The organism is Microvirga massiliensis, from assembly GCF_001006805.1.
Taxonomy (GTDB): domain Bacteria; phylum Pseudomonadota; class Alphaproteobacteria; order Rhizobiales; family Beijerinckiaceae; genus Microvirga; species Microvirga massiliensis.
On record NZ_LN811351.1, the window covers coordinates 472414 to 573339 of the forward strand.

Sequence of the window (100926 nt, forward strand, 5' to 3'; positions counted from 1 at the left end):
ACGCGCATGACATCTCGAGAAGGCGGGGTCTCCATCCGGTGTTCGGACCATGGGATGCGACTGTGCGTTGTGCCCCGGAAGGTGGAGGGAGCAACTTGCCTCCCGCGGCGACGTTCGTTCCCCCTTTGCGCTTTTTCTCCAGCCCATTATCGACGGTGCACTTGCCTGTTCGGACGTCCTGTTGCCGTGGGGCTGTCCCGAGCAAGCCTAGTCGGGTCGCAAACGCGTCTGAAGCATCCGTCGCGACTTCGCCCGAAGCGGGACAAACATCGGCCGGGCAGCTTTAGTTCTGGTTCCGACACGGCTTGAGCCGATTGTTGGGTTCAGCATCGCCGCCGCAGTCAGATCCCGCATGAGGGCGGTCGACTGGGTTCATTGCGGGGTGCTGCTCTCGGCTTCCGGTTGCTTCTCGAACTCGGCGTATTGTGCAGGGGTCATCTGGGGCAGACGCTGGATGAATGCCACAGCGGCGATGAGTTCGGCGTCCGCGTGTGTTCTGCCGAATGACGGCATACCCGTCATTCGGATGCCATTCTTGACGATCCAGAAGAGTTCCGGCGCCGTCCATCGACCAACTGTGTCTGCGAGATAGGGCGGCTCGGGATTGAGCCCCTGGCCAATGTCTACCGGGTCTTTCCCGGGTCCGCCGTGGCAGTAGACACACGTCTCATTGTAGAGCTTGAACCCTTGGCGAACCTGGTCCTCGGTCGATGGCCCGGGTGCGGCCGCAGCATCCGCGTGGTGGGCCACAGAGCGACGCATCGTGGTGGAGAGGAGCCAAGCGATGATCGGGTTGTCTTGCTTGCTTGCCGCGACGTTGTAGAGGCCGCTAAAGACGAGCAGAAGCGCAGCCACGGCCAGCACGACCCATCCAAGAACAAAGCCGGTGACGACCTTCATGGGGAACTCCTCTGGTCGCAGGCAAGCAACGGCATAGTCCTCGTAACCAGCTCCTGACAATATGGCTTCATGGCTTCGTGGCTACTGTCTTCGCCTGGGCCGAGCGGGACAAGAGCCTCGATTGGGAAAGCACCGAGCAGATCCTGCCCTCTCGTGACTTGGAGGGGTTCATACGAAAGGGGTAGAAAGGGAGAAGGCCTTGGTGATCCTCCCATTTGTGGACCAAGTCCAGCCTTGTCTTTTAGCTTTGAGCGATGCAGGCGGCCTTCGCCGCTCTAACGAGGGGAGGGCGCAATATGACGGTTGGCCCTGTCTGCGGTGATCGTGCAGGTCAGGACGCCGTTTTTAGCAAAGCCTGACCGAACTCATCGGAGACCAGCTCATCCGGAGTGGTGGTTTCCTCTTTGAGTCCCGCGTCTACAGGCTCCGTTCGTTCGACCGAGAGCTACGTCCCGGATTCAGATCAAGCCATGCTGCTGGAGATCGCTCAGCGTCCCTACCCGCGTGTTTTGCTACTGGTCGGGGAACATGTCGTGGATCTGGGGTGCGGGGAGCCTGCCGGACCGCGGTCAGGAATCTGCTCTGGAAGGTGTTTACATGAAGCTTTGGCGGCGCGACGGGTTCGTGCGACTTTTGCGGCCTGCCGGGGCCGCGTCTGCTGGTCTCCGGCTCCGGCGGAGGCTTGGTCTCGCCCAGAAGCGCGCTCAGTCCTTCCTCGCCCTTGTGCAGCCGTTCCCGTTCGGCCTTCAGGGCCGCAATCTGCTCGTCGATCGCGGTAAGTCGAGAACGGATGGCAGCCAGCGCCTGACTCAGCGACTTCGTATCCAGCATGGATCGACCCACCTTCGGACGCGGGCGCCGGATCTAACCCCACCGGGCGCAGCATCAACCGACAGGAACAGGGAGGTTATGCGTCGCGGCTTGGCTCAACAAATCCCGGTGTCACACCGCTGTGTGGGGTCGATCACAGAACCGGCCGGCGAGCCGAGTATTCTCCCGGGTGTTCAGTGCCTGGCCACGATACCACGAGCAGCGGGAGGCTCTCATGCGGTTCAAGAAACTGTTCACCGAGCATCCCGCGTCCGTGGGGGAATCCTATGTCGAACATATGGGCGTCGCCCTGAGCTTTGCCGGCCCTCTGCTTGGGGCCGGGCTGGCGGCGCTGGTTCACGCCGTCCTGCCCTTCCTGTGTGTGACATCCGCAAGCCGCACCGTGAAACGGCTTCACGCCCGCATGATCAACCGCGGACCGCAGTCTTCAGGCCGATCTGCCCAAGATGACCTGCTGGCCTGGGATCCTGGCATCTGATCCGGTCCGCACATGCCAAGGCCATCAGACCGGACCCGGGAGTGTGCACCCAAATGTAACCGGAGACCTCCCGAAACCATCCATGATTATATTCAGTGGCTGTTTCGAGGGCGCCAGCTCGGATACGCGGGTCAGCGTCCGGCGGTTGCGACCGGCGAGGAAACGGCGCCGCCGAGCGAAGCCCAGGTGGTGCCTTCGTCGCCCTCGCGCTTGATGAAGGTGTAGCCGGTCCGATACCAGGGCAGGACGGCGTCGCGCTTGTTGTCGAGGATGAAGTCGCCGCGGTCCGTGCGGACCATCATCACGGCATGGCCGAGGCCTTCCTCGTCGATGACGACGGTCATGCGCATCGCCCGGCGCGGCAAGCCTGCCTCGACGAGCCGTCTGCGCTTGACGAGCTGGTAGTCCTCGCAGTCGCCGTAGCCGTCCTCGGCGAAGTCCCAGCGGTCCTCCACGCCCCAGTGCGCCTTGTCGGTCTTCGGCTTGATGGCGTGGTTCACTTCGCGGTTGATCCGGACGATCGTGTCTCGAGTGGCGTCCGTGAGTTCGATCGTGGCAGGCTCCGAGATGTCGACTGTGCATTCCTCCGGCATCCGCTGGCAGAAGCGGACCCACGCCAGGGTCGGCTTGGTGGCGTAGCTCTTGGTCGCGACCTCCGGTGATAGAGAGGCGAGAGCGCGTTTAGGTTTTGCCTGCACGTCGGCGGCGATCGCCCCGAAGGCGATCGCGCAGGCTGCAAGACCGAGTTTTGCCGCGAAGGAAACGTGCGTGCTTGCACGTCCGAAGGGAGTCTGCCGCATTGCCCCCGACACCGTGTCGTTAATCTCTTGTTCATCTTGATTGACACGGTTCCGCAACGTCACTCAAGACGCATGTTCAGGGTTTGGTCCACTGTCATACCTTGGCAGCGTTCACGATCGCGCCAGCGATGCGCCACCGCACCTTGGGCTGGCGCGCCTTGCTACAACGGCCGTGGTGCAGGGAGGCCAGAGATCTTCCTGACCGCAGGTGGGGGGAGGGGCCGTGCAGCGCACCCGTCACTACGCGGTAAGCGTGGCGCGGACCCGGTTAGGTGATGAAATCAGCCGGTGATGAAATCCCCCCACGTCCACAACGCCGGGCTACGGCCAAGGTTCCACAGTCCAGGACTTGAGTGCGAGGAGCACTGCTACGGCGCGTTTAGGATAAGGCCTGAGGGGCCGCTGGGCTCGATCTCATTCCGCATGCAAGCCCCAACCTCTTGTTCCGGAGCTGCCGTTGCCGAGGTCATACTCCTGGAAGGTGCCGCTCACCCGCTCAGGGCCGTGGGCTGACGGCAGGCGCCCCAGCCCTTCGGCTTTGGGGATGCGTTTAGCGGCATCGCGGTAGAGATGTGGCAGGATGTGGCTCACCACGGAGGTCAGACCATCGAAAGTCGGTGGCGCGGCGCAGGGCAGGGACGATTGCCCGCTCTTCCTCGCTGGTTTTCCAGGGTGGCTTGTGCGGACGACTGGAGCGATCCCAGCCACCCTCGGCTCCGCGTTTGCACCACTTGCCAATGGTTTCGGTGCTGACCCCACACCGTCTGGCCAGCATGCCATGGAGCCTGTGTAAGCGGGTGATCTCGATCCTGACGGCTGGGGTGGTGCGGGCCTGAGGATGGATGACGAGCATCGGGACCTCCATCGCGACCGGGGCGGTCGCGTCATTCAGTCAAGGCGCCAAGCGTATGCTTCAATCGCCCACTGCACCCCGGTCCCAATAAAGTTCCGCCACCAGACGGCAGCCTCGCCAAACATAATCTCACAGCGGGATACAAAAAGCGGCAGCCTTATCCTTTTACAGTTCTCAAACGCGAGCGAGCGGAGCAAGATGAGGCCAGCGGAGGGAAGCAACGCTGTCAGCCGCGCAAGCAGGGCTAGCGTCGCTTCATCGAACGACGGGTCGGATCCGCTGCCATGCCGGCTCGAGGACAGGAGGACGCCCATGATTAAATTCCTGAGTCAGCGTCGCGAGATGATGAAACTCTCGATGCTCGGCATGGCGGGTGCCGCTGCGGCGGTAGGCAGCGCGAGCCTTGGAGCCCGGCAGGCGGCGGCTCAGGCAGCCGCGAACAGCCAGCTCAGAACCGTGCTCGACCGTGGCAAGCTGCTGGTCGGGACGGGCTCGACAAATGCGCCCTGGCATTTCGAGAACGAGAAGGGCGAGCTCGTGGGTATGGATATCGCCATGGCCCGCATTCTCGCCAAGGGCCTGTTTGATGACGAGAGCAAGGTCGAGTTCGTCCGCCAGGATCCGGCTCAACGCATTCCCAACATCAATACCGGCAAGGTGGACATCGTCATTCAGTTCATGACGGTGAACCCGCAGCGTGCACAGCTCGTGCATTTCACCCGGCCATACTATGTCGAGGGCGTCGCGCTCCTGGTCAGGCACGACGCTGAGATGAAGACATATGATGCTCTCATGAAGGCAGGCTCCAAGGCGCGCATCTCGATCTTGCAGAACGCCGATGCGGATACCACGGTGAAGGCCGCCCTGCCTCAGGCAACTATCCTGCAACTCGACACGCAGGCGAACGTGATCCAGGCAATCGACTCGCGGCGCGCGGACGCCGCAGCAGTCGACCTCTCGACCGTCCAATGGATTACCAAGCGCCAGCCGGACCGTTACGCGGACGCGGGTAAGAAATGGTACTCCATGCTTTATTCCGCCGCGTTGCGCCAGGGAGATCCGGATTGGCTGCGGTTCGTGAATACCACCTTTGAGGTGGCGATGTACGGGCACCAGAACGCGATCTACGACAAGGCCCTGCAGGACTTCTTCGGCCTCGAGCCACCCGTTCGGGAGCCGGGGCTGCCAAGGATCTGATCCGCCCTTCAGCGACGGGGCTTCCGGAATCCGGAGCCCCGCGCCAAGATGGGCGCGATGAACTACGACCTTAATTTCAATCTCGTCTGGCGGCACTTCGACAAGCTCGTCGACGGACTGATCCTGAGCCTGCAGCTCGCGGCGATGTCGATCGGCATCGGCATGGCAATCGGGCTCGTTCTGGCGCTCGCCTATGTCGATGGCAACCGCTGGGTCCGGGCCGCTATCACGGGCTACGTCGAATTCATTCGCAACGTCCCGCTCCTTCTCCTTGTTTATCTCGTCTTCTATGGGCTCCCAACCGTCGTCGATATCCGCTACGACGCCGCTACGTCTTTCGTGGCGACACTGTCGATCTATGGCGGTGCCTATCTCGTGGAGGTCTTACGCGCTGGCCTTCAGGCTGTTCCCCAGGGCCTGATCGAAGCCGGCAAGGCGATTGGCCTCACGCCACTCCAGCGGCTTCTCTCCGTGCGGCTGCCGACGGCGCTTCGCATTGCGCTACCATCCCTCAGCAACACCTACGTGTCGCTGTTCAAGGACACTTCGATTGCCTCCGTGCTGGCAGTGCCGGAACTCACTTATCGCGCACAGTGGATCAACGTGAATACATTCCGCATTGTCGAGGTCTACGCGATTGCGACCCCGGCCTATCTCGTCACGGGATATGCCATTCTCTTTCTCCTGCGCCTGCTCGAGCGGCGCTACGCGGTCACCCGGTGACGTGCATGGAAGCGGCACTCCAGTCCCTGCCGTTCCTGCTCGACGGACTCCTCGTGACGCTGCGGGTCTCCGCACTGGTTGTCGGCATGTCGTTGGCAATCGGCATCCTGCTCGGCACGGGTCTCACCTTTGGCCCGTGGATCCTGCGCTGGCCGATCCGATTCTACAGTGACGCGATCCGCGGCATCCCGCTCCTCGTGCTGATCTTCTTTGTGTATTACGGGCTGCCTGCGATCCAGGTGAACCTCGACAACGTTGCCGCGGCGGTAGTGGCGCTGACCGTATTCAAGACCGCACAGGTCATCGAGATCACCCGGGGCGCGTTTCAGTCGATCCCGAAAGGTCAGATGGAGGCCGGCAAGGCCATCGGCCTGGTGTTCTGGCAGCGCATGGCCTATGTACTGGTTCCCCAGGCGACGCGCCGGTTCATCCCACCCTTCATCAACAGCGTCGTCGACGCCGTGAAGGGCAGCGCCCTGGTCTCGCTGCTCGGCGTCATCGATCTGATGCAGGCGATCCAACAGGTGATCGGCCGGACTTATGAACCGCTGCCACTCTACATCACCGGCGCGCTGATCTACTTCGCGATCAACTATACTCTGTCGCTCCTGGCCCGCCGCCTGGAAGCGCGCTTTGCTTACATCCGGGAGTGAACTCGTGATCGAACCCGACCGCGCACCGATCGTGAGCATTCGCGGTGTGACCAAGTCTTTCGGCCCCAATCAGGTGCTCAAAGGTGTCGATCTCAACGTGCGGCGGGGCGAGGTCGTGGCGATCATCGGCCCCTCCGGGAGTGGCAAGACCACGCTTCTGCGCTGCATCAACTTCCTGGAGGAATATGACGGCGGCTCGATTACCGTCGATGGTGTCGAGGCCGGCTATCGCGATGGGCCGGAGGCGCGCAATCGACGGCGGCGCTCGGAGCGGGAGCTGTCGCGGCTGCGAGCCGATACCGCGATGGTCTTCCAGATGTTCAACCTCTTCCCGCATCTGACCGCAGCCGAGAACGTGATGCTCGGGCTGCGCAAGGTGCGCGGCCAGCCCAAAGCCCAGGCCCGCGAGATCGCTCATCGCTGGCTTGCCCGGGTCGGGCTCGCCGACAAGGTCGATTTCCTGCCATCGCAGCTTTCGGGCGGCCAGCAGCAACGTGTCGGCATCGCCCGCGCGGTCGCCATGGATCCGAAGGTTCTGCTTCTCGATGAGGTCACCTCGGCACTCGATCCGGAACTCGTCGGAGAGGTTCTCGACGTCGTGATCGAACTCGCCGAGGAGGGCCGCACCATGATCCTCGTCACCCACGAGATGGCCTTCGCGCGCGAGGTCGCGAGCCGGGTCGTCTTCATCGACGCGGGTCAAATCCAGGCCGAGGGCGCGCCCGCCGACATCTTCGACCGCCAGCCGAACGAGAGGCTGAAGGCATTTCTCGCCCGCTTCGTCGCCTTTCACCGGAGCGCGCGAGCGCGGCACGAGGCACAGACAAGACAGGAGACGACCTGATGGCCCCGAACCGTCCCGATATCAGACCGTCGTTGGGCCTGCGACCGATCATCAATGTCTCAGGGACGATGACGGCACTTGGCGCCTCAATTGCCGTACCCGAGGCGATCGAGGCCGTCTCGCGCGTCCTGCCGGAATTCGTCGAGATCAACGATCTCCAGCGTAAGGCCTCGGCGGTGATAGCCCGCCTCACTGGCGCCGAGGCAGGCTATGTCACGGCAAGCGCCTCTGCAGGCATCACCCTGGCCATTGCCGGCGCTATGACCGGGGCGGATCTCGCCAAGATTGAACAACTGCCGGATGCCTCGGGAATGAAGGACGAGGTGGTGATCCTCACCGGACATCTCGTCGGGTATGGCGCGCCGATCAAGCAGGCAATCCGGCTTTCCGGCTCCAGGGTCATTTCCGTCGGACAGGTTACCATGGTCAGGAGCTACCAGCTCGAGGGTTCCATCACGGAGCGCACCGTTGCGGCCCTCTATGTCGTGTCGCATCATGCCGTGCAGTACGGGCAGATTCCACTCGCGGAATTCTGTCGCATCTGCAATGCCCGCGGCGTGCCGGTCATCGTCGATGCCGCTTCCGAGTATGATCTGAAGGGTTTTCTGGCGGCAGGCGCGGCCGCCGCAATCTACAGCGCCCACAAGTTTCTCGGCGGACCGACCGCCGGCATCGTCGCCGGGCGCAAGGACCTTGTGCGCGCCGCCTTTCTGCAGAACCACGGGATCGGGCGTGGCATGAAGGTCGGGAAGGAGGGCATCGCCGGCACCATGGCGGCCCTGCAGGCTTGGGAGACCCGTGACCACACCACTATTCGCGAGCGCGAGCGCGAGCACCTTACCTTATGGCTCGACCGGCTCCGAAACGCACCGGGCCTGCACGCTCGTATTGTGGGCGATCCGACGGGAAACCCTCTTGATCGGCTCGAAGTAGCAGTGAGCCCAAGTGAAGCCGGCACAACGGCTTGGATGCTGGCTGCTGAACTCGCCAGAGGTGATCCGCCCATCATCGTGCGCGACCATGAAGTAGCAAACGGACATTTTTTCCTGGATCCCTGCAACCTTCATCCTGGAGAAGCAGAGATTGTTGTCGACAGGATCGTCAGCACCTTACGCGCACTGCAAGGGCAACCAATCCAGGACGTCAGCACGCTCGAAAGGCGCCGTTTCGCTGCGTTGAGCCAATGGCCGGATTAAAGAGACACGGCCGGATGGCCCGTATTATGGAGTGACGCTGATCCAGTCTGTCCGTGCCGGTGTCGAAGACCAAATATTGATCCGGCCCCACTGTCTTGGCTATAGCCCCGCGCCAGCTCAGGGCATGGGAGGAGGCCATCTGCAGGACGGCCAGAAGAACTCTGCTTAGATCCAGCGACGGAACAGATCGGCGAAGAAATAGAGGCCTATGGTCCAGGGTCTACACGGCCTCATCCTGCTTCCACCAATTGTTTGCTTGTCGGCAGAGGCTGTCGCTCGTCACGCCTTGGCGGCTTCGTCGGTGCGCTATGGATGCGCTGCCTGATGTGCTCGACGATGCGCCGCGCCTCCTCGGCGATTCCCAACATGGTGCCCGCCCGGCGCGATCTGGGGGATTCCAGGCCGGCGAAATAGAGGCCCGGCAGGGCTGTGATGCCTTCCTGGTGCATCGGCTGACCCCGCCCATCAAGCACGCCCGGCAATCGCACCCAGCTGAAATCACCCGTGAAGCCGGTGCACCAAATCACCGTCGTGAGGCCACTCTGGCCCGGATCGAGGGACAGGATCGGCGGGTCCGGAAGGCGCGGGGCGACGGTCTCCGCCGGGTCCTCGATCGCAGCCGGAGCCTCGAAACCATGCCGGGCAATGTAGTCATCAATCTTGCGCTTGACCTTGACCGAGGCCTCGTCGGCGAAGCGGATGTTGTCCTGCAGATCGTCTGCGAATGTGAGGCGGCCGTCTTCGACGCCCGTGAGTCGACCCAGCAGCACGACCCCCTGCGCACTGAGCGACTGCAGGCTGATCGTGCGGATCGCTCCAACCAGCGGCCGGGATTCGATGCGGCCCGAAGGCTCCATCTGACGCGGCACGTCGAACAACCCGCTCTGCTCGAGCCAGACAAAGATGTCCTTTCCTCGATACTGCCGCGGCATGCGCCCAGCACGGGCCGTTGCCAGGAAGACGGTTCGGCCCGCTTCGATGAGGTCTTGGGCGATCTGGCCACCGGACTGGGCGCTCCCAACGACCAGAATCGCTCCTTTGGGAAGCGCTGCCGGGCTACGGTAATCGCAAGCATCGATCTGCAGCAGGTTTGCCGACAGTGCGGCGGCCGCAGCCGGCCGGCGGGCGCGGTTCTGGCTGCCGCTCGCGATCACCACATGGCCCGCGCGCAGCGTGCCGCGCGGCGTGGTCAGGCAGAAGAGGCTATCCTCTTCGTCGCGAGCCAGTTTGAGCACTGGGGTGTTCGTCTCGACCGGGAGGCGGTTCCGTATTGCGAAGTCCTCCAGGAGGGCCACGAACTCATCGCGCGTCATGAAGCCATCCGGGTCGGGACCGTCGTAGGTGTCGTCCGGCATGAGAGTCTGGATCTTCGTCGAGTTCATCCGGAACGCGTCCCAGCGCTGGGTGCGCCAAGTGGCGCCGATCCGATCGCGCTCCAGCACGCGGTGCCGTAATCCCGCCCGAACCAGGGCGTGGCTGACGCCCAGCCCGGCCCAGCCAGCGCCGATGACGACGGCATCGAGCATGGCGCCATCCGCCACCATGGGCGCGAGGGTCGAGATCGAACGTTTGGCTCGGCTCATGCGGTCAATAGCGTTCATTGGGCCTCCGGCGATGCGCGCTCGATGCCTTGGCTATTCATTCTACGGGCAAGGAGCGATCGCGACGTCGGAATCCTGGCGAAGTCCTGGGGCGCGATCAGTGATGTCCATCACGCTGGCGAAACTCTGTGGTGCTGGCGGAGAGTGCACCTGCCGCTTGGGATGGCGCAGCGCAATTCAAGCGGGCCTGTGGTTCGAACCGGCTCGAATACCTAATTTGAATAAAGCAGACCTCAGTGTTTGTAGCGCAGGATTACGGCCTTGCCACATCTTAGCTAAAGTCAGACTATATCGTTGCGGAGGCTGAGATGTGGCGATCGTCGGCGGTCCCTTCCTGTACTTCGCTCGAATTTTCGCCGGACATCGCTCATGTTCTTGGTGAGGAGCTGCCTGCGCGAATCATTTCAAACCGAGTCGTCGCCAAGACGGTCGTGATATTGGTGTGCGCTTCGCCTCACGCTTATGCAGCTTTGATGCCTGCTTTTGTGAGCCGGTGGCCAGCTCGTATGAAACGGCCGTCTCGTCCTCGGGGCCAACCTCGCCCCCGGCGCCGATTCATCGGACGCGAGTTGACAAAATCGGAAGGCAACTAGAAAGGACGCTCGTCCATGACCTCCCTCCGCAAGCTATGCCGTACGAGAGATCACAAGTTCGGGCATTTCATTGTAGAGTTCGCGACGCCAGGGATCGGCCACATCTTGAAGAATGCAGGATGTGATTTCGTCCTCTTTGACACCGAGCATTCAGGGTTCGGGTTCGAGACCATCAAGAACGCTATCCGCTACTTTGAGGCGGCAGATCTGCCTGCCGTCATCAGGGTTCCCTCAAAGGCGTATGACCAGATGGCCCGAGCTGCGGACATGGGAGCAGAGGGGGTCATGGTGCCAATGGTCGACACGCCAGAGGAGGCCCGCGAACTCGTCGCGAACATAAAGTATCCGCCGGCGGGACGGCGGGGCGTGGCGCTCGGGGTCGCCCACGACAACTACGCATCAGGAGGGATCGTCGGAGAAAGGCTCGAGACTGCCAACCAGCGGATCTGTCTATTTGCCCAGATTGAGACAGCCTCCGGCGCCAAGCACGCCGACGCAATCGCTGCTGTGGACGGTGTCGACTGCCTGTGGGTGGGCCATTTCGACCTGACGGCTTCGCTCGGTGTTCCCGGCCAGTTCGACCATCCGCTGTTTCTCGAGGCCATCGACGGCGTGGTGGCGGCGTGCCGCAAGCACAAGAAGGCGCTTGGGCGCCTCGTGCCCGATGCGGCGACCGGGGTGGATTATGCCGCCAGGGGATTCGACTTCTTGTGCTGGTCGGGCGATGTCTGGGCGCTGCAAGCCGCGATCCGTAATGGGATCGATACGATGCGCGCCGGAATCGAGGCATCTCTTTCCGGTACCCAGGCCCGTGCAGAGGGAGGCTGACATGGCCCCCTTCCGTGTCGCGCTGAGTGGCGACTTTCTCCGAACGGACGGCACTCCGGCCTATCCGATGTTCGACTTGTCGCCGTTGGCGAACACACCAGACCTCGAGTTCGCATACGTGAATCCGTTAGACGGGGTCATGCAGGCAGACGACCTCGCGGACTTCGATGCTCTTACTCTGCTGGCACCGCGCTTCGATGAGCGGAGCATTGGCTCGAACAACCGGCTCGCTATCGTCGCCCGGTTCGGGGTGGGCTACGATAACGTCGACGTAGAAGCTTGTACTGCCGCGGGTATCGCTCTGGTGATCACGCCCGACGGTGTACGTCGGCCCGTGGCGGTGGCCGTTCTCACGTTTATCCTGGCACTCGCGGGAAAGCTCCTCACGAAGGACCGGCTCACCCGTGAGGGGCCGGCAGGCTGGGCGCGTCGCAGCGCTCATATGGGAATGGGGTTGACGGGACGAACGCTGGGGCAGCTCGGCATCGGCAATATCGGCGCGGAGGTCCTCCGCCTAGCCGCTCCGCTGGGCATGCGGTTCATCGCACATGACACCTTCGTCTCGGCAGAGCAGGCCCGCGCGCTCTCCGTCGAACTGGTCGATATCGAGACGCTCTTTCGGGAAGCGGACTTCCTGTCCATCAGCGTGCCGCTCAACGACGACACGCGAGGGCTCGTCGGCAAGCGCCTCATAGGACTGATGAAACCGACGGCCTACCTGATCAACACGGCGCGCGGGCCGATCGTAGACCAGGCCGCGCTCACGGAAGCCCTCGAAGCTGGCGAGATTGCAGGCGCAGGCCTCGACGTGTTCGAGGCGGAGCCGACGCCTGTCGACGAACGCCTTCTGGCGCTCGAGAACGTCATCGTGACGCCGCACGCCCTCTGCTGGACCGACGAATGCTTTGCCGGCAATGGCGCGGCGGATGTCCGGGCCGTGCTGGAAGTGCGGCATGGCCGCGAACCAGCGGGAGTGGTCAACAAGGCGGTCCTTTCCGATTCCCGCTTTCGCGCACGGCTCGCCTCGTTGGCAGCTGGATCCAGAACTTTTCAGGAAATCGCGTCACCGAGTTCCTCTGTTTCACCATAAGGAGCAAGTCCGAGTGAGCTTGCACGTCAAGCATCAACAACAGAGAGGGAAGAGGCGACCATGGACGACCGTCAGAAACGCGACTTCGATGCAGCACTGTCCGCTGAAGTCGATGCATTCCTCCGAGGCGAGCCGACACGGCGCGACTTCGTCAAGCAGTTTGGCCAGATGGCGGGGATGATCGCAATCGGCGAAGGATTGGTCCCGCTCTTTGCCCAGCAAGCTCTCGCGCAGGCGGCCGTGGATCTTGCAGATCCCAGCACCCCGCTAGGTCAGGCGCAGGCTGCGGTTATCAAGGCGTCCACCGAAGGCCCAGCCGACGGATCCGCCTACCGGGCTGCGCAGGCCGCCAAGAAGTACAAGGGCGCGACGCTGAACATGACTTACGAGGCCGGCCTGCAGGCGCTCGATCCCCGCAACTTCTCGGGGCCGGTCTGGGAACAGCTCACGGGAATCAAGTCGAACGTCATCGAGTTATCCCACCCCGACCAGTACTCCAAGCCCATCGCCGAGCACATCGCCAATTCGGGCGCCTACGATATTCTCGACATCGAGCCGGCCTGGACACCTTCCATGGCAGATGGCGGAGTGATCCAGCCTCTCGACGACTATATCGCGCGATATATGAACAGGGCCGACCTGGACGACTACCATCCGCTCTACAAGGCTCTTCCCACCTACAAGGGTAAAATCTGGGGCTTCTTCGACGACGGAGACATGTTCGCGCTCTACTATCGCAAGGACATATTCGAGGATCCCAAGCTCAAGGACGCATACCAGAATAAGTTCAACAAGCCCCTGGCCGTCCCGACGACCTGGGAAGATTATGCCCAGGTCGCCCAATTCATCACGGATCAGATGGCGCCCAGCGTTTACGGGGCAGCTCACTTCCGCAAAGCCGGGTCTCCAGGCAATCAGTTCGATTTCCTTCAACAATACCGCGCGAATGGCGGCGTCTTCTTCGACGACAACATGAAGGCTCAGCTCAACTCACCGGCAGGTCTCAAGACCTTCGAGAACATGCTGGCCGCCAACAAGGCCTCGATACCCGGGAACAATGATCTGGATGCCGTTTCCGTCTGGGTCGCATGGCTCCAGGGCAAGGTCGCGATGATCTATTCGTGGCCTCCCACGGGTCGCATGAGCGCGAACTACTCCCAGAGCGCGAAGGCGATCAACTTCGTGCCGCAGTCAATGGTGGCCGACAAGGTGGGCTATGCGCTCGTACCCAGAAACCCGGAGCACGCCACGGGCTACAACAAGGCGCTCGCCGCAGGCAGCTCCAATGCCGAGGCCGCATATCTCTTCATGCAATGGGCGACGTCTCCGCCGGTGTCGCTGGCCCGCTGCATGCTTCCCTACTCGCTGCGCGACCCTTATCGGCTCTCTCACTTCAAGTCGCCGCTCTACCAGTCGCTGTGGCCAACGGCGAAGGAGTACCTGTCCAATCTCTCCAATTCCGCCAACAAGGGGCTGCTCGACATGATCTTGCCGGGTTGGCAGGATTATGCGCTCAGCATCGACCGGATGTGCACGTCCGTCTGGGCCGGCACGGATCCGAAGGCCGCGCTGCAAACGGCCGCCGCAGAGTGGGATGCTACGACGAACCGCTTGGGAGTCGAGAAGCAAAAGGCCTTTTTCGCCGAGTACAAGAAGCTCCCTGGCTCTTCGGCCGACCACACCGTGGAGGCCCTGGGAATGGCCGTGAAGCTCGACTGACGTAAGCGAGAGGGAGTTGTTCCCGCCGCTTTGCAACTCCCTCTCCATGGCCTGGCAAGCAGCAGCATGGCGGAGACGCGAGGGATGAGCGCACATTCCGAGGCAGTTGACCTGCAGCCTCCTCGCCGGGAACACCGAGGCGTGCTCGAGTGGATGGACCGGCAGTTCAAGTGGCTGCTGGTACTTCCGGCCATCATCTTGATCTTGGCCCTCTCGATTTATCCGCTCCTGTTCTCGGTCTGGGTATCCTTCGTCAACTATGATTTCACCGTCCCGGGACATGAGTTTGTGGGTCTTGGCAACTTCCTGCAGGTCGTGAACGATCCCGTGGCGCGGTGGTCCGTTGTCGTCACGGTGATTCTATCAACGGCGAGCGTCGTCTGCGAGTTCGTGCTCGGGCTCGCCCTGGCACTTGCCATGGTGAAGCCGTTCCGGGGCCGCGGTCTGGTGATGTCGATCATCATCGTGCCGCTCTTCATCAGCCCGGTCATCGTCGGCCAAGCGTGGGCGCTCCTGCTCCAGCGGCCTTTCGGACCGACCAATTACCTCCTCGGCAAGCTGCTGGGGACCGATGTCACGATCAGTTGGCTGACGCAGACACCCTGGAACTTCATCGCCCTGGTCGTGGCTGATACTTGGCAATGGACGCCCTTCATGTTCGTCATTCTGCTTGCAGGACTGACGAGTGTGCCGCAGCACATCTATGAGGCCGCCGAACTCGACGGCGTGGGCTGGTGGGACACGTTCTTGTTCATCACGGTTCCGCACATTGCCCCGATGATGCTTCTCGCGGTGACGTTCCGTCTGCTCGACGCAATCAAGCTGTTCGACACTGTCTTCATGATGACTGGAGGCGGGCCCGGTACGATGACCTACACGTCGTCGTTTTATCTGTACACGATCGGCTTCCAGCAATTCCATCTCGGGCAGGCGACCGCTGGGAGCTGGATCTTCCTCGTTATCACGGCCGCTGTCGTCACTCTCCTGGTGCGCAAACTCGTGACCGTGGAGGCAGCGTGATGAAAGCGACCGCAATATTCCGCCGCTACCGATCGCGACGGCCATCGTTCGGCCGGGTCATCCTCGTCGCACTCTATCTGCTGTTCGTCCTGGCGCCGCTCTACTGGATGTTCGTGACTTCCATCAAGCCGAGCGATGACTATCTTGCGAACCCACCAGTCTGGTTCCCGGACAATCCGACGCTTCTCCATTACAGCGCGGCGCTGTTCTCGTATCGAGGACTGGATGGGCTCATCAACAGCCTGATCGTCTCCACCGCAGCGACGATTCTTTCGACTCTGTTGGGCACGCTGATGGCCTATAGCCTCGCCCGTTTCCGGACGGGTGGGAAGCACCTGTCCTTCTGGGTTCTGTCGCAGCGCTTCCTGCCGCCGATCGCGACCGTTCTGCCGATCTTTCTGATCTATCGCAGCATCGGACTGCACGACACCCGAACGGGCCTCACCATTGCCTACACGGTGTTCACGCTACCCGTAACGGTCTGGATGATGCTGGCCTATTTTCGGCAGCTCCCGACCTCTCTCGAAGAGGCCGCACTCGTGGATGGCTGCACGCGGTGGCAGTCCTTCTGGAGCGTCGCAGTGCCTCTAGCCGCTCCCGGCATCGTCGCCGCCATGGTCTTTGCCTTCATCGCCTGCTGGACCGAGTTCTTCTTCGCCCTGATCCTGACGAGTCGAAACGCCTTTACTTTGCCGACCGTCTTCCGCGCCTTCCTCGGCTTTCAGGGCGCCCAGTACGGTGAGGCAAGCGCGCTTGCCATGGTGTCGCTCGTGCCGTCCATCGTGCTCGGAACGCTCGCGCAGAAGCATCTCGTCCGCGGACTCACCTTGGGGGCAGTCAGGGGATGAAACGCAACTTGCACCAAAGAGCGCCATGGCCGAGGTGACCATCAGGGGACTCGAGAAGCGCTACGGCGCCTACCAGGCGCTTCGCGACATCGACCTCTCCATCCGCGACGGGGAACTTGCGGTCCTGGTCGGGCCGTCCGGCTGCGGCAAGAGCACCCTCCTGCGCACGATCGCGGGGCTCGAGGATATATCCGGGGGAACCATCGCGATCGGAGGAGAGGTCGTCAACAACGTAAGGCCGCGTGACCGCGACGTGGCTATGGTCTTCCAGGACTATGCGCTTTACCCCCATATGTCCGTCTCCAGGAACATCGGGTTCGGATTGCGCGCTCGAAAGTTGCCGAAGCACATTATAAAAGCCAAGGTCCTTTCCGCGGCGGCGACACTCGGCATCGAGCCGCTGCTCGATCGATATCCGCGGCAGCTCTCGGGTGGACAGCGGCAACGCGTAGCAATCGGACGAGCCATCGTCCGGGATCCACAGATCTTCCTGTTCGACGAACCTCTGTCCAATCTCGACGCTCAGCTGCGGGACGAGATGCGGAGCGAGATCAAGCGACTCCATCAGGAGCTGGGCGTCACAATGATCTACGTGACCCACGATCAGATCGAGGCCATGACCCTCGCGGATAGGATCGTCGTGCTGAAGGATGGCCAGATCGAACAGCAGGGATCACCCCTCGATCTCTACGAGCGCCCGCAGACCCGCTTCGTCGCAGGCTTCATCGGGTCGCCACAGATGAACTTCGTGCCCGTCGAGCTGGCGGAGGATGGGTCGGAACTGCGGCTGGGCGACAGGTCCGTTCTCGCCGCCGACTTCCGCAGGCTGGCGAGCCCCGCCCCGCGGCGCCTGACGCTCGGATTCCGGCCCAGCCACGTCGCGCCGGCGAGGAGCGAGGATGCCCGCAAGGGTCACGTAAGGCGAGTCGTCAGGATCGATCTGGTCCAGCCTACCGGCGCCCGCAGCTTCGTGACATTCCAGCTCGGCAATTCTCCGGTCACGGCAGAGGTCGGCGCCCACGAAGCCGGACAGGTAGGCGAAGACATGGCTGTCGACATCGACCTTTCGAGGGCGGTCCTCATCGATGACGCGACGGGCCGGGTCTTGTAATCGCAGGCAAGGGAGGGACGGCATGGCCAAAGCGCGATCCCGTGAGATGATCCTGTTTGGTACCGACGAGCCCGTCCCGCCACCTGTCATCCTGCGCGCAGGGCCGCTCACGGCTGAATTCGAGGACGGCAATCTCCGCTATATCCGCCTGCACGGCCACGAAATGATACGGGCCGTGTCTTACCTTGTCCGGGACCGAAATTGGGGGACCTACCGACCTGAGATCAGGGATCTGTCCATCGAGTCGAACGAAGCCGGATTCATCGTCCGGTACACGGGCCAAATCGCCGATGCCGAGCAGTCGCTCACGTACAGGGCCAGCATCGAGGGACGGCCGGACGGTTCGTTGTCCTTCACCGTAGTTGCAGAAAGCCCGGTCGATTTCGTGACGAACCGGGCCGGATTTGTCGTCCTTCATCCCGTTGATGGTGTCGCGGGCCAGCCTGTGATGATCGAGGATGCCGACGGGCGTAGCTATGCGGCGCGGTTCCCCGATCTGATCGATCCGGTGCAGCCCTTCAAGAACCTCCGGGCGCTAACCCACGAATTCGCCCGAGATCACAAGGTGACCTGCCGGATGGAGGGCGACGTCTTCGAGATGGAGGACCAGCGAAACTGGCTGGACGCGTCGTTCAAGACCTATGTGCGCCCACTCGAGCGGCCATGGCCCTACGTTCTGGAGAAAGGCCGTCCCTTCTCGCAGGCCGTCCATCTCTCTGTTGAAGTGGCCAGGGGAGGGCGCCTCAACCCGCCGCAAACTGACGCGACGATCGCGATATCCCAGACGACGGCACTCCCGGGCGGCGCCACACCGCTCGTGCCAGTGCTAGGCTTCGGTCTGGAGGCACACCATACCGAAGTCACCCGAACCGCCCGCCGCCTCCTGCAGGAGGCGCAGCCCCACCATCTCGTGTGCCTTCATTATCCCAGTAGAAGCCAAGACGAGGGTTCGATGACGGCCGTCAGCCTTGAGGACCAGCTCCAAGCAGCGCATGACATTGCCCCTCGCGTGTGGCTTGAAGCAGTGGTCACCTCGGTGGACGACTATGCAAACGAGTTGAGTTCTCTTGCACGCACGGTCCGCCGCGTCGGAAAACCAATCGCTACTCTGCTCGTCTCGCCCGAGGCGGATCTGAAGTCCACCTCGCCCGGTGGAACCTGGCCACCTGCGCCGCCCTTGGCCGACCTATACGCCAAGGCTCACGAGGCCTTCCCGGAGGTGCGGATCGGTGGCGGCATGTTCTCCTATTTTACCGAACTGAACCGGAAGCGCCCTCCCACGGAGGGGCTTGATCTCGTAACGTTCACTACCTGCTCCATCGTACATGCCTGCGACGACCGGTCCGTCACGGAGGGGCTGGAAGTACTACCTTCCATGCTGCGATCCGCGCGCGCCTTCCTCGGCTCGACCTCGCTCCACGTCGGGCCGAGCGCCATTGGTATGCGCATGAACCCCTACGGCTCGGCGCCCGCCGAAAATCCGAACGGGATCCGCCGCGCCATGGCCCGAAATGACCCTCGCCAGAAGGGCCTTCTCGGCGCTGCTTGGGCGCTGGCCTACTTCGCTCATATGGCAAGGGAAGGCGTCGATGCTGTTACTCTCGGGGGAGGGATCGGCGAGTTTGGTTTGCTGCGCGAACGAAGCGCCGACTCTGCCGTATCCCGCGACGATGACGAACTGATCCTGAACCCTGCCTTCCACGTCTTCAGGGGCCTCGCCAGACTGGGCGGAGCGACTCTCCTCCGTCTCGCGGTGTCACCGCAGCGGTCACTTCAGGCGATCGGCGCACGGACGGGCGAGAAATCGGAGATTTGGGTGGCGAACCTGACGGGAGATGAACTCGCCGCGCAGCTGTGGGAGAACATATCCGGCCGGATAGCAATACTGGACGAGGAAACGTTCGAGGCAGCCGAATCGGACCCGCATTACATGGACCAGGGCGCGCTTTTTCACGGACATACCCTAAATCTCCGCCCGTATGCTGTGGCCCGGCTGATTGCTGACCGGTGAGGCCGCGGGGTCGGGGTGGCTCGATGAGTCATGCCGGAGTCAGGATCTCCGGCTGGGGATTATAAAACTCGACAGCATCTTGGACTGCGAGCAACCGCTCGCCGCTTCCACTTGGCGTCGTCTTCGGGTTCATCCTTGCCGTGTCAGCCAATGCAGCCACTCATCCTTTCGCTCGATATCGACCAGTTCGCGTTTCGCCTGCTGAACGACCTTCGGCAGCAACATTTCCCACCTGCCCGCAACTTCGTCCCCGCACACGTGACCCTGTTCCATCACCTTCCTGGAAATCATGAGGAGCTACTCACAAGGACGCTTGAAGAGGTCTGCGAGGAGGAGGCACCATTCGAGCTTGCGACGGCAGAACTTCGCTTCCTTGGAAGCGGCGTGGCCATTGCGCTCCGTTCCCCGGAATTGGACAGATTGCGCGATCAGCTCGCCCGCATCTGGAAGCCATGGCTTACTCCTCAGGATCGGCAGCGCTTCCGGCCTCATGTCACGATCCAGAACAAGGTCGAGGCTGCTCGAGCGAGGGCACTGCACGACGAGTTGGCGTGCAGCTTGGCTCCTTTCGTCATGCGAGCCCGCGGCCTTCTGCTCTGGCGCTACCTGGGCGGACCGTGGGAGGCGGTTCGATCTTTCCCCTTCGAGGGACGGAGTCCTCCGTCGACTTGAGTCTGGGACTGTGACCTGATAGCTGCAGCAGCAGCAAGAGTACGTATGGGCTGTCGCAACGATCACGGTGCAAACTCGTCGCCATTGCCGCGTATTCGCATCACGTTGCACAGGAACAAGATCTGCGCACGCGACTTCACAGTCCTGAGTGAATTTGACCGGCACGCTTTCGCTAAGGCAGCCGTTCTGGAGTTCCAGAGTACCAAGCTACGAACCCACAGGACAGACGATGATCCAGGCTCACTTTGCTCCTCCCGGTCCACTTGGATTCGGCGGCGCCCCGCTCGGCAACATGTTCGACGTGGTGTCTGAAGAGACGGCGGAAGCCGCCCTCGTCGCCGCTTGGGAGACCGGGGTCCGCTACTTCGACACCGCACCTCATTATGGGAGTGGCCTGTCCGAGCACCGTTTCGGCAATGTGCTCCGCCGCTACCCCCGCGAGGCATTCGTTCTATCCACCAAGGTAGGACGGATCATGCGTCCCGATCCGAGCGCACCGGAGAACCCGCCTTTCGTCAGCGGCCTGCCGTTCCGCGGAGAGTATGACTACTCGTATGACGGGGCGATGCGCTCGGTCGAGGACAGCTACCAGCGTCTCGGCCTAGCACAGATCGACGTCGTCTATATCCACGACCTTGCCGCCGACCACCATGGCGACGCCTGGGAAGGGCTGTTTGAAATTGCGATGAATGGCGCCGCGAAGGCGCTCATTCGTCTGCGCGACGAGGGTGTGATCAAGGGGTGGGGCATGGGCGTCAATCTGACGGAACCGTGCGAGCGTGCGCTTCAGATGTCCGACCCCGACGTATTCCTCCTGGCCGGGCGCTACAGCCTTCTCAACCAGCCTGCACTCGACCGGCTCTTTCCGATGTGCGCGGAGCGGGGCGTTCATGTGGTCGTCGGGGGTCCTTACAACTCCGGCCTGCTCGCTGGAGGGCGAAACTTCGAATATCGGGAAGCGCCATCCGAGATGATTGAGAAGCGGGATCGGATAGCGGAAATTTGCACTCGACATGGCGCCGATCTGCGCTCGGCTGCGCTCCAGTTCTGCGCAGCTCATCCGGTCGTGACCGCGATCATCCCCGGCGCCAAGCATGCCGACAAGGTACGCGAGAATGCCCGGCTCATGGCTGCGAAGATCCCGTCTGCAGTCTGGGACGAGCTGAAGCAGGAGGGCCTGATCCCGTCGGATGCGCCAACTCCAGCCATATGATCATCGTGCACGAGTTTGAACGACGTGCTTGCAGTTCAGTCGAGGTGGGCTGCAGAGAAGCTCAAAATTCTGGTGCAGAGATAGGCCGGTTCTGGTCGCTCCTCGCGAGATTTGATCCGGCTGGCTGTCTCGGGACAATTAGCCGGATTGAGGGGTTGCGCGATCCTGTTCCAGGGTCATTGTTCTACCAGCTCCGGTTCGGATCAGGAGCACTTGTTCTCAACTCGTGATCCCTCTGCCGGATAACTGGAGAAACACCTATAGTTTCCAGGATGGCGTTGCTGGAGCATAACGGGGCTGGCGCTCGGGCTCCCGGCTGCCGGCTCACCACCAGCCCCGAGTGGGTTGGGGGCGGGCCGGTCGTGTCGACGGTATCGGAGGCACCCCATGGCTCTGTCGAGGCTCACAGTATTCCTGGCCTGGTTGGTAATCGGCGTAGCGGCGCTTGCCCCGGCTCGCGCTCAGACATTGATGATCGGCGGAAAGAACTTCACCGAACAGTATCTCGTGGCGGAGATCACCGCCCAGTTCCTCAGAGCCAAAGGTTACATGGTCGGCACGCGCACCGGCTTTGCAACCACGGGGATCCGGAGAGAGCAGGAGGCCGGCCTGATCGACATCTACTGGGAGTATACGGGCACGTCTCTCTTGGCGTTCAACAACATTACAGCGAAACTCGGGCCACAGGACGCCTATCACAGGGTCAAGGAACTCGATGCCAGGAAAGGGCTGGTCTGGCTCTCACCATCCCGGATCGACAACAGTTATGCGCTCGCGATGCGCAAGGATGACGCTGCACGGAAAGGCATCAGCTCAATCTCGGATCTCGCCACGAAGGCACGCCAAGGTGATCGGTTCAAGCTGGTCTGCAATCTCGAGTTCTACCTTCGTCCGGACGGGCTCATGCCGCTCCAGAGAGAGTATGGGTTCGAGTTCGGGGACGAGAACGTCATCAGGACAGGCACCGACACAGTCTACGATGTCCTGCGCGATGCCCCCTATATCGACGTTGGCCTCGTTTTCACGACCGACGGGCGCATCATAGCCTATGACTTTCTCGTGCTGCGGGATGACAGGGGGTTTTTTCCGAGCTACCTCCTTGCGCCGGTTGTGCGACAGAGGACGCTCGACAAGCATCCGGATCTCGCCAGGGATCTAGAGGCGCTGGCGGCCAAACTCGACAACGCCACGATGGCGCGCCTGAACGCGATGATCGACCTCGAGAAGAAGCCGGTCGGAGCGGTAGCCTCCTTTTTTCTGCAAGCCAGTGGTCTCAACTGACTAACAGTGGTGGAAGCGGCGCTGAGTGCGGTCATAACCAACAGGGAATGCCGATGCAGATCCGCGCGATTACCCATGATGACTCAGATTCAAAAGGGTTCGATCGCGCGTGCTCATTCACAGCTGCCTTTGCGCGTCTGATCAAGTATCCCGCGGCAGCCCAAGCCGTTGCCCGGCGCTTGGGCGTCCATCACTCCGGCATCGATCCTTGCCAAGCTCCTGCTTATTTGCTCGATTGGTGGCTGTGGGCTGCCTGTCCAGGGCGGCCGGCGGTCGCGGAACGTTGAGTCCCGTTCTCTGTCAGAAGGCCAGTTGGAGCCATGCTCGTAGAGATCCTGCCCGACAAGGAAACGCTGGGGCTACAGGCGGCATCCGATGGGGCGAATGCCATTCGTGGCGCCCTGGCAGACCGAGGCGAGTGCACGATCGTCGTTGCCACCGGGGCGAGTCAGTTCGAGATGCTCGATGCTTTGGTCCGAGAGCCGGGCATTGACTGGTCCCGGGTGACGGCCTTCCATCTCGACGAATATGTCGGGTTGCCCACCTCACATCCTGCGAGCTTTCGCAAATACCTGCAGGACCGTTTCGTGTCTCGCATCCCGAGCCTCGGTCGCTTTGTGCCGGTTCAAGGCGATGCGGCTGATCTCGATGCCGAGCTCGATCGCCTCAACCACCTCCTCTCCGGGCGCGAGGTGCATGTCTGTTTCGCCGGTATTGGCGAGAACTGTCATCTCGCCTTCAATGATCCACCCGCCGACTTCGAGGTGGACGCGCCCTACATCGTGGTGTCGCTCGACGAGGCCTGTCGGCGCCAGCAGCTCGGCGAAGGCTGGTTCCCGTCATTGGACGCGGTCCCGGAGCGGGCGATCTCGATGAGCATCCGCCAGATCCTGAGCAGCAAGCATGTGGTTCTGAGCGTGCCCGATGCCCGCAAGGCTCAGGCTGTCCGGGCGGCGCTCGAGGGCGAGATTTCTCCAGATTATCCGGCCTCGGTGCTGCAGCGGCACGACAGTTGCGCGGTGTATCTGGATCCGCCTGCGGCGAGCCTGCTCTCCCGGTCGGGCGCTCCCTGAGGCCCTGATGCGCAGCGCCGGCCTCTTCGATCTCCAGGTCAATGGCTTCGCGGGCGTCGATTTCAACGCGGAGACGATCGACGCGGATCAGCTCGATCATGCCCTCGAGGCAATGCTCGGTACGGGTATAACCTCCTGCCTGCCGACGCTGATCACGGCGCCGGCCGATGCGCTCGCGGCGCGCTTGGCTGCCTTGGACCGTGCCGTGGCACGAAGTCGGCTCGGCCCCGTCATGGTGCCGGGCTATCACCTCGAAGGCCCTTTCCTGAATCCGGCCGAGGGCTATGCCGGGTGCCATCCGGCCAGTGCCATGTCAGTACCGGACGTGGCTCTCATCGAGCGGCTGTCACGCGAACTGTCCCGGCCCATCCTGCTGGTGACCATCGCGCCTGAGCTGCCCGAGAGCGAGCGCTTCATCAGGGCCATGACTTCCGTCGGCCGGGTGGTGGCGATCGGACACTCGGCGGCCGATGCGGCGACGGTCGCACGCGCCGCCCAAGCAGGTGCCCGCCTGTCAACGCATTTGGGGAATGGTCTGCCACAGACTCTGCACAAGGTCGAGAATCCGTTGTTTGCGCAGTTGGCCGAGGATCGCCTCAGCGCCAGCTTCATTGCCGATGGGATCCATCTGCCCCAGCACGCCCTGAAGGTGATGCTTCGGTCCAAGGGATTCGAACGCTCGATCCTCGTCAGCGACGCTGTCTCCGCGGCGGCCGCGAGACCGGGCCTTTACCCCTTCGCGGGCATGTCTGTGGAGCATGCCGCAGATGGCAGCGTCCGCCTGCCGGGAAGCCGTTATCTCGCCGGCTCTGCCCTGACGCTGGATTGCGCTATGCGCAACCTTGTGACTTGGGAGCTTGCAACGCCGGACCAAGCCCTGTGGATGGCATCGCGCAATCCCCGCGACCTCATGGCTGCGGCTCTGGTTGCGTTCTCGATCGAGATCGATGCGGGCGAGGTCGGCTGGTCACGGGACCTTCGCCCACGCGAGATCCGTGTCGGGTCGATCAGTCGGGTGATCGGGGATGCATGACCGGGTCGTGCCCGAGGTGCTCGGCAAGGTGATGGAATTCGAAGGCTGTCTGACGAAACCAAGATGGAAGGGGAGGGATCAATGGCCAACCAAGAGACCGGGATCAACCGCCGCAACCTGCTCGGCGGGGCAGCCGGACTTGCCGCACTCCGGGCGTCCGGCGCCCTCGCGCAGCAGGGGCCCGCGCTGCCGAAATCGCCGGTCTCGATCAATGTGATGGATGTGGGAGGCGCGCTCGCGCTGATGCAGAAGGCGTTCGAAGCCTACCGCCAAGCGAAACCGGAACTTGTTTCGCGCATCACCTATGTCAAAGCTCCCGCTCCGGAGCTTGCCGGCAAGGTGAAGGCGCAACAGGATGCCGGGCGTATCGACCTCGACATGATCCTGACCGGCAGCGACGGGCTTGCGGCTGGTCTTGAGCAGAACCTGTGGCTGAAGCTCTTGCCCACCCGTGCGGACCGCTTTCCCGGCTTGGAGGAAAACTACGAGCCCGCGGCGCTGAACCTGCACCGGGTCCAAGGACAGGGCTATGGAGTGGTCATCAATTACTATCCTTCAGGACCACTGCTCGAGTATGCGCCAGAGCGGGTGAAGACCATTCCCGGCACCGCAGAAGATCTCCTCGCCTGGGCCAAGGCGAACCCGAAGCGCTTCATGTATGCACGGCCCGCGAACTCCGGTCCGGGTCGCACGTTCATGATGGGCTTGCCCTATCTCCTGGGCGACAAGGACCCGAAGGACCCGATCAACGGCTGGGACAGGACCTAGGCCTATCTGGCCGAACTCAACCCGCACATCGAGTACTATCCGTCCGGAACGAGTGCGACGATGAAAGAATTCGGTGAGGGCTCGCGCGACATCATTATTTCGACGACCGGGTGGGACATCAATCCGCGGGCCCTCGGCATTGTGCCGAAGGAGGCGAAGATCGCAACCTTGAAGGGCTTCCATTGGGTGTCGGATGCCTTCTTCATGGTCGTGCCCAAGGGCGTCACCGACGACAAGCTCGCAGTTCTTCTCGACCTTATGGCCTTTCTGCTGAAGCCGGAAAGCCAGGCCTTTGCCTATGACGAGGGCTATCTTTATCCGGGTCCGGCCGTGAGGAATGTGCCCCTCTCGATGGCCCCCAAGGAGAGCCAGGACATCATTCGGGAGTTCGGCCGTCCCGAATACGCCGAGCTGATCGCGAACAACCCGATCGAGCTGCCTCTCTCCCCTGACAGGATGGTCGTCGCCTTCCGGCGTTGGGACGAGGAAATCGGTTCGAAAAGACCGAAGTGAGTAAGCGTGAAGGGGGCGCTGCCATCTACGGCTACGCAATCACTCGAAGTCGCGACCAAGCCGAGGCGCAGCGCCATCGACCTGACTGATTCATACCTCGCCGCGTTGCGGGGCTGAATGGCTGCTGTCCCCATCTGTCAGAGGGGCTCACGCGGCAAGTGGAGGGAAGAGCGCCAGTTTGCGGCTGACCCCCGCCCGCGATCTCCCGTGCTGGCGAGACGGATCAGAAGATATCCATCGCCAGACCAGTGGCGAGCGCTGCCCGGAATTCCTGGCAGCGGGCAAGGTCATCAGGGGAGATCACCTTCGGGGCGACGATCGCTTCCGGGGTTTGGGCGAGAGAACTCGACTCCACGCCAACGGCACCGACTGCCTTGGACGCACATCACCGAAAGGTGCATCCTCATCAAGGTTCAGCGCCAGCTCGGCTCCGCCGAAAGGAAGCCCGATGCAAAGCTCGCAAACTCCGCCGGAGACGCGATACGCCAAGAGCGGTGACGTCCACATAGCCTATCAAACCATCGGGAATGGTCCTCTCGATCTGGTGGTCGTCCCAGGCTTCATCTCGCATGTCGAATGGCTTTGGGAGGAACCCGCCTGCGCCCGGTTCTTGAGCCGCCTGGCGTCCTTTGCACGGTTGATCCTGTTCGACAAGCGCGGTTCCGGGCTCTCCGACCGCGTGGCCCAGGTGCCCACCCTCGAGCAGCGGATGGACGATGTTCGGTCCGTCCTCGACGCCGCGAGGTCTTATCGGGCTGCCATCATCGGTGTGTCCGAGGGCGGTCCAATGAGCGTCCTGTTCGCGGCTACCTACCCGGAACGGACTGCCGCGCTGGTGCTGTACGGCAGCTTCGCGGAGTTCAGCTCTGTAGCGACGTCGCAGGAACTCGAATTCGTGCTCCAGTTCATGGATACAGCTTGGGGCACTGGCCTGAGCTTGCTTCGCTTTGCGCCGAGCATGGCCGACGACGAGCGGTTCCGGGAGTGGTGGGCCCGCTTTGAGCGGCTGGCAGCCAGCCCAGGGGCTGCGATGGCGCTGATCCGGATGGCCAGTGAGATCGATATCCGGGCGGTGCTGCCCGCGGTGCACACCCCAACCCTTGTTCTCCATCGCAGCGGCGACATGAACGTCCCGGTGGCCGCCGGCCGCGATATGGCGCAACAGATCCCTGGAGCGAAATACGTCGAACTGGATGGTCGCGATCACCTTCCTTGGGTTGGTGATGCTGACGCGATCCTCACCGAGATCCAGGGGTTTCTCACGGGAGTGCGACATATCCCTGAACCCGAGCGGGTCCTCGCCACGGTTCTGTTCATCGATATGGTCGGATCCACCGAGCGGGCAGCCACTCTCGGTGACCGCTTCTGGCGTGATCAGCTGGAGGGCTACTACAGCGCGGTGCGTCAGGAGCTCAACCGGTTCAGGGGGCGGGAGATCAACAGGGCCGGAGATGGAATCCTGATGGCCTTCGATGGGCCGGAGCGGGCGATCCGTTGCGCGTGTGCTGTCCGAGACGCAGTACGGCAGAATGGAATTGAGATCCGCTCCGGGTTGCACACCGGCGAATGCGAGGTTCTGGCGGGTGGGGCTGATGTGGGCGGGATCGCCGTCCATATCGGGAGTCGCGTCGCAGCGGCTGCCGCCCCGGGTGAGGTGCTGGTCTCGAGCACGGTCAAAGACCTGGTTGCAGGCTCAGGCCTGCAATTTCAGGACCGGGGCTTGCGAAGACTCAAGGGAGTGCCGTCCAAATGGCGACTGTTTGCGGCGGAGAGCGACGCGACTTGTGGCTGGACGTGAGACGTGGGGTCATTGCGATGACCACGACGGCATACTGATTGTGCGCCCAACTTCTGCGAAGAGGTTGAAAGAAAACCTTCATGTGGCCATGCGTGAGGACTGGATCGACCCAGCGAAAAGCTTCTGAGCGCACGAGCTTTACTCAATCGGCAGCCGTGCTGGCTTCATGCTGCGGACACAGGAGGTTCCCTGCTGTAACCTGAATAGCTACGCGGTTCCTCCTTCCCATAGCAGTTGCCAACTCCGTTGCTCTTTTCCTAATTTGGCCCTGGGAGTGGCTCCGGAGGGAACTTTGTGACGGCTTTCGACGTGGCGGTGATCGGCCTGGGCGCGATGGGCAGCGCGGCGCTGTTCAATCTCGCGAAGCGAGGTCGTCGCGTCATAGGGTTCGAGCAATTCGAGCCGGGGCACGAGAAGGGCTCCTCCCATGGCGAGAGTCGGGCTATCCGGCTATCCTATTTCGAGCATCCGTCATACGTGCCCTTGGCACGCCGTGCCTATGAGGCGTGGCGGGAACTCGAGCGGGCGTCCGGCGAGACGATCCTGACCGTGACGGGCATTCTCGAAGCAGGTCATCCGGGCTCTCATGTCGTGGAAGGGTCGCTTGCGGCGTCCCGTCTACACGGGCTTCCGCATGAGGTGTTGACAGGCCCTGAGATCAACCACCGCTTCCCCGCATTCCGTCTGCCGCCGGATTGGATCGGCCTGTTTCAGCCTCAGGGCGGCTTCCTGCGGCCGGAGCTCGCCATCCGGCAGTTCGTGCGTCTCTCGGAACACCACGGGGCCGAGATCCGAACCCGCACGCACGTCCTCGGCATCGAGCCCACCGCCTCCGGGATCCGCATCCGCTCCGAGGCTGACACAATCGAGGCGGGATCCGTTATTCTCGCCACGGGTCCCTGGATCGGCGAGCTGGCGTCAGAGCTGAAGCCTCACTTGCGGCTGACGCGGCAGGTGCTGGGGTGGTTTTCGCCACGGAATCCCGCATTCTTCACTCCGGACCGCTTTCCGGTTTTCATTCTCGAATCCGAGGACGACGCCTGCTATGGCTTTCCGGATTTCGCCGGAAGCGGCGTAAAGGCGGCTTCTCACCGAGAAGGGACAGTCCTTGCGACGGCGAATGCAAACGCGCAGGACGGTGGGGAGGCCGACGAGGTGCAACTCCGGCGCATGTTCCGCCGGTTCCTCCCGGACGCCGATGGTCCCCTGTGCAAGATGCGAACCTGCCTTTACACCCGCACGCCCGACGAGGATTTCATCGTTGATTGTTCCACCCATGATCCGCGCATCGTGCTTGCCTCGCCCTGCTCCGGCCATGGCTTCAAATTCGCCAGCGTGCTCGGAGAGGTCCTGACTGATCTCGCCACCGGCCGAACTCCTGTCGACGACATCTCTCGGTTCCGGGTGGATCGCCTGAGAGCATCCCAGACTACCAGCATCCCTGATCGACAAATCGGAGAAGCATCATGAACGCCAAACTGCTATGTTCCTTGTCCATCCTTTCTCTCCTGGCTGCTACCGGCATTGCCCGGGCCCAGGACATCACCATTGCGGTTGCGGGCCCGATGACGGGCTCTGTCGCCACGATCGGCGAGCAGCTCAGGCACGGCGCTGAGCTTGCAGCCGAGGCCATCAACAAGAATGGCGGCGTCAACGGCAAGTTGATCAAGATTTTAGTGCAGGACGACGCGTGCGATCCGAAGCAGGCCGTCGCTATTGCCAACCGCATTGTTGCGGCGGGCATCAAGTTCGTCGATGGGCATGCCTGCTCAGGTTCCTCCATTCCGGCGGCCGACGTCTACGCTGAGAACAGTGTGCTCATGATGAGCCCGGCCTCCAGCAACCCCAAGCTGACGGAAGATGCAGCCAAGAATGGCTGGACGACGATCATGCGCCTGTATGGCCGGGATGATGCCCAAGGCAAGTTCATCGGACCATGGATCAAGGAAAACTACGGCTCTAAGAAAATCGCGATCCTGCACGACAAGAGCCCCTACGGGAAAGGCCTCGCCGACGTTGTGAAGGACTCCCTCAACAAAGCAGGGGTCAAGGAAGTGCTCTATGAGGGCATCAATGCCGGGGAGAAGGACTACAGCGCGGTGGTGAACCGCCTCAAGGCTGCAGGAGTCGAATTCCTCTACTTCGGGGGCTATCATACCGAGGCGGGACTGATTAAACGGCAGGCCGCGGATCAGAATTATCAGTTCCAGCTGATGATGGGCGACAGCATCGCTACGCCGGAATTCGGATCGATTGCCGGACCTGCAGCCGACGGCACCTTGTTCACCTTTCCGCCCGATGGTCGCGAAAGTGACACCGCCAAGGGAGCCCTGGAGCAATTCGAACGGATCGGCTTCGTGCCTGAAGGCTTTACGCTGTTCTCCTACGCTGTGGTCCAGGCGATTGCCGGCGGCATCGCCAAGGCGAACAGCATGGATCCCGTCGCCGTCGCGAAGACCTTGCGCAACACGAGCGTGGACACAGTCCTCGGTCCGGTCAGCTTCGACGAAAAGGGAGACGTCAAGAACCCCAAATACAACATCAATATCTGGAAGGGCGGCACATACAGTAAGCTGCCACAATAGCTCCAGCTTTATGGATAAAATACCTACACCACCGAATAGAAAGCTCGGACCGCGAATGTGCACGCATTCGCGGTCATCTATGGCGGCAGCCAAGCACCGTAGGCGAGTTATATGCGATCACGCTATTGGTTGGTCTTGGAAGATCTGCTGACTGCAAGGCCGATCCATAATGTGAAAAGGTGCCACTTTCCGGCAACTTCGCAGTGCCTGCTAAGCTGTCTGGTTACAGAAGATCCTCGTGATCGTCTGGCGGATCCCCATGGCGCGGCCACGCCGCTTCGCCTGACCGCACACCACCACAGCATCACATCAGTGCGTCACGCGCCGCTAGAAAAATTCTTTACGGACGACTCGTGACCAGGGAGCCGACCTGTATGAGTATTCGGTGCGAACCGCCCAACAGAGGGCGTATCGGTAGCGGTTCGTCATTTCGCCCAAGTGGGTCATGTCCCTCAGCTTGCTAACCGATCACGGGAGCGTCGATTCCTGATTCCGTGGATCGCTTCAGCTTTCGGAAGCATCCTTCGAAGAGTTCAGGGGAAATGCCGATTGACGAATGGCATGTAAATTACGCCTCGGGCTCGTGTATTGCCGAGCAAGCCAGCGGCTCAATCCATCCAGGCCCGGAAAAAGAACACGTTCCGTGATGTTCGCCTGGTCGAGCTTATCTCGAATCTCCCACTTGAGACGCCGATCAATGACGAGCCGTCTGCAAAGGCTCCTCTCGGTTGAAAGCCAGTCGCCGAAGGCAAGCTTTGGGTCCGATACCATGGAGAAGACTGCAAATTGGTTCGTGATGCGCTCGTCGAGCGATGGAGGTTCGAAAAAGAGCACGAAAGGCTCGCACCCGGATTCCGCGGCCTTCCTGTCGAAATCCCGCAAGGTCAGTGCGAACTGTGAAAGGAGTTCGGTCGTGAAGACATTCGATCCATCGGAACGAAGAATCTCGATCATCTCTGCGGGCAAGCGCTTATGTGCCTCCTGGAAGTTGACCATGAAAACTGCGCCATCCTGATCGTATGCGTTGAGATCGTGAGTGGCGAAATGCATTGCGACGTAGGGCGAATAGCTCCAGTCGAGCAGCCTGGTCGGCAGTCCATGATGCTGGCCGAGCGCGATCCAGTTCCAGTCGTCGTCGAAGGGAACGGTCTCGCGGTGCGCGTATTTCCGGAAGTTGCGCAGAAGGTGCTGCTCGAGCCGCCAGAATTCCCCGCGCAGCCGCATGAGGGACGTGTCCAGGGCGAAGTCCGCACAGGACACGCCGCGGAACAGCCAGCTCGAGCGGTAGCGGCCGAGCTGAGCGTTCCACGAATCCCGGAACACCTCTTCCTGAAGGTGCTCCCAGGATGCGATTTCGATCGACTCGATCATGCACTTCGATCTCTGATGTCCCTGCCCAGCGCCAGCTTCGTTATGCGGGCGACGGGATGGGGGACAGCCGCAAGGCACGCCGGCTCGACCAGAGCCATGCGGTGATCGCCACGAAACAGATTGCGCCGACGATGCTCGTCATATGCTCTGGGACGATGAGAAGCGCACCGGCCACGAGGAGCAGGCCGCGCCGGACCATGTCGAGCCTGATCAGAAAATAGCCTTCGAGCGCAGCATTGAGCGAGACCACCGCCAGAGCAATTGATCCTACGGTCGTCACAATCGCCGCCACCGTGCCGTCGAGGATCAAGGCTGGATGATACATGAAGATGAACGGCAGGATGAACGCGACCATCGCCACACGGCAAGCCAGGGCTGCAATCTTGATTGGGTTCGCCTTTGCGATCGAGGCCGCCGCGAAGGCGGCAACCGCCACCGGCGGCGTGATGGCGGACATCGATGCGAAATAGACGATGAAGAGATGGGCCGGGAGAACGTCGATCCCGAGCGAGATCAAGGCCGGGGCCGCCAGAACCGCGGAGAGAGCATAGACTGCGGGTGTCGGCATCCCCATACCGAGCACGATGACGACGACTGCGGCCGTCAGGATCGTCAGAATGGGGCTGCCGCTCGACATTGAGAACAGGCCCGAGCTGATCTTGCCCGTGAGATCGGTCATCGAGAGCGTCCCGACGACGAGACCGGCGATCGCGCAGGCCACACCCACTCCGACCATGCCGCGCATACCGTCGCTCAGTCCCGAGAGCACCGCGCGCACAATGGCGATGGGCGATTTCTCCCGCAGGATGACGAGGGGAATGAGGCTCGCGCAGGCGATCGCGCCTGCGAAGGCCGGCCGATTGAGACTAAGCACGCCCCAGACGAGCAATCCGATCGGCACGAGATAAAGCCAGTCGCGCCGCAGAACGGCTACAAGCGAGGGCGTCTCGCCGACGGACATCGGCTTCATTCCCTCGCGGTGGGCACGGAAATGGACGGCGAGAAAGACCGACAAGTAGTACAATAGGGCGGGAATGAGGGCCGAGATGGCGATCGTCGCATAGGGGATGCCCGTGAAGTCGGTCATCAGGAATGCGGCGGATCCCATGACGGGCGGCAGCAAGGCTCCGCCCGTGGAGGCTGCGGATTCGATAGCACCGGCATGGGTCGGCGACATTCCCGTGCGGATCATCAGGGGAATGCTAAAAGAGCCGGTCGTCACCACGTCGGCGGTCGGCGAGCCGGAGATCGAGCCGTAGAGGCCCGAGGAGACGGTCGCCACCTTGCTGGCGCCGCCGACCTGCCGGCCGACGAGGCTATTGGCGACGTCGTAGAAGAAGTCGGCTCCCCCGAAGCGGTCGAGCAGGGCTCCGAACACGACGAAGACGAGGACGAGGAAGGCGGCCACGTCGAGCGCCGGCCCGAACAGGCCATTGGTCGAAAAGACCAGATGATCGATGATCTCTTGTGTCGAGAAGCCACGGTGTGCGAAGGCACCCGACAGCCGATCGCCGAACACGGCGTAGGCCAGGAAGATAAGGACGAGCGCGACGAGCGTGATTCCGATGCAGCGCCGCGTCGCTTCGAGAACCAGCACGATGAGCACGATCGAGGCCGCAATATCGAGCGGCGAGAGCTCGTCGATCATCGGAAGGCGCAGCTCGTGAACCGGCCTCATTGCGATGAAGTAGCCACAGGAGATGAGCGCCAGGAGCGCCAATGCCCAGGACCAATAGGAGCGGTTTTTCGGGCGCATGGGATTGCCCGTGGTCGTCAGGAACGCCAGCGCCAGCACTGCGCCGAGGAACAGGTAGAGCGCGATCTCCCGGTTGACGTACCAGCCAAAGGAGATCGCGAGCAGAAGAACCGCAGAGAAGACGCTGAGCGTGTGAACGACGGCCCGTTCGGGCAGGTCGAGCCGGCGCGAAGTTCCGGGCGCCACGACCTTCAGGAGCTTCAGGAAACCCATGACGAGGAACCTCGCGGAGCGTAGGGCGGCTCAGGGCATCTTTCGAATGCGGCTATTTGAGGAGGCCGGCCTCGCGATAGGCTTTCTCCGCGCCCGGATGCAGCTCGAGCGGGGCGACCTTGGTCAGGCTCGCGGGTTCGAGACGCCCGAGCGTCGCGTGCGCCTGCTTGAGATAATCGAAATGCTTGAGCATGCCCTTGACGATGGCTGCGACCTCGTCGTCCTTCATCTCGGAAGAGGCCACGAGAACGACGTTGCCGGTCACGGTCGGAATCGCCTGGGGCTGGAAGGCGTAGGTGCCGGCCGGGACGGTAATCGGCGCGGTTCCGAGATGCTCGCCAAGCTTGCCAGCGACCTCCGGGCTGATTGCAAGCATCTTCACGTCCATTTCGCGTGTGGCGCTGACGACCTGGCCTGACGGGAAGGCGAGCATGTTGATGATCACGTCGACTTGGCCGTTCTTCATCATATCGAGACCGGCATTGTAGTCCACGTTGTGGATCCGCCCGCCCCAGCTCTCGATGTCCTTCGGCGTGATCCCGTAGGCCTTGAAGACTTCCTCACCGGTGACCGCCATCAGCGTGCCGCGCTGATTGAGCGCGACGCGTACCGGCTTCTTGGATTGTCGGATCTGCTCGAAGCTTTCGATGCCGGAATCCTTGCGGACCAGGATTTGCACAGCGGCCTGGGGATCGATCAGGGCGACCGCGCGGACATTCTTGATGGGTGCGCGGAACGGCTCCTCGCCACTTTGGGCACGCTTCACAAGCTGGGCATGGGCGATGCCGAGCTCTACCTTTCCCTGGGAAACGAGCTGGATGTTCGCGGCTTCGCGGCCCGGCTCGTAACCGAAGGAGGAGCCTGGGGCCTCGCGTCTGATGGTTTCGCCGATGGCATTGCCGATGGCGCTCCACGCACCGCCGACCGAACCGCCGACGAGTGTGATCTTGCGCTCGCCTTGAGCAAGCACGGCGCTTCCGGCGGCAAGTCCTAGCGCAGCTATGAACGAGATGACGGCGATCTTCTTCATTAAACCCTCCCTAGGCTTTCGGCATTATGCCCGTTGTGCCGCGCGAAGCCGGCAGCGGGTACGGACGCCGCTCATCGTTTTTCTACGTGGGCAATATCAACACACAGGCGGCACGAGAAGCGTGCCGACCGTGCGTTCCCCGGCGGCTTGATGCCGCTTTTCAGATTGGCCCGTGATTGTCGCGAGCCAACCGAGTTTGTTAGTGTGCACACAATTTGTCAACGGCCATCCTGACCATCTTTGAGGCAGCAGAGGGGGCGAGACCCACCCTTCATAGTATTCGCGGCAGTGTTCGAGGAGGTGCCTACTGGGCACCTTGGCGAACACCGCAATCACCGCTTGACAGCGTTCCTGGTACGAACCATCGTTCGCATACAAATGAAAACCAGGACGGGTCGCCGAACCGCCAAGCTCCCCCGGCGCGATCCGCTGTTCGGCTCGGGGACGCGTCGTTCACGAGGGCGGTACGCATGTACGACCGTTTCATCATCGAGCGCCTGATCGATCTCTGGCTTCACGAAGACATCGGCTCCTGCGATCTTACTGCCCAGGTGATGATCGAGGAAAGTGAGACGGGCGCATTCCACATGAATGCCCGGGAGCCCATGATCGTCGCGGGCCTCGACGTGGCGGCAGCCATATTCCGGCGCTATGAGCCGATGCTCACCGTCGAGATGGCGGCGCGTGACGGGCAGCGCGTGCAGAAAGGGGCGATCCTGCTGTCAGTCCAGGGTCCAGCGCGCGGCATCCTGACGGCCGAACGGACGGCACTCAACATCGTGCAGCGCCTCTCCGGCATCGCCACTGAAACGGCCCGGTATGTGGATGCCATTGCGGGCACGCGCGCCCGCCTGATCGACACGCGAAAGACCACGCCAGGCCTGCGCATGCTGGAGAAGCATGCCGTTACCTGTGGTGGCGGCCTGAATCACCGCCTCGGGCTCGATAACGGGGTCATGATCAAGGACAACCACATTGCGGTGTGCGGCGGGATCTCCGCTGCCGTTGACCGGGCCCGCAAAAAACTGCCGGTGCTCACGAAAATCGAGGTCGAGTGCGACCGTCTCGAGCAGGTGCGTGAGGCAGTCGCAGCCGGCGCCGACGTCATCATGCTCGACAACATGTCGGTGCCGGATATGCGCGAGGCCGTTGCCCTTGTCGACGGACGCGCCAAACTCGAGGCGTCGGGCGGCATTCGTCTCGACACAATCCGCCCAATTGCGGAGACGGGTGTCGACTACATCTCGACCAGCAAGATCACCCAGTCTGCTCCCGCGGTCGATATTGGTCTGGATGAAGCGTAAGGCGAAAGTCCTCCCATGCGCCCGGGCATTCTCTTCGTCGTCGTCGGGCCGAGCGGAGCCGGCAAGGACACTCTGATCGATGCGGCCAGGGGCGCACTCGGAGAAAGCGGGCGCTATGTGTTCGCCCGTCGCCTTATCACGCGGCCCGCGAATGCGGGCGGGGAGGACCACGAGGCCATCGACGACGCAGCGTTCGAGGCGCTTGAGCGTGGTGGCGAACTGCTCGTGTCCTGGCGGGCGCACGGTCTGGCTTACGGCCTCCGGTCCAGCTTGCTCGATGAGCTCACGAAGGGGCGTCACGTCATCGCGAACGGATCCCGGGGAGCCCTCGACCGGCTCGCTCGCAAGGTTCCCCGCGTCGTCGCAGTCGTTGTCACCGCTCCGCGGACGCTTCTCGCCGCGAGGCTCGCTTCACGGGGACGGGAGAGGCCATCGGATATTGAGGCCCGGCTGCTGCGCGCCGATCTTGCGTTGCCGGATGGGATCGAGTCCATCATTGTCCAGAACGACTCTTCTCCAGAGGAGGGAGTGGAGCGCTTTCTCGCCGCGTTGGAAACCTCTGCGCGTCGCCTTTTCCTCAAGCCTGTGCCAATCGACGGATGGCGAGATCACATCGCCTATATCCCGGCGGACAGCATCGTCGGGGCAGGTGATTATGACGGTCCAAGCCGCGTCGACATCACGGGTGATGGGCGGAGCATACGAGCCCGGATCAATATCGTGGAGCCGGGCTGGCTTCTCGAGCCGGACGAACTCGGCTTGTCGCGGGAGGCATTCCGGGTTCTCGGTTTGCCGGCGGACGCACAGGTCACCTTAAGCCGGACCCCCCCGCAACACAGCCGTGATGCGCTGCGCAGGAAGGTGCAGGGCGGCGAACTCGGCGCGGCGCAATACGAGATGCTTCTCCGGGATATCGTGGAGGGGCGGTATCCTGAGTCGGAGATCGCTGCATTCCTGGTTGCAGCAACACGCTCGCTTACCGATGCGGAAGTCGTCGCACTTGCGAAGGTGAGGGCGCAATTCGCGACGCCGATCCGCTGGGATGAACCCATCGTGGTGGATAAGCACTCGATGGGAGGCATTCCCGGCAGCCGGATCACGCTCATCGTGACCCCGATCATCGCCGCGCACGGGCTGGCGATGCCCAAGACGTCGTCGCGCGCGATCACGTCGGCGGCGGGAACCGCGGATGCCATGGAGGCTCTGGCCAGGGTCGATCTCACCGTCGACGAAGTACGCCGGACCGTCTTCGATGCGCGGGCCTGCATCGCATGGAACGGGCGCCTGAATCATTCCGCCGTCGATGACGTGATGAATGCGATCACACGGCCACTCGGTATCGATTCCAATCGTTGGTCTGTCGCATCGATCATTTCGAAGAAGCTGACTGCCGGTTCCACTCACGTCATCGTGGACCTTCCCTTTGGGAAACGTGCAAAGTTGCGAACGGAGGTGGACGCCCGGGATCTTGCCCGCCTTTTCGAGGTAGTCGGGCGAGGAGCGGGGCTGCACGTGGAGGCATACCCGACCGATGGCAGCCGACCTATCGGCCGTGGAATCGGTCCTGCGCTCGAGGTTCGCGACGTTCATTGGGTCCTAGATGGACATCCGGATGCGCCGCAAGACCTACGTGAGAAAGCGCTGAGCTTCGCGGCACGCGTCCTCTCCTGGGACCCGGCCATCGGCACGCCCCAGCGTGGACGGATCCGTGCAGAGGAACTCCTTCGTTCGGGAGAAGCACGCGAGGCGCTCCATCGGATCGTGGTTGCACAGGGAGCCCGTGAGCAACCAGTTCGACCCGGACCGCTCGTTCACACGGTTCGAGCTCGGCGCTCCGGCACGATCTCGGAAATCGATGGCTGGCGCATTGCCGGCATCGCGCGCCGCTCGGGCGCTCCGCAGGACAAGGGGGCAGGCATCGATTTGCTGCGCGGGGTTGGAGACAACATCAATACGGGCGAAGCTCTCTACATGATCCATGCGAGCGCCGCTGCCGAGCTTGATGCGGCTGTCGAAATGGCTGCGCGGGACGATGGCATCCTGTTCGACGAGGAACTCGTTGGAGGTTGCCTCGTCGAAAGCATTCGCAGCTGAAAGTGTGGCAAGGGTCCACTCTCCAAAGGGCCGGCGGCTGCAGACCGCACCCTGTTAGCTGCTGAAGGAGATTGCTGCATACAGGCTGATCCGTTGGGCTGCAGGGCAGAAACCTGCTGGTTAGTCGCTGTGATCTCGTCATAGGTGGCCAGTTGGGTGCCAGTTGTGGGGCTCCCATGGTGTCTCAGGTTCAGTGACGGACCTGATCCGTGGCGCGCACGTCCCAGAAGGTAACAGGCATGTCGAGGAGGTGGCGCAGATCCAAGCGCTCCAGCATTAACTCCGTCTCACGCTGCGCGTTGTCGAGAATCTCGTCCTCGTCGACCTGAGTCGCCGTGCGATTCTCGAGCACCACGCGGCCGTTGACGAGGACGGTGTGCACGTCGTTGCCGTTCGCGAAATAGATAACCCGGAACGCCGGCATGTTGGCGGGATAGAGGTGCGGCCGGCGCAGGTCGACGAGGATGACGTCGGCCTTCTTGCCAATTTCGAGTGAACCAATCTCCTTTTCGAGCCCAAGCGCCTTGGCGCCGTTGATCGTGCACATTTCCAGGACCTTGCCCGGGGCGAGGACGCTGGGATCGCGGAAGAACCTGCGGTGGTAGTGCATGCATTGCTGCATGTGGCGGAACATGTCGGCCGAACGATCCGGCGCCGTGGCGTCGGAGCCGATGCAGACTGTGGCGCCGGCTCCGATCAACTCGGGGGCGGGGCATCGGCCGAGGATTGAGGCAATGGCGCTCGGGTTGTGAGCGATGCAGGTTCCCGTCTCGCCACAGATGCGGATCTCCTCCTCGGTGAGATCGGTGGAATGAGAGAGGAGGGCGTCGGGGCCGAGCAGATTGAGCTCATAGGCATAGGCGACGCTACCCGTCGTATGCCCGTCTTGCGTGAACACGAGGCCGTGCTCGCGGCTAAGGCGTCTGACTTCCTTAGTCTGTGCTACAGCCTGCTCGACCAGCTCTGTGCTGAACTCGTCGAGATGCTCCCTGCGCAGAGTCGGTGTCAGGAGAGCGATATTGATCCGCTGGCCATGGGTCCCATGCCAGCGGTCGATCAGAGTCCGGCAGGTCGCGATCTGATCCTCGAAGCGGACGGGGAATTCCCGCTTTTCCATGCCCGTCCAGCGCGCATAGGTGCGGGGATGGGGCGGACGAGTCGGTCCAATCGCAACGACGGAACGGGTTCCGACCTCGACGACTCCCTGACAATGCGCGTCGCCATAATCCGGCTCGTCCGTGCGCATGATGGTGTCGCCGCCGCCGAGCAGCGAGACACCCGTGGTCACGCCGAAGCGCAGGCGCTCCAGGGCGGCGAGGCGCGCCTCCGCGCGCCAGAACTCCGGCGTGGAGCCGACGGTATAGGCCTTTTCGCAGGCCTCGTACCAGAGATCCGAGCGGCCGCCGCCCATAGTCTTGATGAGGCCGTGGCCGGCATGGGCGTGGCCATCCACGAGGCCGGGCAGCACGGCCTTGCCGGCGGCGTCGATGACCTTCGGCGCGCCGTGACGCGCCGTGATATCGGCAGTCGTGCCGATATCGACGATGCGGTCTTTCTCGATCGCGATCGCGCCGTCCTCAATGATCCGGCGCTGCGGATCGACGGTGATCACGACGCCATGGGTGATGAGGATGTCGGCCATGTTTCTTGTCCTTGCGGGGTGGAAGTCGCGTCGCTCCGCCAGATCCTGTCGACGGAAGGCACGAGGGAGAGGAGCTGGCGGGTGTAGCCGTGTTGCGGGGCGCGGAAGAGCGTCTCGCAATTCCCGGCCTCGACGATCTTGCCGGCCTGCATCACGGCGAGCCGGTCGCACATCTGCCGGACGACGGCGAGGTCGTGACTGATGAAGAGCAGCGTCAGATTGGTGGCGTCGCGCAAATCCTTGAGCAGGTTCAGAATCTGAGCCTGCACGGACACGTCGAGAGAGGAGGTCGGCTCGTCGCAGATCATGAGGGTTGGTTGTGCCGCCAGCGCTCGCGCGATCGAGATCCGCTGCCGCTGCCCGCCGGAAAACGCGAAGGGATAGCGCTCTCCCACCGATTTCTCGAGACCGACGGCCTGAAGGAGTTGATCGGCATCGGCTGCCGCTTCAGGCCGCGTCGCGGCGAGCCGGTAGAACAGGATCGGCTCTTCCAGAATCGAGGCGATCCGCATCCGCGGGTTCAGCGACGAGTATGGGTCCTGGAAGATCATCTGCAGAGCCCGCTTGGCAGCAGACTCCGCCTTGATCGTCGCGTCCTGCCCGCGGAAAAGCACGCGTCCCGCGGTCGGCCGCACGAGGCCTGCAATGACATTGGCGACCGTCGTCTTGCCGCATCCGGATTCACCGACGAGTCCGAAGATCTCTCCTTCATTGATCGATAACGAGATTCCGTCGACGGCCCGGAATGCATTGCCCCTCGTACCCGGCAGCAGCCCGCCCGAGCGATATTCCACCACGAGGTTTTCGACAGACAGGAGCGGCCCCTTCGCTATCCCCGACCGCGCACTCCCACGGTCCTGCGCCTGGCTTCGCAGCTTGCCCCGCGCCTCAGCGGCTGCCGGCGATTCATGACCCACCACGGGGAGCCGTGCGAGGACGCGATCGACTCGCGGCACAGCACCGATCAGGCTCCTTGCGTAATCGTGCCGGGGTGCGCCGAGGACTGCTGTTACAGGCCCGCTCTCCACGGCCTTGCCGCGGTACATGATGGTGACGCGGTCCGCGACCTCGGCCACTACGCCCATATTGTGCGTGACCAGGAGGACGCCAAGGTCGCGCTCCCGGGCGAGTTTCTGGATCAGGGCAAGGATCTGCGCCTGCACAGAAACGTCGAGCGCTGTAGTCGGCTCATCGGCAACGAGGAGCTTGGGATCGCAGGACAGGGCCGCCGCAATGACGACGCGCTGGCGCTGGCCGCCGGAGAGCTGGTGCGGATAGGAGCGCAGGCGCCGCTCGGGCTCGGGAATGCCCACCGCCTTCAGGAGCTCGAGCGCTCGAGCGTGCGCGGCGGCCCTGTCGAGACCGAGATGGAAGCGCAAAGTTTCGCAGAGCTGGCTCTCCACGGTGAAGAGCGGATTGAGGCTCGTCATTGGATCCTGGAAGATCGCGCCGATGTCGCGGCCGGGAATGATGCCTGCCGTGCGTCCGGTCGTTGGATCGAGGGGGAGACCGGCAATGGAGATCGTGCCTGCGGCGATGCGGCCAGGTACCTCGAGCAACCCCATGGCCGCATTGCCGATCGTCGTCTTTCCTGCGCCGGATTCGCCGACGAGCGCATGGATCTCGCCGGGCGCAATGGAGAGGCTGACGCCTTCTACCGCCGTAAACGCCCCGCCATCGACGAGAGGATATTCGACGGTGAGGTCGCGGATCTCGAGAGCGGGAATCCTGGTCATCGCCTTGCCCTCAGCTTGGGATTGAAGCGGTCGCGAAGCCAGTCGCCCACCACGTTCACGGCGAGGACCAAAAGCACCAGTGTGATCGCGGGGAAAACCGCGATCCACCAGATCCCGGAGAAGACGAACTCGTTGCCGATGCGGATGAGCGTCCCGAGCGACGGATAGGTCGGCGGCATGCCGACGCCGAGGAAGGACAGCGTCGCCTCGGTCAAGATCGCGGCAGCAAGGTTGATCGTCGCGATGACCAGGACCGGCCCCATGACGTTGGGCAGAATGTGGCGAAGCATGATGCGGCGTGAAGGCAGCCCGATCACCTTGGCGGCCTTCACGTAGTCGCGGTTGACCTCGACCATGGCGGCGGCGCGGACCGTGCGCGCATACTGCACCCATTCATGCACGGCGATGGCGCCGATCAGGATGATGGGCGCCCATTCCGCAGCGCCGGCGTTCGGAAAAACCGCCCGGGCTATGCCGCTGACAAGAAGCGCAAGCAGGATCGTGGGAAAGCTCAGGATCACGTCGGCGATGCGCATGATCACGCCGTCCACCCAGCCGCCGAAATAGCCCGCGAGCAGCCCGAGACCTACGCCGAGTGTTGCCGCCACCAGCACGGCGCCGCCGCCGATCGCAAGCGAGACTCGCGCGCCGTAAAGGATCGCCGACAGGAGATCGCGGCCCTGGTTGTCGGTGCCGAGAAGGAAGCGCGGATCACCGTCCTGCATGAAGGCCGGAGGGATCTCGGCATCGATGAGATTGAAAGTTGCAATGTCGGTCGGATCGGTCGGGGCGATCCAGGGTGCGAACAGCGCCGAACCCACCATGACCAGCGCAATGATCGCTGCCAGCAGGACCGAGAGCGGAATATGTGAACGGCGCAGGCGCAGGGTGATCGTGCTCATGACGAACGGACCCGCAGGCGCGGATCGACGATGGCATAGAGAATGTCGACCAGCGTGTTGATGAGAACGAAGAGAAAGCCGACGAAGAGCAGGTAGGCCGACATCACGGGGATATCGACGAAGCTCACGGCCTGGATGAAGAGGAGCCCCATGCCCGGCCACTGGAACACCGTCTCGGTGATGATCGCGAAGGCAATGAGCGAGCCGATCTGCAACCCGGTTACGGTGATGACCGGCATCAGCGCGTTTCGCAGCGCAAGGCGGTAATGGATGTAGCGGGCTGGCAGGCCGCGCGCCCGTGCGTAGCGGATATAGTCGGTGGAAAGGACATCGATCATCTCCGAGCGCACGAGGCGCATGATCAATGTCAGGGAATAGAGCGCCAGCGTGATGGCCGGCAGGATCAGCGATTTCAACCCGCTCGCCGTGAGAAATCCCGTCGTCCACCAGCCCAATGTCACCACGTCCCCCCTGCCGAAGGAGGGCAGGATCTGGAACGACACGGAGAAGATCAGGATGAGCGCGATTCCGGTGACGAAGGTCGGAGTCGAGATGCCGATCAGGGATACGGTCTGGATGATCCGTGCCAGAACCCCGTCAGGATGTAGGGCGGAGATCACGCCGAGCGGAATGCCAAGCGCCAGGGAGAGGATCGTCGCCACGATCACCAGTTCCAGAGTCGCGGGCAGGCGTTCGGCGATGAGCGTCGTCACGGGCCGCTGGTTGCGGTAGCTGATGCCGAGATCACCCGAGGCAACGCGGCCCAGGAAGTGGCCGTATTGGACGACAATGGGCTGGTCGAGACCGAGCGTTCGGCGCAGTTCTTCCTTCTCAGCCACCGTGGCGTCTTCCCGTGCCATGATGGACACGGGATCACCGACGAAGCGGAACATCAGAAAGGCGACGGCAGTCACAGCCAGCATGACCAGGACGGCCTGTCCCAGCCGGGTGAGGATCACGGTGATCATCACGTTTCTCCCGGGAATGCCGCGTGACGGCATTCCCTCTGGAGTGTCTCAAATCAGGCGATCACTTCATCTTTGCATACCAGAGCCGTACATACTCGTCCGCGAATTGCGGAACCTCGATCGAGCTCTTCACGGCCCAGGCCACGGGCTGCTGATGAAGAGGAATGAACATCGCCTCGTCGTGAGCGATCTTCAATGCCTCGGTAAGCATGGCCCGGCGCTTGCCCTCGTCGAGTTCCACGCCAGCGGCGCGGGCGAGCTCGTCGAGACGCGCATTGACGAGACCGTTCGGATTGTTGCCACCGAAGGTATCCTTGCGCGAGGCAAGGATTGCCGAGAGAACGCTGTAGCCATCCATTGGCGGGAGCGTCGCCCAGCCGAGCATGTAGATGTCGGTCTCGCCCCGATCGACCTTGGGGAAATAGGTCGTGCGGCTCTCCGTCTTGAGATCGACCTGCACCCCGATGCGCGACCACATGGCAGCAATCGCGACGCAAGTCTGTTCGTCCGCGATGTAGCGGTCGTTCGGGCAGGCAAGGCCGACCTTAAAGCCGTTGGGATAGCCGGCTTCGGCGAGCATCTTCTTCGCCTTGTCGGGGTCATAGGCGAGAGGCTTGTCGATCTCGGCGGAATAGCCGGGCACGGGCGGTGCGACGAGGATTCCCACGTTGCGGGATTTCCCGCGCATCACGCGTTTCTTGATCGTTTCGAGGTCCACGGCGTGCCAGAGGGCCTGTCGCACCTTCAGGTCGAGCAGCGGGTTCTTCTGGCCTGGCGCGGCATGCAGTTCGGGACGCCAATTCATGCCGAGGAAGATGAGGCGCAGCGACGGCTCCTCGATGACCTTATACCCGTTGGCGGCATCGATGCGAGCGAGATCCTGGAGGGGAGCCGGCGCGATCATGTCGATCTCGCCGGACAAAAGGGCTGCGACGCGCGTCGCGTCGGACTTGATCGGCCGGAACTCTATGCGGGTGAGGTTGTGCTCGGGCTTGTCCCACCAATTCTCATTCACGACCATCACGGTGCGGCTGTCCGGCTGGTAGCTTTCGAGTTTGAAGGGGCCGGTGCCGTTCGCATTGGTGGAAGCGAAGGTGGTGACGCCCGTCGCAATATTGCCGGGCTTCGTCGCGTTGTTCGCCTCCATCCACTCCTTGTCCATGATGAAGAGGCCGGACAGGTCATTGAGAAGGAGCGGGTAGGGGCCGTTCAGAACGAAATCGACGGTGAAGTCGTCGACCTTTTCGGCGCGGATCACGTTGGCGAGGTTTCCGCGGGCTCGGGCAGAGGGGTCGAGAATGCGAGTGACGGAGGCCACCACGTCGTCTGCGGTGAAGGGGTTCCCGTTGTGGAATTTCACTCCCTGCCGAAGGACGAAGCGCCAGCGGTCCGGTGCCACAATGGACCAGCTCGTCGCCAGGGCCGGCTCGATCTCGAGCTTGCGGTTGCGCCGCACGAGCGGGTCGTAGACGTAGTGGTGCATGTTGGAGGTGAAGCTCTCCGTATGCGCGTATGGATCCATGGTCGCGATATCGCCCTGGGACGACCACCGCAGGGTGTTCGCCTGGAGGGGCGCGGTCAGGATCGTCAGTCCAGCGACAAGCGTTGCAGTGGCAGTTATGCGTTTCATTATGGTTCTCCTCTGGTCAGTCATGCTCGCCGTTGAGTCGGCGATGCCATCGGCAAGGGTTCGCGAGGTTCCGCATAGCGGACGAGCACATCCTTGAGGCTGCGCCCGGCAGCGCCGGGTTTCGGCAGCAGGGCGCGCTCCTGAACCGCGCCGAGATGATGGTCCATAAGGTATCGTGCCCTGGCAGCATTTCCTGCGATCAGCGCCTCAATGATCTCTGCATGCTCGCTGGCGCCACACTCCGACGGGTGCGGGCGGCTGTAGAGCGCAAGGATCAGGGACGAGCGGGAGACGACCTCGGAGACATAGCGCGCGAGCAGGGTGTTGCCCGTGAGCTCGGCGAGCAGCACGTGGAACTCGCCGGCCAGGCGGATCGCTTCCGGCCCCTCCTTGCCGTGAAACCGCTTCTCAGCGGCGACATGGCCATGCAGACGGTTCGCGTGTTCGCGCGCGAGGGCACCGGCGAGGCGCTCGACGACGAGCCCTTCGGGTTGCCGGCGCACGTCGAAGACTTGCTGCGCCTCGACGAGGCTCGGGCTCGCCACGAAAGACCCTCGATTCTTCCACTGTTCGACGAGGCCGTCCGCGACGAGGCGGGTCAGAGCCCCCCTCACCAGTGTCCGACTGACGCCAAAACTCTCGCCGATCGTGTCTTCGGGAAGCTTGTCGCCCGGCATCAGCGATTGCTCGATGATGGCCCGCCTCAGGTCGGCATAGACGGCGTCGGCGCGATCGGCCGCCGGGGAGGTGGGACGCTCGGCCGTCGGCCTTCCGCGGCCCGGGCGTTCCCTCCAAATGAGTCCCGTATGCGCCGGCTGATCGGCCATTTCGGATCCCGTTGTCGTAACGGATTGTGTCCAATACTGTCACCGAATTGAATCCAAGCGCAAATTTTCAGCAGGGGACGCACAGGAGCGAGGCATTGATGACCAGTGATCTGCTGATCAGGAACGTCAGGCCGATGGGCGGTCCGGCAACGGACGTCCTCGTCAGGAGCGGGCGCATTGCAGCGATGAGCGCGGGCGGCGCCGAACCGTCGATCCCGGTCCTAGACGGCGCCGGCGAACTGCTTCTGCCGGGCCTCATCGAGGCCCATACCCATCTCGACAAGACGATGTGGGGCATGCCCTGGAAGCCGCATGCCGCAGGGCCGCGTCTCATCGACAAGATCGAGACGGAGCGTCGCCAGCGCCGCGAACTCGATATTGAGCCCGAGCGTCAGTCTGGCCGGCAGGCGCTCCAGTCGCTGCGGATGGGCTCAACGCACATCCGAACCCATATCGACGTCGATACGGAGGTGGGCCTGTCCGGGATCGAAGGCGTCATGCGCATGCGCGAACGCTACCGCGATCGCATCCATGTCGAGATCGTCGCATTTCCGCAATCGGGCCTCCTCGTGCGACCCGGCACGCTCGAATTAATGCGCGAGGCCATGCGGCTCGGCGCGGAGGTGGTCGGCGGTCTAGATCCCAATGCCATCGACCGAGATCCCAAAGGCCATCTCGACGCCATTTTCGGCTTGGCGCAGGAGTTTGGGCGGCCTGTGGACATCCATCTGCACGAGCCGGCCGAACTCGGCGGATTCGCGATGGAGCTGATCATCGAACGGACACGGGCGCTCGGCATGCAGGGCCGCGTCGTGGTGAGCCACGCCTTTTGCCTAGGCATGAGCGATCGCGACTATGCGCGTTCGCTCATCGATCAGCTTGCCCGCGAGCGCATCGCGGTCATGACAACGGGCGCTCCGAGCCGACCCGTGCCGCCGGTGCGCGAATGCGCAGAGGCTGGGCTCGTAGTCTGCGCCGGTTCTGACGGCATTCGGGATTCCTGGAGCCCGTATGGGAATGCCGACATGCTGGAGCGGGCCATGCTCATCGGCCTGCGTAACAATTTCCGCGAGGACGAGGAGATTGCTCTGGCGCTCAACGCTTGCACACGCGGAGGTGCCACGGTGATGGCCCTGGCGGATTATGGGCTGGAGGTGGGCTGCGCTGCGGACCTGCTTATCGTGCCCGGCGAGGTTCCGGCGGAAGCTGTCGTCAGTCGCCCAGCGAAGCGGACGGTGGTCAAGGGCGGCCGCATCGTTGTGCGTGATGGCGAAGTGACTACAGCCGCCTGACTCCGCACCAGGACGCTCCTATGGCGACTGAGGACCGTGATCGTGATACCGTGAGCGCGGACGAGATGAGGAGCCGCCGCTCACTCGAAGATCGTACCGCCGGGAAATGCGGCCGCCCAATCGCCGCTTGAAATCCTGGCCGAAAGCCGCCATCTCGCCGCCCGGAAAGCCAAGCAGACCATTTTGAAGCCATGACGACTGCCACCCCCGAGAGCCATGCCTTTGAGGCCGATGTCGCGAGATTGCTGCACCTCATGGTGCATTCCGTCTATTCGGACCGGGACGTCTTCCTGCGCGAGTTGATCTCGAATGCGGCGGATGCCTGTGAGAAGCTGCGTTACGAAGCGATCTCGGATCCGGCGCTCCTCGGAGAGGATCCCAAGCCCAGGATCACGCTCGTGGCGGATGCCGAGAACCGCTGGCTCACGGTCGAGGACAACGGCATCGGCATGAGCCGGGTCGAGATGGCCGAGGCGCTCGGAACCATTGCACGCTCAGGCACCAGGGCCTTCATGGAGCGGCTAGAGGCCGCCCAGGGAGCCGAGGGGGCACAGCTCATCGGCCAGTTCGGGATCGGCTTCTATTCGGCCTTCATGGTCGCCGACCGAATCGATGTCGTCTCGCGCCGGGCCGGCTCGGAGGAGGCCTCGCTCTGGTCGTCCGACGGCAAGGGATCCTACACGATCGCACCGGTGGAGATCGCAGAGGCGCCAGCCCGCGGAACGCGCGTGGTCCTGCATCTCATGGAGAATGCGGCCTCCTATGCCGAGCGCTTCACGCTCGAGCGCATCGTCAGGGCGCAATCGGGCCATGTCCCGGTGCCGATCTCGATTGTCGAGAAACCCGGCGCTGTGCCGCAAGAGATCGCGGATGGTGCGGCGCTCTGGGCAAGGCCCAAGGCCGAGATCTCGGCCGAGGAGTACACGGATTTCTACCGGAGTGTCGTGGGCCAGTTCGACGAGCCGGCGCTGACTGTCCATTTCCGCGCCGAGGGCCGGCATGAATACACGACGCTGGCCTTCGTGCCGGGGTCCACGCCGTTCGACCTGTTCGATCCCGATCGCCACGGTCGGATGAAGCTCTACGTAAAGCGGGTCTTCATCACCGACGAGGCGGAGCTTCTGCCGCGTTATCTGCGCTTCGTGCGCGGGCTCGTGGATTCCGCCGACCTGCCCCTCAACGTCTCCCGCGAGATGATCCAGGATAGTCCGCTCCTGGCCGCTATCAAGAAGGGGGTGACCAACCGCGTGCTGAGCGAGCTTGAGAAGCTCGCGCGCGACAACGCGGAGGGTTACGCAAAGATCTGGGACAACTTCGGCCCAGTCATCAAAGAAGGACTGTACGAGGATTTCGAGCGGCGTCAGCAATTGCTGGGACTCGCCCGGTTCAGGACAACGGCGTCCGCAGGCGGGTGGCGCTCGATCCAGGATTATCTCGGCGCGCTGAAGCCGAACCAGACTGCGATCTACTATGTGACCGGTCCCGATCTCGCCCGTCTAGAGGCCTCGCCTCAGCTCGAAGGCTTCCGGGCGCGCGGGGTCGAGGTCCTGCTCCTGCCGGATCCCGTCGACAGCTTCTGGGTGACCGCGGGGCTCGATTACGAGGGCAAGCCCTTCAAGTCGGTGACCCAAGGCGCCGCAGACCTCGCCTTGATCCCGCTGATCGAGCCAACGAGCGCAGGCGAAACGACAACACCAGAGGCCGTGACGCGCCTCATCGCATCCATAAAGGCCACTCTCGACGAGCAGGTGTCGGATGTCCGCGCCTCCGAGCGGTTGACCGAGAGTGCCGTCTGTCTCGTCGCCCCCGAGAGTGGCATGGACCGCCAGCTCGAGCGGCTTCTGGCAAGAGCCGGGCAGCTGGGCTCGGCCGCGAAGCCGGTCCTCGAGATCAACGCGCACCACGAGCTCATTACTGCCCTGGCGACGCTCGAGGACGACGAGCAGCCGCTTCGGGACGATGCCGCCCACCTGCTTCTGGACGAAGCCCGGGTTCTCGATGGCGAGCTTCCAGTCGATGCCAAGGCGTTCTCACAGCGGCTCACACGCGTGATGCGGCGGTGCATGCCCTGATGCGTCATGCTCGCGCTCCGCGACCGGCGGAATCCTCGCGCATGGCCCCGTGCCTTGGGGCGACCTGCGCCTCTAACAGGAAGGCCTGAGCTCCCAAGAGTTGAAAGGCAGACGGTCGAAGACGCGGGTTCCGGGGGCACTTCTGGTGACCGGTATCCGACAGGGTGCCACCAGCCAATGAACCGGTCGTGTCCGGTTCACGGACGAATTTGCGTGACCACTCCATGTGCTGAGCGATCGTGCTCGCCTCTGGTTGGCTCGGGCTGCTGTCAGCCAAGGCCGGAAACGAGAACGCGAGCGCGACAACGAATGCAAGCACCTGAACCACATCGACCTCCATGAGTGAGGTCCTCACATCACATCCCGCCACGATCTTACCCCTGGCGAGATGAACGCAAGGCAACGGCAAGGCCGAAGTCCTCGCCGGAGTGGAATGTAAAGAGAGGGCAGGGTGGTTCAGGCACGACATTCGCCTGTGACATGCGTATCGTGTGGGCGACGACGTGCGGGGCATCCATGGTGCGGGAACTCACCCACCTGTCCTTCGAGGACTGGGTCTATTTCGTCTTCGACCACCCGGCAGAGGGCCCGGAGTGGCACTCGGACCCTGAGGCGCCATACTGGAACGGTCCGGCCGCCCTCACGGCGGAATACGTGATCCGGCTGTTCGAGGATCCTTGCCCGGCGCTGATTGGCTTCACGGATGAAGAGCTCAACAAGGGCCTCTGGTACATGATCAGTCCTGGCCTCGGCGAGCACATGCTCTGCCTCGACGAGCCGGCCCTTCCCATCGCAATGCGCGTCCGGTGCGTTCGCGCGTGCGAGAGCCTGTTCCGCAAGCTCTTTCTTCCGCGCTGCTCGCCTCACCTGTCCCATTGTGATTGGCATGGTGCCGCCCCGCTGAACTCCATCTGCTACATGTGGTGGGATATCATACCCGTGTTCGGTGGGCCCGAGCCGGAGGATCGCCGGTTGTTGCACGCGGCAGCGCTCGAGACGATGGCAGTGATCCTCCGGCTCGACTCGATCGCCTGCCAGGAAAGCGCCCTGCATGGCCTCGGCCATTGGCACTCCGCCTTCCCGGAACAGGCCGAGAGCATGATCGACGCTTTCATCTCGACCCATGCGGATGCACCAGCAGCGTTGTTGACCTACGCGCGCAGTGCGCGTTGCGGCTGTGTCCTGTAGGGCAGCAGGAAGACGCGGAGTGGCTGCAGACCGGCCGGTGTAGCGCCGACGGCAAGATCGCGTCCGCACTTGTCGGCATTCGCTCGTCGACGCCGGAACCAATCCGCCGCCCCGCCGTTGGCGGGCATTCCGCTGCGGGGAGATGACGCCCTGCAGCGTGAGTAACCCATGGCATTTCGGCGATGCGTGATCTGTATGGAGCATCCGTTGTCGTAACCGGCGCATCGAGCGGCATTGGCCGTGCAACGGCCCTGGCCTTTGCCCGGTGCGGCGCGCGCGTGTCCTTGGCGGCTCGCCGCGGCGATGTGCTCGAGGATGTGGCAAACGAGTGCAGACGAGTGGGAGGCGAGGCGATCGCCGTCCCGACGGATGTCACCGACCCAGCAGCCGTGGCCGCACTGGCTCACGCGTCCGAGAGAGCTTTCGGGGGAATCGACGTCTGGGTCAACAACGCCGGAACCGGCGTCTTCGGGCCTTACACGGATGCACCGCTCGAGCTGCACCGTCGCACCATCGAAGTGAACCTGCTCGGCGCGATGTACGGCGCCTATGCCGTCCTGCCGCTCTTCCTGCACCAGGGTCGCGGCGTTCTGATCAACACCATTTCCCTTGCCGCTTGGGCTCCGAACCCGTTCGCGGCTGCCTACACGGCGAGCAAGTTCGGATTGCGCGGCTTCGCGGCCAGTCTGCGCCAGGAACTCGGCAGCCATCCCGACATCCATGTCTGCGGTGTCTTCCCGGCAATTATCGATACGCCGGGATTCGTGCACGGCGCCAATATGTCGGGTCGGCAGATCGACATCGGGCCTTTGATCTACGCGCCGGAGGATGTTGCCGAAACGATCGTAAGCCTCGCCCGCTGGCCTCGTGACGAGGTTGCTGTCGGCTGGCCGGCGCGGGCGGCTCAGATCGCCTATACGATTGCACGGCGCCCGACCGAGCAACTGGCGGGAGCCTTCATCCGTCGTGCGCTCCGGCAGGCCCAACCCGCGCCACGGTCGGAGGGGGCTCTGATGTGGCCGGTGCCCCAGGGCACGAGCATCAGCGGAGGGTGGAGACAGCGGAAGGGCGTGCCGGCGGGGCGCCGCGCTACCCGGATTGGCCTCGCCGTGGCAGGGGCCGCCGCACTCATTCTGGGGACCACGGCAGCCGCTTATGGGCGATCCAACCATCGTCAGCGCCGCTGACCTCGAGCGAGGTCTCGAAGCCGTCCGTGCTTCGGCTGCAGGCTCTGCCGAAGGCGTGTTCGGCCCGAACTCGGTCGTCTGGCAGATCGACCGGGAGGCGCTCGTCTTCCTGGGCGCCGGCCGCGCGCTCCTGATGCAGCTCGCGCACCCCTGGGTTGCGACTGCCATCGCGGAGCACTCCAACGCTCTCGCGGATCCGATCGGACGATTCCACCGCACCTTTCAGATCGTCTTCACGCTGGTCTTCGGCTCGCTCGATCAGTCCTTGGCAATGGCGCGGCGTCTGCACCGGCGTCACGGGGCCATCACGGGGACGATGCCGGAGACGATGGGGCCATTTCCAAAGGGCTCCCGATACGTCGCAAATGAAACCTCCGCCCTGATGTGGGTCCATGCCACCCTGGTGGATACCGCCTTGGCCGCTTACGAACTCGTGCTGCCGCGGCTCGGGACTGAGGCGCGAGAGCGCTACTATGGCGAGGCTCGCATTCTCGGGGTGCTGTTCGGCATTCCACTCGAGGCGCAGCCATCCGACTGGGTCGCGTTCAACCGCTATGTCGACGCCATGGTCAATTCCGATACGCTGACGGTCGGGAGCGCGGCGCGGGACATCGGACGGAGCGTCCTGAGAGGCGCAGAACGGCTTCCGGTGCCAGGCTGGTACCGTGACGTCACGGCGTCCTTGGTTCCAGAGCCCCTGCGCGAGGGCTTCGCGCTGCCCTTCGGCCCTCGCGAGCAGCGGCGCGCAGCCCGCACGCTGGAATTCGCCCGACGCACCTATCCTTTGCTGCCGGACCGCATCCGGCATGTGGCGCCCTATCAGGAGGCCGTTGCACGACTGACCGGGCGCGCCGGGCCCGATCTCGTGACACGAACGCTCAACAGGCTCTGGATTGGCCGCACATCGATGGGCGGGTGACTGCCAAGCGAGCTCGGGCCGAAGACCAAGCCAGTTTCATGGGTGCGCATACTGGACGGATCCCTGCCGCGGCCGATGCAGAGGCCAGCCACGATCGTCCGGTATTTTCTGCGTGAACATGGCTGCTCGGACAGCTTATATAGCCGGGATGTCCAAGCTCTCAGCCCGCCCCGCCAAAACCGATCCCGCGACCGCATCTCCAGACTCGGCTGCCTCTGCCGACCTGAGGACGGGGTCGAGCGCTCCTGCAGAAGATCTCCGCTCGCTGGAGAAGGCGCTTGGTTTACAGATCCGGCTGTTGCGGCGTGAGCGCGACCTCTCGGTGGCGGATTTAGCCGGGGCTGCCGGGATTTCCATCGGCATGATCTCCAAAATCGAGAACGGCCAGATCTCCGCTTCATTGTCGTCCATCCAAGCCATTGCCAACGCGCTCAATGTCCCCTTCAGTTCGTTATTCACGGCCGTCGAGGAGAAGCGCGACTGCTCCTATGTCCGAGTTGGTCAGGGCGTGATCATCGAACGACGCGGAACGAAGGTCGGGCACGTTTATGAACTGCTCGGACATGCGTTGGGCGGCGATATCGTCGTCGAGCCCTACCTAATCACGTTGAAAGGCGACGCCGACCCGTACACCAACTTCCGGCACTCGGGGACGGAGTTCATCTATATGCTCACTGGCGAGGTGATCTACCGGCACGCCGATTGCAGCTATCATCTCAAGCCTGGTGATTCTCTTCTTTTCGACTCGGGCGCGGTGCACGGCCCGGAGGAACTGCTCGTCAAGCCCATGACCTATCTATCTATCATTATCTATCCACGCCATTCCGCCCGATGACTTACGGATATTGCTTTCTGCGCTGCTGGCAGGCATTTCGCATGTCTCCGGCCCGGTTGATCGCCGAGACCGAATGCATCACGGTCGAGTAGATCAGATCGGATAAGGGCACCTTGGTGTTTCGGCAGTTTTCCAACGACACGAAAGAATTGTGCTGCAATGACGCTGGATCTCGAGAGTGCTGCCCGAGAACGGGGCATCAAGTATTTTCTGATTTCGTTTACTGATCTGTTCGGCGCGCAACGTGCAAAGCTCGTGCCGGCCGCGGCGATCGGATCAGCAGCCAGGAACGGCGTCAACTTCGCGGGCTTTGCGACGTGGCTCGACATGTCGCCGGCGGATTCCGACCTGTTCGCGCTGCCGGATCCCGATACCCTCATCCAGTTGCCGTGGAAACAGGAGGTCGGGTGGCTCGCCGCCGACCTGTTCAGGAACGGTCAGCCGGTCGAGCAGGCGCCGCGCAACCTGCTGAAGCGCTTGGTTGCTGATGCAGGTCGGAGCGGGCTACAATTGAAGTCCGGGGTCGAATGCGAATTTTTTCTGCTCACCCCTGATGGGCTTTCGCCAGCTGACTCTGCGGATCTTCAAAAGAAGCCCTGTTATGATCAATCCGCCCTGATGCGCAGCTATGACGTCATCACCGAGATTTGCGATTCGATGCTCGCTCTAGGGTGGAAGCCCTATCAGAGCGACCATGAGGACGGTAATGGCCAATTCGAGATCAACTGGGATTATGACGACGCACTGGTCACCGCGGATCGGCATGCCTTCTTCAAATACATGACGCGTACGGTCGCGGAAAAGCATGGGATGCGCGCCACCTTCATGCCGAAGCCGTTCGCCGAACTAACCGGCTCCGGGTGCCATGTCCATGTTTCGGCCTGGCAGGGGGACCGGAACCTTTTTGCCGATAGCCAGGACGAACTCGGCTTGTCGAAACTCGCTTATTACTTCATCGGAGGGATCATCCACTCGGCCGATGCTCTGGCGGCGCTCTTTACCCCAACCGTTAATTCCTACAAACGTATCAATGCAATTCACACGGCCTCGGGTGCAACATGGTCTCCCGGCTCCATCACCTATACGGGCGACAACCGGACCCATATGATTCGTATCCCTCGGGGCGGCCGTTTCGAAATCCGCTCACCTGACGGCGCTGCGAATCCCTATCTCCTGCAGGCGGGAATCCTGGCGGCAGGACTCGACGGAATGCGCAACCAGCGCGATCCGGGCCAGCGCCTGGATATCAACATGTATACCGAGCGCCACACGATCGACGTGAAGCGCCTGCCGCTCAACCTGCTCGATGCCTTGCGGGCCCTCGAGCGCTGCCAAGTGCTCAACGAAGCGCTCGGGGGATTCGTGCCGGCCTATCTCAAGCTGAAAACCGAAGAGTGGAACGCCTATATGCGGCATCTGACGCAATGGGAGCGAGACACGACGCTGGATTGCTAGCCGGTTGCACAACTGGATGCGTGCTGCCGCCCAAGACTGTCGGAATTGCATCCAGACCGATCAGGAATGGGCGGAGCATGCTCCTCCGCAGCTTTCCCTGAGTGATGCCACCGGGTAGACATCTCGAAAACGTTCACCGGGCAGGCATCGATGCAGCCCCCGCAATTGAGGCAATCTCCGGAAAGGATAGCCCGCGTCCCATCGCCTTTGAGCGCAGGCGTGATCACGTGAGGCTCGGAGCATACGTTGAAGCACGCACCGCAATTGGTGCAATCCCCCCGGCGGACGGCGGCGACCCGGACGATGCTGGCCGTGCCGACAGCTCCGTAGAATGCTCCGACCGGGCAAAGATGGCTGCACCAGCCTCGCCGGGTCACGAACAGGTCGAGCATGAACACGGCCAGGACGATCGCCCAGCCGGCTCCCATGCCAAAGATGAGCCCGCGTTGCAGCACGCTCACGGGATTCACGAATTCCCATGCGATCGTGCCTGTCAGGAAAGACGCCAGGAGCGCTGCCGCCAGGATCCAGAGCCGTGTGCGCCGGTCTAGCTTGCGATCCCGGGTGATGCCGAGCTTCTCCCGAAGCCAGTGTGCTGCGTCCGTGACAACGTTCACGGGGCAGATCCAGCCGCAATAGGCCCGGCCGCCAACGATCAAGTACAGAGTGACGATGAGTGCTGCGCCAAGGGTGGCGACTTGCGCCGGCACCATTCCGGCTGCAACGGATTGCAGGAGGATGAACGGATCGCTGAAGGGGATGACGCCCAGGATTTCGCTCGAGGCGAAATTGCCGCGCGTCAACCACAGACCGGCCATTGGTCCGGCCATGAAGACCGCGAGGGCTGTCGCCTGCGAAGCGCGTCGCAGCAGCCACCACCTGTGCGCTCGCAGCCAGCCCTTGGCCCCGACACCCAGCCTGCGACTCTCGGCCGTGATGCTGAAGCCGCTCACGCAGGCCGCCCGGCTGCATTGCGGCCGGGGCCACCGAGGCCGAGCTCCCGCGGCAGCACGCGAATGGCGGCATGGCCGAGGACGCAGTGCTTCTCGCAGGTTCCGCAACCGGTGCAGTGATCGGAATGGACGGTCGGGATCACCATGCGTCGCCCCTTGATGACCTGTGTCTCGAGTGTGATCGCCTCGTCGCGGATCGGGCAGACCCGATGGCAGATGCTGCAGGTCATGCCCTTGTAATTCAGACAAGTTTCGTGGCCGACGAGCACTGCGACACCCATATCGGCATCACGAATGCTCGCGATATCCCGGTCGAGCGCGCCGGTCGGGCAGGCCCTGGCGCAGGGGACGTCCACGCACATGGCGCAGGGCGTCTCGCGGGCGACGAAGAAGGGTGTGCCGAGCGGAGCGGAGTCCGCCAGGGTCGCGAGCCGGAGCGTGTCGTAGGGGCAGGCGCGAACGCAGAGGCCGCAGCGCACGCAAGCCGAGAGAAAATCGTCCTCCGGCAGGGCGCCCGGCGGCCGGAGCGCGTGAGCCTCCGCCTTCCGGGAGCTTTCGACATAGGCCGCGAGGGCGACGGCAGCAAGGCAAGTCACGCCCCCGGCCTTGATGCCGCTTGCGAGAACCTCGCGGCGGGACGGCTTCTTCGCACTCGCCATTGGCGCAACCTCTGGTCCTATGCAGGCGCTCAATTGGCGCCGACGGTCATCTCCATTCTGATGACGGGGTGAATCCAGCAGCGCACGACGACTTTCCCCGGTTGACGCAAGACGACAGATTTCTTGGTCTTGGGGATTTGCGTATCGAGCGTCTCGACATGGCCATCCTCATAGGTCAGGTAGAGATTGTGAGAGATGTCCGCATCGTTGATGAAAGTGATCGTGTCGCCCACCTTCGGGCTGATCCCGGTATCTTCGAGTTCGGCGTGATGAATGACAAGCTCGAACGTTGTCGCAGATGCGGCTTGTGGTTCGCTGATTGCGAAGAATCCGACCACGGCGATCGCGGCCAGGAATGAGGTCATGCGTATCATCTCGGGTCCTCATGCATGATCTTTATGGCAGCTGCGGGAGTGTGACCTTCGCGGGCTCGGCTCTCAGCGACGCGAGAAAGGCCACGAGATCGTTCCGTTCGGCTGTCGAGAGCTCTACGGGCTTCATTTCGGGAGAGAGGCTGGGGCGTCGTTCACCGCCCTTCACGTAATGCTCGATCACGTCTTCAAGCGTCTTTACGGACCCATCGTGCATGTAGGGGCCCTGCAGTCTCAGATCCCGCAAGGACGGCGTCTTGAAGGCGTGGCGCATGACCACAACGTTCGGGGGCACGAACTTGCCACGTCCGGGATCGTGAGTGTCGAGTCCGATATCGTGGAAACTGTCGTCCGTGAAACGCCAGGTGGAGTGGCAGGCGCTACACCGCGCCTTTTCATTGAAGAGAACGAAACCTCTCTTCGCTTCCGGGCCGATCGCATCCTCGTCGCCCTCGACCCAACGGTCGAAGGGCGCGACGCCAGATACGAGGGTTCTCTGATAAGTGGCGAGAGCTGCCGTTACGTTGCCAGCCGTAATCGGGTCCGGACCGCCGAATGCCTTCTCGAACAGCACCCGATAGCCGGGAATCGACTTGAGACGCTCGACGACGAGGTCCATCGTCATGTTCATCTCGTCCGGCGCTGTGATCGGCATGCGAGCCTGATGCTCGAGCGTCTCGGCGCGCCCGTCCCACTGGAAGGCCAAACCCCAGGCCAGATTCATAACCGGAGGCGTGCGCCTGGCCAGTGGCCTCATCTCGTATCCGATCGCCCGAGGCAGAGCATCCGTCCAGCCCAGGCTCGGGTTATGGCAACTCGCGCAGGAGACGCTGGCGGAGCGCGACAGCCGTGGATCAAAGAACAGGAGCTTGCCGAGCTCTTCCTTTTCGGGCGAATGGGGATTTGACTTCGGGAATGGGATGGCCTCGGGCCGGCGAAAGCGGGCCTTCAGGCGCTCGACCGCCGATCCGGAAGCCGCGATCGCTTGGCCGGGATCGGCCTCCCGAGCCAGGGAATCAGCATGGACGAGGAGGGCGGCTGCACCGGCCAGCGCGACTGCCCATCCAAGAACCATCTTCCGACCCAGAAACGCTTCAATACCCATCTCACGCAATCTTCCAACAACGTCCAGCCACTCGGATGGTGCCGAGCGTCTTCAGGACGCCAGCAGCATCTCCGATGTACTGCAGAAGGCGAGTTCCTCGAGCAGCACTTCGCGCGCTGCGGTGTCTGCGAGATTCGCCATCTGCACGAGCGCCGATCTTGCCTCGAAGCCCGACATTTCGCCGTGGGGGCGGTCGAGCTGGCGCATGATGGTCTCACGAAGCGGCTCGAGCCGGTCGATTAGGTCCTCGAAGGGGCGGTCGCGAAGATCCGGTGCCGTAGCGATCGCGCCGCTATGGACCAGCATCTCGAAGGTGACACGGTGCTCTCGGCGGTGTCCTCCCGTATAGGCGAGGCGGCGGTTGGTCGAGGCGAAGGGCTCTTCCTGGCGCTGCCAGGATCTCAGGATCGAAACGGCGCAAAGGAGCCGCCATGCGGGATCGGAAGCGTTGCGCGCGTTGCGGTAGAGGGCCAGGACGGCTTGATGGCCGGGTGGCGCGCCTTCGATCACCGTGGGGTCGAGTGCGACTGCACTCGGGCGGAATGGCGTGCAACGCCAACGCGCCTTGTGCTGGGGATCGGCAATCTGCCAGCCCGCTATCGCCATGCCGCGTCCGAGTTCCAGCGCCCAGCGCGCGAGGCGATCCTCAAGGTCGCGATAACAGACCGTGAAGGCCTCGAGAGGCGAGGGGGCTCTCAGCCGATAGATGACCTCATTCACCTTGCCGGCATCGCCTCCATAGAACGCCACGACAGCCGCAACACCTCCGATTGTAGTTTGAAGGACATCAGTGGCGCTTGCGGCGGAAATGTCGATTTCCCAGGTCTGCGTGACCGGGTTCATCACGAAGAAGCCGACGACGATGTCCCGCTCCGAGCGATCAGCCTTCGACTGCTCGATGGTCGCCGGAGCACTTTCCGCTTTCAGATGCCCCTGCAGGCCGTAAGGGATCCACATGACCGATGCTCGTTTCTCCGCTCTATTCGGCGATGACCTTGGCCTTCATGAAGGGATGGGGAGTGCAGGTGTATTCGTACGTTCCGGCCTGATTGAACCGAACGGAGTATTTCTGATTGGCCCGAAGCATCGGCCCCTGGATGTCCTTGCTCTTGTCGGATGAGTCGACCAGAAAATGAACGTTGTGGGGAAGAGCTTCAGTGTTGACCCACGTGACAACAGACCCGGTTTTGACCCTGATCTCCGGCTGGTCGAACTTCATCTTCGAGATTCTGATCTCCTTGACCTCGCCGGTTACGGCAGCGGGGTCGGCGAGAACCTCGATCGCATCGGCCGCAAGAGCAGAGCCGAGCGGAAGAGCGACACAGAAAGACACCAGAAGAAGAGAACGCATCTGTAAAAGTCCTTTTCTTATTTTGAGAGATCCGGAGGGCGGCGCACTCGTGGGGAACCGAGGCGCCGCCCCACCGCACCTTAGGCCGCTTTTCCGATAATCGGCGAGATGGTGCAGTGATAGGTCATGGCATCGTCCTCGGCGCCGAAGCACCAGATGATGTCGTTTGCGAATTCCGGCCGATAGACCGGCAGCTCGCCTTCGGTGTTGAGGCAGGCGCAGCGCCCGGAGACGTTCTTGCCGCAGCAGTCGCGATACGAGATCAGGTAGCTCTGCTTGTCGGTCGGGTTGTAGCAGCTAGCAACCCATGAGCTCGAGGCCAGCTTGGTGCCCGGAGGGCAGTTCGTCAGCGAGCCGCCGCTGCAATCGCAGATATTGCCGTCGATCGAGCAATGCCGCCAGTAATTGCAATCCTGAATGTCGCCGTCATGCGGCGTCCACTTGGTCCTGGGGGCAGCGCCCCCGGCGGCCTCCGCGCGGCTGACGCGGCCACGCCGGTCGACCGGCAAGAGGGGAACCAGCGCCACACCGGCGACGGCGGTGCCCACGCGGCCGATGAATCCGCGGCGGCTGGTATGTCCCGCAACCTTGCGCGACAGTTTTTCGAACATTTCGTCGAATCGAGATCTTCCTAACATGGCGTCCTCCATACCTTCGTCTGAGAAAGTGTCGGGTGAACCCTTGCTCAAGCGGCCTGGCCGCTGACGGGGCTGTCCTTGCTGCTTTGAGCGTGCATGCGCTGGCTGGACATGTACTTCTGGATCGATGCGAAGCCGCTCTTGTCCGCCTCCAGAAGGCTCTCCAGGTGTTCGCGCGTGTTCGTCAGGCCCTTGGCGCGAATGGTGCCGGACGCATCGAGCAAGACACCATAGGGAATCTTACCCACTTGGAACCGCATCCCGACTTCGGGCGAGACGACATACGGAATGCTGCCAAGGTCATGGCTTTTCAGGAAGCGCTCATGCTCGTCGGGCTGCCCGTCGCTGACCAGAATGACCGAGATCTTCTCGGCTTTGGCGATTGACTTGATGATCGGGAAGAGCTTGTCGCAGATCGGGCAGGTCGGCGCGGTGAACATCAGAAGCGTCGCGCGCTTCTGCGGGTTCGGGCCGCCGATGCGGACGGGAGCGCCGTTGTAATCCACGACGTTGAAGGCGGGTGCCGGGTCGCCGATGTCGGGACCGTGGTCGGTCATCATGGCTCCCATCGGGGAGGACCGCTCATGCAGAAGGCCTATCTGCCGCATGAGGCCTACCACGACGATGCCGAGCCCGAACAGCGCGAGCCAGAGCAGGACGTTCGATGCGACCAACAATTGCTGTGTCATGGTCATGTCATCCTTGTGAGAAAAGTGAGTTATCTGTTCGCGACGCGCTCGACAGTGCGCTGAGATACGTCGCGCTGAAGTAGAGGAGCAGCGCAAAACTCGCCGCGATGATGCCGATCGCAAGTTCCGCGATATTGGCCGGCCGCACAAGGGGAAGCGTATAGGCGAGCCAGAAGGCGGCGCTGGCGAGTACAGCGTTGCGCCCGACGAGCATCCAGCTCAACGACTGCTTCATTCCCATCCGGAAGCAGCCGCAATCGATGGCCCGGCGTCCACGCAGGACGTTGACGCCGATTGCAATCCCGAACAGCACCAGCAAACCACCCGCAGTGAAAGCGGCATAGGGAGCGGTGATCCCGACGGCGAGGCCCGCTGCGACGGCGAGCTCGACCCAGGGGAGGATTGCCGCCACGGGCCGGGCAAGCGCCTCGGGCATCATCCGGAAGTTCCGAACGACGCCGAAGAACTCCTCCCGCTGCCGCAGCTTCGAGACAGCTGCGGCAGCGAAGAGGAAAGCCAGAAACGATCTCGCAAAGATCGCAACGAGCGGTTCATCCCAGACGGACATGGCGCCGGTCACATGTCCGTGGTGTAGATGACCTGGGGACCGTGGCCGAGCTCGTTGACCTTCATGGTTTCCTTGCCGGTTTCCGGATCGAAGATGTAGAGTGTCTTGTCTCCCGTCGAGAGCGCATAGAGCTGCGGAGTGTTCTCCTGGCTGACAGCAATGGAGTCGATCTCGTGGCCGAGGTCGATTCTCTTGATGCGCTGGCCGTTCTTCGCATCGTAGACGAAGACGAACCGGCTTGCCGTCTTGTGGGTCCACTTGTCGCGCTGGTCGGCGAGCAGGAAGATCCGGTCACTCTGCCGATGATAGGCGACCTGCTGCCAGCCACCTGGCGCCCATCTGTCTGCCTTCTCCGCATCGGTGAAGGCCTCGAAGGCCGGCGGGAATTTGGCTTCGTTCGAAGAAACGTCGACCTGGAAGATCTTGCCGGTGTAAGTCGGCCATACGATGCGTCCAGCCTTCATGGAGTAAGCCGGATGATTGATGAGATAATCGTCTTCCTTGTGGAAGACCTGCGATTTCTTCGTCTCGGCCGACCCGTCCTCTTTGAAGGTGACCTTGAGCATGCTGCCGTCGCGGCAATGCATGAAGAAGTCCTGCTTGGCCGACGGGAAGATGTGATAGCAGTCGGGCACTTCGAGCATCTTGACGAACTTCTTGTCCGCTAGATTGACGAGGCCCACCGCCGGCGAAGGTGAGAACTGATAGAACAGGAGGTGCTTGTTGTCGGGCGTTAGCGCCGTCATCCAGGGATAGGTGCCGACGAGAAAGCGCGGCTGGTTCGGCAGTTCGATATCCGCGATCGGGTCATGCGTTTGCGAGTCGAAGACCTCGACGTAATCGGTGCGTTTGCCGCGAGCAATGCGCGAGAAGACAGTGCTCGCCAGTGCGAAGAACGAGCCGTCGTTTGCGACGGCGGCGTTCGGCAGGAAGCCGCCGTCCGTCATCCCGAGCACGCGGCCTTTCTCGCCGTCGATCGTGAACATCTGGCTGACGGCATTGAAGTGCGCGACGTCGCTCACATAGACGCGCCGGGCATTCGGAGCCGGAGCCTTCAGGATGACAGGCTCGTCGACGGGCAGACCCTGGGTGGCCCCTTGAGGCGTGGTGGCGGAGGGGGCGGCACCCGGCTGCTGGGCCATGGCGGAGCCGGACAGCAGCAAGGCGAGGCTTGCAGAAGCACTCAACAGTGCAGATCGGTATTTCGAGACAATCTTATCCTTGCGAGAGACGTGCGTCATGGTTTCCTCCCTTGAGGTGACAATGAGAAGCAGAATGATGAGAGAACCGGGCGTGGAATTCGCCCCGAATTCGGACCGGCCAAGGTGGCGCGCGTCGACGAATGCGTGCCGCCGCGAGCCCGTTCGATCAGTGTAAGCCGACGATGGTTCGGAGCTGTTCCTAGAGCGCGGCGAGTGTCAGCAGGACACAGCCGGCGGCGACGAGCAGAGCTCCATCGAGAGTCGCTGCCTGTTCCTGCCGGCGAGCGAGCCAACCCTGGACACCAATATCCGTGACGGGCAGCAGGTTTACTGCCATGGGTAGGAAGCGGCCGAGATTGAAGAGCGCAAACACGCCGATGGCGACCATGGCATCGCCGCTCAGCATAGCAACGGCAGTTACCAGATAGAGGATCGGCGTCTGCACGTAGGTCAGGTAGTTCAGCCCGAGCGCCACGCCATAGATTCCCCCAATCACCCACATCGGGAAGCGTTGGCGCGCATCATGGGGGACTTGGGCCTTGCGTTGCGGATAAGGAACGCGAATGAAGCCGAGCTGATGTGCGCCGTAGAGGATCGCCGCTGCCGCTAGGCCGATTGTCGAAATCGTCGTGTAGCCCGCGAAGCCGAGGAGATGGCCGCCTAGGCCGAGGATCGTACCGAGGACGAGGGCGCCGAGTGCATAGCCGAGCCCATGCACAATGAATGTCGGCAGCCAGCGCATCACGGTGTTGGCTGAATAGCGCCCCGCCGGCCGCAAGAGGCAGAGACTGGAATAGCCGCAAGGTGACCATGTCGACAGGAGGCCGCCTAAGAAAGCCAAGCCGGCGAGCATTCGCCACGCAACGTCCTGCTCCGGCATGACCTGGGCTGCAAAGTATCCGCCGGCAATTCCTGCCGCCGCGGCAATGGAAAAACTGGCAGCGCGCGTGAAAGTCGACTGCTCTTTCGGAAAGGAAACGCAGTCCGCGACGCCCTCGACATGAGTATTCGCGCCATGAATCGAATCGCCAATAGACGGCGACACGAGAATCGACATAACAATAGCCTCCTTTGGAGCTTCCTCGCCCAGCGCCTTACTTTCGTGTATGGTTCTCAACGGACACGCTTAGCGATAGCTGAAACAATTTTTCTCGTCAAGAAACATTCCCGGCCGTCCGTAGCTTGGCCGTACTAATCCAACACATAGGACCAAGAGGTGCGGCCAGTCGCTCGCGCGGCTGTTCGGCCACACCGAGCCAAATCTCGTGACGGCATGCTCGATAGGCTGTGAATCGCCCGCGTATCAGCGGCGAGCGAACGCCATTCGGGCTGGCGTCGAAGGTCAGGTTAGCTCAGTTCTTGGATATCCTGATCGAGTCCGGGCAGATCCGGGCCTCGCGGAATTTGCTGTCCAGGACCAGTTCACCCGGACATGTGGAATGGACCCTGTGCTGCAGCACCGGCGTGAGCAGTCTCAGCCTCTCGGACGAGGCGTCGATATCGGCGACGATACCAACTCCAATATCGCGCGCTCGTTCATCACGTAGGCCGACCAGGAGCCGCAGCGGAATCCTGGCACTGGCATCCTGTTTCAGCAGTTCGTTGGCTTCCGCCGTCCATGTCATCGCTCCATCGAAATAACGGCGAAATGCGTCGCCTCTGGCGCGGCGCCGCTCGGCGTCGCTCTTGCGTCGCGCCTGTGGCGAAACGCTGAGCCGAAGGCAGGGGAGGGAGGAATACGCACCCGCGAGCGCCTCCAGCACCGGGTGATCACCGAGCATGATCAGGAGATCCGGTTGCAGCCGTTCGATCTTCGCCTCCTTGAGGCGGCGGCCCGGCCCGGAGAGCAGGCCGCCCGTATTCACGAGGGTCACGCCGACGTCCGCTTCCTCTGCAAGCACCGGCAGCGCCGCAACGACACACGTCCAGCCTCGGACGGGATCGATCGTTCCCACGAAGGCGAGGGCGGTGAGGGTGAGCCGCCCATCCGGTTCTCCGCGGCCGAGCGTGACGCAGGCTGGCGGCCCGATCATTTTCTGCCCGACATCGGCGTCGAGGACGGCGATCGTCCGAAGCGGCGCAACCGCTCGGACCATCGCGCGGCAGAAGGATGTCTTGCCCACGTCGGCTGGCCCGAGGACCAGAATCCGGGATGCCCTGCCGCAGGCAACGGCAGCGGCCGCATCGGCCCAGTCGGCGGGCAGCTCATCGCCAGCATCTGCGGTGTCGTATTCGGGTGCCAAGGTCGGTAACCAAAGCCGAGCGGTGCTGCTGCCGCACAATGGCGCACTGTCCTCGTGAGGCAAGCGTCGCATCCCGGAGCCGACAGGCTCCTGGGACGTCCGTTACCCGCACCGAATGACGGCGCTCACGCTTGCCTTCTGGTGACGAGACCTCATCTCCAGGGCACGTGTCTCTGGTGTTCGAGGAGGCCCCATGCCGAGCCGCGACCCTGCGAACTGGATGCTGTCCGAGGCGATCGAAACCTTGGCCCGCGCGGAGCGCATGCATCGCCAGTTCTTCCAGTTGCAGCGCTCGCCCGGCGCGGGGGAGCCCACTTGGGAACCGCCCATAGACGTGCTCGAGACCGAGCGGGAGATACTGATCCTCGTCTCTCTCCCGGGTGTCGATCCCGACCATGTCGTGGCTACGATCGAGGACGGGACTCTCGTGGTCAGCGGGCGCCGTGTCTTGCCGCCGGCCCTCCGCAACGCCGTCATTCATCGCCTTGAGCTGCCGCAAGGCCGCTTCGAGCGCCGGGTTACCCTGCCGCCGGGCCGGTACACCGTAACGCATTTCGCCGAGAACGGCTGTCTTGTGTTCAGCCTCGCGAAGACGGCTTGAGGGAGCATTCGATGATCCTCTTCAGCGACGCCGGCAACACGCCGTCTACCGCAGCCTCTCCGGGCGACCACACCATCACGATCGAAAGCGTGCCGCTGCCGCCGGACGGCGTGATCCTTCTCCCGGTCCGCAACACGGTCCTGTTTCCGGGCATCATCATCCCGATCAGCATCGGGCGCCCGAAATCGGTCGCGGCGGTTCAGCAGGCCGTGCGAGAGGAGCGGCCGATCGGCATCGTCATGCAGCGCGATGCTGAAGTCGTTGATCCCGACCTGCGGGATCTCTACCAGGTCGGCACCATCGCCAATATCGTGCGCTACATGACGGCCCCGGACGGATCCCACCATATCGTCTGTCAGGGCGTGCAGCGCATCCGAATCCTGGATCTCCTGCCGGGAACGCCGTTCCCCGTGGCGCGCGTCCTGCACATCCCCGAACCCGAGACCCGCACGCCGGAGATCGAGGCCCATTTCCTGAATCTGCAGAGCCAGGCCGTGGAGGCGCTCCAGCTTCTGCCCCAGGCTCCGCAGGAGCTCGTCGCCGCGGTTCGAGGGGCAACTTCGCCGGCCGCCGTCGCCGACCTTGCTGCGTCCTACATGGATATTCGGCCTGAAGAGAAGCAGGACATCCTGGAGAGCATCGATCTCACCGCGCGAATGGAAAAGGTCTCGCGTCTTCTCGCGCAACGCATCGAGGTGCTCCGCCTATCCCAGGAGATCGGCCGCCAGACCAAGGCCGCCCTCGACGAACGCCAACGCGAGGCGGTGCTGCGCGAACAGATGGCTGCCATTCAGCGCCAGCTCGGCGAGGCGGACGGCAAGGCCCAGGAGGTCGCCGAACTCAACGAGGCCATCGCCAAGGCCGACATGCCGAAGGAGGTCGAGGAGCAGGCGCGCAAGGAACTGCGCCGCTACGAGCGGATGCCTGAGGCCGCCGCCGAGTCGGGCATGATCCGCACCTATCTCGATTGGCTGATCGAACTGCCTTGGAGCCTGCCCGACGAGAAGCCCATCGACATCGCCGAAGCGCGGCGCATCCTCGACGAGGACCATTACGGCCTCGAGAAGATCAAGAGTCGCATTGTCGAGTATCTGGCCGTGCGCAAGCTGGCCCCGCACGGCAAGGCGCCGATCCTGTGCTTCGTCGGCCCGCCCGGCGTCGGCAAGACCTCTCTCGGGCAGTCGATCGCCCGGGCGATGGGACGGCCCTTCGTGCGGGTCAGCCTCGGCGGTGTGCACGATGAGGCTGAGATCCGCGGCCACCGGCGGACCTATGTCGGCGCGCTTCCGGGCAACATCATTCAGGCGATCAAGAAAGCCGGGGCGCGCAACTGCGTGATGATGCTGGACGAGATCGACAAGATGGGGCGCGGCATCCAGGGCGATCCGTCGGCGGCGATGCTCGAGGTGCTCGATCCGGAGCAGAACAATACGTTCCGGGACAATTATCTCGGCGTTCCCTTCGATCTCTCGCGCGTCGTATTCATCGCGACGGCCAACATGCTGGACACGATCCCCGGCCCCTTACGGGATCGCATGGAGGTCATCAGCCTTGCGGGCTATACGGAGGACGAGAAGCTCGAGATCGCGCGCCGCTATCTCGTGCGGCGGCAGCTGGAGGCGAATGGCCTCAAGCCCGAGCAGGCCGAGATCGACGATGATACGCTACGGGCGATCATCCGCGGATATACTCGCGAGGCGGGCGTGCGGAATCTCGAGCGTGAGATTGGCAAGGCCTTGCGCCACGCAGCGGTGCGCATTGCCGAAGGCAGCGCGGAACACGTGCGCATCACGGCGGACGACCTCGCGACGGTGCTCGGCCCTCCGCGGTTCGAGAACGAAGTTGCGATGCGCACGAGCGTGCCGGGTGTTGCGACCGGGCTCGCGTGGACGCCGGTTGGAGGCGATATCCTGTTCATCGAGGCCACTCGCGCGCCCGGCAAGGGTAGCCTGATCCTGACCGGGCAACTCGGAGACGTAATGCGCGAGAGCGCGCAAGCCGCTCTGAGCCTCGTCAAGAGCCGCGCAGTCTCGCTGGGTGTCGATCCGAGCCTGTTCGAGAAGAGCGACATCCACGTGCATGTTCCGGCGGGCGCGACGCCCAAGGATGGGCCGAGCGCGGGCGTCGCGATGTTCACGGCGCTCGTGTCGCTGCTGACGAACCGCACCGTCCGGAGCGACACGGCCATGACCGGAGAGATTTCGCTGCGCGGCTTGGTGCTCCCAGTGGGCGGCATCAAGGAGAAGGTGGTCGCGGCCGCGGCCGCGGGCTTGACCCGTGTCATGCTGCCGGCTCGCAACCGACGCGACTTCGAGGAGATCCCGCAGGACGCCCGTAACCGGCTGGAGTTCATCTGGCTCGAGCGGGTCGACGAGGCGATCGCGGCGGCGCTCGAGGACAAGCCCGCCGAGGTTTCGGAGGCCGCCGAGTAGAATTGCGCACCGGGATCCTGGCGACGACGAAGAGAGGCGCGGCAAGGGAGGCATCTGATGAGACGATTGATCGGCCGGTTTCTTCTTGGGCTGAGCCTGCTGGCCGCGCCGGGGCTCGCGAATGGGCAGACGGAACCTGCAAATGCAGAGGCCGTCGCAATCTTTGCAGGCGGTTGCTTCTGGTGTGTGGAAGCCGATTTCGACAAGGTGTCGGGCGTCCTCTCGACGACGTCCGGCTATATCGGTGGAAGCGTGCCGAACCCGACCTACCAGCAGGTATCGGCCGGCGGCACCGGCCATGCCGAGGCCGTGCGGATCGTGTATGACCCTTCCCGGGTCTCATACGAAGGCCTCCTGAAGGTCTTCTGGCACAACATCGATCCGCTCACGGCCAACGCCCAGTTCTGTGATGTTGGTTCACAGTACCGCTCGGCCATCTTCTATCTGGATCCCCGGCAGAAACAGCTTGCCGAAGACTCGAAGACGGCCGTCGAGCAGCGCTTCGCACCCCGTCGCATCGCAACCGAAATCGCGCCCGCGGGCGAGTTCTATCCGGCCGAGGAATACCATCAGGATTACTATCGCAAGCACGAGCTGAAATACGAGTTCTACCGCTGGAACTGCGGTCGCGATGCGCGGCTGAAGGAGGTCTGGGGCGATGAAGCGGGCACTCCGAAGGAGTCGTAAATCGAATTCGCTCCGATCCGTGCTGCATTATCAGCTCAGGATCAGGTCGCGCAAGGCGACGGCGTTATTGTGCGTCTCGTCCCGCGCCGAATACACGAGGGTGATCGGTTCCTGCCGCGCCCGCTCGCGCAGATCTTCCAGCAGATCCTGGTGCTGGTTCAATTCCTCCGCATATCGCCGCCGGAATTCGTTCCAGCGAGCGGGGTCATGCCCGAACCACCGGCGGAGCTCTGCGCTGGGCGCGATGTCCTTCACCCACTTGTCGAACGCTGCGGTGTCCTTCGAGAGCCCGCGAGGCCATAGCCGGTCGACGAGCACGCGAAAGCCGTCATTGGGAGCCGGCGGATCATAGATCCGCTTTACGTTGACGTTGTGGGCCGGAATCTTGCTGCTCACCGAAGCCCCCTGGGCAGAGGCCACCGAGGTTAGCCTCAAGGATCAGGTCATGCCACCATCCGCGAGAATCGTGCGGCCAGTGATCCAACCTGCATCCGGAGAAGCGAGGAACGTAACGATCCCTGCGATATCGTCCGGTTGACCGATGCGCCCGAGTGGAGTCGCAGCCCGGATCGCATCGCCCCGTTCGGCGATGATCGAGGTTGTCATGTCCGTCTCGATCACGCCAGGGGCTACGGCATTGACGGTGATGCCCTTGGGGCCGAGCTCTTTGCTGAAGGCCTGCGTGAGAGTGATCACGGCGGCTTTCGATGCCGCATAGATCGAACTCGTCGGGATTGGGCTGAAGGCGAGACGCGAAGAAAAGTTGATGATCCGTCCTCCGGGCGAGGGCAGGTGAGGGACAACGGCTTGCGTCAGCAGCACGGTGCCGAGGACATTCGCGTCGAAGATCTCACGGAACAGAGCTTCGTCGATTGCGCCGAGCGGGCGATAGGGGGCAACCGCGGCGCAGTTCACGAGAACGTCGATCCGACCAAGGTGAGCGATGACGTTCTGCACGAGCGTTTCCACGCTGTTCGCCCGTGAGATATCGCCCTCGAGGGCCTTTGCAACGCCGCCGAAGGCCTCGATATCCGACACCAGAGCATCTGCGGCATTGCGGTGGGTTCGATAGCCAATGGCGACCTCTCCGCCAAGCGAGGCGAATCTGCGTGCAACCGCCGCGCCAATTCCTCGCGATCCGCCGGCGATGAGGATCACCTTGTTCTGAAACCGATCCACCATCCTGAGAGCGCTCCTACATCTATTCTGATTTGCTTTGCTGGCTGATGCCGATACGCGGTTGTATTGAGGCAATGCAGAGTCGTCAGAGCCGATCCCGTGACAACGGGATCGGCTCTCTTCTTCGGTTTTCGGGAATTTTCTACGGTGAAGCGGATCCGGTTCACCGAAAAATGCTCTAGCCTACTGCAGGTGACAGTGGCGCGGCTACAGGATCGGTCCTCTTTCCGGCCATGTGCAGGTCGATCCCGCGCGTCTCCGGGAGGAGCATCGTCGCGATCGCGGCAACGAAATACCCGGCCAGCCCGACGAGTCCGATCGCATGACCGAGCGGCATCAACTGTGCCAGCACGCCGACCAACGTGACGACGAGTGCACCGAGGCTGCGCCCGAAGTTGTACGCAAAGCTCTGGCCGGAGGCGCGAACCGCGGTTGGGAAGAGCTCGGTGAAATACGGCCCGAGCGCACTGTAGATGCCGACCGAAAAGAAGCCCAGTGGGATTCCGAGCAGCAGCATCGTGACATCGCCCACCGGAACGTAGGTGTACAGGGCGACCACGAGGAGCGACCCGAGCGAGAAGAGCAGGAAGTTCCGGCGCCTCCCGATCGCATCGCTCAGGTAGGCACTCGCGATGTAGCCGAGGAATGCACCGAACGTGACCACGAAGACATAGGATCCGGCGCTGGCGGTCGAGAACCCGCGCTCGGTCTTGAGGAACGTCGGAAGCCAAGTGGTGATCGAGTAGCTCGCGCCCTGAATGCCGAGCGCCAGAAGCGAGGTCAGGATCGTGGTCTTCAGGATCGCGGGGCGGAAGATCGCGAGCGGCCCGGTATCCTCGCCGGAGTCCCGGATCGCCTTCCGGGTTTCCTCGAAGACCTCCGGCTCCTTGATGTAGCGCCGGATGTAGACGATCAGGCCTGCCGGGAGCACGCCGATCCAGAACACCGCGCGCCAGCCGTACTCGGCCGGAAGGAGCGTCAGCAGGATCGTCGAGATGATGGCCGCCGCTGCCCAGCCCACCGCGTAGGCGCTCTGGACGCAACCCACGGCCTTGCCGCGGTGCTGCGGACGGATGATCTCGCCCATCAGCACCGCGCCGGCGGCCCACTCCCCGCCAAAACCCAACCCCTGCAAGATCCGCAGGACGAGCAGTTGTTCGTAGGATTGCGCGAAGCCGCTGAGGAAGGTGAAGAACGCATACCAGAGGATCGTGATCTGCATGATCCTGACGCGCCCGTACCGATCACACAGGATGCCGCAGATCCAGCCTCCAACCGCTGAGGAGATGAGGGCCGCGGTCGCCAGCGAGCCCGCATCGGTGGCGCTGATGCCCCACGTCGCAATCAAGACTGGGATCAGGAAGCTGAATAACTGGACGTCCATGGCGTCCATGGCCCAGCCGCCGAAGCAGCCCCAGAACGTCCTTTTCTCACCTGTCGAAAGCTCTTGGTACCAGTGGAACATGGTGTGTCCTTCCTGCATCGGGCGCAGCGTGGGGCTATTGCGTCTCCTGCCAGGCAGCGCAGCTTGTATCGGTAGACAAAACACTGTTTCGTTGTTGATCGCGTGTAGCAGGAAGCTGCCGGTGCGTCAACGCCCTGCCGGCTTGGCGCGGGATTATTCTCGAAAGCCCAAGTCCTTGGAGATGCGCCTGGCAGCCGCGACTGTGCGCCGGATCTGCTCGTCCGATGCTTCGGCAGGAATGAACTGGATCGAGTCCACGATTCCTACGGCGCCGACCAGCGTGCCCGAGACGTCGAAGACCGGTGCCGCCAGGGTGTTGATTCCGAGCATGGCTTCGTTTGGTGCAATGGCCCAACCCCGCTGCCGGGTTCGCTCGATCTCCTCCTCCAGGGCACCGGGCGCGGCGATGGTGCTCGGAGTCAGCATCTCGAGGCGGGAGCGGAAGACGCGGGTGCGCAAAGCCTCATCGCCGAATGCGAGGGCAATCTTCCCCTGCGCCGACCCGTGGAACGGAAGCAACGATCCGGGCTTCACACCAATCTCGATCGAAGACGTGCCTGGAACCCTGGCAAGGACGCGCACTCCCTCCGCTTCGACCTGAGAGACGACGGTGGAGTGGCCGAGCTCGTCACGAAGCTCGCGCAGGATGGGGTGGGCTGCAGAGGCCAGATCGAGGTTTTCTCCAACGAGCCTGCCTAGCTGCACCAGTTGAGATCCAACCTGATAGCGCTCCGACTCCGGCGACTGCACGATGTAGCCGTGCTGCACGAGTGTGCGCAGATGTCGAAAGATGCGGCTCTTGGTAGTGCCGAGCGCCTCGGCGAGGGCCGTGACACCCACCGGCCTCCGCTGCTCGGCCAGGAATTCCATGATGCGCAGGGCGAGGACAACCGCCTGAACGCCATCTCCGCTCGAGTCTCCGCTGATTTTAGGCATCCCAATACTCCTTGGTGCCGCAAGGGCCCTTGACATTCAAACTGGAAGCGAGCACATGCCTCGCAGAAAAGCGAAACGACGTTTCGCTGTTCGAAACATACTGGAGCTGGGCTCGATGTCAAGCAATTCTGCCCCGGAGAGCGGCCTCTTTCGTCAGCGATTTCTCGGCCAAAAGCCTCTCATGGGCACGTTCATCAAGACGCCCAGCGTGCACGCGACCGAGATCCTGGGCGGCTTGGGCTTCGATTTCGTGGTCATCGACGAAGAGCACGCGCCGTTCGACCGAGAGACGATCGATCTCGTCCTTCTCGCTGCGCGTGCTGCCGGCACCGCCGGAATTGTCAGGGTCGCGGAGCCGACTGCATCAAAGATCCTCTCGGTCCTCGACTGTGGCGCAGCGGGTGTGCTCGTGCCCCATGTCTCGTCCGCTGCGAAAGCGCAGGAAATTGCGGCAGCCGCGCGCTACCGCGGCGGGAAGCGTGGCTTCTCCAATTCGCCGCGTGCCGGGGGCTACGGCACGCTCTCGATCTGGCAGCACGTCGACGCTGGAGACGCTGCAGCGACCGTGATCGCCATGATCGAGGATCCTGAAGCCCTCGACGAGATCGAGGCGATCGCCGCGGTTGACGGCCTTGACGGCTTCTTCATCGGGCGGGGAGATCTGACCGTTGCGCTCGGGGCCCCGGCTATGGATGCGCCTGCGGTGCGCATTGCCGTCGAACGGATCGCAGCGGCGGCGCAGGCAGCAGGAAAGCCGGTCTGCGTCATGGCGAATAGCGTCGCGGATGCCGAGGCCATGAAGGCGCTCGGCGCCAGTGCCTTCATTGTCTCGTCGGATCAGGGGCTCATGCGTCAGGCGGCCCTCAAGGTCCTAGCCGACTTCACCCCGGTCAGAGCGGACGCCTGAATCGGCGCACGCTCGGCCATGTCAACGGCACAGTGAGCGAACTGGAGAGCACATCATGTACGACGCTTCTGATCCCCGCGCGAGCCTTTCGGCTGCCCCCAAGGCAACTCCTACGCCAACGGCAGGGTTTGCCGGTGCGGAATACGCCAGGTTCTACGATGAGGAGCCGCAGGAGGAGGGGCCCGAGGGGCGCACGTGGTATGTCTGCGGCCAGAACTTCATCGTGGCTTACACGGAGGCTGAGCCGGGCGCCACGTTCTCCCGAGATGCGCAGCCCGACGAATACGTTGTCCTGATCCCCGATGCGGAGACGTCGATCGAAATCTCGGCCGGGAGCGAAACGCTCACGATCCCTGGAAATTCGCTCGCCTTCGTCCCGCCGGGCATCAGCACCGTCAAGGTGCCGACCGGAGGTCGTATCGTCAGGCTGTTCACGGTGCGCTCCGAGGATCTTGTTTCCAAGTGCGCGAACGCCGAATCCTATGCGGTGCCGCGGTCGAATATTCCGCCCTTCGCGCCGTGGCCCGCGCCACGCGATGGATACCGGATCCGGGCCTACAGCCTGGACGTGCCGCCGCAGCCCGGGCGTTTCGGCCGCATCTTCCGGTGCACCACCTTCATGGTGAACATCCTGGATCCGCAGGTCGGGCCACGCGACATCACGAAGCTGTCGCCGCATCACCACGACGACTTCGAGCAGGGCTCGCTCGCGCTTGAGGGTTCGTTCACGCACCACCTCCGCTGGCCCTGGACGACCAACATGAATCACTGGCGCGAGGACGAGCATGCGTTCTGCGCCTCACCGTCGGTGACGGTCATCCCGCCGCCGGCCATTCACACCTCGCGCGGCATGGAGGCCGGCGTGAACCAGCTCGTCGACATCTTCTGCCCGCCCCGCATCGACTTCTCGGAGAAGCCGGGCTGGGTGCTCAATGCCGACGATTACCCGATGCCGCGCTGACGAGCGCACATGCAAGCTTACAACTTGTCTTGAGGGTTTCCCATGTCAGACAACACCGCCACGATTCAGCAGATCGAAGACCGGATCGACCAGCTCCTGATCGGAGCCATCGATGCGCACGTCCATTCCGGCCCCTCGATCGCTCCACGAGGCATCGATCATCTCGAACTCGTGCAGGAGATGTCCAAAGCAGGCTTTGCTGCCGTGATCACGAAAGATCACGACTACAGCGGCGTCGTCGCGGCGGTGTTGATCTCGAAGCATTATCCGCACCTGCGCACCAGGATCTATTCCAGCATCGTGCTGAACAACGTGGTCGGCGGCTTCAATCCCTATGCCGTCGAGCACACGGCTGCCATGGGGGGAAAGATCGTCTTCATGCCGACGCTCGCGGCGGAGAACCATCTGCGTTGGGAGAAATCCTCTTCCTGGAGCCATCCCGCCTCGACCCAGAAGATCCGGCCGGCCTCGGCGGTCCCGGTGCTCGACGCCAACAAGCAGGTGCGCGACGAGGTGAAGGAAGTCCTCGATATCATTGCCAGGAACGACATGGCGCTGGCGAGCGGTCACCTGCACATCAGCGAGACCTGGCTGGTGTTCGAGGAGGCGCAGCGTCGCGGCGTGAAGCGGCTGGTCCTGACGCATCCCGAGGAGATCGTCGGGGCGAGCCTGAATGACGTTCGCGGCATTGCGGCCATGGGGGCGTTCGTCGAGCACTCGATCGCCATGTTCCTCGAGGGCTCGAAGTTCAAGGTCTGCACCGGGGACGACCTCAAGAAGCATATCGACGCGGCCGGTGTCGAGCAGACGATCCTGAGCTCGGATCTCGGACAGACCGGGATTTTCAGTCCGCTCGAGGGCTTCCGCCGCGGAGTCAGGCTGTGCATCGACCTCGGCTATGATGACGAGCAGATCCGAAAGATGGTCTCGACGAATGCGGCTCGCGCGTTCGGGCTCGAGGCGGACGTGCAGGCCGCCATCGAGGCGCAGTCCACACAGTCGGAAGTAGCGGCCTGACGTTACTCCGCTCAGGAGATTAAGGACGAGACTGCCTACAGGATGCGTTCAGCGAGTGGAAGGACAGCATGCACATTCTGGTCGTCTACGCGCATCCTGAGCCGACGTCGTTCACGGCAGCACTCAAGGACAGGTCTGTCTCGGCCTTGGCGGATGCCGGTCACACGGTCGAAGTATCAGACCTCTATGTGGAGGGCTTCAATCCTGTCGCCGGTCGGCACGATTTCTCCTCGGTCGCGAACCCCGAGCGCTTCCATTATCAGTCGGAACAGGAACTGGCTGCACGATCCGGCACCTTCGCGCCGGAGATTCAACGCGAGCAGGAGCGTGTCCGGGCCGCCGACCTGCTGGTTCTGCAATTTCCGCTCTGGTGGGGAAGCGTTCCCGCAATTCTCAAAGGCTGGTTCGATCGAGTGCTCGCCTATGGCTTCGCCTATGTCGATGGGCGGCGTTTCGATACCGGCCTTTTCAAGGGCCGACGCGCCCTGTTCTCGGTCACGACAGGCGGTACGCCGGCACGATTCTCGAGCGATGGCGCCTACGGCGAAATTGACCGCGTCCTCTGGCCAGTCGAGCGACTGACCTTGCAGTATATGGGGTTCGAGGTGCTACCGCCCTTCGTGGCGTACGCAGCTCCGCGTATTGGCGAGGTGGAACGCGCCGCATACCTCGATGCCTGGGAGGAGCGCCTGCTGGAAGCCGTTCGCACTCCCGTCGATCGGTCCAGCTCCGATAGCAGAGAGATTCTCGAAGCGGTTGGCTCTGCGGCATGGAGGAGAAGCATCTGATCTCGACCAGAGCTTGATCGGTAGAGAGCCCTCTAATCCTGCAATGGGCACACTGTGAAATCTGTTGGAAATGCTACTTCGGATTTCCATCACCGGTGAGACAGATCCGCTTGGAGCCGCTGCAACCGACGCAGCCGCATCAGCGCGGCAGACCAGCCATTTATTGTTTGATCAACCATCACACGCGTGGGGAACTGGATTACCTTTGCGAGGCGGAACCCTCGCGCATCGCACGGTGCTCCCGGATGCGAGCCATGTCCTCCGCGCCGCAAGCCGCGGCGTTTTTCATTTCCTTGAACAGGAGGGCTATCTCGTCGAAAACAGTGATGTCCTGCTCTTCGGTCGTGAGCGTGTCGAGCTCTCCGGCGAAATCGAGCAGGGCCGAGATTCGGTCCGCCTGTTGACGGGCATCCAGGAGCAGGCGCCGGATCTCTCGACGGTTTTCCAGCGCCTCGAAGCGCTGCAGCGCTGTATCGAGCCTCTTCCGGCATTCGCAATCGAGATCGAGCGTGCTCACGAGTGCGCGGACACGCGGCATCAGGCCTGCTTCGCGTGACTTGTCCATCCGACTTCTCCTCGATTCTCGTCCGCGAGCGCGGGTATCGGTGTCGCTCTCCGCGAGGCTAGCTGTCCTGCACCCTTGAAGCGGGGCTCGACAGGATTGGGCCTAACCCCGGAGGCTATCTTCTTGCGCAGATCGCTCCCAGGGATCTTCAGACGTCAGGCGAGCGACCGCCAGTCGACGGCATAGGCTGCGAAGATCAGGCCGCCCAGCACGATCGGGTAGATATAGAAGAGGGTCTGCCATCCCGACGACGCGCGCTTCAACTCGAGGAAGTGGCGCAGGATCGCCACCACCTTGAAGCCGGAGACCGCGATTACGATGGCGATGCTAACGATTCCCAGAGTCGGTGCGCTTCCCGTCACTCCCCCGGCCCACATGGCCGTAAGAGTCAGCGCGACGAGGATGAGCCAGGTTCGGGTCGGTGCAGCGGTCATGGGCGCAGGAGATAGATGAGAGGGTAGAGGATGACCCAAATGATATCGACCATGTGCCAGAACGCCGTGCCGGTCTCGAGGTTCTCGAGGCTGTCTTTCCAGCACACGATCGCGAGGATCACGATTCCCAGCACGACATGCAGGGCGTGAAATCCCGTCATCAGGAAGTAGAGGGTCCAGAAGGTGTTCGTCTCAATTCCGATTCCGGCAGTGAATTTCTGCGCGTACTCGATCGCCTTCACGCACAGGAACACCGCGCCGAGGAGCATCGCTCCGGTCAGCGCCGGCCTTGGGGACCGGGCCGAGCGCCGGCACTGAACGGCAATGGCGGCGAGCCAGCCGCTCGTGATCAGGACGAGCGTGTTGATGCCTCCGAGCAGGCGATCGAGCTGGGCTTGCGACGCGTCGAATGTCATGGGATCCACCGCATGTGCGACCGCGAATGCCGCGAAGAGCGCCCCGAAGGCGACGAGCTCGCTCAGGATCAGGATCCACATCATGGGGTTGCCAGGCAGGCCGGACAGGGGCCCCCAATCGTCTTTTGCGTGAAGGGGGACGCCTCCATGGGCGTCGTCGAGCCTCATATCCATCCGATTCCACCACCCGGTTCGAGATTGCTCACCCGGCTCGCATCCCGCTGATCCTTCTCGTCGCGTCGTTGCCGATGCCGATCGCTCCCCTTCATGGCAGGGGCCGTTCTCGCTATTGTCGTCACACCCCCGCTGCCAGCACTCACGAGGCCTTTCGGATGAAGCTCCATGGATATTTCCGCAGCGGCGCGGCCTACCGCGTCCGCATCGCGCTGAACCTGAAAGGCGTGGAGGTCGAGCACGTCTCGCATCATCTGCGGAAAGGGGAGCAGCGCGCGGAGAGCTATCTGGCGATCAATCCTCAAGGCCTCGTGCCCGCGCTCGAACTGGACGACGGGACGGTCCTCACCCAATCCCTGGCGATCATCGGCTGGCTCGACGAGACCTATCCCGAGCCGCCGTTCCTGCCGACGGATCCGGTCCTCCGCGCCAAGGTCCGGGCTTTTGCGCTCGCCATCGCCTGCGACATTCACCCCGTCCAGAATCTCGGCGTGCTGAAGCGCCTCCGCAGGCTGGGGCTGGACGAGGAGACGGTCCTGCAGTGGGCGGCGGATGTGAACGCTGACGGGCTTGCGGCCTGCGAAGTCATGCTGAGGAACCAGGAGGGGCCGTTCTGCTTCGGTGCGGCTCCAACGCTCGCGGATGTGTGCCTTGTGCCCCAGCTCGGGAATGCGCGGCGCTATGGCGCCGATGTCCAACGTTTCCCGCGGCTCCTCGAAGCCGAAGCGGCGAGCAAGGCGTTGCCGGCTTTCGCCAAGGCGGCTCCCGAACTCCAGCCCGACGCCGAATAGGGACGCCGGGCGGGAGAGCACGGCCGACGAGACACGGGCACGACGCCCGGCCTCACGGCCGGGCAACGCGACAGCCGATCGCCATGACCGGTGACCCGTGGTCACGGAATGCATCGGGAGCCTCTCGACGAAGCGCCGGTTCCGGGGCTACTCGGTGGCCGACGGGACCGTGAAGAGCCTGCTCTCCACCGATCTGACGCCCGGCGTCGCCTCTGCGGCCACTCGCAGGGTCTCCTCGTGAAACCTGTTTCGAACCGCACCCTGGAGGCGGACGGCCCCGTGATCGACCGAGGCGACGATCGGCCACGGCACTCCGAAGGGCTGGGCCCGCAGGTTCCTCATGACGCTTTCGGGCGTCGCGGTGCGGTCCCGAGGCTTGGGCTGGCCCGCAAAGGCCCGCAGAATGTCCGAACGGCTGACGATTCCGACGAGCGTGTCCTGGCGCAGGATCGGAATGCGCTTGACGTTGTGGCGCTCCATCAGATCGGCGATTTCGGTGAGCGGCATCGCCTCGGTTGCGGCGATCACCCGAGGCGTCATCAGGTCCGCCACCCTGGCGGCATGTGACTTGATGTAGTTCTGGGCCTTGCTGGCGTCGCTCACGAGCATCTGCAGGAACCACGGCCTCCGGCGCTCCGTCCCGATCTCGACTCGTCTGATCAAGTCCCCCTCGCTGACGATCCCGACCAAGCGCCCGCCAGCCTCGGTCACCGGCGCTGCACTGATCCCATGCTCGAGAAGGATTTCGGCCGCTCGCCGGACCGGGAGATCCGGAGTGAGCGTGATCACGTCCCTGGTCATGATGTCCGCCGCGCGCATGAGGCCTCTCCTGTTGTTTTCCGTCCGGGGCGGGTCCGGCAACCGGTCCGATCCCCATCCAGGCTTATAGGTCCGGGCTCGAGAGGCGAGGTTGCTCTGCCGCAAACAATTCGTGGAGTGGCGTGAGCCCTGTTCCGACCCCTGTGGAGCAGGCGGAAGGGCTGTGTCCGAAACCACGGCAGGTTCGAGGGGTGCTTCCGGCCCTCGGGCCGGGGAGAGGGCGGTCGCCCAGGGCGCGGGGCCTGTCGCTGCGTCGATCGCAGGCGGAGAGAGGCGCCTCCCGAATGTTTCCTGTTTGTTCTAGCGATCTCAGACCTTAGCCCAAGCCGCGCATCCGCCAAAGCGCTGGCGGGACTGCGCCCGGTGGGGTAAGGCGCTCCGCACGGATTCTGCGTAACCGCAGAGAACACTCAAATTGGCGTCGGGAGCGCGAAAAGATTCATGAATGGCAAGACGAAATACAGACCTGCTGGAAATCTGAAGGTCGCGGAAGTTCTCCACGACTTCATCGAGAAAGAGGCGCTGCCCTCGACCGGCATTTCCGCGGAAAGGTTCTGGGCTGGACTTGCCGATATTGTCAGGGAACTGGCACCGCGCAATCGGGAATTGCTGGCGGTCCGCGATCGACTTCAGGAACAGATCGATGCGTATCATCGTGAACGCGCCGGAAGACCGTTCGATCCTGCCGAATACGAAGGATTCCTGCGCGAGATCGGCTATCTTCTTCCGGAACCTGACGATTTCAGTATCGAAACCAGCAATGTCGATGACGAGATCGCCCGGATTGCCGGTCCTCAGCTCGTGGTCCCGGTCTCGAACGCGCGCTATGCCCTGAATGCCGCGAATGCCCGTTGGGGCAGCCTGTATGACGCCCTCTACGGAACGGACGCCATTCCGGAAGACGGCGGAGCCGAGAGAGGGAAGGGCTACAACAAGGTCCGGGGTGCGCGGGTCGTTTCGCGCGCGCGGGCCTTCCTGGATGCTTCCGTGCCGCTTGCGCAGGGCAGCCATGCCGATGCCAAGTCTTACGGCATCGAGAAGGGCCGGCTCGTCGTAGGCTTGAAGGACGACGCCCGAACCGAGCTCGCCAACCCCGATCAGTTCGTCGGGTTCAAGGGTAGCGCGGAGAGCCCCGACGCGGTGCTCCTGCGCAACCACGGTCTGCACCTCGAGATCGTGATCGATCGGACGAGCCCGATTGGCGCGGACGATCCGGCCGGCGTGAGCGATGTCGTTCTCGAGGCGGCGGTCTCGACCATCATCGACCTCGAGGACAGCGTCGCGGTCGTCGACGCCGAGGACAAGGTGTTGGTCTATCGCAACTGGCTCGGCCTGATGAACGGCACGCTCACGGAGACGTTCGAGAAGAACGGACAGATGATCGAGCGCCGGCTGAACCCGGACAGGGTCTACATGCAGCCGAATGGGGGCGAGCTTCGCCTTCATGGGCGAAGCCTCATGCTGGTGCGGAACGTCGCGCACCACATGTATACGGACGCCGTGCTGGACGAGACCGGCGCGGAAGTGCCCGAGGCCATTCTCGATGCGGTCGTGACGGCACTCATCGCCATGCACGATCTGAGCGGGACTCATGACCTGCGCAACAGCCGGGCGGGCTCCGTCTACATCGTCAAGCCGAAGTTGCACGGACCCGACGAGGTGGCCTTTGCCGACCTTCTGTTCGAGCGCGTCGAAAGCATGCTCTCCTTGCCGCGCCACACGCTCAAGATGGGCATCATGGACGAGGAGCGCCGGACCACGGTCAACCTGAAGGCCTGTATCCGTGCGGCATCGGCCCGAGTCGTGTTCATCAACACGGGCTTCCTCGACCGGACAGGAGACGAAATCCATACCTCGATGGAGGCCGGCCCCGTCATCCGCAAGAACGACATGAAGGGGACAGCGTGGATCAAGGCCTATGAGGATTCCAACGTCGATATCGGCCTCGCCTGCGGCCTGCCCGGCAAGGCGCAGATCGGGAAGGGCATGTGGGCGGCACCCGACAGGATGGCCGACATGCTCACGCAGAAGATCGCCCATCCTCAGGCCGGTGCGAACACTGCATGGGTTCCATCGCCGACGGCGGCCACCTTGCACGCCCTCCATTACCATCAGGTCGATGTCTTCGCCCGGCAGCAGGAACTGAAATCGCGCCCGCGGGCGAAGATCTCGGACATCCTGACGATTCCGGTCTCGCAGTCGAACTGGTCGCCCGATGCGGTTCAGGAGGAACTCGACAACAACGCCCAGGGCCTCCTCGGATACGTCGTGCGCTGGATCGACCAGGGCGTCGGCTGCTCGAAGGTGCCCGACATCAATGACGTCGGACTGATGGAGGACCGGGCGACCCTGCGCATCTCTAGCCAGCATATTGCGAACTGGCTGCGGCACGGCGTCGTCACCGAGGAGCAGGTGCTCGCAACCTTGAAGCGGATGGCTGCGGTGGTCGACCGGCAGAATGCCGGCGATCCGAACTACCGCGCCATGGCGCCGAGCTTCGACGGGGCGGCTTTCCAGGCCGCCTGCGATCTCGTCCTCAAGGGGCGCGTTCAGCCGAACGGCTACACCGAGTGGATCCTCCACGACCGGCGCCGGGAGGCGAAAGCTGCCGGAGCGCCCGAGCACCCCGAACTGAGCGGAGTCAAGACAGCGTAGCGCTGATTGTGCGCCGGAGCGGCCCGTGAGGCCGCTCTGCCATCCCAAGTGACAGATACGCCCGCTCGCCTCCAGGTGAGCGGGCGTATTGCCTTGCCCCTCGGCGAACGTTGGGTAAGCTTGAGGCGGTTCGAACAGCAATTCGAGGCTGCCCGTGGCAACTGCGAAATTCGGCGTCGGTCAGCCGATGCGACGCGTCGAGGACAGGCGTCTCCTGACCGGAGGCGGGAAATACACCGACGACTACACGCCCGAGGGATGCCTTCGCGCGATCGTCGTCCGCAGCCCCCATGCGCATGCGCGATTCACGATCACGGATGCCGCTACGGCGCGAGCCATGCCTGACGTCAGGCTGATTCTGACTGCGGACGAGGTCTCGCATCTCGGCCCTGTGCCGTGCCTCGCTCCCGTGCCCAATGCCGACCGGACACAGAGCCATCTGGCGCATATCCCGGTACTCGCCAGGGGCGCCGTCAAGCATGTCGGGGATGCGGTCGCATTCGTGGTCGCAGACACGCTGGAGCAGGCCCGTGATGCTGCCGAAGCGCTGGAGATCGACTACGAGCCGCTTCCGGCCGTGAGCGATTCCCGCAGCGCTCTGGAAGCCGGTGCGCCCCTCGTCTGGAGCGAGGCTCCCGGCAATGTCGCTTTCGACACTGCCCTGGGGGATGAGGCTGCGGTCGACGCGGCCTTCGCGGCAGCGGATCGCGTCGTCTCCCTGACCATCGAAAACAATCGCGTCGTCTCGAACTTCATGGAAACGCGCGGTGTCGTTGCGGAATACGACACGCGCAATGAGAGCTTCACGCTGACGCTCTCGAGCCAGGGCGTTCATAGCCTGCGCGATACGCTCGCGAAGGAGATCCTGAAAATCGATTCCGACAAGGTCCGCGTCGTGACCGGCGACGTCGGCGGCGGATTCGGGACGAAGACTTTCATGTATCGAGAATATCCGCTGGCGGCGGAGGCGGCCCGGCGGCTCGGTCGAGCCGTCAAGTGGGTTGCCGATCGCAGCGATCACTTCACGGGCGACTCGCAGGGACGCGACAATGTCTCGACGGGTTCCGTTGCGCTCGATGCGGCCGGTCGGTTTCTCGCGATGCGGTTCGACATCATCGGCAATCTGGGCGCATACCTGTCGCAGTTCGGCCCCTTCATCCCGTATCTCGGTGCCACGATGATGACGGGCGTCTACCGCACGCCGCTGATTCATGTGCGTGTGCGGGGCGTTTACACGAACACGGTGCCTGTCGATGCCTATCGCGGCGCGGGCCGGCCCGAGGCCGCCTATCTTCTCGAACGGCTCGTCGACCATGCCGCCCGCGAGACGGGAATTGCGCCCGAGGAGATCCGGCGCAGGAATTTTGTTCGCCCCGACGAGATGCCCTACACGACTCCGGTCGGCGAGCGCACTTACGATACGGGTGATTTCAATGCCCATATGACTCGGGCTCTCGAGCAGGCCGACTGGGCCGGTTTCGAGGACCGGGCGCGCGCGAGCCGTCAGGCAGGACGACTGCGTGGGATCGGGCTTGCAACCTACATCGAGTGCACCGCCTGGGGCGAAGGAGAGGACGTCAAAGTTCAACTCGAGCAGGACGGAACGATCACCGTCTATTCGGGAACGCAATCGAACGGGCAGGGGCACGCGACTGCTTATGCGCAGTTCGTCTCCCAGCATCTCGATCTTCCTCTCGAACAGATCCGTGTCATGCAGGGAGATACGGTGCAGGTCGCGACCGGAAACGGGACGGGAGGCTCACGCTCAATCCCGGTGGGTGGAATTTCGGTTTCCGTGGCCTCGCGCGACCTCGCGGCGAAGCTGAAGGATCTCGCGTCGGAGCACCTCGAGGCGGGGGTCTCAGACCTCGAGATCGGGGAGGGCGCCGTGCGCGTGGCCGGAACGGATCGTCGGATCACCTTCGCGGAGCTGGCACAGCTGCCTCGAGCAACTGATGAGAGGCGCACCGGCTCAGGCGATTTCACCCCACCGGACGCCACTTACCCGAACGGGACGCATATCGCGGAGGTCGAGGTCGATCCCGAGACTGGCACCACCAGGATCGCGCGATACACGATCGTCGACGATTTCGGGATGACGGTGAATCCGCTCCTCCTCGAGGGGCAGGTCCATGGCGGCATCACGCAAGGCGTTGGGCAGGCGCTCCTCGAGCGGACCGTCTACGACGCGGAGGGGCAGCTCCTGACGGCAAGTTTCATGGATTACTGTGTGCCCCGCGCCGAGGACGTCCCGCTTTTCCACTTCGAGACGCTGAACGTTCCGTCCACGACCAATCCGCTCGGCATTAAGGGGGCTGGGGAGGCGGGTTCCATCGGTTCGTGCCCGGCCGTCGCGAATGCCGTCGTGGACGCGCTCCACCGCGCCTCCGGGATACGCCATATCGACATGCCTGCAACGCCCGCTCGTGTCTTCGCCGCGCTCCGCTCCGCCAGGGCGCAGATGCCGGTTGCGTGAGGGGCTCGGGAGGCGCAGACGAGGCAATCCAGCCGCAATCGTGGGGAACTGGATGGCTTCGTTTTGCCAAATTTGAAATCCGATCCGGTGAGGCGCCACGAGTGAGACGAAACGTTATAGTCGAGCCGCTGCCGCCTACCGCTTCATCCCGTGCTGGGGCGGCAGAAGGCTTGACTGGCAAAGAGGTCATCTTCGGCCTCAGGGCGGAGAGGCGGCGGGATCATATGCACTGGCACTGCTAAAAGCGGGGACCGTGCCCAAAGGTGTTGGTCGCGAGTAGACCAATGGGATAGGGTGGACACGCCAGTCTCGGAGAAAGGCTGCTGATCCTATGAATGCGGTCGGATACTCGGCCGTGTTGTATGCGGGTTCGGTAATCCGAGGTCAAACTCGCGCAGATTGATGCGCGCACGATCAGCACCTGCAATAAGCTTCGCCTATGTGCCGAGAGGAAACTTATATTGGCCTAGCCTACGGAGCTAGACTTATTTCTTCTTCATCAAGGAGAATAGGCACTGAACAGCTCAGGATTGACCATCAAAGGAATCACGTTGGGACACGGGCGTGAGAGCTTTTGTTCTGGTCTCAGGCTGGAGGACCTCGATTGCACGTCGACAACAGCGACGGCCTTCCCCCACGGAAATGCTGTCAATCAGATCTGTCTGTTCTCGTCGGCCTCGTGACGCCGTTGCTTAGCTTCGGCATGTGGAGTTGGATCTACGCGCCTGGCTGCGATGGAGATTCACCTAAACGCCTGGTGAAACAAAAGGCAAATATATGATACAGATTATCCCGTGCAGTGAGGCCAATAGTAAGATTTTGAGAAAGCCTGCATCCAGTGTTTGCGAGGAACTATAGGGAGAAACGTTCATGGCAAACAGGCGAGAAATTCTTAGATACGCTGGGCTGGGAACGCTGGTTCTTGTCGGCGCGTCGCTAAAATCTATGCGAGCAGTGGCGGACGATGCAGTGATGCTTCCCTTCGAGAATGGTGAGCGGCCGCTGGTGCGCTATCCGGGTAAGCGCCCGCTGCTGCAGATGACGAGCCGACCGCCTCAGCTCGAGACGCCTTTTTCCGTATTCGACGAAGGTGTCATCACGCCGAACGATGCCTTCTTCGTCCGCTACCATCTCGCTGACATCCCGCTATCGATCGACCCTGAAACTTTCCGTCTTGAAGTTAGGGGCTATGTCGACAATCCGATATCGCTTTCGCTGGCTGAGTTGAAGACGATGACGCCGGTAGAGATTGTCGCCGTCAATCAGTGCTCGGGCAATTCGCGAGGCTTCTTTGAGCCGCGTGTAGCCGGTGGGCAACTCGCCAATGGCGCAATGGGCAATGCGCGCTGGATGGGTGTGCCGCTAAAGTCCGTGCTCGACAAGGCAGGCGTCAAGGCAGGAGCCGTGCAGGTCGCATTCGATGGGCTCGACGGGCCGGTGCTGCCTGAAACGCCAGACTACGCCAAGGCTCTTGCGATCGACCATGCGCGCGACGGCGAGGTGATGCTCGCTTACGCGATGAACGGGCAGGATCTGCCCTGGCTCAACGGCTATCCGCTTCGTCTCGTGGTGCCGGGATTCTACGGCACCTATTGGGTCAAGCACCTCAACGCGATTACGGTGCTCGACAAGCCGTACGAAGGCTTCTGGATGAAGACAGCTTATCGCATTCCGAGCAATGCCTGTGCCTGTACCGAGCCAGGCCAACCTCCGACCGGCACAGTGCCGATCAACCGCTTGAGTATTCGTTCTTTCCTCACGAACCTGACGGACGGTGCCAAGGTCCGTGTCGGGCGAACGGACCTGCGTGGTATCGCTTTCAACGGTGGTTCCGGAATAAAGGAGGTCGATGTCTCGCTGGATGACGGTAAGTCATGGATCCGCGCGGAGCTCGGAGACGACCTCGGCCGGTACTCCTTCAGGTCCTGGACGCTTCAGGTTGATTTGCCTGCGGGCTCGCATGCAATTCGAGTACGCGCGACCGGCAACGACGGGGTGAGCCAGCCAATGGAGCCACGCTGGAACCCGGCCGGGTACATGCGTAACGTGGTCGAGATCACCCGAGTGCAGGCAGTGTGAGGGAGATGATGATGACAACGAGGAAACTTCTCTCCGCTATCGCGAGTGCGGGCATGCTGACTGCCGGTGGAGCTCTTGCCGAGCCACGCACTTACGAACTCCCACAGTCAACAACGCAACTGCGGCAGCTCAAGGGGTACGAGGTCGGCTTCGAGGCGGCTCAGATCAACTGCGTGAGCTGCCACTCCGTGGATTACATCGCGATGCAGCCCCCAAAGAAAGGCAAGGCCTTCTGGGAGAGCGAGGTGGTCAAGATGATAAAGGTGTACCATGCGCCCATCGGTGAAGATGACAGCAAGGCAATTGCCGCCTATCTTGCTAAGGCATATTGAGTTTATCCAAGGGTCGCTGCCGCAGCTGCCCGCGTGAACCTGTTTAAAGATGTATTGGGCAATGTCCAGACGAGGGAATATATCCAAGAAAACCAAAAACTGTCATCGTTGACTCTGAAGCTACAAAGAATTTCTGTGTTTCCGTCTTGTATAATGCTTCGTATCGATTTGAATGCCTGCAAACGTTGAGCATCTAAGTGGCTCTATGCCTCGATACTCGACGAGCAGAGTTCGCCACCTTTGGCCGTTTTGAGCCTTGCTATTCCCCTCTTTCGGATGTAGTCGCAGACGGATGATGATCTGCTGGCGAGGCTGATTGCCGCTGCCCTGGGACACAGTGTAAAAATAAAACGCGGAACATTGAGGCTGGGCCGTGTATTGGTTGCACTTTGTAGCCTTCGCGCCCGGCAGTCGGACGCGTTTATGGGCTTCGCCCTGATGGATCTCATGCTTTGTGTAGGCCTGCGGTAAAGTGCAGTGAAAAAGGGACCTGAGTAATTTTAGATGGTTATGGTTTTTGCAGAGGCTGCTGCATTCACCTTTGGTTGCGCGTTGATACATCGTTTTCGCGCTTACCCGGCCTTGGTTACGTTGATACTGGCTATTCTTCTCGCTGTTTTGGCCTTTTCTGTCTGCGTCTATGTGAACTGGCAAGTCATCGGCGATTTGTGTGGTAGCTCTGGGAGCCGACCCCGCTTTCCTTCCGAGTACTGTACTGGACTCGTGAATCCGTAGGACTGTTTCGACCTATGCGAGTCTAAACCACGGTTCGTGAGATAGCTCCGGCCTTGATCCATTGAGACGGCATTGGGCAAGGCGTCAGTCTTCTTCGAGGGCGCCTCCTTTATTAACGTCGCGCGCTTCAAGACCGAGCGCCCACTTGGCATGTGCTGGATAATTGACCTCGGCTGTCCGAGACAGGTTCGAGGACGGGTCGGCGAGACCCGCCGATGCAAGCTGGCGCCGACGAACTGGCTTCGCGTGCGCGGCGCATCAGCCTTCGACCGTCGAAGGGCTAACCTCGTAGCGCCGGCTGCATGCCGGACGGAACTGCCAGTCTCAACTGCCAGCACGATACGCGCTCGCAGGTCCGGACAATAACGAGGCCATCATGATCAGCTCCGCCGCGATCTGAAAGGCCGCGAACCCGAACTTTGGACCTTTTGCATACGCCAAAAATGCTCCACCACGATCTAAACTTGAGTCTTGCAGAAGAGAGCCGGACCAGGAGGTCCGGCATGAAAAGTGGACAATGAGCGATGTAACTGGCACAGAGTCGCTAACTTACCTGGCCGCCCTCCGTTGTTTCGCCGATATCGTGCTCCTTCCGGCCGAGCGACTCAGGGCCAAAGACGTAAGCCAGCAGTGCGCAGACCAGGACGACGCAGGAGTATTTCATTGCGTCACCCATGCCTCCGGGAGCCACACTCGCGAGCCAAGCGATAGCAACAGGCGCAAAGATCGACGGAAAGCGGCCAAGCGCAACCGAGCACCCAAAGCCCGAGCCGCGGATCTCAGTCGGGAACAACTCGGCCACATGCACCATCCCGATGGCCCAAGAGCCGCCGATTCCGCCGAATGCGAGGATTCCAAAGAGCACGAACAGTGGAATTGACGTCGTTGAGAACATTACCCAGAGAGAAATTGCCAAGATAATCAGGGTTACGGACCCTGCAATCTTGCGACCGAGTCTGTCGGAAAGAGCGCCACAGATGATCGAGAAGGCGAACATCGAGAGGTTAAACAGGCCGAGCGTTGCCACCGCAACGGTCGTGCTCATCTTGAGTTCGGATACCATGAACGGGACTGCGAATACGGTCTCTGCATAATAGATGCATGCCAAAGAGACGTAGATCAGGGAGCCCCAAACGAGATTACGTCGGATCGTTGGGCTTGCCTTGAGAGATGACCAGAAAGAAATGGGTTTGCGACGAGCCTGCTTCAATCTCTCCATTGTGGCGAGATAGCTGGGGCTTTCTTCAAGCTGCATTCGTACGAACAAGATGATAATTGCCGGAAGAACTGCAAGAAAGTACATAGCCCGCCAGCCGAGCCACTCAAGAATGAGTGCGGATACCAGTGCCGCATATACGACCCCGAGCGCGTAACCGGCGAACATCAGGCCGGCGCCAAGCCCCCGATTCTTACTATCCCAGGACTCGACGACGTAGGGGACTCCGACCGTTAGCTCGCCACCGCCGCCCACGCCCGTAAAGAAGCGGCCGATTGCAAATTGGACCGGGTTCGTTGCAAAGCCCGTCAATGCAGTCACGCTACCATAGGCGAAGATGGAAAACCCCAGGGTATGCTTCCGCCCAAACCGATCGCCAAGTAATCCGAAAACGTAGCTGCCGAGCATGTATCCCGCAATGAAGATCGAGCCAATAATCCCCATGACCTGGATGCTGACATTGAAATCGAGCGCAATCAGCGCGAGTGTCATGCCGTAAATATTGATCGCATACGCGTCGAACAGATACCCTAGAGTTGCTGCCAACGTGATAGTGTTGCGCGCCTTCTTAGTAATTTTGGGCTCTTCCGCGGCAGCGTGCTCAACCGCCTCCGCAGGTTCAAAAATCTTATCGACCGAACCTACTGTGCTGATCCCTGTAGTCATTGTAGCGTTCCTCCTATTTCCGGTTGTTGTCTGATTGAGGCTGAATCCTCCTCGCCCGAGAGAGTAATTTATCCAAATCGCGACCGTAGCTGTGACAAACGCAAATCATGACTTTCGATGAGTTCGGACTGAGCGTGACGCAGCCATATCGCCATCGAGATAGGTAGCTCTCCAATGGTTCTCCTTAGAGATGCAACTTGGGATGATCTGACTCGTAAGAAACAGTCCGCTATGATCTAAACCGACTATCGACGCACGTGAGGCAAATGGGCGAAGTACAAACCCGCTCGTCCGTTTGCCGCTGCAACGACTACTTCGGCGGCCAGAAAATGATGTCATCGCAGTCCAGCAGTAAGCAGGAAGAGCAATAGCGCCCGCCGTGTGCATATTCATACAACCATTCGGCCCTCCGCTATTCCGTTACCGAGGTGCAAAACAAGGCACACCTAAACCTTGCCGGTATTCTGCTCCGTGAGCTAATATTTATTCAAGAGGTATCGATAGGCGTTGCCTATGAAATGCATTGACGGCGATGTGGTGCCTCTCCGCGAACTCGTGTCAAGCCGCTAGGATGTGAGCAATAGCGCGTAGGGGACTGGCATTTCACATGAGCAGTTCCGAATAGAACGTGCCTATCCAGCGATCCGAACTTTCAAATATTTTCGAGCTGAGATGCGCCTCAAGGTAGCTCCGGTCCGATTCAGGTTCCTTCTGAGAGGGCGGATGATCAGACCGGATGTACATTCGCGACCAGCCTCCTCGGACTAGAGACCGCTCCTGTGTGCAGTCTCTACGGAACGCAGAGGTTTGGGCCGCTTAGCGAAACGCCAGCATTTCAGGACGGAACTGGAAAATGATTTCTAAGCCAAGCCACCCGATCGTCGATATGCGGAGCCGGCCAGCCTTTCTTCACCCGTTCTTCGGGTCAACTCCCAATACGCCCCAGTTTGAAGTAGTGCGCTGGCTCAACAGGCGCGTCGGCAGCCGAGAGGTCGACCATTTTGCGCGAGCGCGCGATACCGACGGGTTTATCGCCGAGATGGGCGAAGCCGGGATTACAGTCGCGGTGATGGTCGCCCGGAGTGTTCCCAGCGTGCGGGTCAGCAACGACGATCTGAGCACGATCGCTGCCAGGGCACCGGGCCGTCTCATCGGTATCGCATCTGTCGATCCGATTGAACTCGGCACCGATGCGGCGCTGGCAGAGGCGACGCGTGCCGTCCGTGAACTCGGCCTGAAGGGCATCAACCTCGATGCGGGATTTTATGCGGAGCCACTCAAGGCCACCGACGAGCGACTTATGCCACTGTACGAGTTGTGCCAGGCGCTCGAGGTTCCAGCTTTCATAATGTCCGGTCCTACGACGCCGGATCTATCGTTCAATGATCCACTCGCAGTCGATGTCGTCGCGCGGACCTTCCCCCGGCTCAACATTGTTTGTTGTCACGGGTTCTATCCACGTGTTTCCGAGATCATTACGGTCGCGTTCCGCAATGAGAATGTCTTCGTCTCGCCCGACATGTATACCTTCTCTCCCGGAGGTGGCCTTTATGTCGAAGCCGCGAACGGCTTTATGAAAGATCAATTCCTCTTCGGAAGCTCTTATCCGTTCCGCCCGATGCGGCAGGGCGTGGAAGACTTCGGCGCGCTGGGCCTCTCCCAGGAGGCTTATGAGCATGCGACATTCAAGAATGCAAATCGTCTGTTCAGGCTTGGCATCAAATCTTGATGCCAATCGGCATCCAGTATCGAAGAAACTCTTGTTCTGATCGAGCAGCAAAAAAGGGCGAGGGAGACGAAGATATGACATCGAAAGAGTGGCCCTCCGTGATCGCATCCAATCCGCAGCGGCTCAAGGAGGCTCGGTATCAGGTTCACAGTCTCGTGCAGTGGCTTGCCCGGATCGAGAAGAGCTATGGTCCGGCAACTGGTGACAGTGGCGACATCACATTACGGTGGTGTGACACTCGGAAAGCTATCACGACACGATGCCTTGGCGAAGACTTGCAGTTGGAGCTGAGATTGCCGGAGATGGTGCTGCAATTTCGAGAAAGCGGAGAGGCGGCCAACCATCCTCTTCGAGTCGGAGAGCACTCGCCGGCGCATGTGGAGGCGTGGCTCTTAATCGAGCTCCTTCACCGCGGAATTGATCGTAGGCGTTTTTCGAAGGCACTACCCTACGACGTTTCCGAACTCATGTCCGGGGATAGTGTAGAATTTTCGCCGGATGTCTACCAGGATGAACTGAATACGCTCACTCAATGGCTGTCTAGAGCGGCTGCCGCAATTTCGTCGGCGAGTGTGCAGCGTAAGGGCGAAATAGATGAGAGCATCGTCGTGCGGCCGAATGACTTTAGTCTTGAGACCACATCGGACTCTCAGCGCGTCCTCGGTTTCAGAGCGGGTAGCGCGAAAGTGGAAGAGCCGTTCTTCTATATCCGTCCAGGCCACGATGTTGCGCATGCCGGCGGCTGCAACGAGGTTATTCTGCCGGCCTCGCAGCTTTCTAATAGCGAGGGAAATGAGCGGTTGGCCATGCTCTTCCAGGCCCGCTGACGTCCAGATGAGAGGCCACGAGTGGAGAGCGATCCGGTACGATAGTTGTTGGCGGGGCCAAAAGATCCTCGTCGTCAAGGCGGCCATAGATGGAATTGGACCGGGTAGCCGAAGTCATCACGCGTTCGGACTTCAGCCATACCTCGGGCGCATGCCGAAGCGCTTGCAAAGTGAGCCTGCCATTCGAGCCAAAGCAATGAGTAGTTTCCTGATTGCACCTGGCCTGTCCTCGAATTAGCCGCGAATCTGTTCCCTCCTCAGCACTTCATCCGTCTGGGAGCCAGGAGGTGATGGTCTCAGCTGTAGGCCGGCCACGATGGCCCGGTAGCGCGTCAACAGAGTCGGCGAAGTTCGATCACTTCGGCACGGGCGATAACTCAGCGTTGGCTGGCCTCGGCTTAGGAGATCTGCCAAACTCGATTGAGAACTGGACGTCGCTCGGTACATCCGTTGGCCAACTGATCGGAGGTTCGGTGGTAGCCCTATTTAAAATCTGGTCGAGGCCTCCGCGCTTGTTCAAGTCCTTCACAGCGGCAACAAGGATACTTGCAATCGGCGTCATCAACTCACCTTCTGCCCAGAATAAGCCGACGTCCTGGCTGGCCACGGGCTCGAGGATTTCAAGTGCCTTCGTGCCGCGATGCAGGCCGGGCATTCGGGTGAAGTGCTCCGGGATGATCGTGCAGAGGCCGCCGAACTGCACCTGAAACATCAAGTGTAAAATGGACTCGGACTCAACCCGCGGTACCGGATGACAGCCGACGCGATCGAAAATCGTATCTACAAACTGTCGTTCATGAATTGCTGGGCGGAGCATGGCCAGGGGCAGTTCTGCAACCTCCCGCCATGTGATGCTTGTCCTGTCCTGAAATTCGGCTGTGTCCGGAACGAGAATACAGAGCTTTTCCGTATAGATCTTTAAAGAGTTTCGTCGTCCGAGCTCAGCCGTATCAAGGTAAGCCAGTGCGGCATCCAGAGAAAAGTTATTGAGCCCTGTCTTCATTGCATCGTTGCCAAGAAAGCGAACATCCATAACAACATTTGGATGCTGCTTTCGTACGAGCTGGAGCAGGACCGGAAGAACAGGTGACATCGAGGGCATGGCGCCCATTCGAAGTCGTCCTGATAAGTTTCCGCGCATCTCCGCAATCTCATCACGCATTGCTTCGCAATGACCAACGACATTACGCGCCCATTTAACGACTCTCTCACCCTCCGGTGTGAGCCCATGGAACCGTTGCCCGCGACCACGAAGAAAAATCGGTACTCCGATTTCGAGCTCGAGCTGCTTAATGCCGACCGAAAGACTCGGCTGCGTAACGTGACAGCGTTCGGCGGCTCTTCCAAAATGCTCTTCGTCTACTACGGCGAGAAGGTACTTAAATTGGCGCAAGAACATCGGCATTCCACCCTAAGTCCAGGGCTCGTGAGTTCGCCCTCACTTTCACCCGCAATTTTCGAGGCTACCTCATAGAAAAATTTTTTCAAACGCGAAAATGTACGGTTGTTGCCTATCAGCCATACCTGATTAGCCGCCAGGGCAGTCGGACATCGCTGACCGATGCGGTCACGTGCCGGCCCGCATGCATCCTGTGCCCAACTAGGGGTTCGCGCCACGGATTAATAGGGTCGGCATTGGGGCCGCTACATTAGCCGGCAAAGCCGATCTGGACGATCGGAGCTCCACGGGTTGCAACACGCGATCTCTGCTGTCAGGCTAGGTTATTTTAGCGGGAGTGCGATCAAGCGGCCAAGTAGCAGGCATCCCACACAGGTTGGAGAGGTTCAGGGAAGTGGCTCGGCGAACTGGCTGAGAGTGGTCGTTGTCACCGAAGAGATGGGCAGCAAGCGGCCGAATCCTTGCCGGGATCAGCTGGACGGAGAGCGCACAACTCCAGTCACAGGCACCAGCTTGAGCTGACTATCTCAATATCACCGCACTGAGGCAGAGATAACCATCTCGTTGATGATGCTTGTGGTGCTTAGGCCAAGAAATGCGCGATTAGCCTGAACGTGACGATGCCGCCAGTCGCTATGAGGATGACCGCAGCGGTTGCATGCAGAGCTCTGTCCGGGAGGCGGTGGGCGATTCTCGCTCCCGCAATGCTGCCGACGACGAGCCCAGCCGTAAGTTGCGCTCCAATCTGGGTGTCGAGGGAGCCGAGCAAGTAGGCACCGGCAGTTGCTAGTAAGGCGATGGGGATCTGGATTGCCTGCCCAAGGCCGACTGCGGCTAGTATCGGGAAGCCGAGCCATATGAGCAATGGCACGAGGACCACCGGTCCCCCAGTCCCGGTCATGGCGGAAATCAGGCCGATAGCTCCTCCTAGCGCGATGGCACTTGCAGAACCAAAGGGAAATGGGACCGCGTCCATTCTGCACTCGCCATTCAGTCTGTTGAGCCCGGCTCCTGTTGCAAGTGCTGCGATGAGGACCTGAATTGCCATCGGGTTCACGATCTGTATGGCCCAAGCACCGATCAGTGCTCCCGGAGCTGCGCCAATGCATAAACGTAGCGCAAGCCCCCGATCCAAAGCTCCGCTCCGGCCGAACAGTAGAGAACCGGACAGTCCCGTCGCTATATACCCCATCATCGCCGCTGACGCAGCTGTACTAATGGGTATTCCGCATCCAAGCGTCATGGTCGGCGTAAGGATGACGCCCCCGACGCCTATGCAGCCGATCATGAGGCCTGCAAGAAGCCCAATTCCCAGAAGCATTGGCGTCAGTGTTGCTATCCACCCGCCCGACATTGCAGGGCTATCCGAATTTGTCGTACCGAATTCGATCAGGCGTTGCCCGAGCACCGACAATCAGGGCGCGCAATGCACCGTCGACCATTGGTGGTGGTCCGGCGATGTAACTCATTAAATTGTCGTAGCGGCCCTCCATCGCCTGCGCGCAGACCTCGTGGACCATGCCTGAGGCAATCCGAATTTCCGGAAAGGACACGTGATATTGGCTGTCGGAACTCTCGTTCGAGAGCGTTACTGTAATCTCGAGGTTGTCATTCGCCTTTCTCAAATGCCGATTGAACTCGGACAGGTAGAAGCAGTCAGAAAGCGTCCTCACGCCGAAGAATACATAGCCTTTGTGGTTGTCGAAGTAGTTTTCCTGCGTTGCGCGCTCGAGCATTGACATCATTCCAGCAATGCCAGATCCGCCGGCAATCATCAGTAAGTTATGGTTTTCCTCGGGATGGAACGTCGCGCGACCAAGAGGACCGAATACGTCTACAGTTTGGTCTTTCCGAGCTGCCTCGAAAAGCCAGTTACTGAAGCCACCGCCGATCTTTCGCTTGACAACAAAGCTGAGGCGCCTCGGGTCCCCGCCGTAGTTCACCATCGAGTAGGCGCGCATCCCCTCGAGTCCTGCAATCTGCAAGAGCACGAACTGGCCCGCATCGAACGATATCGGATCCGAGAGAGAAACCTCAAAGTGAATGACATCAGCCGTAAGGCGTCTGATGACATCAACGTGCCCCTTGCGGTGGCCCGGTACCGTATATCGCGGGAGGCCCATGCCGACATTGGCTGGAACGCGAATCACGCAGTCACTGAGCGGCCGCGACTGGCACATGAGGATCTCGCCTCGATCCCGCTTGACCCGACTATGTCCGGGAGCCTCGTCCCACTCGACGGCAACTCGACCGTCGGTCACTTTGGCACGACAGCTACCGCACGTGCCGGTTGCGCACTCGTACGGGAGGGTAAGTCCCTGGCTAAGGCCGGCGTGAAGTAAGGTGTCGCCGGAACCGCATGCAAAGCTGACGGAACCGGATTTGGATTGCACCTCCACGAAATAGCTATCGGCGTTGGGCTCGGCAACTCCTGGATCCGAACCAAACCCATCTGCAACGTGGCCAATGTCCATTCCCGGATCACGCCTTCGCAAAGAAATCGTAGTCATCCTCGGCCTCTTCGTCGAAATCGTAGGTCAGTTCCTCCTCGACGAAAGCGAGTAGGCGGCTGCCGTTTTGCCTTACTTCGTAGGTTTTAAGTTCCTTCTCGGTCTCCCCAATCAGGTCCAGATTTCGGAGATCCCATGCCCATAGGTGCTTTGTGCACGTAAGTACACAACTCGCGATCACGCCAGACTCATCCAGAGGTTCCTCCATATGAGGACAGATGGGTGGCATGGCGCGAAATCCCTCGCCGTAATTCGCCACGACGATCCTGATGCCGTCGGCGTCCACCAGCTTCAATGAATTACTTGGCACGTCGGAAACGTCGCAAAGATATTTCCAGCTCATGAGTACCGCCAGATTTGTAATGCGTTTTCACGTGAAATGAACAACAACCAAAGCTGAACTTCGACATGCCTAGAGGATATGGATGCCGAAGATTTGTTGCCGTGGTAAGCCGCTGTTCATCGAGTTTTGCCCGTCAGATCGGCCAATGTGATCCCTTGTCGAGCCGGCGGTTCATCAGTCTGACTTCGCGCGTCAGAAATTTGGCGGATGAATCTCCAAGCTGAAGCTGATCATAGTACTTCCCCACCAGGAAGAGTCGACTTTCCCCGGAGTCAATGTGAGAGTTTGTGCCATCCAGCAAGTGTTGGAAGATGACAACAGACGAGATTGCATATGCGGTTCTCCCGTCAGATGAGATCTCGACCGTGTAAACACTCGTATGGCGCGTCAACGGGGAGTGATCGGTATTATGTTTAGGAAGTAGGCGGATCAGGCTTTCGAGATCCTTGTGAGAGGCATGCAAGTACGTCATGTCGTAGTTGATTTCGGGGCTCCACGACTTGATCTCGTAGGTAAAATTTTCCGCGCAAAGCGCGAGCCACTCATTCCATCGCTGGTCGTCTAGGAAAATGCTCGCCTGATAGATCGTGTCGCGCACCAACGACCGTTGCAATTCATGATACGAACCGGATGTCGTGGCGATCGCATGAGAAATGTCTGGCGTTTTCATCATCTATTCCTTCGATTTTGCTTGGAGGCACGGGTTGCGCTGGCCCACCGGCAGATTCTCTTTGGCACTCTCTCGGGGCGAGACAACCGGAGCTAATTAATTGGATGTCGTCTGGCGGGGTGGTAAGCCCCGCCAGACGACCGGACGTGTGGGCTACTCGGCAGCTACGACCGCTGGTTCGGCGTAGGTTCTCTCTGGATCGCTGGGGAGGCGATTCATCCACCGACCCCACTCGTCGTAGTAGTGGCGCATGCCGTTCTCATCGTGGATTGTCTGGTTCTCCTGGCGTCCATGAAGAACGCGGCGGGACTCAGTGCCTGGTCGCATGGTGGTACCTTGTCCCTGCACACCGATGAGATCCTCATGCAGGTTGCGGCCGAAAGGCCCCCAGATTGAATTGTGGTGATTGATACGGATCTGCCGCTCCTCCTTTGTATCTCGTTTCAAGCCCAGGCCGCGGAACTCGATCATGGTCTTATTCGGGCCGAGCGGAGTGACGATATCGCAGCGGAGGGCTGATCCACGGAGATTGAAGTTCATCCCGGGGAAAAGGTCGATCATGTACCATTGATTGGGCGGCAGGTGAGGGAACGACAATGCAGCTCGGCTCTCAAACCCCTCGTATTGCTCGTAGTTCACCTCAAAGGTGCCTACGACGATATGACCGTGATCGAAAGCCTCGTTCTTTCTCGCGAAATACGCGTCATTAAATCCCGTGACGCGGTTATGGTAGTGCATGAAGTCGTGATAGAATTCGCAGTTGGTATCGTGCCAAAGCTTATAATTTGTATCAACAATTGCTTTGTGGTAGTGGAAAACCTCAAGTTCTTCTGCGTCGAGCGTCTTGCGCAAGCACTCAAACGGAGTCCCGGCCCAATCCTCCAGGGGAATGGGATCGTCAGCTAGGCTGACCCACACGAAGCCGCCAAACTTGACCTCGCAGCGGAGCCGGCGGAGCCCGACATCCTCCTTACAGAGCCGATCCTGGTAACCCTCCTTCTCACGGCTGACGTAGACGCAGTTTCCTTTCATATCGAACTGCCAAGCATGAAACATGCAGGTCATCCGCTTCGGATTGCCCGAGGGCTGGCCCTCGTAGAAGCTACCGGATGGGCGGCGTTCGATGATCATCCCGCGGTGGGGGCAGACATTTAGGAAGGCACGCACAACATTGTCGGGGCCGCGGCAAACGACGATCGGCTCACGGGCAATGCTGGTGGTGCGGAAGTCGTACGGCTTTGGCAGTTCCGACTCGTGGCAGACAGGAACCCACGTGCGCTTGAAGATGAGCTCAAGTTCTTCTTCGAAGATTTTCTCGTCGGTGTAAATCCTGCTGTCGATCCACTCTCCGGCCTGAAGGGGCGGGTTCGCAGTCCATTGCTTGTAGTTTCTAGCGGGCATAAACGTTGCTCCTCGCGCTACGTGCCAGTTCGGGGCCGGACGTGGCGGCACTACGCCTCTCACCACGTTCGGTCGATGCCGCTGGCCAGGGTGCTCCGGGCAACCCAGCGTCGAGCGGCTAAAAAGAGAAGCCGAATTTGCCGCTGGCGCTTCAGGCCGCTTCGGGTAAACCCCGGCATCGCTGAGGTCGAAGATGGCCTACGGCCTCTGCGGGAACTAATTAAAAGTCTCTATCTGGCGATAGTTCTAGTGGCGGCTCTAGGAGTGCAGGGGCGGCGCTCGGGTGCAAGTGGCTTTGGGCGGCGCGAGCCATGCCGAGCATGAGCGACAATGTGAGTGGAAGGGAGACGAGAACGGATGGAATGCGCTCACGCCAACCTGTTGTGCGATAGGTTCACTTCAGCTGAGGCATGATGCGAGAGGTATAGCCGTCCTTCAGAGATCACGAGCAAAGGCCGGCATTGCTTGAGCAGAGGCTGAGTGCTGCCAGCCGAGTGCCGATGATAGAGGAGGCCGATCACTCAACAGTAACGCTCAAATAGAAAGATGCTCTTGTTGGGGATACGAGGAACGTGCGATGCGCTTTCCCTGATCGACGTTGCGCATTGCACCTCGGCGTGCTGGTTCGAGCATAACTCGGATCGGCCGATTCGGATTGTCTGGGAGAAATTGTGCATGTCGAATTCGGCAACGCCTGCGGCTACCGGAGCAGCATCAACCCTCAATTTCATCAACGAAATTGCTCCAGGTTTGATATTTGCGGCTGCCGTTTCAATCATCGGCACATGGCTTCAACCGATGCTTCCTGCCGGGCTGCCGCTGCCAGCGATGGTGCTGTCGCTCCTGCTCGGTATCTTACTTCATCGATCAGCCAGTCACGCCTTGTTCCAGCCTGGTCTACGCTTTTGCGTAAAATCTCTCCTGCGGTGGTCCGTTGCCCTGCTCGGACTGAGGATTGCCTTGGGAGACATCTTCGATCTCGGTATTGGGGCCGCTGTCGTTGTTGTGATCGCTATGATCGTCACGATGATTTCATCATTTGCGTTGGCGAGAGTCTTTGGGCAGTCTCCGATGTATGCAGCTCTTGCTGGGGCGGCGACTGCGGTTTGTGGAGCTTCGGCAACCTTGGCGACATCGACGGTTGTGCCCAGCTACAAGGAGAAAGACGCTGACATTGCGTTCGTGGTGATTGGGGTGAATTTGCTTGCTACTGGAGCAATGCTTCTTTACCCGCTCTTCAGCCACTGGCTAGGCTTTACGGACCACATAACGGGCATCCTGCTCGGCGGAACGATCCACGACGTCGCTCAGGTGGTGGGTGCTGGATACTCGGTGTCGGACGAGGCCGGAAACGCGGCCGTGATCGTGAAGCTCTTCCGCGTTTTCCTCCTCCTTCCCGTGGTGCTGTTGGTCGGCTACTACTTCACTCGCTCGGGGCTAAGTGGTGGTGAGGGGAGGGTCCCGATGCCGACCTTTGCCTTCGCTTTTCTGGCACTCTGTGTCGTGAACAGCATTGCACAGAACTACCCGGAAATTACCCCCGTTTTCGCTCCGATCAAAACTGTCCTCGTGTCGTTTTCAACGTGGGGTCTCCTGCTTGCGATTGCTGCCTTGGGTCTAAACACCTCGCTGCGGTCAATCGCATCACTTGGTTGGCGCCACATTGCGACACTTGTTGGAGCAGCATGTATCATATTCATATGTATGTCTGTTGGCCTCGCGATGCATTGAGGCGCAGTTCAGGCCCATCGGTCCCAATCAGTTGCGATATTTGCCGGCGAGGATCAGACGACTGGGGGCCTGGATTGGGTACGGTTGCTCGAGGCGCGAGATAATGTGCCCTTGCGGAGGGCCCCACGGCCTCGAAAAGGCGGGACCTGCTGAGATTAATGCTGGGGTGATGAGCACACCGCCTTGTCATCCCAGCGGGACGGCTCCGCCAATGGGCAAATACACGAAAACGTCGCGTGCCTGAGCCGTCGGCGGGATGATGAGCGTATCACCGCTTCGCTCCCCGCGGACCGACCATAGGTCGGCCAGAAACTTGCGGCGATAGGAAAGGGCTGGGGGTGCCGAGCACAAACCCGGAGACAGTCGGGTTAGGTGCGGCCTCGACTGCTGAAGGCGTGACGAACCCCAGCCCACTTACCTGACCGTTCAGAAATTTTCCGACCCTGGCTTGACGCGGGTGGGAATCTGTATTCTTCTGGCATACCAAATACAAAATACCTCAGCTGGGCGGCTGCAGAGGGTGGAAGCGAGTGCCATGAAGGTCTGCATCTACGGGGCCGGCGCGATCGGCGGATATATGGGAGCCCTGATGCACAGGGCTGGAGCCGATGTCAGCTTCGTCGCGCGCGGCGCTCATCTCGAAGCTATGCGCAGCAACGGCGTCCGGGTCGTGCTGGAGGACGATGAGGTCGTCGCGCGTCCTCACTGCACTGACGATCCGGCGGAACTGGGTCCGCAGGATTACGTCGTGGTCGCCTTGAAGGCCCATTCGGTGCCAGGCGTCGTCGATGCCCTGAAGCCATTGCTTCGGGACGACACGGGCATCGTCACGGCCGTGAACGGAATCCCCTATTGGTATTTCTACCGGCATGGCGGCGAATATGAGGGATCGACGCTGGAGAGCATCGACCCGGGCGCCAAGCAGTGGAACACGCTCGGGCCTGAGCGCGCGATCGGCTGTGTCGTCTATCCAGCAATCGAGGTCGTGGAACCGGGCGTCATCAAGCACGTCTATGGCGACAAGTTCCCGATCGGCGAGCCCAATGGGGAGCGCTCCGCACGCGTCCAGCAGCTCAGCGAACTCATGGCGGCGGCCGGCCTCCGTGCACCTGTCCTGGACAAGATCCGCGACGAGATCTGGCTAAAGCTCTGGGGCAATCTCTGCTTCAACCCCATCAGCGCACTGACTTGCGCGACCTTGGATGTGATCGCATCCGACTCGGATACGCGCGTCGTCGCCAAGGCGATGATGCTGGAAGCCAAGGTGATCGCCGACACGATCGGAGTCAATTTTAGAGTCGACGTCGAGCGCCGCATCGATGGCGCCGGAGCGGTCGGCGCCCACAAGACCTCGATGCTTCAGGATCTGGAACGCAACCGCCCCCTGGAGATCGATCCGCTCGTCACGGTCGTACAGGAGATGGGGCGGCTCGTCGGCGTCCCGACCCCCACGATCGATGTCGTCCTCGCCCTCGTGCGGCAGCGCGCACGAATGGCGAGCCTCCACTAGCAATCACTAATCGAAGTTGAAGCCCCGCAGCGGGAGAGGAGCA

General features: G+C 61.9%; 86 protein-coding genes and 1 pseudogene. 47 read left to right on the forward strand and 40 right to left on the reverse strand.

All coding sequences use genetic code 11. The features are described from left to right. Window positions 1-372 precede the first annotated feature (372 nt). The gene (locus BN1233_RS07350; RefSeq protein ID WP_046862847.1) at window positions 373-900 is read right to left on the reverse strand and encodes a c-type cytochrome; all 528 of its coding nucleotides are present in this window, start codon (window positions 898-900) and stop codon (window positions 373-375) included. Window positions 901-1945: 1045 nt separating this feature from the next. Here BN1233_RS07350 and BN1233_RS07355 point away from each other — a divergent pair. Then, window positions 1946-2209 carry a DUF6356 family protein gene (locus BN1233_RS07355; protein ID WP_046862848.1) on the forward strand — a complete coding sequence of 88 codons (264 nt, stop codon included), beginning with the start codon at window positions 1946-1948 and terminating at the stop codon, window positions 2207-2209. 131 nt (window positions 2210-2340) lie between these two features. Here BN1233_RS07355 and BN1233_RS07360 read toward each other — a convergent pair whose 3' ends face one another. Continuing rightward, the gene (locus BN1233_RS07360; RefSeq protein WP_046862849.1) at window positions 2341-3009 is read right to left on the reverse strand and encodes a transglutaminase-like cysteine peptidase; all 669 of its coding nucleotides are present in this window, start codon (window positions 3007-3009) and stop codon (window positions 2341-2343) included. 1165 nt (window positions 3010-4174) lie between these two features. Here BN1233_RS07360 and BN1233_RS07370 point away from each other — a divergent pair. Genes BN1233_RS07370 through BN1233_RS07390 form a run of 5 tightly spaced genes read left to right on the forward strand, consistent with a single transcriptional unit; the run spans window position 4175 to window position 8475 of the window. Further along, a complete protein-coding gene (locus BN1233_RS07370; RefSeq protein ID WP_425311686.1) occupies window positions 4175-5059 on the forward strand; it encodes a transporter substrate-binding domain-containing protein in 885 nt (294 codons plus the stop codon). A gap of 57 nt (window positions 5060-5116) precedes the next feature. Then, on the forward strand, window positions 5117-5782 hold the full coding sequence (locus tag BN1233_RS07375; RefSeq protein ID WP_046863184.1) for an amino acid ABC transporter permease: 666 nt from the start codon (window positions 5117-5119) through the stop codon (window positions 5780-5782). A 5-nt stretch (window positions 5783-5787) separates the two neighbouring features. After that, entirely contained in the window at window positions 5788-6435 is a 648-nt protein-coding gene (locus BN1233_RS07380) for an amino acid ABC transporter permease (RefSeq protein WP_046862851.1), read from the forward strand. 7 nt (window positions 6436-6442) lie between these two features. Beyond that, window positions 6443-7279 carry an amino acid ABC transporter ATP-binding protein gene (locus BN1233_RS07385; RefSeq protein WP_046863185.1) on the forward strand — a complete coding sequence of 279 codons (837 nt, stop codon included), beginning with the start codon at window positions 6443-6445 and terminating at the stop codon, window positions 7277-7279. After that, window positions 7279-8475 carry a PLP-dependent aminotransferase family protein gene (locus BN1233_RS07390; protein ID WP_046862852.1) on the forward strand — a complete coding sequence of 399 codons (1197 nt, stop codon included), beginning with the start codon at window positions 7279-7281 and terminating at the stop codon, window positions 8473-8475. Before BN1233_RS07385 ends, BN1233_RS07390 begins: the two co-directional genes overlap by 1 nt. Before the next feature lie 230 nt (window positions 8476-8705). On the opposite strand, the gene BN1233_RS07395 is transcribed toward BN1233_RS07390, so the two are convergent. Next, complete coding sequence (locus BN1233_RS07395) at window positions 8706-10076, reverse strand: flavin-containing monooxygenase (protein ID WP_063776726.1); 1371 nt, start codon at window positions 10074-10076, stop codon at window positions 8706-8708. 608 nt (window positions 10077-10684) lie between these two features. Between BN1233_RS07395 and BN1233_RS07400 the strand changes: the two genes are divergently transcribed. From BN1233_RS07400 to BN1233_RS07460, 13 genes and pseudogenes are all read left to right on the forward strand, one after another. Beyond that, window positions 10685-11497, forward strand: a complete 813-nt coding sequence (locus BN1233_RS07400; RefSeq protein ID WP_046862853.1) for an HpcH/HpaI aldolase family protein — start codon at window positions 10685-10687, stop codon at window positions 11495-11497. Between the two features lies 1 nt (window position 11498). Then, window positions 11499-12587 (forward strand): NAD(P)-dependent oxidoreductase, encoded by a 1089-nt coding sequence (locus tag BN1233_RS07405; protein ID WP_046862854.1) that lies wholly within the window; start codon window positions 11499-11501, stop codon window positions 12585-12587. 60 nt (window positions 12588-12647) lie between these two features. Then, window positions 12648-14306 carry an extracellular solute-binding protein gene (locus BN1233_RS07410; RefSeq protein ID WP_046862855.1) on the forward strand — a complete coding sequence of 553 codons (1659 nt, stop codon included), beginning with the start codon at window positions 12648-12650 and terminating at the stop codon, window positions 14304-14306. A gap of 84 nt (window positions 14307-14390) precedes the next feature. After that, the gene (locus BN1233_RS07415) at window positions 14391-15326 is read left to right on the forward strand and encodes a carbohydrate ABC transporter permease (protein ID WP_046862856.1); all 936 of its coding nucleotides are present in this window, start codon (window positions 14391-14393) and stop codon (window positions 15324-15326) included. Then, complete coding sequence (locus BN1233_RS07420) at window positions 15326-16174, forward strand: carbohydrate ABC transporter permease (RefSeq protein ID WP_046862857.1); 849 nt, start codon at window positions 15326-15328, stop codon at window positions 16172-16174. Before BN1233_RS07415 ends, BN1233_RS07420 begins: the two co-directional genes overlap by 1 nt. Window positions 16175-16199: 25 nt before the next feature. Continuing rightward, window positions 16200-17285 carry an ABC transporter ATP-binding protein gene (locus tag BN1233_RS07425; protein WP_046862858.1) on the forward strand — a complete coding sequence of 362 codons (1086 nt, stop codon included), beginning with the start codon at window positions 16200-16202 and terminating at the stop codon, window positions 17283-17285. Between the two features lie 22 nt (window positions 17286-17307). Then, window positions 17308-19296, forward strand: coding sequence for a D-apionate lactonase family protein (locus BN1233_RS07430; RefSeq protein ID WP_046862859.1), 1989 nt, complete (start codon window positions 17308-17310; stop codon window positions 19294-19296). Window positions 19297-19446: 150 nt separating this feature from the next. Beyond that, window positions 19447-19968, forward strand: a complete 522-nt coding sequence (locus tag BN1233_RS07435; RefSeq protein ID WP_052763725.1) for a 2'-5' RNA ligase family protein — start codon at window positions 19447-19449, stop codon at window positions 19966-19968. A 229-nt stretch (window positions 19969-20197) separates the two neighbouring features. Further along, a complete protein-coding gene (locus BN1233_RS07440) occupies window positions 20198-21181 on the forward strand; it encodes an aldo/keto reductase (RefSeq protein ID WP_046862861.1) in 984 nt (327 codons plus the stop codon). A 387-nt stretch (window positions 21182-21568) separates the two neighbouring features. Further along, window positions 21569-22462, forward strand: a complete 894-nt coding sequence (locus BN1233_RS07445; RefSeq protein ID WP_046862862.1) for a glycine betaine ABC transporter substrate-binding protein — start codon at window positions 21569-21571, stop codon at window positions 22460-22462. 320 nt (window positions 22463-22782) lie between these two features. After that, window positions 22783-23535, forward strand: coding sequence for a glucosamine-6-phosphate deaminase (locus BN1233_RS07450; protein WP_046862863.1), 753 nt, complete (start codon window positions 22783-22785; stop codon window positions 23533-23535). 7 nt (window positions 23536-23542) lie between these two features. After that, the gene (locus tag BN1233_RS07455; protein WP_046862864.1) at window positions 23543-24568 is read left to right on the forward strand and encodes an N-acetylglucosamine-6-phosphate deacetylase; all 1026 of its coding nucleotides are present in this window, start codon (window positions 23543-23545) and stop codon (window positions 24566-24568) included. Window positions 24569-24649: 81 nt separating this feature from the next. After that, window positions 24650-25849, forward strand: a pseudogene (locus BN1233_RS07460) (extracellular solute-binding protein). A 223-nt stretch (window positions 25850-26072) separates the two neighbouring features. Here BN1233_RS07460 and BN1233_RS50475 read toward each other — a convergent pair. After that, window positions 26073-26204: a hypothetical protein gene (locus BN1233_RS50475; RefSeq protein WP_280139470.1), complete on the reverse strand. Its 132-nt coding sequence runs from the start codon at window positions 26202-26204 to the stop codon at window positions 26073-26075. A gap of 93 nt (window positions 26205-26297) precedes the next feature. On the opposite strand from BN1233_RS50475, the gene BN1233_RS07465 reads away from it, so the two are divergent. From BN1233_RS07465 to BN1233_RS07475, 3 genes are all read left to right on the forward strand, one after another. Next, the gene (locus tag BN1233_RS07465) at window positions 26298-27647 is read left to right on the forward strand and encodes an adenylate/guanylate cyclase domain-containing protein (protein ID WP_046862865.1); all 1350 of its coding nucleotides are present in this window, start codon (window positions 26298-26300) and stop codon (window positions 27645-27647) included. Window positions 27648-27941: 294 nt separating this feature from the next. Then, window positions 27942-29117 carry an N-methyl-L-tryptophan oxidase gene (gene solA / locus BN1233_RS07470; protein ID WP_147707042.1) on the forward strand — a complete coding sequence of 392 codons (1176 nt, stop codon included), beginning with the start codon at window positions 27942-27944 and terminating at the stop codon, window positions 29115-29117. Then, window positions 29114-30232: a branched-chain amino acid ABC transporter substrate-binding protein gene (locus BN1233_RS07475; protein ID WP_046862866.1), complete on the forward strand. Its 1119-nt coding sequence runs from the start codon at window positions 29114-29116 to the stop codon at window positions 30230-30232. Before solA ends, BN1233_RS07475 begins: the two co-directional genes overlap by 4 nt. 504 nt (window positions 30233-30736) lie before the next feature. Here BN1233_RS07475 and BN1233_RS07480 read toward each other — a convergent pair. The 3 genes from BN1233_RS07480 to BN1233_RS07490 are packed head-to-tail and all read right to left on the reverse strand — an operon-like array spanning window position 30737 to window position 34602. Beyond that, complete coding sequence (locus tag BN1233_RS07480) at window positions 30737-31603, reverse strand: FRG domain-containing protein (protein WP_063776727.1); 867 nt, start codon at window positions 31601-31603, stop codon at window positions 30737-30739. A gap of 40 nt (window positions 31604-31643) precedes the next feature. Next, window positions 31644-33572: a TRAP transporter permease gene (locus BN1233_RS07485; protein WP_048709532.1), complete on the reverse strand. Its 1929-nt coding sequence runs from the start codon at window positions 33570-33572 to the stop codon at window positions 31644-31646. 52 nt (window positions 33573-33624) lie between these two features. Beyond that, entirely contained in the window at window positions 33625-34602 is a 978-nt protein-coding gene (locus tag BN1233_RS07490) for a TAXI family TRAP transporter solute-binding subunit (protein WP_046862867.1), read from the reverse strand. Window positions 34603-35072: 470 nt separating this feature from the next. Here BN1233_RS07490 and nadC point away from each other — a divergent pair, with 470 nt between their 5' ends. Together nadC and phnN are read left to right on the forward strand one after the other, a co-directional pair. After that, window positions 35073-35906 (forward strand): carboxylating nicotinate-nucleotide diphosphorylase, encoded by an 834-nt coding sequence (gene nadC / locus BN1233_RS07495; protein ID WP_046862868.1) that lies wholly within the window; start codon window positions 35073-35075, stop codon window positions 35904-35906. Between the two features lie 15 nt (window positions 35907-35921). Then, entirely contained in the window at window positions 35922-38000 is a 2079-nt protein-coding gene (gene phnN, locus BN1233_RS07500; protein ID WP_046862869.1) for a phosphonate metabolism protein/1,5-bisphosphokinase (PRPP-forming) PhnN, read from the forward strand. Between the two features lie 190 nt (window positions 38001-38190). On the opposite strand, the gene BN1233_RS07505 is transcribed toward phnN, so the two are convergent. The 6 genes from BN1233_RS07505 to BN1233_RS07530 all read right to left on the reverse strand — a co-directional run bounded on the left by BN1233_RS07505 (window position 38191) and on the right by BN1233_RS07530 (window position 45705). Then, window positions 38191-39642, reverse strand: a complete 1452-nt coding sequence (locus BN1233_RS07505) for an amidohydrolase family protein (protein ID WP_046862870.1) — start codon at window positions 39640-39642, stop codon at window positions 38191-38193. Continuing rightward, window positions 39609-41378, reverse strand: a complete 1770-nt coding sequence (locus BN1233_RS07510; protein WP_046862871.1) for a dipeptide ABC transporter ATP-binding protein — start codon at window positions 41376-41378, stop codon at window positions 39609-39611. Before BN1233_RS07510 ends, BN1233_RS07505 begins: the two co-directional genes overlap by 34 nt. Then, window positions 41375-42280, reverse strand: a complete 906-nt coding sequence (locus BN1233_RS07515) for an ABC transporter permease (RefSeq protein WP_046862872.1) — start codon at window positions 42278-42280, stop codon at window positions 41375-41377. Before BN1233_RS07515 ends, BN1233_RS07510 begins: the two co-directional genes overlap by 4 nt. Then, entirely contained in the window at window positions 42277-43248 is a 972-nt protein-coding gene (locus BN1233_RS07520; RefSeq protein WP_046862873.1) for an ABC transporter permease, read from the reverse strand. The genes BN1233_RS07515 and BN1233_RS07520 overlap by 4 nt, the downstream gene beginning before the upstream one ends. 61 nt (window positions 43249-43309) lie before the next feature. After that, window positions 43310-44878, reverse strand: a complete 1569-nt coding sequence (locus tag BN1233_RS07525) for an ABC transporter substrate-binding protein (protein WP_046862874.1) — start codon at window positions 44876-44878, stop codon at window positions 43310-43312. A 20-nt stretch (window positions 44879-44898) separates the two neighbouring features. Continuing rightward, window positions 44899-45705, reverse strand: a complete 807-nt coding sequence (locus tag BN1233_RS07530) for a GntR family transcriptional regulator (RefSeq protein WP_052763726.1) — start codon at window positions 45703-45705, stop codon at window positions 44899-44901. Window positions 45706-45803: 98 nt separating this feature from the next. Between BN1233_RS07530 and BN1233_RS07535 the strand changes: the two genes are divergently transcribed. From BN1233_RS07535 to glnT, 7 genes are all read left to right on the forward strand, one after another. Continuing rightward, entirely contained in the window at window positions 45804-46997 is a 1194-nt protein-coding gene (locus BN1233_RS07535) for an amidohydrolase family protein (RefSeq protein WP_046862875.1), read from the forward strand. Window positions 46998-47188: 191 nt separating this feature from the next. Beyond that, window positions 47189-49069: a molecular chaperone HtpG gene (gene htpG, locus BN1233_RS07540; protein WP_046862876.1), complete on the forward strand. Its 1881-nt coding sequence runs from the start codon at window positions 47189-47191 to the stop codon at window positions 49067-49069. Between the two features lie 480 nt (window positions 49070-49549). Continuing rightward, a complete protein-coding gene (locus BN1233_RS07550) occupies window positions 49550-50257 on the forward strand; it encodes a hypothetical protein (protein ID WP_052763727.1) in 708 nt (235 codons plus the stop codon). 182 nt (window positions 50258-50439) lie between these two features. Next, a complete protein-coding gene (locus BN1233_RS07555; protein ID WP_046862878.1) occupies window positions 50440-51444 on the forward strand; it encodes an SDR family oxidoreductase in 1005 nt (334 codons plus the stop codon). Continuing rightward, a complete protein-coding gene (locus BN1233_RS07560; protein ID WP_244470962.1) occupies window positions 51413-52363 on the forward strand; it encodes an oxygenase MpaB family protein in 951 nt (316 codons plus the stop codon). Before BN1233_RS07555 ends, BN1233_RS07560 begins: the two co-directional genes overlap by 32 nt. A 148-nt stretch (window positions 52364-52511) precedes the next feature. Beyond that, on the forward strand, window positions 52512-53198 hold the full coding sequence (locus BN1233_RS07565) for a helix-turn-helix domain-containing protein (RefSeq protein WP_082145244.1): 687 nt from the start codon (window positions 52512-52514) through the stop codon (window positions 53196-53198). Between the two features lie 159 nt (window positions 53199-53357). Continuing rightward, window positions 53358-54653 (forward strand): type III glutamate--ammonia ligase, encoded by a 1296-nt coding sequence (gene glnT / locus BN1233_RS07570; protein ID WP_046862879.1) that lies wholly within the window; start codon window positions 53358-53360, stop codon window positions 54651-54653. On the opposite strand, the gene napH is transcribed toward glnT, so the two are convergent. The 12 genes from napH to BN1233_RS07630 form a co-directional block, all read right to left on the reverse strand. Further along, entirely contained in the window at window positions 54650-55606 is a 957-nt protein-coding gene (gene napH, locus BN1233_RS07575) for a quinol dehydrogenase ferredoxin subunit NapH (RefSeq protein ID WP_082145245.1), read from the reverse strand. The two genes, glnT and napH, sit on opposite strands and share 4 nt — an antisense overlap. Then, a complete protein-coding gene (napG, locus tag BN1233_RS07580; RefSeq protein ID WP_046862880.1) occupies window positions 55603-56265 on the reverse strand; it encodes a ferredoxin-type protein NapG in 663 nt (220 codons plus the stop codon). Before napG ends, napH begins: the two co-directional genes overlap by 4 nt. A gap of 29 nt (window positions 56266-56294) precedes the next feature. Beyond that, on the reverse strand, window positions 56295-56630 hold the full coding sequence (locus BN1233_RS07585; RefSeq protein ID WP_244470963.1) for a cupredoxin domain-containing protein: 336 nt from the start codon (window positions 56628-56630) through the stop codon (window positions 56295-56297). Between the two features lie 31 nt (window positions 56631-56661). Then, a complete protein-coding gene (gene mauG, locus BN1233_RS07590; protein ID WP_244470964.1) occupies window positions 56662-57741 on the reverse strand; it encodes a tryptophan tryptophylquinone biosynthesis enzyme MauG in 1080 nt (359 codons plus the stop codon). Between the two features lie 51 nt (window positions 57742-57792). Further along, the gene (locus tag BN1233_RS07595) at window positions 57793-58698 is read right to left on the reverse strand and encodes a methylamine utilization protein MauJ (RefSeq protein ID WP_046862881.1); all 906 of its coding nucleotides are present in this window, start codon (window positions 58696-58698) and stop codon (window positions 57793-57795) included. A 22-nt stretch (window positions 58699-58720) separates the two neighbouring features. Beyond that, window positions 58721-59092 (reverse strand): amicyanin, encoded by a 372-nt coding sequence (locus tag BN1233_RS07600; RefSeq protein WP_046862882.1) that lies wholly within the window; start codon window positions 59090-59092, stop codon window positions 58721-58723. Between the two features lie 80 nt (window positions 59093-59172). Continuing rightward, on the reverse strand, window positions 59173-59742 hold the full coding sequence (gene mauA / locus BN1233_RS07605) for a methylamine dehydrogenase (amicyanin) small subunit (protein ID WP_244470965.1): 570 nt from the start codon (window positions 59740-59742) through the stop codon (window positions 59173-59175). A 35-nt stretch (window positions 59743-59777) separates the two neighbouring features. Continuing rightward, window positions 59778-60419 (reverse strand): methylamine dehydrogenase accessory protein MauD, encoded by a 642-nt coding sequence (gene mauD / locus BN1233_RS07610; RefSeq protein WP_046863197.1) that lies wholly within the window; start codon window positions 60417-60419, stop codon window positions 59778-59780. A gap of 7 nt (window positions 60420-60426) precedes the next feature. Then, on the reverse strand, window positions 60427-60987 hold the full coding sequence (locus BN1233_RS07615; protein ID WP_046862884.1) for a MauE/DoxX family redox-associated membrane protein: 561 nt from the start codon (window positions 60985-60987) through the stop codon (window positions 60427-60429). 8 nt (window positions 60988-60995) lie between these two features. Then, window positions 60996-62228, reverse strand: coding sequence for a methylamine dehydrogenase (amicyanin) large subunit (gene mauB, locus BN1233_RS07620; RefSeq protein WP_046862885.1), 1233 nt, complete (start codon window positions 62226-62228; stop codon window positions 60996-60998). A gap of 160 nt (window positions 62229-62388) precedes the next feature. Beyond that, window positions 62389-63246, reverse strand: coding sequence for a methylamine utilization protein MauF (locus BN1233_RS07625; protein ID WP_046862886.1), 858 nt, complete (start codon window positions 63244-63246; stop codon window positions 62389-62391). A 295-nt stretch (window positions 63247-63541) separates the two neighbouring features. Next, window positions 63542-64432 (reverse strand): Clp1/GlmU family protein, encoded by an 891-nt coding sequence (locus tag BN1233_RS07630; RefSeq protein ID WP_046862887.1) that lies wholly within the window; start codon window positions 64430-64432, stop codon window positions 63542-63544. A 193-nt stretch (window positions 64433-64625) separates the two neighbouring features. Here BN1233_RS07630 and BN1233_RS07635 point away from each other — a divergent pair, with 193 nt between their 5' ends. From BN1233_RS07635 to msrA, 3 genes are read left to right on the forward strand one after another with little or no spacing between them, the layout of a single operon-like run. Continuing rightward, complete coding sequence (locus BN1233_RS07635; protein WP_046862888.1) at window positions 64626-65033, forward strand: Hsp20/alpha crystallin family protein; 408 nt, start codon at window positions 64626-64628, stop codon at window positions 65031-65033. Between the two features lie 11 nt (window positions 65034-65044). After that, window positions 65045-67465 carry an endopeptidase La gene (gene lon, locus BN1233_RS07640; protein WP_082145248.1) on the forward strand — a complete coding sequence of 807 codons (2421 nt, stop codon included), beginning with the start codon at window positions 65045-65047 and terminating at the stop codon, window positions 67463-67465. Between the two features lie 57 nt (window positions 67466-67522). Continuing rightward, entirely contained in the window at window positions 67523-68152 is a 630-nt protein-coding gene (msrA, locus tag BN1233_RS07645) for a peptide-methionine (S)-S-oxide reductase MsrA (protein ID WP_052763728.1), read from the forward strand. A gap of 30 nt (window positions 68153-68182) precedes the next feature. Here the strand turns inward: msrA and BN1233_RS07650 are convergent, their stop codons facing one another. The 4 genes from BN1233_RS07650 to BN1233_RS07665 form a co-directional block, all read right to left on the reverse strand. Continuing rightward, window positions 68183-68548 (reverse strand): DUF488 domain-containing protein, encoded by a 366-nt coding sequence (locus BN1233_RS07650; protein WP_046863200.1) that lies wholly within the window; start codon window positions 68546-68548, stop codon window positions 68183-68185. A gap of 42 nt (window positions 68549-68590) precedes the next feature. After that, window positions 68591-69334, reverse strand: a complete 744-nt coding sequence (locus tag BN1233_RS07655; RefSeq protein ID WP_046862889.1) for an SDR family NAD(P)-dependent oxidoreductase — start codon at window positions 69332-69334, stop codon at window positions 68591-68593. Between the two features lie 175 nt (window positions 69335-69509). Next, window positions 69510-70796, reverse strand: coding sequence for an MFS transporter (locus tag BN1233_RS07660; RefSeq protein WP_082145250.1), 1287 nt, complete (start codon window positions 70794-70796; stop codon window positions 69510-69512). A 153-nt stretch (window positions 70797-70949) separates the two neighbouring features. Continuing rightward, a complete protein-coding gene (locus BN1233_RS07665) occupies window positions 70950-71732 on the reverse strand; it encodes an IclR family transcriptional regulator (RefSeq protein ID WP_046862891.1) in 783 nt (260 codons plus the stop codon). Between the two features lie 115 nt (window positions 71733-71847). On the opposite strand from BN1233_RS07665, the gene BN1233_RS07670 reads away from it, so the two are divergent. The 4 genes from BN1233_RS07670 (at window position 71848) to BN1233_RS07685 (ending at window position 75405) form a co-directional block, all read left to right on the forward strand. Next, the gene (locus BN1233_RS07670) at window positions 71848-72639 is read left to right on the forward strand and encodes an HpcH/HpaI aldolase family protein (protein ID WP_046862892.1); all 792 of its coding nucleotides are present in this window, start codon (window positions 71848-71850) and stop codon (window positions 72637-72639) included. Between the two features lie 55 nt (window positions 72640-72694). Continuing rightward, window positions 72695-73600, forward strand: coding sequence for a cupin domain-containing protein (locus BN1233_RS07675; protein WP_046862893.1), 906 nt, complete (start codon window positions 72695-72697; stop codon window positions 73598-73600). A 42-nt stretch (window positions 73601-73642) separates the two neighbouring features. Beyond that, window positions 73643-74617: a DUF6282 family protein gene (locus BN1233_RS07680; protein WP_046862894.1), complete on the forward strand. Its 975-nt coding sequence runs from the start codon at window positions 73643-73645 to the stop codon at window positions 74615-74617. 68 nt (window positions 74618-74685) lie between these two features. Continuing rightward, window positions 74686-75405: an NAD(P)H-dependent oxidoreductase gene (locus BN1233_RS07685; RefSeq protein ID WP_052763729.1), complete on the forward strand. Its 720-nt coding sequence runs from the start codon at window positions 74686-74688 to the stop codon at window positions 75403-75405. A 199-nt stretch (window positions 75406-75604) separates the two neighbouring features. On the opposite strand, the gene BN1233_RS07690 is transcribed toward BN1233_RS07685, so the two are convergent. From BN1233_RS07690 to BN1233_RS07700, 3 genes are all read right to left on the reverse strand, one after another. Then, window positions 75605-75970 (reverse strand): hypothetical protein, encoded by a 366-nt coding sequence (locus BN1233_RS07690; RefSeq protein WP_046862895.1) that lies wholly within the window; start codon window positions 75968-75970, stop codon window positions 75605-75607. Between the two features lie 155 nt (window positions 75971-76125). After that, the gene (locus tag BN1233_RS07695; RefSeq protein WP_046862896.1) at window positions 76126-76404 is read right to left on the reverse strand and encodes a cytochrome C oxidase subunit IV family protein; all 279 of its coding nucleotides are present in this window, start codon (window positions 76402-76404) and stop codon (window positions 76126-76128) included. Beyond that, window positions 76401-76994, reverse strand: a complete 594-nt coding sequence (locus BN1233_RS07700; protein WP_244470966.1) for a cytochrome c oxidase subunit 3 — start codon at window positions 76992-76994, stop codon at window positions 76401-76403. Before BN1233_RS07700 ends, BN1233_RS07695 begins: the two co-directional genes overlap by 4 nt. A gap of 158 nt (window positions 76995-77152) precedes the next feature. On the opposite strand from BN1233_RS07700, the gene maiA reads away from it, so the two are divergent. After that, window positions 77153-77785 (forward strand): maleylacetoacetate isomerase, encoded by a 633-nt coding sequence (maiA, locus tag BN1233_RS07705; protein ID WP_046862898.1) that lies wholly within the window; start codon window positions 77153-77155, stop codon window positions 77783-77785. A gap of 147 nt (window positions 77786-77932) precedes the next feature. Here maiA and BN1233_RS07710 read toward each other — a convergent pair whose 3' ends face one another. After that, window positions 77933-78604 (reverse strand): CBS domain-containing protein, encoded by a 672-nt coding sequence (locus BN1233_RS07710; RefSeq protein WP_046862899.1) that lies wholly within the window; start codon window positions 78602-78604, stop codon window positions 77933-77935. Window positions 78605-79045: 441 nt separating this feature from the next. Here BN1233_RS07710 and BN1233_RS07715 point away from each other — a divergent pair, with 441 nt between their 5' ends. The 4 genes from BN1233_RS07715 to sorB all read left to right on the forward strand — a co-directional run bounded on the left by BN1233_RS07715 (window position 79046) and on the right by sorB (window position 86146). Beyond that, the gene (locus BN1233_RS07715) at window positions 79046-81259 is read left to right on the forward strand and encodes a malate synthase G (protein WP_046862900.1); all 2214 of its coding nucleotides are present in this window, start codon (window positions 79046-79048) and stop codon (window positions 81257-81259) included. Between the two features lie 154 nt (window positions 81260-81413). Beyond that, entirely contained in the window at window positions 81414-83735 is a 2322-nt protein-coding gene (locus BN1233_RS07720) for a xanthine dehydrogenase family protein molybdopterin-binding subunit (RefSeq protein ID WP_046862901.1), read from the forward strand. 870 nt (window positions 83736-84605) lie between these two features. Further along, entirely contained in the window at window positions 84606-85814 is a 1209-nt protein-coding gene (sorA, locus tag BN1233_RS07725) for a SorA family sulfite dehydrogenase catalytic subunit (RefSeq protein ID WP_046862902.1), read from the forward strand. 5 nt (window positions 85815-85819) lie between these two features. Further along, complete coding sequence (sorB, locus tag BN1233_RS07730; protein WP_046863202.1) at window positions 85820-86146, forward strand: SorB family sulfite dehydrogenase c-type cytochrome subunit; 327 nt, start codon at window positions 85820-85822, stop codon at window positions 86144-86146. A 1279-nt stretch (window positions 86147-87425) separates the two neighbouring features. On the opposite strand, the gene BN1233_RS07735 is transcribed toward sorB, so the two are convergent. Beyond that, window positions 87426-88763 carry an MFS transporter gene (locus BN1233_RS07735; protein ID WP_046862903.1) on the reverse strand — a complete coding sequence of 446 codons (1338 nt, stop codon included), beginning with the start codon at window positions 88761-88763 and terminating at the stop codon, window positions 87426-87428. An 853-nt stretch (window positions 88764-89616) separates the two neighbouring features. On the opposite strand from BN1233_RS07735, the gene BN1233_RS07740 reads away from it, so the two are divergent. Further along, a complete protein-coding gene (locus BN1233_RS07740) occupies window positions 89617-90492 on the forward strand; it encodes an amidohydrolase family protein (protein ID WP_046862904.1) in 876 nt (291 codons plus the stop codon). 74 nt (window positions 90493-90566) lie between these two features. Continuing rightward, on the forward strand, window positions 90567-91319 hold the full coding sequence (locus BN1233_RS07745) for a hypothetical protein (protein WP_046862905.1): 753 nt from the start codon (window positions 90567-90569) through the stop codon (window positions 91317-91319). Between the two features lie 355 nt (window positions 91320-91674). On the opposite strand, the gene BN1233_RS07750 is transcribed toward BN1233_RS07745, so the two are convergent. The 6 genes from BN1233_RS07750 to BN1233_RS07775 form a co-directional block, all read right to left on the reverse strand. Beyond that, on the reverse strand, window positions 91675-92724 hold the full coding sequence (locus BN1233_RS07750; protein ID WP_244470967.1) for a LysR family transcriptional regulator: 1050 nt from the start codon (window positions 92722-92724) through the stop codon (window positions 91675-91677). A gap of 577 nt (window positions 92725-93301) precedes the next feature. Next, the gene (locus BN1233_RS07755; RefSeq protein ID WP_046862906.1) at window positions 93302-94072 is read right to left on the reverse strand and encodes a sulfite exporter TauE/SafE family protein; all 771 of its coding nucleotides are present in this window, start codon (window positions 94070-94072) and stop codon (window positions 93302-93304) included. Between the two features lie 7 nt (window positions 94073-94079). Then, complete coding sequence (locus BN1233_RS07760) at window positions 94080-95228, reverse strand: 2Fe-2S iron-sulfur cluster-binding protein (RefSeq protein ID WP_048709540.1); 1149 nt, start codon at window positions 95226-95228, stop codon at window positions 94080-94082. Further along, entirely contained in the window at window positions 95200-95571 is a 372-nt protein-coding gene (locus BN1233_RS07765; RefSeq protein WP_048709543.1) for a Rieske 2Fe-2S domain-containing protein, read from the reverse strand. The genes BN1233_RS07760 and BN1233_RS07765 overlap by 29 nt, the downstream gene beginning before the upstream one ends. A gap of 133 nt (window positions 95572-95704) precedes the next feature. Continuing rightward, on the reverse strand, window positions 95705-96244 hold the full coding sequence (locus tag BN1233_RS07770) for an aromatic-ring-hydroxylating dioxygenase subunit beta (RefSeq protein ID WP_244470968.1): 540 nt from the start codon (window positions 96242-96244) through the stop codon (window positions 95705-95707). Window positions 96245-96394: 150 nt separating this feature from the next. Then, window positions 96395-97642, reverse strand: coding sequence for an aromatic ring-hydroxylating oxygenase subunit alpha (locus BN1233_RS07775; RefSeq protein WP_046862907.1), 1248 nt, complete (start codon window positions 97640-97642; stop codon window positions 96395-96397). Window positions 97643-98317: 675 nt separating this feature from the next. Here BN1233_RS07775 and BN1233_RS07780 point away from each other — a divergent pair. Together BN1233_RS07780 and BN1233_RS07785 are read left to right on the forward strand one after the other, a co-directional pair. Then, window positions 98318-99373, forward strand: a complete 1056-nt coding sequence (locus BN1233_RS07780; RefSeq protein WP_046863207.1) for a YeiH family protein — start codon at window positions 98318-98320, stop codon at window positions 99371-99373. A 535-nt stretch (window positions 99374-99908) separates the two neighbouring features. Then, a complete protein-coding gene (locus BN1233_RS07785) occupies window positions 99909-100883 on the forward strand; it encodes a 2-dehydropantoate 2-reductase (RefSeq protein WP_046862908.1) in 975 nt (324 codons plus the stop codon). The last annotated feature ends 43 nt before the right edge of the window (window positions 100884-100926 follow it).

Bases quoted from the DNA above. Each gene is read 5' to 3' on its own strand.
- BN1233_RS07600 (WP_046862882.1), bottom strand. From the start codon at position 59,092: ATGCGTTCTCTTCTTCTGGTGTCTTTCTGTGTCGCTCTTCCGCTCGGC.
- BN1233_RS07755 (WP_046862906.1), bottom strand. From the start codon at position 94,072: ATGTCGGGCGGGTGGATAGCAACACTGACGCCAATGCTTCTGGGAATT.
- BN1233_RS07775 (WP_046862907.1), bottom strand. From the start codon at position 97,642: ATGCCCGCTAGAAACTACAAGCAATGGACTGCGAACCCGCCCCTTCAG.
- BN1233_RS07750 (WP_244470967.1), bottom strand. From the start codon at position 92,724: ATGCCGATGTTCTTGCGCCAATTTAAGTACCTTCTCGCCGTAGTAGAC.
- BN1233_RS07455 (WP_046862864.1), top strand. From the start codon at position 23,543: ATGCGCAGCGCCGGCCTCTTCGATCTCCAGGTCAATGGCTTCGCGGGC.
- BN1233_RS07635 (WP_046862888.1), top strand. From the start codon at position 64,626: ATGCCGAGCCGCGACCCTGCGAACTGGATGCTGTCCGAGGCGATCGAA.
- BN1233_RS07740 (WP_046862904.1), top strand. From the start codon at position 89,617: ATGATTTCTAAGCCAAGCCACCCGATCGTCGATATGCGGAGCCGGCCA.
- BN1233_RS07770 (WP_244470968.1), bottom strand. From the start codon at position 96,244: ATGATGAAAACGCCAGACATTTCTCATGCGATCGCCACGACATCCGGT.
- napG (WP_046862880.1), bottom strand. From the start codon at position 56,265: ATGGCGAGTGCGAAGAAGCCGTCCCGCCGCGAGGTTCTCGCAAGCGGC.
- mauB (WP_046862885.1), bottom strand. From the start codon at position 62,228: ATGACGCACGTCTCTCGCAAGGATAAGATTGTCTCGAAATACCGATCT.
- sorA (WP_046862902.1), top strand. From the start codon at position 84,606: ATGGCAAACAGGCGAGAAATTCTTAGATACGCTGGGCTGGGAACGCTG.
- BN1233_RS07530 (WP_052763726.1), bottom strand. From the start codon at position 45,705: ATGGCCGATCAGCCGGCGCATACGGGACTCATTTGGAGGGAACGCCCG.
- htpG (WP_046862876.1), top strand. From the start codon at position 47,189: ATGACGACTGCCACCCCCGAGAGCCATGCCTTTGAGGCCGATGTCGCG.
- BN1233_RS07595 (WP_046862881.1), bottom strand. From the start codon at position 58,698: ATGTGGATCCCTTACGGCCTGCAGGGGCATCTGAAAGCGGAAAGTGCT.
- BN1233_RS07680 (WP_046862894.1), top strand. From the start codon at position 73,643: ATGTCAGACAACACCGCCACGATTCAGCAGATCGAAGACCGGATCGAC.
- BN1233_RS07615 (WP_046862884.1), bottom strand. From the start codon at position 60,987: ATGTCCGTCTGGGATGAACCGCTCGTTGCGATCTTTGCGAGATCGTTT.
- BN1233_RS07535 (WP_046862875.1), top strand. From the start codon at position 45,804: ATGACCAGTGATCTGCTGATCAGGAACGTCAGGCCGATGGGCGGTCCG.
- BN1233_RS07515 (WP_046862872.1), bottom strand. From the start codon at position 42,280: ATGAGCACGATCACCCTGCGCCTGCGCCGTTCACATATTCCGCTCTCG.
- BN1233_RS07625 (WP_046862886.1), bottom strand. From the start codon at position 63,246: ATGTCGATTCTCGTGTCGCCGTCTATTGGCGATTCGATTCATGGCGCG.
- BN1233_RS07490 (WP_046862867.1), bottom strand. From the start codon at position 34,602: ATGAAGAAGATCGCCGTCATCTCGTTCATAGCTGCGCTAGGACTTGCC.
- BN1233_RS07655 (WP_046862889.1), bottom strand. From the start codon at position 69,334: ATGGTGGATCGGTTTCAGAACAAGGTGATCCTCATCGCCGGCGGATCG.
- BN1233_RS07350 (WP_046862847.1), bottom strand. From the start codon at position 900: ATGAAGGTCGTCACCGGCTTTGTTCTTGGATGGGTCGTGCTGGCCGTG.
- BN1233_RS07555 (WP_046862878.1), top strand. From the start codon at position 50,440: ATGCGTGATCTGTATGGAGCATCCGTTGTCGTAACCGGCGCATCGAGC.
- BN1233_RS07660 (WP_082145250.1), bottom strand. From the start codon at position 70,796: ATGTTCCACTGGTACCAAGAGCTTTCGACAGGTGAGAAAAGGACGTTC.
- BN1233_RS07435 (WP_052763725.1), top strand. From the start codon at position 19,447: ATGCAGCCACTCATCCTTTCGCTCGATATCGACCAGTTCGCGTTTCGC.
- BN1233_RS07405 (WP_046862854.1), top strand. From the start codon at position 11,499: ATGGCCCCCTTCCGTGTCGCGCTGAGTGGCGACTTTCTCCGAACGGAC.
- BN1233_RS07475 (WP_046862866.1), top strand. From the start codon at position 29,114: ATGAACGCCAAACTGCTATGTTCCTTGTCCATCCTTTCTCTCCTGGCT.
- BN1233_RS07550 (WP_052763727.1), top strand. From the start codon at position 49,550: ATGCGTATCGTGTGGGCGACGACGTGCGGGGCATCCATGGTGCGGGAA.
- msrA (WP_052763728.1), top strand. From the start codon at position 67,523: ATGAGACGATTGATCGGCCGGTTTCTTCTTGGGCTGAGCCTGCTGGCC.
- maiA (WP_046862898.1), top strand. From the start codon at position 77,153: ATGAAGCTCCATGGATATTTCCGCAGCGGCGCGGCCTACCGCGTCCGC.
- BN1233_RS07375 (WP_046863184.1), top strand. From the start codon at position 5,117: ATGAACTACGACCTTAATTTCAATCTCGTCTGGCGGCACTTCGACAAG.
- BN1233_RS07485 (WP_048709532.1), bottom strand. From the start codon at position 33,572: ATGGGTTTCCTGAAGCTCCTGAAGGTCGTGGCGCCCGGAACTTCGCGC.
- BN1233_RS07380 (WP_046862851.1), top strand. From the start codon at position 5,788: ATGGAAGCGGCACTCCAGTCCCTGCCGTTCCTGCTCGACGGACTCCTC.
- BN1233_RS07685 (WP_052763729.1), top strand. From the start codon at position 74,686: ATGCACATTCTGGTCGTCTACGCGCATCCTGAGCCGACGTCGTTCACG.
- BN1233_RS07395 (WP_063776726.1), bottom strand. From the start codon at position 10,076: ATGAACGCTATTGACCGCATGAGCCGAGCCAAACGTTCGATCTCGACC.
- lon (WP_082145248.1), top strand. From the start codon at position 65,045: ATGATCCTCTTCAGCGACGCCGGCAACACGCCGTCTACCGCAGCCTCT.
- BN1233_RS07760 (WP_048709540.1), bottom strand. From the start codon at position 95,228: ATGACTACGATTTCTTTGCGAAGGCGTGATCCGGGAATGGACATTGGC.
- phnN (WP_046862869.1), top strand. From the start codon at position 35,922: ATGCGCCCGGGCATTCTCTTCGTCGTCGTCGGGCCGAGCGGAGCCGGC.
- BN1233_RS07700 (WP_244470966.1), bottom strand. From the start codon at position 76,994: ATGGATATGAGGCTCGACGACGCCCATGGAGGCGTCCCCCTTCACGCA.
- BN1233_RS07430 (WP_046862859.1), top strand. From the start codon at position 17,308: ATGGCCAAAGCGCGATCCCGTGAGATGATCCTGTTTGGTACCGACGAG.
- BN1233_RS07420 (WP_046862857.1), top strand. From the start codon at position 15,326: ATGAAAGCGACCGCAATATTCCGCCGCTACCGATCGCGACGGCCATCG.
- BN1233_RS07510 (WP_046862871.1), bottom strand. From the start codon at position 41,378: ATGACCAGGATTCCCGCTCTCGAGATCCGCGACCTCACCGTCGAATAT.
- BN1233_RS07785 (WP_046862908.1), top strand. From the start codon at position 99,909: ATGAAGGTCTGCATCTACGGGGCCGGCGCGATCGGCGGATATATGGGA.
- BN1233_RS07690 (WP_046862895.1), bottom strand. From the start codon at position 75,970: ATGGACAAGTCACGCGAAGCAGGCCTGATGCCGCGTGTCCGCGCACTC.
- BN1233_RS07585 (WP_244470963.1), bottom strand. From the start codon at position 56,630: ATGACCTCATTCCTGGCCGCGATCGCCGTGGTCGGATTCTTCGCAATC.
- BN1233_RS07710 (WP_046862899.1), bottom strand. From the start codon at position 78,604: ATGCGCGCGGCGGACATCATGACCAGGGACGTGATCACGCTCACTCCG.
- BN1233_RS07505 (WP_046862870.1), bottom strand. From the start codon at position 39,642: ATGGCCGACATCCTCATCACCCATGGCGTCGTGATCACCGTCGATCCG.
- BN1233_RS07400 (WP_046862853.1), top strand. From the start codon at position 10,685: ATGACCTCCCTCCGCAAGCTATGCCGTACGAGAGATCACAAGTTCGGG.
- BN1233_RS07560 (WP_244470962.1), top strand. From the start codon at position 51,413: ATGGGCGATCCAACCATCGTCAGCGCCGCTGACCTCGAGCGAGGTCTC.
- BN1233_RS07480 (WP_063776727.1), bottom strand. From the start codon at position 31,603: ATGATCGAGTCGATCGAAATCGCATCCTGGGAGCACCTTCAGGAAGAG.
- glnT (WP_046862879.1), top strand. From the start codon at position 53,358: ATGACGCTGGATCTCGAGAGTGCTGCCCGAGAACGGGGCATCAAGTAT.
- sorB (WP_046863202.1), top strand. From the start codon at position 85,820: ATGATGATGACAACGAGGAAACTTCTCTCCGCTATCGCGAGTGCGGGC.
- BN1233_RS07355 (WP_046862848.1), top strand. From the start codon at position 1,946: ATGCGGTTCAAGAAACTGTTCACCGAGCATCCCGCGTCCGTGGGGGAA.
- mauA (WP_244470965.1), bottom strand. From the start codon at position 59,742: ATGGAGGACGCCATGTTAGGAAGATCTCGATTCGACGAAATGTTCGAA.
- BN1233_RS07450 (WP_046862863.1), top strand. From the start codon at position 22,783: ATGCTCGTAGAGATCCTGCCCGACAAGGAAACGCTGGGGCTACAGGCG.
- BN1233_RS07390 (WP_046862852.1), top strand. From the start codon at position 7,279: ATGGCCCCGAACCGTCCCGATATCAGACCGTCGTTGGGCCTGCGACCG.
- mauD (WP_046863197.1), bottom strand. From the start codon at position 60,419: ATGACACAGCAATTGTTGGTCGCATCGAACGTCCTGCTCTGGCTCGCG.
- BN1233_RS07665 (WP_046862891.1), bottom strand. From the start codon at position 71,732: ATGCCTAAAATCAGCGGAGACTCGAGCGGAGATGGCGTTCAGGCGGTT.
- BN1233_RS07370 (WP_425311686.1), top strand. From the start codon at position 4,175: ATGATTAAATTCCTGAGTCAGCGTCGCGAGATGATGAAACTCTCGATG.
- BN1233_RS07465 (WP_046862865.1), top strand. From the start codon at position 26,298: ATGCAAAGCTCGCAAACTCCGCCGGAGACGCGATACGCCAAGAGCGGT.
- BN1233_RS07745 (WP_046862905.1), top strand. From the start codon at position 90,567: ATGACATCGAAAGAGTGGCCCTCCGTGATCGCATCCAATCCGCAGCGG.
- BN1233_RS07715 (WP_046862900.1), top strand. From the start codon at position 79,046: ATGAATGGCAAGACGAAATACAGACCTGCTGGAAATCTGAAGGTCGCG.
- BN1233_RS07425 (WP_046862858.1), top strand. From the start codon at position 16,200: ATGGCCGAGGTGACCATCAGGGGACTCGAGAAGCGCTACGGCGCCTAC.
- BN1233_RS07695 (WP_046862896.1), bottom strand. From the start codon at position 76,404: ATGACCGCTGCACCGACCCGAACCTGGCTCATCCTCGTCGCGCTGACT.
- BN1233_RS07445 (WP_046862862.1), top strand. From the start codon at position 21,569: ATGGCTCTGTCGAGGCTCACAGTATTCCTGGCCTGGTTGGTAATCGGC.
- BN1233_RS07765 (WP_048709543.1), bottom strand. From the start codon at position 95,571: ATGAGCTGGAAATATCTTTGCGACGTTTCCGACGTGCCAAGTAATTCA.
- BN1233_RS07675 (WP_046862893.1), top strand. From the start codon at position 72,695: ATGTACGACGCTTCTGATCCCCGCGCGAGCCTTTCGGCTGCCCCCAAG.
- BN1233_RS07360 (WP_046862849.1), bottom strand. From the start codon at position 3,009: ATGCGGCAGACTCCCTTCGGACGTGCAAGCACGCACGTTTCCTTCGCG.
- mauG (WP_244470964.1), bottom strand. From the start codon at position 57,741: ATGGGTATTGAAGCGTTTCTGGGTCGGAAGATGGTTCTTGGATGGGCA.
- BN1233_RS07735 (WP_046862903.1), bottom strand. From the start codon at position 88,763: ATGACTACAGGGATCAGCACAGTAGGTTCGGTCGATAAGATTTTTGAA.
- BN1233_RS07565 (WP_082145244.1), top strand. From the start codon at position 52,512: ATGTCCAAGCTCTCAGCCCGCCCCGCCAAAACCGATCCCGCGACCGCA.
- nadC (WP_046862868.1), top strand. From the start codon at position 35,073: ATGTACGACCGTTTCATCATCGAGCGCCTGATCGATCTCTGGCTTCAC.
- BN1233_RS07520 (WP_046862873.1), bottom strand. From the start codon at position 43,248: ATGATCACCGTGATCCTCACCCGGCTGGGACAGGCCGTCCTGGTCATG.
- BN1233_RS07440 (WP_046862861.1), top strand. From the start codon at position 20,198: ATGATCCAGGCTCACTTTGCTCCTCCCGGTCCACTTGGATTCGGCGGC.
- BN1233_RS07525 (WP_046862874.1), bottom strand. From the start codon at position 44,878: ATGAAACGCATAACTGCCACTGCAACGCTTGTCGCTGGACTGACGATC.
- BN1233_RS07410 (WP_046862855.1), top strand. From the start codon at position 12,648: ATGGACGACCGTCAGAAACGCGACTTCGATGCAGCACTGTCCGCTGAA.
- BN1233_RS07670 (WP_046862892.1), top strand. From the start codon at position 71,848: ATGTCAAGCAATTCTGCCCCGGAGAGCGGCCTCTTTCGTCAGCGATTT.
- BN1233_RS07780 (WP_046863207.1), top strand. From the start codon at position 98,318: ATGTCGAATTCGGCAACGCCTGCGGCTACCGGAGCAGCATCAACCCTC.
- BN1233_RS07415 (WP_046862856.1), top strand. From the start codon at position 14,391: ATGAGCGCACATTCCGAGGCAGTTGACCTGCAGCCTCCTCGCCGGGAA.